The sequence below is a fragment of the Streptomyces sp. NPDC001515 genome (assembly GCF_053597115.1).
This window is the reverse complement of record NZ_JBSFHN010000008.1, coordinates 55,939-171,281: the sequence shown is the minus strand read 5'-3', so window position 1 is coordinate 171,281 and position 115,343 is coordinate 55,939. Positions and strand designations below refer to the sequence as shown.

Here is a 115,343-nt window from a genome sequence, read left to right as displayed (position 1 = left end):
AGCGGGCGGACGCCTACGCGGTGCGCTCGCAGGAGAAGGCCGCCAAGGCGTACGCCAACGGCACGATCCAGCAGGACCTGGTGCCGGTCTCCGTGCGCCGCACCAACGCGGAGGCCGGTGAGACGGGCTGGGGCCTGGTCACCGCCGACGAGCCGATGCGTCCGGGCACCACGATGGAGTCCCTGGCGAACCTGAAGACCCCCTTCCGCGCCCACGGCCGCGTTACGGCCGGCAACGCGGCGGGGCTCAACGACGGGGCCACCGCCTCCCTGCTCGCCGCCGAGGACGTCGCCCGCGAGCTGGGCCTCCCGGTCAAGATGCGCCTGGTCTCCTACGCCTTCGCCGGCGTGGAGCCGGAGGTCATGGGCTACGGCCCGATCCCGGCCACCGAGAAGGCCCTCGCCAAGGCCGGCCTGTCCATCTCGGACATCGGCCTCTTCGAGATCAACGAGGCCTTCGCCGTGCAGGTGCTGGCCTTCCTGGAGCACTACGGCATCGCCGACGACGACGCCCGTGTCAACCAGTACGGCGGCGCGATCGCCTACGGTCACCCGCTGGCCTCCTCCGGCGTCCGGCTGATGACCCAGCTGGCCCGCCAGTTCGAGGAGCAGCCGCAGGTCCGCTACGGCCTGACGACGATGTGCGTCGGCTTCGGCATGGGCGCCACCGTCATCTGGGAGAACCCGCACTTCGAGAACGCCGGAGGCGACAAGTGAGCACCACCGCCGAGCTGCTGAAGGGGGCGGCCGAGCTGTTCCCCGGCGAGGTCGTCACCCAGGCGCACGTACGCCACCTGGACCTCCCGGCCGGTGCGGGCCGCTTCGCCCTCATCACGCTGGACAACGGCCTGGACCACACCAAGCCGACCACCTTCGGACCGCAGTCGCTGGCGAATCTGAACGCCGCGATCGACCAGGTCGAGAAGGAGGCCGCCGAGGGCGCGATCACCGGCGTCGGCATCACCGGCAAGCCGTTCATCTTCGCGGTCGGCGCCGACCTCAAGGGCGTCGAGCTGCTGAAGGAGCACAAGGACGCGCTGGCCATCGGCAAGGGCGGCCACGACGTCTTCCGCCGGCTGTCCGGCCTGGCCGTGCCGACCTTCGCGTACTACAACGGCGCGGCCATGGGCGGCGGCGTCGAGGTCGGTCTGCACTGCTCGTACCGCACCGTCTCCAAGGCGCTGCCGGCGTTCTCGCTGCCCGAGGTCTTCCTCGGTCTGGTCCCCGGCTGGGGCGGCTGCGCCCTGCTGCCGAACCTGATCGGCGCCGACCGCGCGGTCTCGGTGATCATCGAGAACTCGCTGAACCAGAACCGCCAGCTCAAGGGCAAGCAGGTCTACGAGCTGGGCATCGCCGACGCCCTGTTCGAGGGCGCGGACTTCCTGGAGCGGTCCCTGGTCTGGACCGCCGACGTGCTCAACGGCACCGTCACGGTGGAGCGTCCCGAGGTCGACCGCGGGGATGCCTGGGACCAGGCCGTCGCCCGGGGCCGGGCCATCGCGGACGCCAAGGTGCACGGCGCCGCCCCGGCCGCGTACCGCGCGCTGGAGATCATCGCCGCGGCCAAGGACGGCGACCTGTCCGCCGGCTTCGACCGCGAGGACCAGGCCCTGGCGGACCTGATCATGGGCGGCGAGCTGCGCTCGGGGATCTACTCCTTCAACCTGGTCCAGAAGCGCGCCAAGCGCCCGGCCGGCGCCCCGGACAAGAACCTGGCGCGCCCGGTCACCAAGGTCGGCGTGGTGGGCGCGGGCCTGATGGCCAGCCAGCTCGCCCTGCTGTTCCTGCGCCGCCTGGAGGTGCCGGTCGTCCTGACCGACATCGACCAGGAGCGCGTCGACAAGGGCGTGGGCTACGTCCACGCCGAGATCGAGAAGCTGCTCGGCAAGGGCCGCATCAACCAGGACAAGGCCAACCGCCTGAAGGCCCTGGTCTCCGGTGTGCTGGACAAGGCGGAGGGCTTCTCCGACGCCGACTTCATCATCGAGGCCGTCTTCGAGGAGATCGGCGTCAAGCAGCAGGTGTTCGCCGAGGTCGAGGCCGTCGCCCCGGCGCACGCGATCCTCGCCACCAACACCTCCTCCCTCTCGGTCACCGAGATGGCGTCCAAGCTCCAGCACCCCGAGCGGGTCGTCGGCTTCCACTTCTTCAACCCCGTCGCGATCCTCCCCCTCCTGGAGATCGTCCGCGGCGAGCAGACCGACGACGCCTCGCTGGCCACCGCCTTCGGTGTCGCCCGCAAGCTCAAGAAGACCGCCGTCCTGGTCAAGGACGCCCCGGCGTTCGTCGTCAACCGCATCCTCACCCGCTTCATGGGCGAGATCCAGAACGTCATCGACGAGGGCACCCCCGTCGAGGTCGCCGAGAGGGCCATCGACCCCCTCGGCCTCCCGATGTCCCCCCTGATCCTCCTGGAGCTGGTCGGCCCGGCCATCGGCCTGCACGTCTCCGAGACCCTGCACCGGGCCTTCCCGGACCGCTTCACCGTCTCCGAGAACCTGGCCGCCGTCGTCAAGGCCGGCAAGCGCGGCTTCTACGTCTACGACTCCGGCAAGCCGGAGCTGGACCCCGAGGTCGCCGCCCTCCTCAAGCAGGGCGATTCCGTCCTCACCGAGGAGCAGGTCCGCGACCGGGTCCTGGACGCCGTCGCCCAGGAGATCGGCCTGATGCTCGACGAGGGCGTCGTCGCCGAGCCCCAGGACATCGACCTCTGCCTCATCACCGGCGCCGGCTGGCCCTTCCACCTGGGCGGCATCACGCCGTACCTGGACCGCGAGGGCGTCTCCGAGCGGGTGAACGGCAAGAAGTTCCTGGAGCGGGGCGTGGCGAGCGTTCCGGCGTAACGCCGCCTTTGGCACCACGACGAGGGCCGTACGGGATCTTCCCGTACGGCCCTCGTCGTGGTCGAGACAGGTCCTAGTGGACGGCGTCCTCCTGGACGAATTCCTTCAGCCAGGCGCGGAAGTCCGGGCCGAGGTCGTCCCGTTCGCAGGCGAGGCGGACGACGGCGCGGAGGTAGTCGCCGCGGTCGCCGGTGTCGTAGCGGCGGCCGTCGAAGACGACGGCGTGGACGGGGCCGCCGAGGGTCGGGTCGAGGGCGAGCCGGCGCAGGGCGTCGGTGAGCTGGATCTCGCCGCCGCGGCCGGGCGGGGTGTCGCGGAGGACGGCGAAGATCCGCGGGTCGAGGACGTAGCGGCCGATGACGGCGAAAGTGCTGGGCGCGGTGCCCGGTTCGGGCTTCTCGACGAGGTCGGTGACGGCCAGGACGTCGTCGTCCTCGCCGGCCGGCGGGGTCACGGCGGCGCAGCCGTACAGGTGGGTGCGGTCGTCGGGGACCTCCATGAGGGCGACGACGCTGCCGCCGTGCCGTTCCTGGATCTCCAGCATCCGGGCGAGCAGCGGGTCGCGCTCGTCGATGAGGTCGTCGCCGAGGAGCACGGCGAACGGGGCGTCGCCGACGTGCGGTTCGGCGCACAGGACGGCGTGGCCCAGACCGAGCGGGTCTCCCTGGCGTACGTAGTGGACGTCGGCCAGGTCGCTCGATTCGCGGACCTGGCCGAGCCGGCCGAGGTCGCCCTTCAGCTCCAGCAGGTGCTCCAGCTCGTAGGCGCGGTCGAAGTGGTCCTCCAGGGCCCGCTTGTTGCGTCCGGTGACCATGAGGACGTCGTCGAGTCCGCTGCGCACGGCCTCCGCGACCACGTACTCGATGGCGGGCCGGTCCACGACGGGGAGCATTTCCTTGGGCGTCGCCTTGGTCGCGGGGAGGAAGCGGGTGCCGAGGCCCGCGGCCGGGATGACGGCCTTGCGGGCGCGGCGGTGGTGCGTGGGCATGAACGCGTGTACTCCGGAGGCGTCGGGATCAGGACTTGTCGGGGCTGACGGTGAAGGAGAGTTCGTTGCCCGGGGTGTAGAAGGGCCGTCCGCGCGAGGGCCCCTGGGTCGGGTGGTGCCAGCGCTGGGTGGGGTAGACGTCGATCCGCTTGCGTTCCAGGAGGTCGTCGAAGAAGCGTGCCAGCCGGATGCGCGGCAGGCCCGGTTCGCGTTCCAGGCACAGGTCCCAGTCGTCGTGGCCGCCCGAGGAGGCGGCGACCACGCCGGCGAACGGCAGATGCGCCTCGAAGGAGCGCTCGTATCCCACGGAGACCTGGCCGGAGACGGTGCTCGCGGCGCTCCCCTTGCGCGGTACGGCCGTCAGCCGCAGCCCGTTCGTGTCGGCGCCGGGCGGCAGGATCAGGGTGCCGCGCACGAGCCAGCCGTCGGGTCCGACGACGACGGACCCCACTTCGGCGTGTTCGGCGCGGTGCCGGACGAAGACCGAGAGGTGGCCGTCGGCGGTGCGGTAGGGGAAGGGCCAGTACGCGGGGCCCTCCGGCGGGATGCGGCGGACCAGCAGGCCGCCGGTGTGGACGTTCTCCACCGCGAGCGGCCGGCGCCCGCCGTCCGGCAGCTCCAGATCGATGTCGTACCGGCCCTCGGCGAGGAACGCCGGTTCCGCCGGGACCGCGTACACCGCCCGCAGCGTCCCCGTCGTCTCGTCCACCTGCGTGCCGAGCGCCGTCAGCCGGGCCAGCGGGCTGTCGGCCTTGCGCGGGGTGACGCACAGCGCGGGGGTCTCGGTGCCGGGGTGCAGCACGGCGGCGACCTCGATGGCCCCGTCGCCGCGCACCAGCACCGTGGCCGGGATGCCGGAGGGGACGGCGGCCGGGGCGGTGGCGGTCCGCTCCTTCGGGACCGAGGCCGCGACGTCGCGCAGGAACGTGTCGTAGCGGAAGGCGATGCGCTCCGCGCTGAAGAGCGGGGCCGTCGCGTAGGCGCCCTGGGACAGCTTCTCCCGCTCGGCGGGCTGCTCGATGAGGTAGCGCATCGCCCGGGCCATGGCGTCCTCGTCGCCGAGGGGGACCAGGATGCCGTTGTGGCCGGGCACGACGATCTCCCCGGGCCCGAAGGGCGCGTCGGCCGCGAGCACCGGAAGCCCGTGGTGCATGGCCTCCACCAGCGTCAGGCCGAAGGACTCGCGCCGGGCGGCGCTCACGGCGAACGCGGCCTTGTCCCACTCGGCGGTGAGGTCGGGCAGCGCCCCCATCAGGCGGACGGCGTCGCTCAGTCCGTGCGCGTGCACGAGGTCCTGGAGGTTCGCCTGCTCGGGCCCCCGGCCGTAGATGCGCAGCCGCCACTGCGGGTGGTGGGGGGCGACCTGGGCGAAGGCGTTGATCAGGGTGTCGAAGCCCTTGAGCGGTACGAGCCGTCCGGCGGCAGCGATCAGGGGCAGGCCGCGCACGGGGGTGTGCCGGACCGGCGGCGGCACGATGTTCCCGATGGCGGCGAGCGGGGGCGCCTGTGCGCCCAGCTGTCGCTGGTAGTTGTTCATGTCGGCCTGGGTGAGGCAGACGACGCCGTCCATCTCGCGGTACAGCTCCAGCGTGCGCTCGCGCAGTTCCTGCGAGGGCACCATCGAGCTCTCGTGGTCGATGACCACGCGCCCGTAGCCGTGCCGCCCGTGGGCGAGGAAGTACGCGGCGAATCCCGGCCGGGCGGCGATGACCACATCGGCGCCGGTGGTGCCGAGGTGGCCGAGGATCAGATCGTCGACCTCCTGGGTGTACTGCTTGGCCCAGCCGTCCTCCTTCGGCATGATCCGGGACGGCCTGCCGCCCGTGTCCTTCGCCGCGCCCTCGCGCCGGTCGACCAGGTAGCGCAGCGCCACCGCGGCGGACGGCGCGAAGGAGGGCCGGTCCGCCGTGCGGAAGACCGAGACGATCTCGACCTCGTGGTGGACCGCGAGCGCGGAGGCCAGACTGCTGGTCGCCCGGGGTACCCCGCCGAAGTTGTCGATGCTGTGGAGCAGGAAGGAGATCCGCACAACTGTCCTCTGGGATGCTCGGGGTTCTGGGAACCGCTGTCAGTGATGCTCGGTCACCACGAGCGAGAGTTCGTTGTCCGCGGTGAAGTAGGGGCGCAGTCCGACGACGGCGCGGCCGACGTCGGGGCCGAACAGGTCGACGGGTTCCTCCCGCACGAGCTCCGGGAAGCGCTGCACGTCGCGCCGGACCACCTGGTCGTCCGCGATGCGCCCGACCCGGACGGGCGCCCCGCCGCTGCCGTCCGTGAGCAGGACGTCCCAGTTCTCGCGGAGCAGCAGCCGGGCCCGCATGGCCGCGTCCATGCGCAGCTCCGCGCCGAACCAGCCGCCGTCGAAGCGGACCCGTCCGGCGGCCAGCGTGCAGGCGGGCTCCTGGCGCCGGCGCAGGAGCAGCAGCGGTTCCTCGCCGATCCGCCACTGCCCCTGGAGCCAGCCGGTGAGCCACAGGCTCGTGTCGCCGTACTCGACGGTGACCAGTTCGGCGTGGCTCGGCCGGGACCAGACGCGCAGACGCAGATAGCCGCCCTCGGTCGCGTACGGCAGGACCCAGTGGAAGTGCTCCAGCTCGCCGAGGTGTCCGACGTCGCGGGCACCGCCGAGGGTGCACCGCCCGTAGCGCAGCCGGCGCTCCCGGCCCTTGCCGTCCACGGCGTAGATGTCGGCGCGGCCCTCACCGAGCCCGGCCAGCGCGCGGACGTCGAGGCGGGCCCGGGTGCCCCCGCCCTCGACCGGGACGTCGACGACCTCCTGGCGGCCCTTGCCCTGCTCCTTGACGCGGACGGTGCGCACCGAGGACACGCCGCGCAGGGTCAGCTCCCACAGTCCGTTCGGGAGGATCCGGCAGTCGGCGGTGGGGCGGGGGCGTTCCTCGGCGGGGGCTCCGCCGGCCGCCCGCCGGCGCTGGCCCCACCGGCCGCGCACCCCGGCCCTGACCGCAGTGAACAGATCGTCGTAGGCGTCCCCGACCTGCTCCGTGGAGGCGGAGCGGGCGAGGTGGAGGGCGTGTCCCCGGTGCACGGCGCGCAGCTGCTCGTCGGCCATGTAGCGCTCCAAGGCGCGGGTCGTGGCGTCGACGTCCCCGGCCGGGACGAGCAGGCCGCCGCCCTGGCCGTCCCCGAGGACCTCGACGGGGCCGTGGGGCACGTCCGTGGCGACGACGGGGGTGGCCTGGGCGAGTGCCTCCAGCGCGGGGCGCGCGCTGTCCTGGCGCTCGGCGGTCACCAGGGCGATGTCGGCGTCGTAGAAGTCCTCCTCGCCTGCCTCCCGGTCGAAGAGCAGGACCCGGTCGTGGAGTCCCAGCGCGGTGACCAGTTCCCGTGTCTCGCGGCGCAGCGGTCCGGTGCCGAAGACCCTCAGCTGCCAGCCGGGCTGGGTCTCGTGGGTGCGGGCGAAGGCGTGGAGCGCCAGGTCCACCCTGCGGTGCGAGACCAGCCGCCCCGCGCTGACGACCACGCCCGTCGTCGTCTTCTCGGGGCTCTCGGCGAGCAGGACGGGCTCGGGGATGTGGCGCACCTCGACGCCGGCCGCGGCGAGTTCCTTGTACGCGGGGGCCGCTGCGTCGCTCCGGGTGAGCGGGACGACCGCGTCCAGTTCGCGGTAGAGCTCGGTCCAGCGGTCGCGCACCGATTCCGGGAACCGTTCGACCGGGACGGGCTGGCGGGCGATGCGCCGGGCGTGCGGGGTGCGGCACTGGGCCAGGGCGGCGCCGAGCGCGGAGCTGAGCGCGATGACCACCTCGGCGCCGCTGTCCGCGAGGTGTTTGCGGATCCGGCCGTCGTCGGCCCGGTTGTAGCGCCGGAACTCGGGGTCGCCGGCGATGACCAGCTCGGAGGTGTCGTCGTCGTCCCGGTCGCCGGGCGCGACCCCGGGGGCGAGGGCGACGACGTCGATGTGCTCGGGGAGCCGGAGCGCCGGGTGGGCGGCCTGGGCACCGCGCACGGCGACGACGGTGACCCGGTGGCCGGTGGCGAGGGTCTGGGCGAGACGGGCGGCCGCCCGCGCGCCGGCGGAGTCGGTGGCCATGGTGTGGGCCAGGATCTCGATGTTCATGGGCTCAGGCCGCCGTCTTCTCGTACGGGCTCGGCACCGGGTAGAAGGCTTCCAGGAACCGGTGGAGCAGTTCGCTCTGGTGCTCGATCTCGGCGGGGTCGCTGGCCGAGTCGTTGAGGCAGAAGGTGTCCCGGTCCCGGCGCAGCAGCAGGAGTTCCAGCTTGTGCTCCAGCTCGGGGTCGTCCAGCGCGAAGTAGCCGTACCGCAGGTCGCCGGGGAGGCTGCAGCCCGAGTAGTAGCCGTAGTAGTGGTGCAGCGAGGAGGCGATGGACAGGTCGGTGATGCTGCGCACGGGGCTGGCGGAGGTGCCCCGGTGCTCCTCGGGGAAGTCGCGTTCGATCGCGGCGAGGACGTCCCGGTTGAGGGCGTACGGCACGTGCTTCATCTTCTGGACGAGGGTGCGGCCGAACCGCTGCTGGATGAGCCGGCGGTTGTTCTTGGCGGCGACCGAGGTGGGCACCTCGTCCGGCTCCGGCGGGCCGTAGGGGACCTGGGCCGGGGAGGGGAAGAACTTGGAGATGCCGTTCGGGTGGAAGAAGGCCGAGGGCGTGAGGGTGCGGCCGATGAACATGTCGTCGTTGAAGTAGACGAAGTGGCGGGAGAGTCCGGGGATGTGGTGGAGCCGGGACTCGATCGCGTGGCTGTTGAAGGTGGGCAGGTGGGAGGGGTCGTCGAAGATCTCCCGGTGGTCCACCACGCGGGCCCGGCCGTCGCCCGGGGCCCACCAGTGCGGGGTCTGCTGGTCGGTGACGATGTAGATGTTGCGCACCCACGGCATGAACATCCGCACCGAGCGCAGGCTGTACTTCAGCTCGTCCCGGGAGACGTAGCGGGCCAGGCTGGCCGCCTCCGCGTGGAAGACCTCGCCGCGGCTCTCGGCGCGGCGGCGCTGCCACTCCGGGTCGTCGCCGTCCACCCAGGTGTAGACGACGTCGATCGGGAAGGGGTGCTCGTCGGGGAAGAGGATGTCCAGTTCGGGCCGGGTGCGCGTGGGGCGCAGCCGGGGCGCCTCGGCGCCGTGGGCCCGGCCGACGAGCCGGGTCATCTGCTCCCCGGGGACGACGAGCTGCGGATGGTCCAGGGTGACGTACTCGCTGGCCCGGTTGCGGCGGGGCGCGACGAGGCGGTCGACCCCCTGGCCGGGGACGCTCTCGGCGGGCTCCCAGAACTCGACGTCGCAGCCGGTGTCGGCGCCGTGGGTCAGGTGGCCCTCCTGGGTGGTGCGGAACCAGAAGGCGCGTACGACGTTCAGGCCGCTCGCCCGCTCCCAGGTCTTCTCCGCGCCGCCCTCCCACGCCCCGTCCCCGGGGGCCATTCCGGCCTTGGGCCGGGCGAGGTAGCCCTTGCTGCCCGACAGCAGGGCGCGCAGTGCCGCCAGGGCCTGCGGGCGCAGCCGCGCGTCGACGCCGACGGCGGACGCGGTGTCGTCCATGCCCGGTACGGCGAACCAGTCGATCCGCGCGGCTTCGAGGGCGCGGCGGACCTCCAGGTTGTTCAGCTCGCGCGCGGACAGCGGGGTGAGCCGGTCGTGCACGAGCGCGACACGCTTGTGCATGTCCACGATGACCTGCCGCTCGGTGCGGCCCCTGCGCAGCTGTGCGGGCTCCGGGCGGGGGCCGGTGCCCGCGGGGGTCCCGCCGGCCGCTTCTCGACCGGAGATGTCAAACACGCGGTTCACTTTCGTTGCGAGGGATGGATGGCGCGAAAAGAGGAAACGTTTCCTCAGTGGCTGATGCCGGCCTGCGAGGAACGAATCGGCAGACTCGCGTTGCGGTACTCGTCCGAGTCCACGCGTTCGAAGCGGCTGGGCACCGGGAAGTACGCGTCGAGGAAGTCCCGGACCATGCGCTCCTGCGCCTCGGGGTCGGGGTGTTCGACGGTGTCGTTGAGACAGAAGGTGTCGAAGTTCCGGTGCGCGAGCAGGCTGTTCAGCCGGCGCCGGGCCTGGTCGGCGGCGAGGTCGATGTACTGGTAGCGCACATTGCCGGTGGTCGCGCGGCCGGTGTGGAAGCCGTAGTAGTGGTGCAGGGACGAGGCGATCGGCACGTCCTCGGGCGAGCGGAAGCGGGAGAACTGCGTACGGCGGTGCTCCTCGGCGTACACCAGTTCAATGTCGGCGAGCACGCTGCGCCGCAGCGCGTGCGGGGTGTGCTTCATCTTCTGCGCGATACGGGTGCCGAAGGACCGCTCGATCAGGGACCGGCTGTTCTTGCCCGCGGCGTTGACGGGCAGGTCGTCCGGGCCCGAGGGGCCGGTGGGCACCAGCGCCTTGGACTGGAAGAACTTGCTCAGCCCGTTGGCGTGGAAGAAGTGTCCCGGCGTGAGCGGACGACCGAAGAACACGTCGTCGTTCAGGTACAGGAACTGCTCGGACAGGCCGTCGATGTGGTGGAGCTGGCTCTCGATGGCATGCGAGTTGAACGTGGGGAGCGCCTCGGGGTCGGAGAAGATCTCCCGGTGGTCCACGACCCGGAGACCGGGAACGTCCGTGTCGAGCCAAGCGGGCTGCTGCCCGGCCGTGACCAGGTAGATGTTGCGCACCCAGGGCGCGTACTGGTGCAGGGAGCGCAGCGAGTAGCGCAGCTCGTCGCGGCTGGTGAAGCGGGCGTCGTTCGCCGCCTGGGCGTGGAGACCGGGGGCCGGCGATCCGGCCCGCCCGGAGCGGGCGGCGTCCCGCTCGGCGGCCCACGCCGGATCCTTGTCGTCGACCCAGGTGTAGACGACGTCCACGGGGAAGAGGTGGTCGTCCGGGAGCGGCTGGGTGAACTCCGGCAGGGTGTGCGTCACCCCCGTGGTGTAGGCGCCGGGGACCAGGGCGAACAGCGCCTGCGGCGCCACGGGCCGCGCCGTGCCGGCCGGGACCAGGTCCACCACCCGGTTGGGGCGGGGCGCCTCGTACTGCCCGTTCCGCTCCGTCCAGAACTCCAGGTCGCACCCCTGCTCGGCGCCGAAGACGAGGTGCTGGGTGGGGTCGGTGACGTACCAGGCGACGCGCAGCACGTCGTGCTTGCGCAGGGAGCGCCAGGAGCGGTCCTCCTCGCCGGGGCGCATGTCCGCCTCCGTGCCGGTGGCCGTGCCGACGTAGCCGGGGGTCTGGTCGAAGGCGATCCGGAGCATCTCGGTCGCCGCCTCGCGCAGCGCCACGGGGACGGCCACCGTCGGGACGTCCTTCGTACCGCCCCGGACGCAGAAGTACTCGACTCCCCCGGCCTCCAGCGCGGCGACGAGGATGTGCAGATTGCGGGCGCGGGCGGCCCAGGCGGTCGCGCCCTCCACCAGCAGCGCGCGCATGTGCCGGCCCTTGACCCGCACCACGCGGCGGGAGGCGGCGGCGCTGTGACGGGCGGCGTTGCGGCGCCCGCCCATCGCCCAGACGACCGTAGCGGACCGGATGGCGTCGACGGAGGTGAACGAGGACTTCACGGCGGAACGCAGCGGGGCCGGAACCTTGCGGACGATGCCCTTGCGCGCCCCGGCCGGCATCACGGCCCGATACGCCGAAACCAGCGATCCCGCCTCCGGATTACCGGAACCGACCACGAGGCATCCACCGTCCACGCCACTGCGGTCCAACGCCCGCCGACGGGCGGTGTCGCCCCCGTCTGACGGACGGTACGAGACCGAAACCTGTCATCCCCTTCAAACCGTCCCCCGGGACGGCCGCCCCCGCGCATCGGCGAGCGAGTCACAGAACCTTCACATAAAGAGCCGGTCAACGTCCAGTCAAAAAAGGGGACATAAGGGGCAAATGCTCGTGACGAATCCCACGATGCCTCTGTACAACCTTTTACAACTTCACCGGAGCATCACATGAACGCGTGGTGAACCGGTGCCGTCGGAACCCTCCGGCACCGCCCGCTCACAGCCGCTGCCAGTGCGGCGAGAGCGTGAGACCCGGTCCCGGTTCCTGACGGGCCACGGCGACCGAACCGTCGCGGCCGCATATCGCCACGACGACACGGCCCCGGCCGTCCAGGGCGAGCGCGGGGTCGCCCGCACACGGAGCGGCGGTGTCCGACCACCAGACGCCGTCCTGCTCGGCCTCGGTGCCGCAGACCCCGATCAGCAGGGTGCCGCCCGCGCCGCGCTGCGCCAGAACCGTGCAGTCGTAGCCGTCCAGCGGGGCCCGCAGCGCCACGACGGCGCCGTCCCCGGGCTGTCCGCCCACCGGCACGGGCCAGGTGCCCGGCCGGTAGCAGACGACCCCCGCCCGGTTCACATCGGTCCAGTAGTACGTGAGCCGCTCCGGCGCCGTCTCCAGCGCCGTCACCGAACCCTCCAGCGCGTGGAACTGCACGGGCGGGGCGATCACCGGCGGGCCCTCCGGCTCGTTCTGCCGCCACTGCTGCACCCCGCGCTCCCCGGGCGCGAAGACCTCGACCAGCCCGCCCGAGGTCGTCGAGGCCACGAGGTCGGCGGAGAGCCCGGCGCCCTTGAGGTCCGTCCAGCCCGACCATTTGCCGCCCTTGCCCTCGCGGCGCATCTGGAGGCCCCCGCCCGCGTTGCGCACGAAAACGAAGACCACGCCCTGCGGGGTGACGACACCCGCGGGCCGGCCCACGAGCCGGCCCTTGCGCCGGTCCGCGTAGACGTTGCCGAGGGAGCGCCACTCGGTGACGGGGCGGCCGGTCTGGTACTGGATGGCGTGCACGAAGTCGACGCCCGGACCGTCGTCGCCACCGCCGCGTTCGCGGCGGCCGAGGAAGTGGACATAGGTGTCGGCGCCCTGGACGACAGTCAGGTCGGTCAGGCCCGCGATCTCGACGACGTCCGGACCCTGCCACGCGTCGCCGCCCGGGGCCCGCTGCGTCCAGCGCAGCAGCCCGCCGTCGGTGAGGGCGTAGACGGTCAGCCTGCCGTCCTTGCCCAGCGTCATCCAGCGTCCGCGCGGCGTACCGCGCACCTCGTGGCGCCCGGTCACCCGGCCCGGCGCAGGGGCACTGCCCGCGGAGCCCGATCCTCTTCTCCGCATGGCCCGCAACGCCCTCTCCGCTTCCCCGGTTCTTCGGTCCGCCCTCACTCGGGCGACGACATCATATGCTCAGCGCCCACCCGCCCCAGCAGGCAGGAGGCCGTCCGCCGGGGCCCGCGGGCGATCCACGGCCGCCGGGCGGGCGGGGGCCCGGACGGAGCGGATCCGGGCGGTCCCGCGGGGCACCCCCCGGACCAAAACACCCATTCGAACGATTCTCTGTTCTATAGTGCACGCTCAGCCCTGCACATACGGACCGGCCCCACCCCCCACCCGAGTCCCACGCACTCCACAGCCCTCCGAGGCCAAGAGATTTGAGGACTCCACCACGATGAGTCACGACCCCACGCCCCAGGACACCCCCGAAGGCCGTCCGGCGTCTCATGGCGGCGGACGGAAGCGCAAGGACGGCCGCCGCAAGCGCCGCCGGGGACTGAAGATCACCCTCGGCGTGCTGCTCGTCCTCGTCATCGCCGCCGGCGGCACCGTCTACTGGCTCTACAGCCAGCTGGACGGGAACATCAAGGGCGTCGACATCGACAAGGCGCTCGGTGAGGACCGGCCCGAGAAGCTGCCGACCAGCGGGCAGAACCTGCTGGTGCTGGGGTCGGACTCGCGCGCGGGCGCCGAGAACAAGGAGCTGGGCGGGGGCGGGGGCGTGAGCGGCGCGCGGTCGGACACCGCGCTGGTCGTGCACATCCCCGAGGGGCGGAGCAGGGCCGTCGCCATCTCGATCCCGCGTGACACGCTGGTCACCCGGCCCGAGTGCACCAAGGCCGACGGGACGAAGGTGCCCTCGGCGGAGCGGCGGATGTTCAACTCGGTGTATTCGCAGGTCGGGCCGGCCTGTGTGGTGAAGACGGTCGAGAAGATGTCGGGTGTGCGCATCGACCACTACCTGGAGATCAACTTCGCCGGGTTCAAGGGGCTCGTCGACGCGATCGGCGGGGTCACCGTCGACGTCCCGCAGGACATCCACGACACCTCGACCGGGCTCGACGTGAAGGCCGGTCCCCAGAAGCTCGACGGCACGGACTCCCTCAAGTACGTCCGGACCCGGCACGGCATCGGTGACGGAAGCGACCTCGGCCGCATCACGCTCCAGCAGCAGTTCCTGTTCGCGCTGCTCAGCGAGGTGAAGAAGCAGGACCTGCTGGGCAGCCCGACCAGCGCCTACAAGATCGCCAACTCGGCGACCAAGTCGCTGACCACCGACGAGGGCCTGTCCTCGCTCACGTCGCTGACGCGGTTCGCGCGGTCCATGAACGGGGTCGACCCCGAGACCATGGAGACGATCATGCTGCCCGTCGCGTACGACACGATCGACCGGAACCGCGTGGTGGCCGCGCAGCCGCAGGCCGACACGCTCTGGAAGGCGATCCGCGAGGACAGCGCCATCCCCGAGTCCGCCAAGAAGTCCCCCGCCACGGGCGGCTGACGGGCCGGCACCCGCACGACGACGAGCGGCCCCGCCGGCCCACCCGGCCCGCGGGGCCGCTCGTGTCGTCAGCGGCCCCGGCGCGCCCGGCTGTGTCCGCGCCCGTAGGCGAAGTAGACGACCACGCCGATGACCATCCAGATGCCGAACCGCAGCCAGGTCTCCGCCGGCAGGTTGAGCATCAGCCAGACCGAGGCGGCCACCGACAGCAGCGGGAGCACCGGGACCCAGGGGGTGCGGAAGGCGCGGTGCAGGTCGGGGCGGGTGCGCCGCAGGACGATGACCCCGAGGGCGACCACGACGAAGGCGAAGAGGGTGCCGATGTTCACCAGCGTCGCCAGTTCGTCGATGCTGGTGAAACCGGCCACGATCGCGATCACCACGCCCAGCAGGATGGTCGGGCGGTACGGGGTGCGGAAGCGGGGGTGCGTCTTGGAGAAGAAGCGCGGGAGCAGCCCGTCGCGGCTCATCGCGAAGAACACCCGGGTCTGGCCCAGCAGCAGGATCATGCAGACCGTGGTGAGGCCGACGGCGGCGCCGAAGCTGATGACGCCCGCGTAGAAGGGGTGGCCGACGGCCTTGAAGGCGTCGGCGAGCGGGGCGCTCACGGACAGTTCGGTGTAGTGCTCCATTCCGGTGACCACGAGGGAGACGGCCACGTAGAGCGCGGTGCAGATGAAGAGCGAGGCCATGATCCCGCGCGGCATGTCGCGCTGCGGGAGCCGGGTCTCCTCGGCGGCCGTGGCGACCACGTCGAAGCCGATGAAGGCGAAGAAGACGATGGAGGCGGCCGTGAAGATGCCCATGACGCCGAAGTTCGTCGGCGCGTAGCCGAAGATCAGCTGGACGAGCGGGGCGGTCAGCCCCGATCCGGCGGACTGCGGCTCGGCCTCCGGGATGAACGGGGAGTAGTTGTCGGTGTCGATGAAGAAGGACCCGGCGATGATCACGATCAGGACCACCGCGACCTTGATCGCCACCACCACCGTCGTGACGCGGGCGGAGAGCTTCATCCCGAGGACCAGGACGACGGTGAGGACGAGGACCAGCGCGGTGGCGAGGATGTCGAAGCCGAAACCATTCGCCACATCGGTTCCGGAGAGCACGTCCGGCAGGTGCCAGCCCGCGTTGTCCAGCAGCGAGCGGACGTAGCCGGACCAGCCGACGGCCACCACCGCCGTGCCCAGCGCGAACTCCAGGACGAGGTCCCAGCCGATGATCCAGGCGACCAGTTCGCCGAGGGAGGCGTACGAGAAGGTGTACGCGGATCCCGCCACCGGGACCGTGGAGGCGAACTCCGCGTAGCAGAGGGCGGCCAGTCCGCAGGCGACGCCCGCGACGACGAAGGCGAGGGCGGTGGCGGGGCCCGCCGTCTCCTTGGCCACCTTGCCGGTGAGCACGAAGATGCCGGTGCCGATGATGACGCCGACCCCGAAGACCGTGAGGTCCAGCGCCGACAGGGACTTCCTGAGGGCGTGCTCCGGCTCCTCGGTGTCACGGATGGACTGCTCGACCGTCTTGGTCCGGAACAGGCCGTTTCCGCCCGGGGGCAGGTCCTGCTGGGTGCTCACCGGCGTACCTCCACGCACTCGTCGTGCACGCCATGATTCGGACCCGGGGGCCGCCCTCCGCCGGGCGACGCCGGAGGCGGCGGGATTTCACGCGAAGGGGCCGACCGCATCACCCGTGCGGGTGAGCGGCCGGCCCCAGGAGCCGTACGGACGTACGGCCGTACGGATCAGTCGCGGACCTGCTCCACGACGGAGCTCTCGGTCCGGCCCGCGCCGAAGCGGCCGTCGAGCTTGGCGACCAGACCCGTGACCTGACGGGCGATGTCCGGCGCGGTCAGTCCGATCTCGGCCATGACCTCCTTGCGGGAGGCGTGGTCGAGGAAGACCGGCGGAATGCCGAAGTCGCGCAGCGGTACGTCGACGTCGGCGTCGCGCAGCGCCTGGGCGACGGCGGAGCCGACACCGCCGGCTCTGCTGTTGTCCTCGACGGTGACGACGACGCGGTGCTTCGCGGCGAGCGGGGCCATGGCCGCGTCCACCGGCTTGACCCAGCGCGGGTCCACGACGGTGGTCGAGATGCCCTGGGCGTCGAGCAGACCGGCGATCTCCAGGCACATCGGGGCGAGCGCGCCGATGGAGACCAGCAGCACGTCCGGCCGCGCGGCGCCGGACTCGCGCAGCACGTCCATCCCTCCGACCGTGCCCACGGCCTTGACCGAGGGGCCGACCGCGCCCTTGGAGAAGCGGACGACCGTCGGGGCGTCGTCGACCGCGACGGCCTCGCGCAGCTGGGCGCGGACCTGGTCGGCGTCGCGCGGGGCGGCGATCCGCAGTCCGGGGACGACCTGGAGGATCGACATGTCCCACATGCCGTTGTGGGAGGCGCCGTCCGTCCCGGTGATCCCGGCCCGGTCCAGGACGAAGGTCACTCCGCACTTGTGCAGGGCGACGTCCATGAGGACCTGGTCGAAGGCGCGGTTGAGGAAGGTGGCGTACACCGCGAAGACCGGGTGCAGACCGCCGGTGGCGAGCCCGGCGGCGGAGACCGCGCCGTGCTGCTCGGCGATGCCGACGTCGTAGATCCGGTCCGGGAACGCCTTCTCGAACGCGGTCAGACCGACCGGCTGGAGCATGGCCGCGGTGATCGCGACGACGTCCTCGCGCTCGTGGCCGAGCCGGACCATCTCCTCGCCGAAGACGGAGGTCCAGTCGAGACCGGCGGTGGCGACGGGCAGACCGGTGTCGGGGTGGATCTTGCCGACGGCGTGGAAGCGGTCGGCCTCGTCCTGGAGGGCCGGGGTGTAACCGCGCCCCTTCTCCGTGAGGCAGTGCACGATGACCGGGCCGCCGAAGCGCTTGGCACGCTGGAGCGCGGACTCCAGGGCCTCCAGGTCGTGGCCGTCGATCGGGCCCACGTACTTGAGCCCCAGGTCCTCGAACATGCCCTGCGGGGCGATGAAGTCCTTGAGGCCCTTCTTCGCGCCGTGCAGCGTCTCGTAGAGCGGCCTGCCGACGACGGGGGTGCGCTCCAGGAGGTCCTTGCCGCGGGCCAGGAAGCGTTCGTAGCCGTCGGTGGTGCGCAGGGTGGCGAGGTGGTTGGCCAGGCCGCCGATGGTGGGGGCGTAGGAGCGCTCGTTGTCGTTGACGACGATGACGAGCGGGCGGTCCTTGGCGGCGGCGATGTTGTTCAGCGCCTCCCAGGCCATGCCTCCGGTGAGCGCCCCGTCACCGATGACCGCGACGACGTGGTCGTCCTTGCCCAGCACCTCGTTGGCCTTGGCCAGGCCGTCGGCCCAGCCGAGGACGGTCGAGGCGTGCGAGTTCTCGATGACGTCGTGCTCGGACTCGGCGCGGGAGGGGTAGCCGGAGAGGCCGCCCTTGCTCTTGAGCTTCGAGAAGTCCTGGCGGCCGGTGAGCAGCTTGTGCACATAGCTCTGGTGGCCGGTGTCGAAGAGGACCTTGTCCTTCGGCGAGTCGAAGACCCGGTGCAGGGCGATGGTCAGCTCGACCACGCCGAGGTTGGGTCCGAGGTGGCCGCCGGTCTTGGAGACGGCGTCGACGAGGAAGGTCCGGATCTCTTCGGCGAGCTGCTCCAGCTGCTCGGGGGTGAGCCGGTCCAGGTCACGCGGTCCGCCGATGCGGGTCAGCAGATCCCATCCGTCGCCCACCACCGCCCGTGCCTGACGCGCTTCGCGCGGCTGTGTCACCGTGCCTCCTTGCGATTGTGCTGGTCGAGCCTTGCCGATCCGATGAGTCTAATGTTCCGCCCGCCCCGGCGGGCAGCGGGCGGGGGTGTGCTGGCCCACCCGTGCCGGAACGCGACCGTGCCCGGCCCCCGCGGCGGGGGCCGGGCACGGTCCTGGGGCGCCGCGTCAGGCGCGGCCCGCGGTCTTCTGGGTCCGGCGCGAGACCGAGTCGATGATCACGGCGATGAGCAGCACCGCTCCGGTGATCATGTACTGGATCGCGTTGGACGACAGGTTCATCTGGTTGAGGCCCTGGACGATCGACTGGATGACCAGGATGCCCAGGAGCGCGGACCAGACCTTGCCGCGTCCGCCGAACAGCGACGTACCGCCGATGACGGCCGCGGCGATGCACATCATGAGCTGGTTGCCGCCACCGAGCGAACGGTCGGCGCCGCCGGTCGCGGAGGCCAGGAAGAGACCGCCGACCGCGCCGAGCGTGCCGGAGATCATGAACACCGAGATCCGGATCCAGGACACGTTGATACCGGCGCGGCGCGCCGCCTCGACGCCGCCGCCGACCGCGAAGACCTGGCGGCCGTACGTGGTGCGGCGCAGCACGAAGTCACCGATGACCAGGATCGCGAGGAAGATCACCAGGGAGAGCGGGAGTCCCTGCTCCTGGTTGAACGCGTACGCGGCGAGCAGCGCGAGCACGGCGAGCAGCGCGGTGCGCAGGATGATCTCGCTCTGCGGGCGGTGCGGCAGCTCCGCGGCCTTGCGGCGGCGCGCGTCGCGCAGCTGCGCGAGGTAGAAGGCGGCGATCACGACCACGGCGAGGCCGTAGGCGGCGGCGATGTCGCTGAAGTAGTAGCTGGTCAGGTCACGGACGAAACTGCCGAGCGGGGTGGTGATGGTGGACTTGTCGCCCATCACCCACGTCTGCATGCCGGCCCAGCCCAGGAAGCCCGCCAGGGTCACGACGAACGCGGGCACGCCGATCTTGGCGAAGACGATGCCGTGGAAGGCGCCGATGACCGTGCCGGACAGGATGCCCAGCAGGATGGCAAGGCCGTCGGGCATGTCCGTGCCGAGCACGGCCCACACCGCGCCGGCCAGACCCGCGACGGAACCGACCGCGAGGTCGATCTCGCCGAGCAGCAGGACGAAGACGATGCCCACGGCCATGATGCCGGGGCCCGCCGCGTACAGCGTGATCTGGTCGAGGTTGTACGAGGTGAGGAAGTTGCCGGTCTCGGCCTGGAAGACGATCCCGATGATGATCAGGCCCACCACGACGGGCAGCGAGCCGATCTCGCCCGAGCGCACCTTGCGCTTGAACTCGGTCCAGTAGCCCTTGAAGCCCTGCTCCCGGACGAGCAGACGGGGGTCGACGACGCGCACCGCGCCTTCCGCCGCCGCGGGGGCCTCGGTGGGCTCCGCCTGGGCCGGGACCGTGGCCGGCGTCTCGTTGGTGTTGCTCACTTGGATGCCTCCGCGCTGCGGGACTTGCGGCGGGTCACGGCGTTGTCGGTGGCGCCCGTGATCGCGGCGATGATGTCTTCGTGGGTGGTCGTCGCCACCGGGAACGTGCCGTTGTTGTGGCCGAGCCGCAGCACGGCGACCTTGTCGGCGACGGCCTTCACATCGGCCATGTTGTGGCTGATGAGGATGACGCCGAGGTTCTGCTCGCGCAGCCGCTCCACCAGGTCGAGGACCTGGGCGGTCTGCTCGACGCCGAGGGCCGCGGTGGGCTCGTCCAGGATCACGATCTTGGGGTTGCCGACCAGGGCGCGGGCGATGGCCACGACCTGGCGCTGACCGCCGGAGAGCGCGGCCACGGGGATGCGGACGCTGGGAATGCGGATGGAGAGCGTGGAGAGCAGGTCCTGAGCCCGCTTCTCCATGGCGACCTCGTCGAGGACGCCGCCCTTCTTGATCTCGCGACCGAGGAAGAGGTTGGCGACGACGTCGAGGTTGTCGCAGAGCGCGAGGTCCTGGTAGACGGTGGCGACGCCGAGGTTCTGGGCGTCGTGCGGACGGCTGATGTCCACCTTCTCGCCCTCCCACTCGATGACGCCCTCATCGATGGGGTGCACACCGGCGATCGTCTTGACCAGCGTGGACTTTCCTGCACCGTTGTCGCCGACGAGGGCGACCACTTCTCCGGCGTGGACTTCGAGATCGACACCGGAGAGGACCTGGACCGCTCCGAATCGCTTGAAGACCCCACGCAACGCCAGCACGGGCGTCTGTGACACGTGAACCATCTCCTTCGCCGCCTGACCGGCGGGGATGTGCCGCCTGACCGGCGGAGACGCCGCGCCGGGTGGGGCGGCGTCGACGTACGGGACGTACTGGGGGGGGGGGAGAGTGTCCGGCACCCGGCCGGCAGCGGGGTGTGAACCGGGCCGGGGCCGGACAGTCATGGGCGGGCGGTCTCCGCCGTACGGCGCGGATCCCGCCCGTGCGCGCCGGGGCCCGCCGGCCCCGGCGCGGGGAGGGCTACTTGATGCCCAGCGCGGTGCACTTGGCGGCGATGTCCTTCACGCAGACCGCGGAGGCCTGGTAGATGCCGTCCTTGATCACGGTGGACTGGATGTTGTCCTTGTTCACCACGGTCGGCTCGAGGAGCGTGGAGGGGACGCCGTCCGTCTCGCCCGCGGCGCCGATGTCCTTGCCCTGGAGCAGGTTGACGGCGAACTGGGCGGCCGTCGGGGCGAGCTGCTTCGGCGACTTGTAGATCGTGAAGGTCTGCGTGCCGGCGATGATCCGCTGGATGCCGGGGAGTTCGGCGTCCTGGCCGCCGACCGGGATGTCCTTGATACCGGCGTTGTCCAGGGACGTGATGATGCCGCCGGCCATGCCGTCGTTGGCGGAGTAGACGGCGTTGATCTTGCCCTTGCCGACCGAGGAGATCGCGGCGGTCATCTTCTCGCCGGCGATCTTCGGGTCCCACTCGCCGGACGCCTCGTAGGCGATCTTGACCTTGCCGTCGAGGGACGCGTGGGCGCCCTTCTTGAACAGACCGGCGTTCGGGTCCTTCTCGTCGCCGTTGATCATGACGACGTTGGCGGTGGCCGCCTTGGAGCCGAGGGCGTCGATGATGGCCTGGCCCTGGAGCTTGCCGATCTTCTCGTTGTCGTGGCTGACGTAGGCGTCGGCACCGGCGATGGCGCGGTCGTACGCGACGACCTTGACGCCCTTCTTGTGCGCGTCCGCGACCCACGCGGCCGACTTCTCGGCGTCGACCGAGGAGATCGCGATGACCTTGATGCCGTCGGCTATCTGCTGCTCGAACTGCTGCTTCTGCTGACCGACGTCACCGGCCGCGTTGTTGTAGACGACCTCGCAGTCCGCGCAGTCCTTCTTGACCGCTTCGATGAACAGCGGCTTGTCGAGCGTCTCGTAGCGGGCGGTCTTGTTCTCCGGGAGCAGCAGGCCGATCTTGGTCTTGCTGCCCGAGTCCGCCGAGTCCTTCTTGTCGTCGCCGGCCTTGCCGCAGGCGGCGAGGGAGAGGGCCATCGAGACGGCGGCCGTGCCGATGACGATGCGTCGCGTCGTTGCGTTCATTGGGGGTGTGCCTCCCTGACGAGGCCGCAGCGTTGCGGCCGAGGTGGCTTGGAGTCAACTCGGCCGCAGGGACGACGTCAAGGAGTAAATCCTTAACGAGATGACAACGGTGCCATCCGTTATCTAAGTGAAGGCAGGGGTCGCCGCCGGCAGGGTGCTCTCCAAAAGGGTCGAATCCCCCATCTCGCTCAGGACGAGGGCCAGCGCGCCCAGCACCTCCGCGCGGCCTCCCAGGGCCCCGGGAAGCACCGAGAGCTGGCGGGCGGCGCTGGGGATGGCGTAGCGCGACACGGAGTCGCGGATGGGGCCCAGGACCAGCTCCCCGGCCTCCGCGAGCGAGCCCCCGAGCACCACCCGGCTCGGGTTCAGCAGATTGCAGAGGTTGGCCACCCCGCTGCCGATGTGCCGCCCGACGTCCCCGATCACCCGCCGGCAGCCCGGATCGCCCTCGCGGGCCAGCTGGACCACCCGTTCCATGGTGAGATCGGGCCCGTGACTGGGCTGGAGCAGCGGCAGCACGTAGCGCGCGGCCGTGAAGGTCTCCAGGCAGCCGCGGTTGCCGCAGCGGCAGACGGGCCCCGATTCGTCGAGGGTGATGTGGCCGATCTCGCCGGCCGTGCCGCCGGGCCCCCGGTAGATGTGCCCGTCGATCACCAGACCGGCGCCCACCCCGCTGGCGACCTTGATGTAGGCGAGGTCCTTGACCCCGCGGCCGCTCCCCCAGACCAGCTCGCCAAGGGCGCCGAGGTTGGCGTCGTTGTCCACGTAGACCGGCACGCCGAGGCGTCCGGCCAGTTCCTCGCCGGGGTTGATGCCCGTCCAGCCCGGCAGGATCGACGTGGAGCCCAGCGTGCCGGACTCGACGTCGATCGGGCCGGGAACACCGAGCCCCACCCCGATGACCTTGCCGGGACTGATGCCCGTGGTCTCGATCAGCCGGTTGACCAGCTGTTCCGCGCGGCCGAAGCCCTCGGCGGACGAGGCGTCCACGTCCAGCGGCTCGGACTCCTCGGCGAGCACCTGGTGGGCCAGGTTGCCGACCGCCACGCGCAGGTGCGTATGGCCGAAGTCGACGCCGATGACGATGCCCGCGTCCCCGCTGAGCGAGACGCTGCGGGCCCGCCGGCCGCCGGCCGAGGTGGGCGTCACCTCGACGGTGCCGCCGTCCTTCAGTTCGCGAACGATATTGGAGACCGTGGCCGCGGAGAGGCCCGTGCTCCTGGCGATCTCCGCCTGGGTGAGTGACCCCGCCATCCGTACGGCGCGCACGACCCGCTCAAGGTTGGCGCGATGCAGAGACGTCTGCGACCCCGGAGTCTCCATCGACTCTCTCACTCCTGCCGTATTCTCCAACATGTGAACTCTAAGCTCAGCGTTTTGGGGTACTCCCCGTCAAGACCTTGAGCAGTCCGAGGCGCCGATGAGCGCCGGACCCTCGTGCGGGGCCCGGAGCGAACCCTCCCGTACGCAGACGAACCGCCCGCCGGCATGGCTGCCGGCGGGCGGTTCGGTGAAGCGGAGGTGCGGAGGGGACGGGTGCGGTGCCTACTACTTCACGGCACCGGCGGTCCGGCTACTTCACCGCCCCCGCGGTCAGGCCGGCCACGACCTGGCGCTGGAAGACGATGTACGCGGCGAGGACCGGGAGCATCGCCATCACGAGACCGGCGAAGAGTCCGGACCAGTCGCCCTTGTAGCCCTGGCTGTTGGCCAGTTCGACCAGGCCCTGGGAGAGCACCCGGTGGTCCGGGTCGCTGTTGAGGACCGTCGGCAGCATGTACTGGTTCCACTGCCCCAGGAAGTTGAAGATACCGACGCTGATCAGGCCCGGCTTCGCCATCGGCAGCATCACCTGGAAGAACGTCCGCGTGTGCGAGGCCCCGTCGAGCATCGCCGCCTCCGCCACGGAGCTGGGCAGCGTCCGGAAGAAGGAGGTGAGGAAGAAGACGGTGAACGGCAGCGAGTACGCGATGTAGACCAGGATCAGCCCGTGCGTCGTGTTCAACAGCCCCATGTTGTTCATCACGAAGAACAGCGGGACCAGCGCCAGGATGATCGGGAAGCTCATCCCGCCGATGAACAGGTAGTAGATGACGCGGTTGCCCGGGAAGTCGAAGCGGGCCAGAACGTAGGCCGCCATCGAGCCGAGCAGCAGGGTGCCGATGAGCGAACCGCCGACCACCACGAGGGTGTTGCCGAAGTACTCGCTCATGTGCGCCTGGCTCCAGGCGCGCGACCAGTTCTCGAAGTGGAGCTTGTCCGGCAGGGCCCAAGGGGTCGAGAGGATCGAGTCGTCCGTCTTGAACGAGGTCATGATCGCCCACAGGAGCGGCATGACCACGAGGATCGCCCAGATGATCAGCACGCCGTGGGAGAAGACGTTGAGGACCTTGCCCTCACCGCTCTTTTTCCGGCCGTCCTTTCCGGGGCCCCCGGACACCGGGCCCGGGGGCGTCACCTCGACCACGGCAGGGGTTTCGGTGGTCTTCACGCGTGGTCACCTCGTACGGTCGAACCGGCCCCCGGGACCGGGTGGTTGTGCCTGCTGGGGGTCCGGGAGGCGAGTCCCGGGGAGTTCGGCATCAGAACTCCAGCCGCTCGCGGCGGCCCAGACGCATCACGATGGCGGCGAACACCATGGTGACGACGAGCAGCCCCACACCGATCGTGGTCGCGTAGCCGGCCTGACCGTCGCGGAACGCCGTCTGGTAGACGTACAGCGGGAGCACCGAGGTGGCGTAGTCGGGGCCGCCGGGGCCCACGGTCATGACCTGGACCGCCGTGAACGCCTCGACGCCGAGCGCCAGGATGCCCATGTAGACCCAGCCCGACTGGATGGTGTCCCAGAGCAGCGGCACGGTGATCCGGAAGAACGTCGTGATGCGGCTGGCGCCGTCGAGCAGGGCCGCCTCGTAGAAGTCCTTCGGGATGGAGGCCATGCCGGCGGAGAAGAGGACGACGAAGAAGCCGACCGTCGACCAGACCAGGACGACCATCACGCAGATGAGCGCCAGGTCGGGGTCGCCCAGCCAGTCCGGCTGGACGGAGTCCAGTCCGACGCCCTTGAGCGCCGAGTTCAGCATGCCGCTGCGCGGGTTGTACGCGAACTGGAAGAGCAGGGCGACGATGACGATCGAGAGCACCTGCGGGAAGAAATAGGCGATCTTGTAGAAACCCGAACCCCGCACGCCGGCGACCGCGGCGTTCTTCCGCCGTCGGCCGCCGACATTGAGCATGAAGGCGAAGAAGAGCGCGAGGCCCAGCGTCACCAGCGGCAGCAGCAGCACGAGCAGCACACTGTGTTGCAGCGACTTCCAGAAAATGTCGTCCTTGAACATCCTCGTGTAGTTGTCGAGGCCGACCATCTTGAAGTCCGGGCTCAGGCCGGTCCAGTCCGTGAACGAATAGTAAATGGACTGAATGAACGGCCAGATGACGAAGACCGCGTACAACGCCAGTGGGACGATCAAGAATCCCACGATGAACCGGTACTTGCCGTGCTGCATCTTTTACCGACCCCGATCTTTCCGCGGGTGCCGCCGCTGGTGACGGTTGCTCACTGGTGCTTGTAGTGCTTGATGGACTGGTCCTTGGCGGCGGCGTCCGCGAAGCCCTGGATCTTCTTGATGGCCTCGGTGGGCGTGAGGCGCCCGGCCATCATCTCGCCGAGACCGGCGGTGCCGATCTGCTCCTTCTGGAGCTTGACGTACCAGTCCTGCATCCGCGGGTTCACCACGTTGTCGCCGGCCTTCTTCAGCGCGTCGACACCGGCCTGCAGGGCCGTGGACAGGGTCAGGCCGTCGGTGCCGCCGTTGAAGGCGCTCAGGGACTTGACCTGCTTGGTGAAGTTCTTCGAGGACTCCTCGGAGAGCATGATGCGCAGCTGCTCCATGCCGCCCTGCGGGTTCTTCGCCTTGGCCGGGACGACGAAGGGCTCGCCGCCGGACGCCCAGATGGTGCCGAAGGGCATCTTGTCGGACGCGTCGAGGCCGGAGGGGGCCGCGACCATCATCTTGAAGTCCTTGGGCGTGGTCGGCGCCGCCTCGTTCTCCACCCACGAACCGTTCGGGATGAAGAGCGCCTTGCCCTTCGTCCACTCGGTCTGCGACTGGATGTGCGTCAGGCCCGGGGTGCCCTTGAGGATGTACCCCTTCTTGTACAGCTCGTAGTACGCCTCGAACGCCGCCTTGACCGCGGGGTCCTTCCAGGCGTTCGGCTCCAGGTTGTCGATCTTGTCGAGAACCTCCCGGCCACCGATCTTGGCGATGAACGGGTAGAGGGAGAAGGGCAGGTAGTACGGGTACTTGCCCGGGTACGTCCAGCCCGCGATGCCCTGCTTCTTCGCCTTGGCGCAGAGGGCGAGCATGTCGTCCCAGGTCTCCGGGTACTCCGCGTCCAGCTTCTCCAGGTTGGTCTGCGAGTACCAGACGCCGTACACGGTGTAGGCGTAGTACATGATCCAGACCGGGGCGCCGTCGAACTGGCCCATCTCCAGGACGCCCGGGCGCAGGGTGTCGCGGACCTTCTTGCTCGGGTCGTCGAGGGACGGGGCGTCCATCAGCGGGGTCAGGTCGAGCAGCTGGTTCTTGCCGACGAGGACACCCATGTCCATCTGCTCGGCACCGGAGTTGTCGATGAGGTCCGGCGGGGTGCCACCGTTGAAGCGGGGCTGGAGCTGCGACTGGATCTTCTGCGTCGCGGTGTGCTTGACCTTGGCCTTCGGGTAGGCCGCGGTGTACTTCTTCTCCGCGTCGATCGCGTACTGCTGGCCGAAGCCGCCGTCGAAGATGACCACGTCGAGCGCGGCCGTCTCGTTGACGCCCAGCGGGTTCTTCGCGCTGGTCTTGCCCTTCTTGACCGTGTCGTCGCTGCCGCCGTCGCTGCTCGCACAGGCCGACAGGAAGCTCATCGTCGGAACGGTGATCAGACCGAGTGCGGCAGACCGCTTGATCACATCGCGACGGCCAAGGCCCTCATTCTTGTGGGCGGAGGTGGATCCCATGCTCAAGTCCTCGCCTTCTCCAGGACTCAGGCGGTGTGTACCGGTCGCCCCGTCGAAATTCGCCTCAGGCGAAGGGCCCCGCCACCGCGGTCAGTTGCGCTTGGGTGGTGCAGATTTTCAGGCTAGCCATTGCAGTGGGGGGGCCGGGAAGACGGAACAGCGGATGCCGCCATGGCGTCCCGCTATGTCCTGCCCCCGTGTCTCCCCCAGCCGCACGGATGGAAAGAATCTGTGCGGACGCCGACAGGTATAGTCCACTTGCCGCCAACTGAGCAAGATCGAATGCAGGTTTGGTCGGCAGTCTTTCCCGAGTTGAGACCTCGCGGACACCTGGGCCCCACGGGCCCACATCGGGATGTAACGATTTCCGCATTCCGGTCGATTCGCCTGGCGGAACCGGCCCAACACCCTTGACACCGGGAGCCACTTCACCCCCTTCCGGCACCCCCTTCGGAGCCATCACCGCAGGACAGGGCCGTCTCGCGCCCCCGGACGCCCGCCGGGCGGCCGGCCTTCATGATGGCCACCCCCGGCTCCGTACGCCCACACCCTCCTGCCCCTCGGCGCGGCGCCGCGCGCGGCCAGGCCGGGGGCTCCGCGCGCCCCACAATTGGTCTACACCAAATTTCTCCCAAGTCCGCTCGATCCCTTGACTCGATCTATTGGTCCAGTCCAATCTCACCAGGTACGACCACTTGGCATGAACACCTAAAAGGCATCCGATGTCCTGATATCGGCCGCCCGTCCCCCCGCGTCCCCACGGAGGAAGAACATGCCCGCACGCCCAGCCGGTCCACCGGCCGCGCCGGTCCGCGGCCCCGCCGCACGCGCACGGCGCCAGGCAGCCCTGGCGGTCGCCGCCGTCCTCGTCGCCTCGGGGGCCGCGCTCGCCGCCGTCCCCGGCCATGCCTCGGCCGCCGGCGCCGAACTGCTCACCAACGCCGGTTTCGAGACCGGCACCCTGGACGGATGGAGCTGCGCGAACGGCGGCTCGGTCACCTCCACCGCGCACAGCGGAACGCACGGACTGACCGGCAACGCCTCCGCCGCCGACACCGGCCAGTGCGGCCAGACCGTCGCCGTACTGCCCAACACCTCCTACACGCTGAGCGGTTGGGTGCAGGGCAGCTACGTCTACCTGGGCGCCAAGGGCACCGGGGTGGACGCCAGCGCCTGGGCCCCCTCCGCGTCCACCTGGCAGCAGCTCTCCACCACCTTCCGGACCGGCGCCACCACGACCTCGGTGACCGTCTACACCCACGGCTGGTACGGACAGGGCGCCTTCCACGCCGACGACCTCAGCCTGACCGGCCCCGGTGGCGGCGGCCCGACCGACCCGCCCACGGACCCGACCGACCCGCCCACCGATCCGACCGACCCGCCGACCGACCCCCCGGGCGACCCGAACGGGCCCGCCGGGGACGGCAAGGTCACCACCCCCACCGGGCTCACCGCGACCGAGGTCACCGGCAACGCGGCCGTCCTGAAGTGGAACGGCTCGACGACCTCCTCGCAGGACGGCAGCGTCGCCTCCTACAAGGTGTGGTCCGGGGGCCAGCTCGTGGCCACGTCCATGGGCACCACGGTCGCCGTCAGCTCACTGCTGCCGAACCACGCCTACACCTTCACGGTCCAGGGCTACCAGGGCTCCCACGCCTCCGCCCAGTCCACGGCGGTCAAGGTGACCACCGGAGCCGCGCCCGCCGCGAAGCCGTACACCTCCGCCTACTTCGACCAGTGGGGGATCTACGAGAACGCCTACTACCCGAAGCACATCGGCACCAGCGGCGCCGCGGCCGGACTCGACGTGGTCACCTACGCCTTCGAGAACATCCACCCCACGACGCTCAAGTGCTTCGAGACCATCAAGGCGTCCGACGCGGGCAACGAGGACAACCCCAACGCCGGTGACGGCGCCGGGGACGCCTACGCCGACTACCAGGCCGACGTCTCGGCGGCGGACAGCGTGGACGGCACCGCCGACGTCTACGAGCAGCCGCTGAAGGGCAACTTCAACCAGCTGCGCGCGCTGAAGGCGAAGTACCCCAACCTGCGGTTCACCGTCTCGCTGGGCGGCTGGACCTACTCCAAGTACTTCTCCGACGCCGCCGCCACCGACGCCTCCCGCAAGGCGTACGTCTCCTCCTGCATCGACATGTTCATGAAGGGCAACCTGCCGAAGAACATCCAGGGCGACCCGTCCGGCGGTCCCGCCTCGGCCGCCGGGATCTTCGACGGCATCGACATCGACTGGGAGTACCCGGGCTCGGCCGGCGGCCACACCGGCAACCACTACTCCGACGCCGACAAGGCCAACTTCACCTTGCTGCTCAAGGAGTTCCGCACCCAGCTCGACGCCTACGGCGCCGCGCAGGGCAAGCGGTTCCTGCTCACCGCGGCCCTGCCCAGCGGCCAGGACAAGATCGCCTACCTGGAGACCGACAGGATCGGCGCCTACCTGGACTACGCCGACGTCATGACGTACGACATGCACGGCGCCTGGGACGCCACCGGGCCCACCAACCACCAGGACCCGCTGCACGACAGCGCCGCCGACCCCACCACCCCGGTGGCGCCGGGCACCGCCAAGTACAACCTGGACACCGCCCTCACCGCGTACACCGACGGGCTGCCCCAGTACGGCATCAAGGGCGGCTTCCCCGCCTCCAAGCTGGTCCTGGGCGTCCCGTTCTACTGGCGCGGCTGGACCGGGGTGCCGGCCGGGGCGAACCACGGGCTCTACCAGAGCGCGACCGGCCCCACCCCCGCCAAGCCGCTGAGCCAGGAGTCCGGGCTCGCCGCCTGGAAGGAGCTGAACCCGGCAGCCGCCCAGACCTTCTGGGACCCGGTCACCGAGAGCTCCTGGATCTACGACGGGACCAACTTCTGGACCGGTGACACCCCGCGCGCCATCCAGGCACGGGCGGCCTACGCGAAGAGCAAGGGGCTGGCCGGGATGTTCGCCTTCTCTCTGGAGAACGACGACGCCTCGGGCACGCTGCTCACCACGATGACGAGTGCGCTGCGCTGAGCACACCCCCGCACCGCGGGCCGTCCGGTGATCCCGGGCGGTCCGCGGCCGTTCCGCCGTCGTGGACCGCGTCGGAGCCGGAGCGGACGGCCTCCCGGGGCGCGCTCAGACGCGTTCCGGCGTCTCCGGGGCGGCGGTGGGGAGCAGGCTTTCGGGCAGGGTGACGTTCCATGCGGTGATCACCGGCTGGCCGTGCTCCCTGCCGAGCCGGGACACGGCCCCGGTGGCGAGCTGGAAGAGGGTGCCCTCGGCCGGGGTCAGCCCGAGGTAGCGGGCGGTCAGGACGCGCAGGAAGTGCGAGTGGGCGACCAGGACGACGTCCTCGTCACCGGCGCGCCCGGCGGCCTCCCGCACCTGGGCGAGCACCCGGTCGGCGCGGGCCCCGACGGCGGCGGGCGTCTCGCCCGGGTGGGCGTCGGGGCCGGGGGTGACCCCGTCGGTCCACAGGTTCCAGTCGGGGCGGGTGCGGTGGATCTCCTCGGTGGTGACGCCCTCGTAGCCGCCGTAGTCCCATTCACGCAGTTCGGGGGTGATGCGGGGCGCGGCGAGGCCCGCCAGTTCGGCGGTGCGCCGGGCCCGGACGGAGGGGCTGACCAGGGTGAGCGCGATGGCACGGTCGGCGAGCAGCGGGGCCAGCGCGCGGGCCTGGCGTTCGCCGAAGGGGGTCAGGGGCAGGTCGGTGTGGCTCGTGTGCTGGCCGTTGCGGGACCACGCGGTCTCGCCGTGCCGGATCAGGATCAACTCGCCCATGGAGACCATCCGTTCTCGTGTGCCGTACCGCTCGGGTGCTGTCGCCGGTATGAACCCGCCGGCCCACCTTCGCATTCCGGCACGGCCCGGCGGGCGCGGGGCGCGCCCGCCGGGCGGGTGGTGCGGGCTCAGCCCGTGACGACCTCCAGCGGCTCGCCGACGACCACGACCCGGTAGGGCCGGTCGGTGTCGGCGGTGACGCGCAGCGTGCCGCCCTCGCGGACCACGTCGTAGGTGGCGGCCGGGGCGCCCGTGAGGTCCGGGACGGTCACGGTGCGGGTGAAGTCGCCCAGGCCCTCGGGGGCGTACACCCGCAGTTCGAGGTCCTGGGTCCAGTCGCCGTCCGGGCGGGAGGCGTCGGCGCCGAAGGGGAGGACGGCGCCGGGGCGGACCAGCAGCGGGAGGCTGTCGAAGCCGTGGGTCTCCCGGTGCCAGGCGGGGCCGGTGACGGTCTCGCCGGTCAGGAAGTGGGTCCAGGTGCCCTCGGGGACGTAGTACTCCACCTCGCCGTCCTCGCTGAAGACGGGGGCGACCAGCAGGTCCGGGCCGAGGAGGTACTGCCGGTCGGCGGTGCGGGCGGAGGGGTCGCCGGGGAACTCCAGCAGCATCGGGCGCATGGCGGGGACGCCGGTGCGGTGGGCCTCGACGGCGGCTCCGTACAGGTACGGCATCAGCCGGTGCTTGAGTTCGGTGAACGTCCGGGCGACCTCGACGGCCTCCTCGCCGAAGGCCCACGGCACGCGGTAGGAGGAGGAGCCGTGGAGGCGGCTGTGCGAGGAGAGCAGGCCGAAGGCCAGCCAGCGCTTGAAGACGGCGGGGTCGGGGGTGCCCTCGAAGCCGCCGATGTCATGGCTCCAGAAGCCGAAGCCGGAGAGCGAGAGGGAGAGCCCGCCGCGCAGTGATTCGGCCATGGCCTCGAAGGAGGACCAGCAGTCGCCGCCCCAGTGGACGGGGAACTGCTGGCCGCCGGCGGTGGCCGAGCGGGCGAAGAGGACGGCCTCGCCCCGGCCGCGCTCCTTCTCCAGGAGTTCGAAGACGGCCTTGTTGTACAGGTGCGTGTAGTAGTTGTGCATGCGCTCCGGGTCGGAGCCGTCGTGCCAGACGACCTCGGTGGGGATGCGCTCGCCGAAGTCCGTCTTGAATCCGTCGACGCCCTGGTCGAGGAGCGTCTTCAGCTTGCCCTGGAACCAGGCGGTGGCCTCGGGGTTGGTGAAGTCGACCAGGGCCATGCCGGCCTGCCACTTGTCCCACTGCCAGACGTCGCCGGCGGGGGTGAGGACGAAGTAGCCCTTCTCGGCGCCCTCCGCGTACAGGGCGCTCTTCTGCGCGATGTACGGGTTGATCCAGACGCAGATCTTCAGGCCCTTCTCCTTGAGCCGGGCGAGCATGCCCACCGGGTCCGGGAAGGTCTGCGGGTCCCACTCGAAGTCGCACCACTGGTACTCGCGCATCCAGAAGCAGTCGAAGTGGAAGACGGAGAGCGGGATGCCGCGCTCGGCCATGCCGTCCACGAAGGAGGTGACGGTCGCCTCGTCGTAGTCGGTGGTGAACGAGGTGGTGAGCCAGAGGCCGAAGGACCAGGCCGGGGGCAGGGCGGGGCGGCCGGTGAGGGCGGTGTAGCGGGTGAGGACGTCCTTGGGCGTGGGGCCCGCGACGACGTAGTACTCCAGGACCTGGCCCTCGACGCTGAACTGCACCTGGCCGACGGCCTCGGAGCCGACCTCGAAGGAGACCTTGCCGGGGTGGTTGACGAAGACGCCGTAGCCGCGCGAGGAGAGGTAGAACGGGACGTTCTTGTACGCCTGCTCGCTGCTGGTCCCGCCGTCGGCCTGCCACATGTCGACGACCTGGCCGTTCTTGACGTACGGGGTGAACCGCTCGCCGAGGCCGTAGACGTTCTCGCCGACGCCGAGGGCGAGCTGGGCGATCATGTGGTGGCCGCCGTCGGCGACCGTGGCGAAGGCGGTGCCCTTGCGTCCGGCGGTGGTCAGCGTCCGGCCGTCGGCGTCCAGGAACTCCATGCCGAAGTCACCCTCGGTGGGCAGCCGCAGGGTGAGCGGGCCGCTGGTGAGCCGGGCGGCCGGGCCGTCGTCGTGGGTGGCCGCCGCGCGGTCCCCGGTGGCGCCGGGCAGCTCGAAGTCGGGGCCGGGGTGGCGCCGGCCCGCGAGGTGGGTGACGCGGACGGCGATGACGCCCTCGGCCGGGGCGTGCGCCTCCACCGTGATCAGCGGCGCGTTCAGCGTGTCGCCGCGCCGGGTCACCCGCTTGACGGCGGCGTGCGCGGTGAGGCGGTCGGCGTCGAGGCGCAGATCGCGGATCTCGGTGGCGTACGAGGCGTGGACACCGTCTCGCATCTGCCAGAAGCCGTCGGTGAACTTCATGGGGGGTCTTCCTTAGCCGGTGGTACGGGGGTGTTCGGGGGAGGTCGTGGGGGCGGGCGCCGTCAGGGGCGCGCGGTCAGGAGCGCGGGCGCCGCCCGGTCGAGGACCGCGCTCACCCGGTCCCAGGTGGCGGTGTCGCGCGGGACGGCGGGCAGCTCGCGCCCCTCGCCGGTGCCCCACTCCACGGCGAGGGCCACCGGGTCGCGGCCGGTGGCGGCCCCCGCGGCGAGCGCCGCCGCGCCGAGCGCGACCAGTTCCCCGGCGGCCGGGAGCACCACCGCGCGGCCGGACAGCCGGCGCACGGTCTCCACCCACATCGTGCCGCGCGCGCCCCCGCCGATCAGGCGCAGCGGCGCGTCCGGCGCGTCGAGCGGGAGTTCCTCCAGGGCCCGGAGGAGGGCGACGACGGCGCCCTCGTAGGCGGCGCCGAGGATCTGCTGCCGGGTGGTGTCGTGGCGCAGTCCGTGCAGGAGGCCGGAGGCGTCGGGGAGGTCGGGGGTGCGTTCGCCGTCGAGGAAGGGCAGCAGCACGGTCTCGCCGCCGGGGGCGGCGTCCTCGCGGTCCAGGCCGAGCAGGGCGGCGACCTTGTCGACGGCGAGGGTGCAGTTCAGCGTGCAGCCCAGCGGGAGGCGGGTGCCGTCGGTGGCGGCGAATCCGGCGAGCAGCGGGGAGTGCGGGCGGTTGCGGGTGGCGGCGAAGACGGTGCCGGAGGTGCCGAGGCTGACGACGGGGTGGTCGAGGAGTCCTTCGGCGCCCAGGCCCAGTCCGACGGCGGCGGCCATGTTGTCGCCGGTGCCCGCGGCGACGGGGATGCCCGGGGGCAGGCCGAGGGCGCGGGCCGCTTCGGGGGTGAGCCGGCCGGCGGGGGCGGCTCCGGTGGGGGCGACCTCGGGGAGGAGCGCGGCGGGCATGCCGGTGAGGTCGAGCAGCACGGGGTCGTAGGCGCCGGCGGCCGGGTCGTACCAGCAGGTGCCGGAGGCGTCGCCGGGGTCGGTGACGGCGGTGCCGGTCAGCCGTTCGGTGAGGTAGTCGTGCGGGAGGCGGACGGCGGCGGTGGCGGCAACGGTCTCCGGTTCGTTCTCCCGCAGCCACATCCACTTGGCGGCGGTCATCGAGGCGACGGGCACCGATCCGGTGCGTGCCAGCCAGGCGTCGGCCCCGCCCAGCGCCCGGGTGAGGGCGGCGGCCTGGGGGGCGGAGCGGGTGTCGTTCCACAGGAGGGCGGGCCGCAGCGGGGTGCCGTCGGCGCCGAGGACGACCAGTCCGTGCTGCTGTCCGGCGACGGCGATGCCGGTGACGGCGGCCGGGTCCAGCTCCGCTTCCGCGAGGGCGGCGGCGACGGCGGCGCACAGGGCGTCCCACCACTGTCCGGGGTCGCTCTCGCGGGCGCCGGCACGGCCGGTCACGGTGTGCGGGGCGCGGCCCACGGCGAGCAGCCGGCCGGTCGCGGTGTCCACGACCGCGGCCTTGGTGGACTGGGTGGAGCTGTCCACTCCGATGACGGCCGAGACCGGCGCGGCGGCCGGGTCCTGGGCGGGTCGCGGCGGCATGTCGTACCTCGTTCCTGTGGGTCCCGGTTTTGATCGTACACAAAACAAATAAATCTTCGAAGCGCTTCACCTGGGAGTTCGAGCGGCCACGACCCGGCTCTTTCCGGGCCGAAACCCCGGCCCACACCACCCGTGTTGCCCCTATGTGACGGATGTGTCACCGGGATGGTCTAGAAACAAACAGCAAGATGCCGTATTAGTACTGCCAGCAAACAAATCGGTCGGGCGGCAGTGCAGCCGCCCCGGTCCATGTCGACAAGAGGCAGCAGAATGTCGAACCGCTTCACCCCCACCCCCGCCGACAGGTTCACCTTCGGGCTCTGGACCGTCGGCTGGCGAGGCAACGACCCCTTCGGTGACGCCACCCGCCCCGCCCTGGACCCGGTCGAGTCCGTCGAGCGCCTCGCCGAGCTCGGCGCGCACGGCGTGACCTTCCACGACGACGACCTGATCCCGTTCGGCTCCTCCGACGCCGAGCGCGCCGCGATCGTCGGCCGCTTCAAGGACGCCCTGGACCGCACCGGTCTCAAGGTCCCCATGGCCACCACCAACCTCTTCACCCACCCCGTCTTCAAGGACGGCGGCTTCACCTCCAACGACCGCGCCGTGCGCCGCTACGCGCTGCGCAAGGTCATCCGCAACATCGACCTCGCGGTCGAGCTGGGCGCGCAGACCTATGTCGCCTGGGGCGGACGCGAGGGCGCGGAGTCCGGCGGCGCCAAGGACGTGCGGGTCGCCCTGGACCGGATGAAGGAGGCCTTCGACCTGCTCGGCGAGTACGTCACCGAGCAGGGCTACGACCTGCGCTTCGCCATCGAGCCCAAGCCCAACGAGCCGCGCGGCGACATCCTGCTCCCCACGGTGGGTCACGCGCTGGCGTTCATCGAGCGGCTGGAGCGCCCGGAGCTGTACGGGGTGAACCCGGAGACCGGCCACGAGCAGATGGCCGGGCTGAACTTCCCGCACGGCATCGCGCAGGCGCTGTGGGCGGGCAAGCTGTACCACATCGACCTCAACGGCCAGTCCGGCATCAAGTACGACCAGGACTTCCGCTTCGGCGCCGGCGATCTGCGCCAGGCCTTCTGGCTCGTGGACCTGCTGGAGAGCTCTGACTACACGGGCCCGCTGCACTTCGACTTCAAGCCGGTGCGCACCGACGGCATCGACGGCGTCTGGGAGTCCGCGAAGAACTGCATGCGCAACTACCTGATCCTCAAGGAGCGCGCGCTGGCCTTCCGCGCCGACCCGGCCGTGCAGGAGGCGCTGCGCGCCTCGCGCCTGGACGAACTGGCGCAGCCCACCGCCGCCGACGGCGTCAAGGGCCTGCTCGCGGACCGCTCCGCGTTCGAGGACTTCGACGTGGACGCCGCCGCCGAGCGCTCGATGGCGTTCGAGGCGCTGGACCAGCTCGCCATGGAGCACCTGCTCGGCGTCCGCTGACGCCTCCGGGGTGCTCCGGCCGGAGCACCCCTTCTCCCCGGACGCGGGCCTGCCGGACCCGCGTCCGGGCGGACGGAACCACCTCGTCGGGACACAGTGGTCCCCCCGGGCCGGCACCCCTCTCACGCAAGGGCACCATCGTGACAGCACCTTCTCCGGACGGAACGCGCCAGCCGCGCCGCCGTCCCCACCGGCGGGTCGTCGTCCCGCTCACCGTCGTCTCCGCGCTGATCGGCGGCGTCGTCCTCTCCGGCTGCGGGCAGCAGCGGGACCCGGACGTGTACACCGTCCTGAACTCGTCGACCGACGAGTCCTACCACCGCTGGGACGCCCAGACGCTGGAACGGTGCAGCGAGCGGCTCGGGATCACCATCGAGCAGCAGAGCGTCCCGGCCTCGCAGGTGATGACGAAGGCCCTGCGGATGGCGTCCTCGAAGTCGCTGCCCGACGTGCTCCAGCTGGACGCCTCGGAGATGCCGACGTTCGCCGAGGCCGGCGGGCTGATCCCGCTGAAGGACCTGGGCCTGACCACGCAGGACATCCCCGAGGGGATCGTCGACTTCGGCTCGTACCAGGGGAAGTACTACGGCGCGGCCCGCACCGTGAACACCCTGGCGCTCTTCTACAACAAGGACACCCTCGCCAAGGCCGGGCTGAAGGTGCCCACCACCTGGGACGAGATGCGGGAGACCGCGAAGAAGCTCACCTCGGGCAAGAAGTACGGTCTGGCCCTGAGCGCGGGCGGCGCGGAGGACGGCGTCTTCCAGTTCACCCCGTTCATGTGGTCCAACGGCGGCGACGAGACCAAGCTGGACAGCCCCGAGGTCGCCGGGGCGCTGGACTACTGGAAGAGCCTCCTCAAGGACGGCTCGCTCTCCAAGTCCACGGTCAACTGGACCCAGGCCGACGTGAACGACCAGTTCATGGCCGGCAACGCCGCGATGATGATCAACGGCCCCTGGCAGGTGGAGACGCTCAACTCCAAGAAGGGGCTGAACTGGGGCATCGCCCAGATCCCGGTCCCGAAGGCCGGCGACGAGTCCGTCGGCCCGCTGGGCGGCGGTGTGCTGACCGTGCCCAACACCGGGGACAGCGAGCGGGAGAAGACCGCCGCGAAGATCATCGGCTGCATGTCGGGCGAGCAGGAGGAGATCACCTACGCCATCAACAGCTGGATGGTCCCCGCCAACGAGAAGGCCGCCGCCGTGTGGCGGACGAAGGCGCCGGAGCTGGCCGCCCTCGCCGACCAGGTCGCCACGGCCCGTTCGCGTACCGCCAAGCTCGGCGCGCGCTGGTCGTCCGTCTCCCTCGCGCTGCAGAGCGCGTTCCAGTCCGCCCTGACCGGCGAGTCGAGCGAGACCGCCCTCAAGCGCGCCCAGCAGCGTGCCACGAGCGGGAACTGAGGTACCTGACATGTCGACCACCACCGCCTCCGCGGCCACCGGCGCCGCCCGTCCGGCCGCCGCGGTCAAGAAGGCGCCGAACCCGGCCCGTGTCCGGCGCCGCAAGCGCCTGGCCCAGTGGGGCTTCATCGCCCCCGCCGTGATCTTCATGGCGCTGTTCTTCGGCTACCCGCTCGTCCGCAACATCGTGATGAGCTTCCAGGACTACTCGCCGTCCACGTTCTTCACGGGCAAGTCCCCGTTCAACGGCACGGACAACTGGAGCAACGTCTTCAACGACGAGCTCTTCGGCAAGGCCCTGTGGCACACGATCCTGTTCACCATCGGCTCACTGATCGGCCAGTTCTGCATCGGTCTGGGGCTCGCCGTCTTCTTCAGCCGGCGCTTCCCGCTGAACGGCCTGCTCCGCTCGCTGATCCTGCTGCCGTGGCTGGTCCCGATGGTCGTCTCGGGTGTCGTCTGGCGGCGCATCCTCGACCAGGACACCGGCGTCCTCAACTCGTTCCTGGGCACGATCGGCTTCGGCGGCGACACCCCGTGGCTGACCAGCACCAGCATGGCGCTGACCTCCGTGGTCCTGGTGAACATCTGGATCGGCATCCCGTTCAACATGGTGATCCTCTACGGCGGCCTCCAGGAGGTCCCCAAGGAGCTGTACGAGGCCGCCTCGCTCGACGGCGCCTCCGCCTGGCGGACCTTCCGCTCCATCACGCTGCCGATGCTCCGGCCGGTCATCACCGTGGTGCTGGTGCTGGGCTTCATGTCGACGGTGAAGATCCTCGACCTGATCCTCGCCCTCACCGACGGCGGCCCCGCCGACTCCACCCAGACCCTGGGCACGCTCACGTACCAGAACTCCTTCGTCCAGCTGGACTTCGGAGCCGGCGCCGTGGTCGGCAACATCCTGATCCTGATCTCCGCCGTCTTCGCGGTGTTCTACCTGCGGGCCAACCGCAACGAGGGGAAGTGACCGGCATGGCGAGCACTGTGCGTACCCCCGCCGCCCCCACGCCCACCACCCGCCGCACCAAGCGGCGCTGGGGCGCCACGGCCTTCGGGATCCTGGTGCTGTGCGTGATGCTGTTCCCGCTGTACTGGATGGTGAACACCGCCCTGCAGCCCGAGTCCGGGCTGCTGGAGGTCGACGCCTTCCCGCACAGCCTGGACCTGTCCGGCTTCCGCTCGGCCCTCAGCGACCAGGGCGGCAACCTGCTGACCTCGCTGGGCGTCGCGCTCGGCGCCGTGGCGATCTGCCTGGCGATCTCGGCGCCCGCCGCGTACGGCCTGGCCCAGTTCAAGCTGCGCGGCACCAAGACCATCGTCTTCGGCACCCTGATCACCCAGATGGTGCCCGGCATCGTCATCGCGAACGCCCTGTACAGCGCGTACGTGGACCTGGGCCTGGTCAACTCCTACGCCGGGCTGATGCTGGCCGACGCCTCGCTGGGCATCCCCTTCGCGATCGTCCTGATGCGCTCGTTCATGGTCGCCATCCCGCGCGAGGTCATCGAGGCCGCCGAGGTGGACGGCGCCGGCCGCTTCCGTACGTTCGTGCAGGTCGTGCTCCCGATGAGCCGCAACTCCCTGATCACCGCGGGGCTGTTCTCGTTCCTGTACGCGTGGAGCGACTTCATGTTCGCGCTGACCCTGAACACCACGGACGACGTCAAGCCCATCACGCTGGGCATCTACCAGTACATCGGGGCCCACGTCGGCGACTGGGGCTCCGTGATGGCCGCGTCCGTGCTGTCCGCGATCCCCGCGGCCGTCCTGCTCGTCCTCTCCCAGAAGTACATCGCCGCCGGGATCACCGGTGGCTCGGTCAAGTGAGGGTCGTTTCCCATGAGTGAGTTCCCCGTGTTCCCGCCCGGCTTCGTGTTCGGCGCGGCCACGGCCGCGTACCAGATCGAGGGCGCCGTGCGGGAGGACGGCCGCGGTCCGTCCATCTGGGACGTCTACAGCCACACGCCCGGGAAGACGGACGGCGGCGACACCGGTGACGTGGCCTGCGACCACTACCACCGCTACCCCGAGGACGTGGCGCTGCTGCGCCGGCTGGGCGTCGACTCCTACCGCTTCTCGATCGCCTGGTCCCGGGTCCTGCCGGAGGGCTCGGGCACGGTGAACACCAAGGGCCTGGACTTCTACTCCCGGCTCGTCGACGAACTCCTGGAGGCGGGCATCGAGCCGGCCGCCACCCTCTACCACTGGGACCTGCCCCAGGCCCTGGAGGACCGGGGCGGCTGGCGGGTCCGCGAGACCGCCGAGCGCTTCGGCGAGTACACCGCGCTCATGGCCGAGCACCTGGGCGACCGGGTGCCGCGCTGGATCACGCTCAACGAGCCGTGGTGCAGCGCCTTCCTCGGCTACTCCGTGGGCCGGCACGCGCCCGGCGCCCAGGAGGGGCGCGGGGCGCTGGCCGCCGCGCACCACCTGCTGGTCGGCCACGGCCTGGCCATGAAGCAGCTGCGGGCCGCCGGGGTCCGCGAGGCGGGCATCACCCTCAACCTGGACCGCAACGTCCCCGCCACCGAGTCGGACGCCGACCTCGCCGCCGTCGTCCGCGCGGACACCCAGCACAACCTGGTGTGGACCGAGCCGATCCTCGCGGGCCGCTACCCGGCCACCGAGGAGGAGACCTGGGGCGAGCTGATCACCGGGCAGGACTTCCGCCGCGACGGCGACCTGGAGCTGATCTCCCAGCCGCTGGACTTCCTGGGCATCAACTACTACCGCCCGATCGTGGTCGCCGCCGCCCCGCACCGCGAGGCCGACCCGGCCCTGCGGGTCGCCACCGACAACCGGTACAGCGAGGGCCAGTACCCGGACGTCCGCAGGACCGCGATGGGCTGGCCGGTCGTGCCGGAGACCTTCACCGATCTCCTCACCGCGCTCAAGCAGACCTACGGCGACGCGCTGCCGCCGGTGCACATCACCGAGAACGGCTCGGCGGAGTTCGACACCGTGGACGCGGACGGCGCGGTGCGCGACACCGACCGCGTCGAGTACCTCCGTACGCACCTGGCGGCGCTGCGCGCGGCGATGGACGCGGGCGTCGACGTCCGCGGCTACTACGTCTGGTCGCTGCTGGACAACTTCGAGTGGGCGCTCGGCTACGCGAAGCGGTTCGGGATCATCCGGGTCGACTACGACACCCAGGAGCGCACGCCGAAGGACAGCTACCGCTGGTACCAGCAGCTGATCGCGGCCCACCGCGGGACGAAGTAGCCCCTGCCCGCCCCGCGTACGCCGACCGCGCCCCCTCCGGCCCGATCCGGAGGGGGCGCGGTCGTGTCGGGGGCGCGGCGGCCCCTCGTCTCAGCGGCAGGCGTACGCCGCCGGGTCGGCGAGGACGCCGCGCACCACCCGGGCCGCCGCGCCCCGGGCCGCGTCGCCGGAGAGCGAGGAGGCGCGGAGTCCGCCGCCGTCACCGGCGCGCCAGCGGCCGGAGACGACCCGGGCGGCGAGCTGGGCGTCGGCGGCGGGGGCGAGCCAGGGCATCAGATCGCGGTAGATGCCGCCGAGCACGACCGCGTCGAGGTCGAAGAGGTTGACGGCCCCGGACAGGACGACGCCCATCCGGTCGCCGGCCGCCGCCAGCACGTCCAGCACGCCCCGGTCGCCGGCGTGCGCCCGCCGCTCCAGTTCGCCCAGTCCCCGGACCCCGGCCGCCGGGTCGATGCCGGCGGCGCGCAGCAGCGCGGCCTGCCCGGCGTACTGCTCCAGGCAGCCGCGCGCGCCGCAGCCGCAGGGCGGGCCCTCGGCGTCCACGACCACATGGCCGACCTCGCCCGCGAAACCGTGGGCGCCGCGCAGCAGTTCGCCCTGGAGGACGAGGGCTCCGCCGACGCCGATCTCCCCGGTGAGGTAGAGGAAGCCGCGTTCCGCGCCGCGTCCGCCGAACCACAGCTCGGCCAGGGCCGCGAGGTTGGCCTCGTTGTCGGAGCTGACCGCGAGGGCGCGGCCGGCCGGCCGCAGGGTGGAGAGCGCCTGCCCGAAGATGCCCTCGGCGGCGACGCGGTACCAGCCGAGGTTCGGGGCCTGGCGGACCATGCCGCCGGAGATCAGACCGGGCAGCGCCAGCTCGACGCCGACCGCGCGCAGCCCCTGCTCGCCGGTGGAGGTGATGACCCGGTGGGTGAGCCGGGCGGCGTGGGCCAGGACCTCGGCGGGCGGGGTGTGCCGGTTGTCGATGTGCTCGGTGACGCGGACCCGGTCGGTCCCGCCGAGCCCGACCGCGCAGACCGAGACGTAGTCGATGTTGATCTCGACGCCGAGCCCGGCCGGTCCGGTGTCGGAGGCGGTGAGCACGGTGCCGGGGCGTCCGGCGCTGCCGCTGAACGTCTTGCCGGACTCGGCGAGGAGGTCGAGCGCGAGCAGCTCCTCGACCAGCGAGGAGACGGCGGCCCGGGTCAGCCCGACACGGGAGGCGACCCGGGCCCGGGTCGCCTCGCCCTCCTCCAGGACGGCCCGCAGGACGAGTCCGAGGTTGTTGCGGCGCACGGACTCGGTGCCGGCCTTGGGCCCCGGCGAGGGGGGTGGATTCGTCGTGGTCATCAGACATCGAGCGTAGGGCCTCGGCGGGGGCCGGGATCGCACCCCGGCCGGGCACCACCGGTCGGGAACGCCGCTCCTCCCGCCCGAAGATCACTCCCCCGAAACACCACCGCAGCCGCCCCGCCACATCCCCCGCCTACGGTGGCCGTACGCGGCCGGCGTCGCCCGCTACCCCCGTTTCCGGACCCTGTGGCGGCCGGTGGGGACGGGGTCCTCGTCGGTTCGGTGTCAGGAGGTCCGCGGTGCGTGTCCCGGTACGTCGATGCGGTCGGGGCGGCGCGCGGAGGGCCGCTCCCGTGTGGCTCACCCATGTGCTGCGCTCGCGCAGTGGCCCCGTGCCCGGGGCCGCGATGGTGCGCGGGGCGCTGGGCGCGGGGCCGTTGCTGGCGGCCGGCATCGTGCTGGAGTGGCCGGGGTCGGGCGTGCCCGCCGCCCTCGGAGCCATGCTCGCCGGAGTGAACGACCGCCCCGGGACCCGGCGCGAGGGTCTCGTGCGCATGGGCCTTCCGGCCGTCGCGGGAGCACTCGGCCTGTACGCCGGCGCGCTCGTCGCCGGGACGGCCGGGCGGGGGGCGGCGGTACCCGTGCTCTTCGCGGTGGGCTGGCTCTCCGGGGTCCTGAGCGCACGCGGACCCGTCTGGTCCGCGGCCGCCCTTCAGGCGCTGGTCGCCACGACGATCGGGCTGGGCATGCCTCTGACCGGACCGGCCTGGGGCAACGCCCTGGGCTTCCTGGCCGGGGCGGGCTGGCTGGTGGTGCTGCGGCTGCTGCCCCGGATCTCGGCGGTGCGCCCGGGGCGGCGTCGTTCTCCGGGGGCGCGGGACGCGGCGGGCCCGTCGGCCCCGGCCCCCGCGAGCGAGGAACGCGAGGCCGTCGCGGCGGTGTTCGACGCGCTGGCGGAGGCGCTGGCCGCGCTCGGCGGTACGGGGGCGCCCGCCGCCCGCCGCCGACTGGTCGCCGCGCAGCAGCAGGCCGAGGAGGCCCTGCGCCTGATGCGGCTGCTGCCGGGCCCGGCGCAATCCGGGGACGCGGCCCGACGGGCCCTCGCCGCCCGCCTCGGCGCCGGGGTCGCGCTCTGCGAGGCGAGCATCGCGCTGCTGTGGGCGGGCCGTCCGGTGCCGGACGCGGTGGCGGAGGGGCCCCGGCGGCTGGCCGCGGCCGTCCGGTCCGGCGGACCGGCGGGGCCGCTGCCGGGCGCGGCGCCCGACACCGTGGAACGGCTCGCCCTCGACCGGGCGGTGCTGGAGGCCGCGGTGGTCTTCGACCGGACGACCCCGGGCCGCGCGCGGGGCGCCCACGACGACCGGGAGCGGGCCGGCGTCCACCGTGGGGAGCCGGCCCCCGCCGGCCCGCCCGCTCCGGGGATGCGGCACGCTCTCCTCACCTCCGCCGGGCGCGAGTACGGGCTGCGGGTGGCCCTGTGCGTGGCGGTCACGGCGGCCGTGGCGCTGTCGCTGCACGAGAGCCACTGGTACTGGCTGCCCGCGACCGCCGCGTTCCTCGTGAAGCCGGACATGGGCCCGCTGTTCTCCCGGGTGGTGAACCGGTTCGCCGGGACGGCGGCCGGGGTCCTGGTGTTCGTCGCGCTGTCGGGCGTCTTCGGCGGCTCCGGTCCGGGACCCGTCGTGGGGGCGGCGGTCGTGGCCGGGGCCCTGGTCCCGTTGTCGACCCGCCACTTCGCGTTCCAGACCGCGGTGATCACGGTGCTGGTGCTGGCGTTCGCGCACACGGCGGGTGATGCCGAGGCCGCCGGACCCCGTCTCCTGGAGACGTTCCTGGCCTGTGCGATCGTGCTGCTCGTCGGCCATCTGCCCGGGGTGGCCGACCCCCGGGTGCGCGTCGGCCACCGGTTCGCCGTCACGCTGCGGTGCACGGAACGGTATCTGCGGTACGTCCTGGACGCGCCGGAGGGAACGGGCGGGGCGCGGGACGCGCGCGGGCCGGGCGATGCCCACGGGCTGGCGCTGCGGGCCGCCGCGTACCGGGCGCTGGCCGAGGCGCGGGCCGCCGCGGAGACGGCGGCGGCCGAACTGCCGGGCCCCTTCGGGAGGCGGCGCGAGGACTGGTCGGCGGTGACGGTCGCGGCGGAGCGGGCCGTCGACGCGGCGACCGCGTGCGCGCTGCGGGTGGGGAACGGGGTGCCGAGGCCCGCCCCGGCCGAGGCGGCCCGTGTGACGTCGGCGCTGTCGGTGCTGGCGGACGCCCTGGAGGACGGGCACCGCACGGCGCGGCCGGCGCCCGGACCGGGGCCGCGGGACTGCCGCTCGCTGCGGGACGTGATGGCTCAGGCGCACGGCATCCACCGGCTCACTGCGGCGGGACGGGTGCGGCGCGGCGGCCCGGCCGTGGGGCAACACCCCGCCGCCCGGACGGAGATGCGCGCTTGACGCCTCCCGTCAAACCCTTGGTGCGGTGAGGGTCTCGTGAAAGGATCACATCAATTCCGTGGCGTGTCCCCGTATCCCGCGGCGCGTCACGCCTCGTCCCGTCATCCATGGAGAACACACGTGGCCAAGACATCTGGCCGGCTGCCCGCACGCGCAGCCTCGCGTCTCGCCGCCGCCGCGATAACCGTGGCGCTCGTCGGCACCGGCGCCACCGCCTTCGCGGCGAACCCCGCCGACGCGCCCATGTTCGGCGTGGTCGGCCTCGACGCGGCCGGCACCTCGTACTTCTACGCCCCGAACGGTGAGGGCGGTCTGACGTCCCGCACCCCGCTGGACTCCGGCTGGAAGGACGTCACGTTCGCCGGCCGCGTGGACAACGACGCGGACGGCGCGGTGGACGGCCGCTGGCAGACCAACGCGGCGGGAGTGCTCCAGTACGCCGCCAACGACGGCTCCGCCCCGGAGAAGGTCGGACACGGCTGGAACATCTACGACAAGCTCGTCGTCCCGGGCAACGTCGGCGGCGCCGAGGCCGGCGATCTGCTGGGCCGCGACAAGAGCGGCTATCTCTACCTGTACCTGGGCTACGGCGACGGAACCGTCACCAAGCGGTACAAGGTCGGCGGCGGCTGGAACGTCTACACGCAGATCGCCGGCAACGGCGACCTGACCGGCGACGGCAAGAACGACATCGTCGCCCGCGACACGTCCGGCGTGCTGTGGCTCTACAAGGGCACGGGCGACTACAAGGCCCCCTTCGCCGGCCGCACCCGGATCGGCGGCGGCTGGAACGCGTACAACGCCCTCTACGCGACCGGCGACATCGACATGGACGGCATCACGGACCTCCTCGCCCGTGACGCGGCCGGTGCGCTCTACCTGTACAAGGGCACCGGCAAGGCGGCGGCGCCGTACGCGAGCGCCGTGAAGATCGGGAACGGTGGCTGGAACACCTACCGTCTGGTCTTCTGATCAAAGGTGGAGGTTTTCCCCCCGAAGTCATGACACGATTCGCTTGAATCCCGTGGCCTGCTCACCCGGATCGGGTGGGCGGGCCACTTGTCATCCACACCCATGGAGTACTTCGTGGCCGAATTTTCTGGCCGTAAGCACAGACGCATAGCCGCCCGCGCGGCCGCCGTGGCGCTCACCGCCGCCCTGGTCGGCACGGGCACCACCGCCTTCGCCTCCGACTCCCCGAGCCCCGCGCTCGGTTCGTCGGACAAGGCGCCCGCCGCGGCCACCGCCGCCGCGGCCGCCGTCACCCCCAACTTCGCGCTGTACGGCGTCACCTCCGGTGGCTACGCGTACGCGTACCGGTCCAACGGCAAGGGCGGCCTCACCGCTCGCGAGGAAAAGGGCTCGGGCTGGGCGGGTGTCGCCAACCTGCTCCAGGTCGCCAACACCCAGAAGTCCAGCGGCGACAGCGACGGCATCTGGTTCCGCGAGACCAGCGGGTACCTCGGGTACCTGAAGTTCAACGCCACCTCAGCGACCCAGGTCGGCAAGGGCTGGGGCATCTACAACAAGCTGGTCTCCCCCGGCAACGTCGGCGGCGCCGCGGCCGGCGACCTGCTCGGCCGTGACAAGAGCGGCAACCTGTACCTGTACCTGAACAAGGGCAACGGTTCGCTGACCAGCCGCTACAAGGTCGGCGGCGGCTGGAACGCGTACACCGAGATCGCCGGCAACGGCGACCTCACCGGCGACGGCAAGAACGACATCGTCGCCCGCGACACGTCCGGCGTGCTGTGGCTCTACAAGGGCACGGGCAACTACAAGGCCCCCTTCGCCACCCGCACCAAGATCGGCGCCGGCTGGAACACGTACAACCAGCTCATCTCCACGGGCGACATCACCGAGGACGGCAAGACCGACCTCATCGCCCGTGACAAGACCGGTGTGCTGTACCTGTACAAGGGCACCGGCAAGGCCTCGGCGCCGTACAGCGGCCGCGTGAAGATCGGCACGGGCTGGAACACCTACCGCTTCCTGTTCTGATCCCCGCCGCACCCCCCACACACTGAGAGAGGGCCGCACCCCCGTCGCCGGGGGTGCGGCCCTCTCGCCGTGCCGGGCCCGGCCCCCTGCGGGGACCGGGCCGTGCGGCCTAGCTGCGGATCAGGCTGCGGAGCACGTACTGCAGGATGCCGCCGTTGCGGTAGTAGTCCGCCTCGCCGGGGGTGTCGATGCGGACGACGCCGTCGAACTCGACGCCGGTGTCGGTGGTGACCTTCACCGTGCGCGGGGTGGTGCCGTCGTTCAGCTCGGTCACGCCGGTGACGGAGAAGGTCTCCTCGCCGGTGAGGCCGAGGGTCTCGGCGGTCTGGCCCTCGGGGAACTGGAGCGGGAGGACGCCCATGCCGATGAGGTTCGAGCGGTGGATGCGCTCGTAGGACTCGGCGATGACGGCCTTGACGCCGAGGAGCGCGGTGCCCTTGGCGGCCCAGTCGCGGGAGGAGCCGGAGCCGTACTCCTTGCCGGCCAGGATGACCAGCGGGGTGCCGGCGGCCTGGTAGTTCTGCGAGGCGTCGTAGATGAACGACACCGGACCGCCGTCGCGGGTGAAGTCGCGGGTGTAGCCGCCCTCGGTGCCCGGCGCGATCTGGTTGCGCAGGCGGATGTTGGCGAACGTGCCGCGGATCATGACCTCGTGGTTGCCACGGCGCGAACCGTAGGAGTTGAAGTCACGGCGCTCGATGCCGTGCTCCGTGAGGTACTGACCGGCCGGGGTGTCGGCCTTGATCGCACCGGCCGGGGAGATGTGGTCGGTGGTGACCGAGTCGCCCAGCTTGGCCAGGACCCGGGCGCCGGTGATGTCCTCGACCGGCGAGGTCTCCATGGTCATGCCCTCGAAGTACGGGGGCTTGCGCACGTAGGTGGACTCGGCGTCCCACTCGAAGGTGTTGCCGGTCGGGATGGACAGCGCCTGCCACTGGGCGTCGCCCGCGAAGACGTCCTGGTAGGACTTGTTGAACATGTCCTCGCCGATGGCGTTCGCCACGACGTCGTTGACCTCGGCCTCGGAGGGCCAGATGTCCGCCAGGTGGACCGGCTTGCCGTCCTGGTCGACGCCGAGGGCGTCCTTGGTGATGTCGACCTTCATCGAACCGGCGATGGCGTACGCGACGACCAGCGGCGGGGACGCCAGGTAGTTCATCTTGACGTCCGGGTTGATCCGGCCCTCGAAGTTGCGGTTGCCGGAGAGCACCGAGGTCACGGCCAGGTCGTGCTCGTTGACCGCCCTGGAGACCTCCTCCGGCAGCGGGCCGGAGTTGCCGATGCAGGTGGTACAGCCGTAGCCGACGAGGTTGAAGCCGACCTTGTCGAGGTACGGGGTCAGGCCCGCCTTGTCGAAGTAGTCGGTGACGACCTTGGAGCCCGGGGCGAGGGTGGTCTTGACCCACGGCTTGCGGGTCAGGCCCTTCTCGACCGCCTTCTTCGCCACGAGCGCCGCGGCGACCATGACGTACGGGTTCGAGGTGTTGGTGCAGGAGGTGATCGCGGCGACGGTCACGGCGCCGTGGTCCAGCTCGTACGTGGTGCCGTCGGGGGCGGTGACGGTGACCGGGTTCGTCGGGCCCGCGGCGCCGATGGCCGGGGAGTCGGAGGCCGGGAAGGACTCCTTGCCCGCCTCGTCCACGCTGTCCACGTAGTTGCGGACGTCCTGGGCGAACTGGGCCTTGGCGTTGGCGAGGACGATGCGGTCCTGCGGGCGCTTCGGACCGGCGATCGACGGGACGACCGTGGAGAGGTCCAGCTCCAGCTTCTCGGAGAAGTCGGGCTCGGCGGCCGGGTCGAGCCAGAGGCCCTGCTCCTTGGCGTACGCCTCGACGAGCGCGACCTGCTGGGCGTCGCGGCCGGTCAGACGCAGGTAGTTCAGCGTCTCGTCGTCGATCGGGAAGATCGCGGCGGTGGAGCCGAACTCCGGCGACATGTTGCCGATGGTGGCGCGGTTCGCGAGCGAGGTGGCGGCGACGCCCTCACCGTAGAACTCCACGAACTTGCCGACGACACCGTGCTTGCGGAGCATCTCGGTGATGGTGAGCACGAGGTCGGTGGCGGTGGTGCCGGCCGGCAGCTCGCCGGTCAGCTTGAAGCCGACGACGCGCGGGATGAGCATGGAGACCGGCTGGCCCAGCATCGCGGCCTCGGCCTCGATGCCGCCGACGCCCCAGCCCAGCACGCCGAGGCCGTTGACCATGGTGGTGTGCGAGTCGGTGCCGACGAGGGTGTCGGGGTACGCCTGGCCGCCGCGGACCATGACGGTGCGGGCCAGGTGCTCGATGTTGACCTGGTGGACGATGCCGGTGCCCGGGGGGACGACCTTGAACTCGTCGAAGGCGGTCTGGCCCCAGCGCAGGAACTGGTAACGCTCCTTGTTGCGGCCGTACTCCAGCTCGACGTTCTGACCGAAGGCGTCCTTCGTACCGAACTTGTCGGCGATGACGGAGTGGTCGATGACCAGCTCGGCCGGCGCGAGCGGGTTGATCTTCGCCGGGTCGCCGCCCAGCTCCTTGACGGCCTCACGCATGGTCGCGAGGTCCACGACACACGGCACACCGGTGAAGTCCTGCATGATCACGCGGGCCGGCGTGAACTGGATCTCCTGGCTGGGCTGCGCCTGGGAGTCCCAGCCGCCGAGCGCCCGGATGTGGTCGGCGGTGATGTTCGCGCCGTCCTCCGTGCGGAGCAGGTTCTCCAGCAGCACCTTCAGGCTGTAGGGGAGGCGCGCGGAGCCCTCGACCTTGTCCAGCCTGAAGATCTCGTACGACTCGTCGCCCACGCGCAGCGTGCTGCGGGCGTCGAAGCTGTTCGCCGACACGACAGTCTCCTTCATCAATGTGCGCGTAACCCCGCGCCGCGCCTCGCTTCGGCGGGCGCCGCGTGGTGCCGCCTCGGCCCGCCGACCATCCGCTAGGGTATGGATTAGTTAGGTAACCCTTACCTGCGGCCGTCCGCTGTGCGCCTTCGGCATATATCTCGATGTCGAGATAACTCTAGTACATCGCCGTGGAAGGGTCATGTCCGGCCGCCCCCGACACCCGGCCGGCACCCCGACGCCACCCGATCGACATCCCTTCACCCGCCCGCCCGGAAGCCGGGCCGGGCCGGGGCTCCGTGTCCGCTTCGGATACCTCATGACCGAACGTGACCGGGCCGGAGCGTCTGCTCGCGGTTGAGTACGTATCTCTTTCATCGATGTACCCACCCCGCGCCCCGGTCTACGGCATAGGATCATGCCGCGTCACCCCAGCCCCATCCGCACCGTCCGCACCATCCGTCACAGCGCGGATGGTGTGCGCCGACGTGCCCATGCCCCCCACACCCGTTGACAGGTATCTGCGTGTTACCGATATTCAGGACCGGTTCCGGCGACGGAGCCGCGCAGTGAGAATCAATCGACGTCTCGTTCTGCTCGTCACCGCACCACTGACCGTGGCCGTCACCTTCTCGGTGCTGGCCCTGGCCCCCGCCACCGAGAAGGCACTCCAGGCCGACCGGCTGGCCTCGATGGTCGACGCCGCGGCCGGTGCGGGCGAGTTGGCCCATCAGTTACAGCGGGAGCGGGCGGCGGCCACCGCGCTGGTCTCCGGACAGGGAGACGCGGAGACCTTCCGCTTACGCTCCGACGCGACCGACAGGAGCGTCACCGGCTTCCGGAGCCGGATCGAGGACCTGTCCGGGGTGCCGGGCAGCACCCGGGCCGCCCTGGACCGCATCCGGCGCTTCATCGACGACATGCCCGCGCTGCGGGCGCAGGCCCGTTCCGGCAGCAGCACGGTCTCCGCGCTCGCCTTCGGCTACCGGATCGTCATCGCCGACCTCAACGCATACCGCGACGGCATCGCGCAGGCGGACGGGGTCGACGCCGGGATCGCGGACCGCATCCGCGCCGCCGCCGCCCTCTCCGAGGCGGCCGAACACACCGCCCAGCAGCAGGTCACCGTGGCGAAGGCCCAGGCCGCCGGCGGCTTCACCATCGCCTCGCAGCGCACCTTCGACGCCGGCCGGCTCGGCTACACCGAATCGATCGGTGTGCTCTTCGACCTCGGCCCCGGCGAGTGGCGGACCTGGCTGGAGCGCACCCTCTCCGGAGCGAAGGCCATGGAGGCCCGCCGGCTGGAGGACGAGATCGGCCGCACGGGCGCCGGCAGAAACATCGATGTCGCCCCCGAGCGCTGGCAGAAGGCGTTCAACGACCGCCAGACGCTGCTGCGTTCGGTGGAGAAGCGGGTCGACGCCTCCGTCCGCGACACGGTGGAGGACGCCCGCTCCACGCTCCTGTGGACGGCCGGGGCCGAGATCGCCCTGGTGGTGCTGCCCCTGGTCGGCGCGTTCGTCGTCGCCGTCCGCCTGGGCCGCGTGATGATCCGGCGGCTGCGCGAGCTGCGCAACGCCGCCCACGAGGTCGCCCACACCGGACTGCCCGCCGTGATGGCCGAACTGTCCCGGCCCGGCGCGCTCAGCGGCGCGACGCCCGAGGAAGTGGCGCGGCGGACCGGCGATCCGGTCGGGACCACCGGCGAGGACGAGATCGGCGAGGTCGGTGAGGCGTTCAACGCGGTCCACCACGAGGCCGTCCGTCTCGCCGCCCAACAGGCCCACGTGCACGAGCAGTTCGCCGAGACGCTGGTCGGGGTCGCCCGCCGGGGAGCCCAGTTGACGGCCGTCATGGTGTCCGAACTGGACACCGTCCAGCGCGACGAGGCCGACCCCCAGCGGATGAGGACCTTCTTCGCCCTCGACCACCTCGCGATCCGCATGGAGCGCAACACCAACAGCCTGCTGGTGCTGGGGGGTTACGGAAACGCCCGCGTCCGCACCGCCGATGCCGCGTGTTCCTCCGTGATCGTGGCCGCGGCCCAGCAGATCGAACGCTTCGACCGGGTCTCCCTCGGTGTCGTGGAATCGGGGATCGGCATCGCCGCCCGTGCCGTGCACGACGTGGCGCACATCCTGGCGGAACTCCTGGACAACGCGACCCGGTTCTCCGCCCCCGGCACGCAGGTCGGCGTCGCCGTGTGGCGGCTGTGGGACCGGGCCGTGGTGCAGATCGTGGACGAGGGCGTGGGCATCCCCGCAGAACGCCGCGCCCTCCTCAACTCCGCGCTGCGCCGGCCGCAGGCGGGCATCGGGGACGTGCGGTCCATGGGGCTGCACGTGGTGGCGAGGATCGCCGCGCGTCACGGCATCGTGGTCGAACTGCGCGGTTCGTCCGGCCCCGGCACCATCGCCGAGGTCACCCTGCCGGCGAAGGTGCTGGCCGCCGCCCCGGTGGAGGCGCCGGCGGCCGGTCCGGCCGCCGGCCGGGACGACGAGGTGCGCTACGAGGCGCCCCGGCCCGTCGCACCACCCGTCCGCAGACGGTCGGCCGCCCCGGCCGCGCGGCCCGGGGGCGGCGGCCTCCCGGCAGGGCCGCCGCCCGGTCCCGCCCCGCGCGACCACGGCACCGCGCCCGCGCCGCATCCCGTGCACGACGAGACGGCCCCGGCCGCCCCGGCGGTCAGTTCCTCGGGGCTGCCGCTGCGGCAGCGGGGCGCTCCCCAGCACCGGCCCGCACCGGGCCGGCGGGAGGACGCGGGACAACGGGACGGCGCCGGGGCCCCCAGGCCCTCGCCCCGCCGCCGGGACTCCCGGCAGGTCTCCGACGTCCTGGCCGCGTACGCCCAGGGCATCAGCCGGAGCACGAACAACCGCGGGCGCTCCCCCGCCGACGACGACACCGAACGGACCGAGACATGACCTCTCCCACCGACCTGAACTGGATCCTGAGCGGTTTCGCCGCGCGCATCCCGGAGGTCACCCAGGTGATCGCCGTCTCCGTGGACGGCCTCGCGCTGGCCTACGCCGGTGTGGAGCGCGACGACGCCGAGCGGCTGGCGGCCATCGCCTCCGGTGTCGTCAACCTGCTGTCGGCCGCTGCCCAGTTGACGCGCACCGACCCCGTCGAGCACAGCCTCACCGCGATGGAGGGCGGCTACATGTTCTCGATGGCCGTCTCCAGCGGCGCGTCCCTGCTGGTGACCACCACCAGGGACGCGGACATCGGCGAGGTCAGCTACATGATGTCCGAACTGATCAACCAGGTCGGCGACGCGCTGTCTCCCCAGGTCCGCGACGCGGGCCTGCCGCAGGCGCGCTGACCGCCACCCGGTGCGCGCCCTCCTCCCCGTCCCCCGTCCGTCCCCCTCCCGATGAGAGCCCTCATGTTCTTCGACATGTCCCGCACCCGCCGCAGACTGCGGCCGGCCGTCGCCACCGCCCTCGCCCTCGGCCTGGCCGCCGTCACCGGATGCAGCGGTGACAGCGGCGACGACGCCACGGTGAAGGTCGGCCTGGTGGCCTCCCTGTCCGGCACGTACGAACCGGTCGGCACCGAGCTGCGGGCCGGCTTCGAGCTGTATCTGAGCACCCACGACAACAAGCTCGGCGGCCGGAAGGTGAAGCTCGTCGTGGCGGACGAGGGCGACGGGCCGCCGACCGCCGTCCCGGCGGCGACCAAGCTGGTCAAGAAGGACAAGGTCGACGTGCTGACCGGCCTCGTCAGCGGCGGTTCGGTCAACGCGGTGCTGCCGCTGGTCACCCAGGCGAAGATCCCGTTCCTGGGCTCGAACGCCCGGCCGCCCGTCAAGGACATCGAGTACGTCTGGACGACGAGCTTCCTGTCCGACGAGCCGGGCAGGGCCATCGCCCCGTACGTGAAGAAGACGGTCGACGGACCGGTCTACGCGATCGGCCCGGACTACCAGGGCGGTTACGACGAACTGCGCGGTTTCACCGAGGAGTTCAAGCGGATCGGCGGGAAGCTCGCCAACCCCGGCGGGAAGACGACCTGGACGCCGTTCCCGAAGACGACCAACTTCATGCCGTACTTCGCCGAGATCGCGAAGACGGACGCCAAGGCGGTGTACTGCTTCTACGCCGGGAAGGCCGCGATCGACTTCGCCAAGCAGTACGCCCAGTCCGACATCGCCGATCTGCCGCTGTACACGGCCTTCGTGACCGAGGGCAGCGTCCTCCAGGCGCAGGGCGCCGCGGCGAAGGACATCTACTCGGTCCTGAACTACGCGGCCGACCTCGACAACGCCGCCAACCGGAAGTTCGCGGCCGACTGGACGGCCGAGCACGACACGCAGCCGACCACGTACGCGATGGCGTCGTACGACGCCGCGGCGGTGCTGGACAAGGCCGTCGCCAACGCGGCGAAGAAGGGCGAGGTGACGCCGAAGACGATCAACGAGGCGATCGCGGACCTGGGCCAGATCGACAGCCCGCGCGGGGCCTGGGAGTTCGGCGACAAGGCGCACTCGCCGGTGCAGACCTGGTATCTGCGCCAGGTGCGGCAGGACGGCGGCCAGCTGGCCAACGTCATGGTCCAGGACCTGGCGACGCTCGGCAGCTGACATGGGACTCCTGGACGCCCACCTCGTACCGGCGGTGGACGGCGTGGCCTACGGGCTGCTGCTGTTCGTGGTCGCCGCCGGTCTGAGCCTCGCCTTCGGCACCGCGGGCGTGCTGAACCTGTCGCACGGCACGCTGTACGCGATCGGCGCCTACACGGGCGCCGAGCTGAGCGACGGCACCTGGGGCGGGCTGGCCCTGGGGCTGGTCGCCGGGACGGCCGCGGCGTGCGCGGCCGGAGTGGGGCTGTCCGCCGCGACGGCCCCGCTCGCGCGGCGCGGCCATCTCGCCCAGGCCCTGCTGACGTTCGGACTCGCCCTGATCGGCGGCGATCTGCTGGTCCAGTTGTTCGGCGCGGACGAACTCCCGGTACGCGTCCCCGAGGCGCTCGACACCTCGGTGACGCTGCTGGGTCACCGGTATCCCGCGTACCGGCTCGGCTTCATCGTGATGGCCGTGCTGCTCGCGGCGCTCGGCACCTGGGTGCTGACCCGGACCCGGATGGGCACGGCGGTCCGGGCGTCCGCCGACGATCCGCAGATGCTGGCCGCCACCGGGCACAGCCCCCGGGCGGTGCACACCGGTGTGCTCGCGGCGGCGGGGGCGCTCGCCGGGGCGGCGGGGGTGCTCGGGGCACCGATCATCGGCCCCGGCCCCGGCACCTCCGAGAACGTGCTGATGCTGTCCCTGGTGGTCGTCGTCCTCGGCGGGCTGCGCTCGCTGTGGGCGACGTTCGCGGCGGCCGTCGCGGTGGGCGAGGTGCAGACGCTGGGCGTCTCGGTGGCACCGGACCTGGCACCGTATCTGCTCTTCGCGGCGATGGCGGCGGTGCTCGTCGTCCGCCCCCGCCTCGCGGAGCCGGAGGCCGCGCAGGGCCCGCAGGACTCCTCCCCCGATCCGCTCGAACGGCTCCGCCGCCGGATCGCGGGGCGGCTGCGCGGCCGGCTCCCCGACATGCGCCCGCTCCCCGGCATCGGCCGGCTCCCGGGCGGCCCCACGTGGCGTCGGGCCGTTCCTCCGCTCGTATTCCTCGCCGTGCTGATCGCCCTGCCGGGGATGCTCGACGCGTACAGCATCTCGCTGGCCGGGTCGGCCCTCGCGCTCGGACTGCTCGCGGTGAGCGTCACCGTCCTCACCGGCTACGCCGGTCTGCCCACCCTCGGCCAGACCGCGCCGTTCGCCGTCGGCGCGTACGCCACCGCCAATCTCGCGGACGCGGGGTGGACCGCCGGCCCCGTCCAGCTCGTCCTGTCGGCGCTCGCGGCGGCGGTCTTCGCCGCGGTGACGGGCCCCGCCGTGATCCGGGCGCGCGGGACCACGGTCCTGATGATCACCCTGGCCGTCGGCGAGCTGACCAGTGTGGTGATCAACCAGGTCAAGTCCCTCACCGGCGGCGCCGACGGACTCGTCGGCTTCCCCGCCACCCGGGCGCCGTGGAGCGGGGAGGGGATGACCGGGGAGAGCGAGCTCTACCGCTACGCGCTCGTCGTCACCGTCGTCGCCGTGGCCGCCACCCTCCTCGTGCTGCGCTCCCCGGCCGGGAAGCTGCTGACCGGCGTCCGGGGCGCCGAGGCGAGAATGCGCGCCTCCGGGCACCCGGTGGGGCGCTATCTGCTGGTCGCGTACATCGGTGCCGGTGCGCTCGCGGGCGTCGGCGGTTCGCTGATGGTCTCCGTGCAGCAGTACCTCTCCCCCGCCGACGTCGGCTTCGAGATCGCCGCGTTCGCGCTGCTGGCCGTCGTCATCGGCGGGACCACGTCCGTCGTCGGCGCGGTGCTGGGCGCCGGACTCATCGTCATGACCCGGGACTGGGTGGCCGGCTCCTGGCCGGGACACGGTCCGCTGCTGCTCGGCGCGCTGTTCGTCGCGGCGGTGTACGTGCTGCCGCGCGGCCTGGCCGGGCTGCTCGGCGGCGCGGCCGGGCGCGCCCCGGACGGTCCGCCGCCCGGGGAACCGCCCCCGTCCGCACCCGTATCGGCCCCGGCCGGGAAGGCCACCACGACCCCATGACACCCGCCCCGACACCCTCGGACCCCGTACCGCCGCTGCTGGAACTGAGCGGCCTCACCCGGAGGTACGGCAGCCTCACCGCCGTGGACGGCGTCAGCCTGCGGCTGCCCCCGGGCGCCCGGCACGCCGTCATCGGCCCCAACGGAGCGGGCAAGACGACCCTGCTCGACCTCATCGCGGGCACCGACCGGCCCGACCGGGGCAGGATCACCCTGAACGGCACCGATGTCACCCGTCGGAGCACGGCGCGGCGAAGCCGGCTCGGCATCGCGCGCAGCTTCCAACAGCCTTCGGTGATTGGCGAGTTGACGGTGCTGGACAATGTCGTGCTGGCCGGCCGGCCGCACCACCCGAAGCGCCGCGGCGCCTGGCGCCGCCCGTCCCTCCGCCGGTCGCACATCGAGTCCGCGCTCCGCCATCTCGACACGGTCGGCCTGGCCGGCCTAGCCCACCGGCCGGCCGCCACGCTCTCCCACGGCGGGCGCCGCATGCTGGACCTCGCCGCCGCTCTGGCCGGCGACCCGCGCCTCCTCCTCCTGGACGAGCCCGCGGCCGGGCTGACCGACCGCGACATCGGACGCCTGCTCGACCTGCTCGGCGCGCTGCCGGAGAGCGTCGCCGTCGTCCTGGTCGAGCACCACGTCGACGTCGTCGCCCACCTCGCGTCGACGGTGACCGTGCTGACGGCGGGACGCGTCCTGCTCACCGGTCCGACCCAGGAGGTGCTCACCCATCCGGAGGTACGCGCGGCGTACCACGGGGGCGGGGCACCGGCGGGAGGCGGCGGGGGCGCGTCCGGCTCGCGGACGGCGGACTCCGGGGCGAGCGGGTCCCGTACAGGGACGGCTGCGGACACCGACACGGGACTGCCCGGCACCCGGGCGGCCACGGACACGGACGCGGGCGAACCCCGTACCGGCACGGCAGCAGACCCCGAAGCGAGAGGATGACCGGCCCCGATGCTCGAACTGACCGGCCTCACGGCGGGCTACCACGGTGGCACCGTCCTGCACGGGCTCGACCTGTCGGTGCCCGCCGGCGCGGTGCACGCCGTCGTCGGCCACAACGGCGCCGGCAAGTCGACCCTCGTCCACACCGTCGCCGGGCTGATACGCCCCGGGGCCGGCACCGTCCGCCTCGACGGGCAGGATGTGACGGGGTGGCCGCCGCACCGGATCGCACGGGCCGGCATCGGGCTCGTGCCGCAGGGGCGCCGCGTCTTCGCCGGGCTCACGGTCGCCGAGCACCTGCGGCTGTCGTACCGCCCGCCCCGGCGCGGCGACACCACCCGCCCCAGCGTGTGGACACCGGCGCGGGTGCTGGAACTGCTGCCCCGGCTGGGCGAGCGCCGGAGCCACCGGGGTTCGGCGCTGTCGGGCGGTGAGCAGCAGATGCTGGCGCTGGCCAGGGCGCTGCTGGGTTCGCCGCGCGTGCTGCTGCTCGACGAGCCGACCGAGGGGCTGGCCCCGGCGCTCGTCCGGCAGGTGCACGACCTGATCGCCACACTGGCGGACGAGGGCATCGCCGTCCTCCTGGTGTCCCCCAGCCCGGTCCTGGCCGCCGCATGCGCCGGGACGCTGACGGTCCTCACCTCGGGGCGGACGACCCTGAGCCTGGACGGCGCACGGGTCCGGGCGGACCCCACCGAGCTGAACGCCGCGCTGGAACTCGCACCGGCCGCGGGGCCGCCGGGTGGGCCGGAGCGGTAGGGGCGGAGCGGTACGGGCCGCCGGGGATGCCTTGAGGCACGGCCCCGCACCCACCCCCGGCCCTCCCCTACCGGCCCACCCCCTCCCCCGGCCCCTCGCTCACCCGGCCTTGATGCTGTGCCCGCCGAATCCGCTGCGCCGGTCGGAGCCGTTGTTCTGGTCCTGCCACCACGCGTCGAACTCCGGCTGGCCCATGGCCGACCAGTCGGGGGTGTGCTCGACCTGCGCGGCGCCCATCCTGCGGGCCAGGGCGACCATGGCCGACCCGATCGCGCCCCGGCCGGCGTCGTAGGTGTCCAGGATCTCCTGCCAACCGCCCCCGGCCGTCCAGGCGTTCTCCAGGGCCAGGGCGTCCTGGAGGGCCTTGACGCTGCCGCCGCCGATGTGCGGCCGGGCGACGCTGGCGGCGTCACCGACGAGGACCGCACGGTCGGAGGCGTAGTGCGGGACCTCCAGGTCGTAGATGGGCTGGATGAAGGTGGTCTCGGCGGGGGTGCGGAGCACGCGGGCAGCCCAGTAGGGCGGGAAGTGGTCGGCGACGAGACCGCGCAGGTACTCGGTGAGCGCCGCGTTGAGCCGGCCCGGCGGCAGCGACGTCGGGGTCCGCAGGTCCGGGTGGAGCCCTTCGGTCTGCGGCGGGGTCGTGTAGAGGACCCAGTTGAGGCGGTGCCCTCCGGAACCGTCCGGAATGCGGTAGATCATGCAGTGACCGCCGGGGAAGACGATGTTGTGCGCGTCGCGGCCGTCCGAGGGAAGGCCGGCGACGTCCGACGACGTACCGCGCCAGCCGATGTACCCGGCGTACGCGGCGTCCGCGCCGGGGAACATGGCCTCGCGGACGACGGAGCGGTAGCCGTCCGCACCGATCACGAGGTCGAAGCGCTCGCGCTCGCCGCCGTCGAGGCGCAGCGTGACGCCGTCGGCGTCCGGTTCGACACCGGTGACGACCGCGCCGGACCGGTAGGAGACACCCTGCGGCACGCGTCGGCGCAGTTCGCTCCACAGGGAGCCCCAGCTGTAGGCGCGGAAGGGGAACGGCTGCTCCCCGATGACGCGTCCGTGCTCCGCGCCGCCGTCACGCGCGCTCCACACCCGCCGGGTCAGCGGGGCCCAGGGCATCTCCGGGGCCACGTAGCCGGCGTCCCTCAGCTCCTCGAACCGGTCGCTGTGGAGGGCGATGCCCACGCCCCGGTCCCGGAGCCGGTCGTCGGCGCGTTCCAGGACGGTGATCCGCTCGGCCCCGCCGCGCGACGCGGCCAAGGCCGCGGCACATCCCGCGATGCTGCCGCCGACCACGGCGACGCTGCCTCCACGCATGACTGGCGCTCCTCTCCTCCGCTGTCCGGCCGCCGCCCCAGCCGTAACTCCGCCTGTACGCACGCCCGTTGATCACACAGAACCCTATCGGGAGCGCGAGCCCGACGATCACCTCCCACGACGAGGCGGACCACCCCGCACGCCGGGCACCGCCCGGACGGCCGCCCCCGGCGTGCCGGACCCGCGCACCGGGGGGACCATGACGACGGAAACGTCTGAGCGCCTCCCGTACCACCCCCGCCCCCGGTGGGCTCGTTCACCCACCCGTCACCCGAACACCACACCCCGACACAGGGTTCATCTCATATGTGAGATAGCCTTCCGGCATGTCAGACGACTACCTCGTACGTATCGGCAAGCTCATCCGTGACGCCCGTCAGCACCGGGGCTGGACACAGAGCCAGCTGGCCGAGGCGCTGGGCACCAGCCAGAGCGCCGTGAACCGCATCGAGCGCGGCAATCAGAACATCAGCCTTGAGATGATCGCGCGCATCGGTGAAGCACTCGACAGTGAGATCGTGTCACTCGGCTACGCGGGCCCGATGCACCTGAGGGTGGTCGGCGGCCGCCGGCTCTCCGGGGCCATCGACGTGAAGACGAGCAAGAACGCCTGTGTCGCCCTGCTCTGCGCGTCGCTGCTCAACAAGGGCCGTACGGTGCTGCGCCGGGTGGCGCGCATCGAGGAGGTCTACCGGCTCCTCGAAGTCCTCAACTCCATCGGTGTGCGCACCCGTTGGATCAACGACGGCACGGATCTGGAGATCGTCCCGCCGGCCCGCCTGGACATGGACGCGATCGACGCGGACGCCGCGCGCCGGACCCGGTCGATCATCATGTTCCTCGGCCCGCTGCTGCACCGCATGGACCGCTTCAAGCTGCCGTACGCCGGCGGCTGCGACCTCGGTACGCGGACGATCGAGCCGCACATGATCGCGCTGCGCCGCTTCGGCCTGGACATCGCCGCGACGGAGGGCATCTACCACGCGCAGGTCGACCGTTCCGTCACCCCCGGCCGCCCCATCGTCCTGACCGAGCGCGGCGACACCGTGACCGAGAACGCCCTGCTGGCGGCCGCCCGCCACGACGGCACCACGGTCATCCGCAACGCCTCCTCCAACTACATGGTCCAGGACCTCTGCTTCTTCCTGGAGGCGCTGGGCGTACGGGTGGACGGCGTCGGCACCACGACCCTCACCGTGCACGGCGTCCCGACGATCGACGTGGACGTCGACTACTCCCCGTCCGAGGACCCGGTCGAGGCGATGAGCCTGCTGGCCGCCGCCGTGGTCACCGAGTCGGAACTGACGATCCGCCGGGTCCCGATCGAGTTCCTGGAGATCGAGCTGGCCGTCCTGGAGGAGATGGGCGTCGACTGCGACCGCTCCGCGGAGTACGCGGCGGACAACGGCCGCACCCGCCTGGTCGACCTGACGGTCCGCCCCTCCAAACTGGAGGCGCCGATCGACAAGATCCACCCGATGCCGTTCCCCGGCCTCAACATCGACAACGTCCCCTTCTTCGCGGCCATCGCCGCCTCCGCCCACGGCCAGACCCTCATCCACGACTGGGTCTACGACAACCGCGCCATCTACCTCACCGACCTCAACCGCCTCGGCGGCCGCCTCCAACTCCTCGACCCCCACCGCGTCCTGGTCGAAGGCCCCACCCGCTGGCGCGCCGCCGAAATGATGTGCCCCCCGGCCCTCCGCCCGGCCGTCGTCGTCCTCCTCGCCATGATGGCGGCCGAGGGCACCTCGGTCCTGCGCAACGTCTACGTCATCAACCGCGGCTACGAGGAGCTGGCGGAGCGGTTGAACTCGGTGGGGGCGCAGATCGAGATCTTCCGGGACATCTGACGGGCAGGGTGTCGTGCCCCTTGGAGACAAGGGGCACGACACCGCGACATGGTGCCTGACCTGCGAATACTTGCCTTCACAACCTTTCGCTGATCTCTGCTGCCTTTCAGCACCTTGTGCAACGCGTGCGCAAGATGATCTTGATGGGTCGACGACGCGTCAGGTGAACCCGAGCGGTCTCCAGGCGATCAGCCGCGAGGTGAACGACCTCTGCCGCAAGGTCCGGCGCATCGCCGTCGACCTGGTCGACGCCTGGGGCATTCCGCCCGAGATGCCGCGCGCGCCGGACCTGGCGGGCCGAGCCGAAGCGGGCAGCGGCCCGTCGGCCGTTCACCAGCGCGGGGTGCGCACCGCCGAAGGGCCGTCGTCGCCGCGCAGCGGGCGCGGGGGCTGATTGAGGATGTCGCGGGCCGTACTGCCGTCGCCGCCCGGCGGGGGCCGCCAGCGACGGGCCCGGCCGCCGAGAAGGAGGGCCACGCGGCCCAGGAGCAGGGCGAGTGTCCCTTTGGTCCGTTTCACGGTGTTTCCCTCCAGGGGGTCTGGGAATATCCACCGCGCATCTGAACAATAGACATCTGTACGGGCCGGGCGGAGCCATCGGAAGCTGACGAGGGGGTCGGGTGGGCGGCATCGGTGAGGGCGACGGCCGGTCGACGGGCCCGGGCGAGCAGACGGCGGGGACGGCGCCGGAGGCACAGCTGTCCGAGGACGCCGTCCGGGTGTTCCGCTGGGTGAGCGACCAGGGCTCGTGCGACGTTCGCACCGTGGGCGCGATGCTGGGCCTGCCGGAGAACTGCGCGGCATCGGCGGTGCGGACCCTGACCGACCTCCTGCTGCTGAGGCATGTGCCCGAGGACCCCGACCGGCTGGTGCCGGTGTCCCCGGACGCGGCCATCGCCGCGCTCATCGCACCGAAGGAGGCGGGGCTGCGCCGGCAGCTCGCCGAGATCGACCAGCTCCGCGGCGAGCTGGCGCTCCTGACCCCGCTCTACACGGAGGGCCGGCGAAGATGGCAGGGGCGGCCGGCGCTGACGGAGGTCACGGACCTGAAGACCGTCGTCGGTATGATCACCGAGGCCACCATGCGATGTCGGCGCGAAGTGCGCACCTGCCACCCCGGCGGGGGCCGCTCCCCGGCTCTCCTGGAGCAGGCCTTCGTCCGGGACCGGGACATGCTGCGCAGAGGAGTGCGGATGCGCACGCTGTACCAGCACACGGCCCGCTACCACCTGCCCACCCAGGAGTACGCGCGGCGGATGACCGCCGAGGGGGCCGAGATCCGGACGCTGAGCGAACTGTTCGGCAGGATGGTCGCCTTCGACGGGGAGACGGTGTTCATCCCGCACCAGGACGACCTGGACGCGGCCATCGTCATCCACGACCCGTCCACGGTGGCGTACCTGTGCACGACCTTCGACCACGCCTGGTCGCTCGCGGAGCCCTACCAGCCGGCGTGGACGGAGAGTTCGGCGCGCGACGAGGTGAAGCAGGCCATCGTGCGCCTGCTGGCCGAGGGCATGAAGGACGAGATGGTGGCCCGGCGGCTGGGGATGTCGCTGCGCACCTGCCGCAAGCACATAGCCGAGATCATGGAGCAACTGGGCGCGGCCAGCCGCTTCCAGGCCGGATATCTCGCCCGCGTGCAGTCCTCCGGCCCGGCCGCCACGGCCCCGGGAACCGCCTGAGCGCCCCGGCGGCGCCCCCGGCGCCGCGCCGGAGGGGTCCCGCCCCTGGATCTTCCGGACACGGCCCAGGGCCTGTCCCGCGAAGATCCGCCGGACAGGCCCTAGCACCGCGTGTCCCTCGCGCTCGCCTGCTCCCGGGCGAACAGCAGGGTCAGCCAGGGGAGTTCGTACCGCACGCACTCCTCGGCCGCCTCGGTGTGCGCGGTCACCTCGGGGCAGAGCGGCGGGGGCAGGACGCCGACATCGATCAGGTTCTCCAGGGCCCGTTGCGCGGCCCGGCCCTCCACGCCCAGGGCGCGGGCCGCGGTGGGGAGGGAGAAGGCGGGGCCCGGCAGCGCCGCCAGGGCGTCGAGGGTGTCGCGGGCGGGCAGGGGCAGCCGGGCCCAGGTGCCCGCGAGCCTGGTGCGGACCCCGACACCGCCGGACGCCAGCTCGTCCAGGGCCTCCGCCGGGTGCTCCAGCCGGTCCGCGTACTGGCCGAGCGGCATGTGGCGCAGCACGCAGAGGCGGTTGCCGGCCGCGCGCAGGGCGAACGGAAGCAGCCCGGTGGCGGCGACGATACGCGCGGCGGCGGCCGGTTCGGCGGCCGCCCGGGTCCGGCCGATGATCCCGCCGAGCAGGCCCAGGGCCTCGTCGGGGGTGAGCGGCGGGAGTTCGGTCCGGTGCGCGGCCTCCAGGCCGGGCAGCCGGCTCCGGGAGGTGACCAGCGCGGCGGTGGTACCCGAGGGCGGCAGCAGCGGGCCGAGGGCGGCAGCGTCCGGAGCGTCGTCCAGGACCAGCAGGATCCGCCGCCCGGACAGCCAGGACCGCCAGGCGGTCGCGGCCTCCTCCCGGCCGGCCGGCAGGCGTTCCGTACAGCCCAGGGCGCGGGCCAGCTCCGCCAGCACCGAGGCCCACGGGCGTATGGAACCGTCCTCGGCGCAGAGCCGGGTGGCGACCACGCCGTCCGGGTAGTGGGCGGCCAGGCGGTGCGCCACGTGCACCGCCAGAGCCGTCTTGCCGACACCGGCCGGTCCGGTGAGCAGTACCGGCGGACCGCCCTCGCCGCCCAGCCGCGCGGCGACCGCCTCCGCCTCACGCGCCCGCCCGGTGAAGTCGGCGAGGCCGGGCGGCAGCAGCCGGGGCCCGGTGGCAGCGCCGCTCGGCCGGGGCGGGGCGGCGTCCGCGAGCACGGCGCGGTAGGCGCCCCGCACCGCCGTGCCGGGCTCCAGCCCCAGCTCGCGGGAGAGCTGCTGCCGGCAGTCGTCGTACGCGGCCAGCGCCTCCGTGCGGCGGCCGACCCGGTGCAGCGCGGTGATCTGGGCGGCGCGCAGCCGCTCCCGCAGCGGGTGGCGGGCGACCATCTCGTCCACGGTGTCGGCGACCGCGGCCGCGTCACCCGTCTCCAACTGCGCCTCCGCCCACGCCTCGTACACCGCGAGCCGGCGCACATGGCGGCGTGCGACGGCGGCGCGCAGCACATCGGCGCGGCCCGCGAGATCGCTGAAGGGCTCATGCCGCCACAGGTCGAGTGCCTGGCGGTAGAACCGGGCGGCGCGGCTCGGGGCGCCCGCACGCACCTCGGCGTCACCGCGGCGGGCCAGTTCCTCGAAGCGCAGGCTGTCGCACTCGTCGGCGCCCAGATGCAGGACATACCCGCCGGGACCGTGGTGCAGCCGGCCCAGATCGCCGGGGTCCAGGACCCGCCGCAGCGTCGACACGTACACCTGGAGGTTCTTGCGGGCCGTGCGCGGCGGGTCGTCCGGCCAGACGGCGTCGGTCAGTTCCTCCAGGGAGACCGGCGCGTTCGGCCGGGTCAGCAGGACCGCCAGGACCAGACGCTGCTTCAGCGGGCCGAGCGGCAGCACAAGCCCGTCTCGGGTGGCGCGCAGCGGGCCGAGCAGGTCGATCCGCAGACGCGCGCCGGCGCGTTCTCCCGCCGCCCCGGACTCCGCCTCCCCGGGGCGGGTTTCCGCAAAGGTATCCGTCATATTTCCCTCAACCCCTTCCCCAGCCGGTGTCGTCGGAGTTCGGGGAGCAGAGAACAATGGCGTGCACGAAAGCCTCCGGGGAGCGGTCGGGGGGGTGAGCGAATCCGCGAGGAGCCGTGAATTCGGCGGGAATACGAGGGAATTCCCGCCGTTCTTCACAGCATGGTCACAAGCCGGGGGCGCGGCCATGGGCTTGAGGATGGCTCAAGGTGCATGCAGCAACAGACCCGCCGGGACGAAGGGTGGACAAGCCTCATAGCGGGGTGAAACGGCCGACCGGCCGCGCGGGCGGACGGCCCCGCTCCCGTACCGGCTCCGAACCGGACCCCAACCACTGCCGAACCGGCGCCGCGCACGCTGGCGCCGCATGCCCAGGTGACCGAGGAGGTGACGCGATGCGACTGGCGGAGATCATCGAACTGCGTCCGGTGCCCGCCGCCGGGCTGCTCGCCACCCTCACCAGACGCTGCCCGCTGAGCTGCGCCCACTGCTCCACCTCGTCCGGCCTCCGGGGCGAGGACACCCCCGCCGACGCGCTGCGCCGGTTCGTCGGCGGCTTCACCCCCGGCGACCGCCCGCAGGTCCTCATGCTCACGGGCGGTGAACCCCTGCTGCGGCCCCGGCTCGTGGACGGCCTCGCCGGACTCGCCGCGCGGGCCGGGACCCGGACGGCCGTCCTGAGCGGCATGTTCTTCGCGGCCGACGGACGGATACCGGCCCGCATCATGCGCGCGCTGCGCCACATCGACCATTTCTCCGCCAGCATCGACGTATTCCACGAACGCGAGGTGCCGCGCGCGGCGGTATTCCGCGCGGTGCACCACATCATGGAAAAAGGAATCGACGCGAGTTTCCATGTCGTGGGCCTTTCACCCGACGACCCCTATCTCGCGGACGTCACCGCCGCCATCCGGACCGAGTTCCGGGACCGCGCGGCCGTCCTCGTCAACCACGTACGCCCGGCCGGACGCGCCGCGCACTGGGCGGCCGCGCGCCCGCTGGGCGGAGCCGGGCAGCGCCCCGCCCCGTGCGCCATGGCGGCCTGGCCGACCGTGGCCTTCGACGGGACCGTCACCGCCTGCTGCAACCAGCGCGTGGTGGACGCCCGCCCCGCGCCGCCGCACCTGCGGCTCGGCCACATCGCCGTCGACGACTGGACGGACATACGGCGCCGCTGCCAGGAGTCGCCCGTGCTGCGCACCCTGCGGACCGCCGGCGCCGGCTCCTGCGCGGACTGCCGGACCCTGGCGCGGCGCCCCGGGGCGCTGGGGGCGGCGCGGGCAGCCGGGTCCAGCCCCGCCGCCGGCGCGATGGACGTGCTCGGCGCCCGGCTCCAGCGCGACGCGGGGGCCGAGACGCTGCTGCGCCGGTACGGCACCGGTCGGTACGCGCCGCTCGTGCTGCTCGGCGGCCGGGACGGCGAGGAGGCACCCGCGTGAGAAGCACCGGCGCCACCTCGCCGGCCGCCGCGCTGCTGCGGCTGGAACTCTCCCTCGTCCAGCCGGTGTTGCGGTCGGCCGCCGCCCGCATGTGGCGCTCCGGCCCCGGGCTCCCCGCCCGCTACCGCCACTACCTGCACACCATGCACCAGGTGATCCGCGCCTCCGTCCCCCTCATGGAACGGGCCGCCGGGCACTGCGAGGCGCTGCCGCACGACCCGGTGGCACTGCCGCTCGCCCGGTACCTGCGGGCGCACGCCGAAGAGGAACGCGGCCACGACGACTGGCTGCTCACGGACGCAGCCGTCTGCGGGGCGCCGCCCGGCGAGCTGACCGCCGCCGTCCCGCCCGCCCGGGTCGCCTCCCTCGTCGGGGCCCAGTACTACTGGATCGAGCACAGCCATCCGGTGGCCCTGCTCGGCTACATCGCCGTGCTGGAGGGCAACGCACCGGCCCCCGGCCTGGCCGCCAGGCTCGCGAGGGAGACCGGGCTGTCGCCCGCCGCCTTCGAGACCGTACGCCTGCACGCCGACCTCGACGACGGGCACAGCGCGGACCTGGACCGGCTCATCGGCCGGCTGCCGCTGAGCCCGCAACAGCGCTCCCTGATCGCCGTCAGCGCGCTGCACACCGTCACCGCACTCGCCGAGCTGTTCGACCGCATCGCCACGGGACCACACACATCGGGGAGCACCCATGACTGACCCTGCGGACGACCGCGACCGCCTGCGCGCACTGGAGGACGCCGGGTTCCCGCTGCACAGCCTCTCGCCCGAGCAGCGGGACGTACTCCGGGACCTCAGCGCGGAGGAACTGACCCTGCTGCTGGGCCTCAAGGAGCGGCTGGACGCGGCCGAGCCAGAGGTACAGGCGCACAGCGAGATCGCCGGCGGAGCGCTGTTCTGATGACCACCGCCACACGGACGAAGTGCCCCGACTGCCCCGAACCGCCACCGGACGGCGCGGCCTTCTGCCCCCGGTGCGGGACCGCCTGCGTCCCGGCGGCAGGTTCCGGCGCGGCCGAGGAACGCCGGGTGGTCACCGTCGTCTTCTGCGACCTCGTCGGCTCCACGGCCCTGTCCGGACGGCTCGACCCGGAGACGCTGCGCACGGTGACCCTGCGGTACTTCGCGCTGATGCGGACCCGTATCGAGGAACACGGTGGCACGGTGGAGAAGTTCATCGGCGACGCCGTGATGGCGGTCTTCGGCGTCCCCGCCCGCCACGAGGACGACGCCCACCGGGCCCTGGCCGCCGCCCGCTCCATGGTCACCGGCCTCGACGGCCTCAACGCCGACCTGGACCGCAGGCACGGAGTACGGCTCGCCGTCCGCATCGGCGTGAACACCGGCGAGGTCGTGGTGAACGCCGACCCGACGGCCCGGCAGGCCCTGGTCTCCGGCGAAGTCGTCAACATCGCCGCCCGCCTCGAACAGCACGCCGGCACGGGCGAGATCCTCATCGGCCCCGCCACCCTCCGCGCCGCCGGACCCTCGGCGGTCACCGAACCGGCCGGGGCGCTCGCCCTCAAGGGCGTCGTGGCCCCCGTACCCGCCCACCGCCTGGTCGCACTCCACGAGGACGACCCGGAACGGGTCCGGCGATTCGACACCCCCTTCATCGGCCGCGAACAGGAACTCGCCGAACTCCGGCTGCTGCTCCGCAAACTGGCCACCGACCCCCGCTCGCACCTGGTCACCGTCTACGGCGAGGCGGGCCTCGGCAAGACCCGGCTGCTGCGCGAATGGCTGCGGGACTGCCCGGCGTACGGGGAAGGCAGATGCCGCCCGTACGGCGAGACCGGGACCCTCGCACCGCTCGCCGAAGCGGTGCGCCAAGTGCTCCTGGCCGTCGGGGAGGACGCCGGGCTCGCCCGGCTGCCGGCCCCGGAGCGGACCGAGGCGGACCATGCGCTGCGCCTCCTGCGCGGCGGACTGCTCGCGGACGGCACCCCCAGCCCCTCCACCGACGACACGCTCATGGCCCTGGCCTGCCTGCTGGACGCCCTCTCGCGGGAACGGCCCGTGGTGCTCGTCCTGGACGACTGCCACTGGGCGTCCGCGCCGCTGCTCGACCTCGCGGACCGGCTGCTGGACGAACTCGACCGCTCCGCCGTCGCCCTGGTGTGCGCCGCACGCCCCGAACTCCTGGAGACCCACCCGGGGTGGGGCAGCGGCCGGATGCGCTCCGCCTCCCTCATGCTCACCCCGCTCACGCGCCAGGAGGCCGCGGCCCTGGCCGGCGAACTCGTCGAGGTCGCCGCCCACCGCCAGGGCGTGCTGGAGAGCGCGCTCGACCGCGCCGAGGGCAACCCGCTCTACCTGGAACACCTGACGGCCGTGGCCGCCGAGTGCGACGACCTGCCGCTCACCGTGCACGCCCTGCTCGGCGCCCGCATCGACGCGCTGCCGCCCGAGGAGCGGACCCTGCTGCAACTCGCCGCCGTCCTGGGCCGCGAGTTTCGCCGCGCCGACCTGACCGGGCTGGCCGCCGCCGAGGAAGCGCGAACCGCCGACTCCGCCACCGGCCTGCTGCGCGGACTGCTGCGGCGGCGGCTCATCGAGACCGGCGACCGCAGCCGGGCCGCGAGCGCCGTGCTCCGGTTCGGCAGCGCCCTCGTCCAGGAGACCGCGTACCGGGGGATGGCCAAGAAGGTGCGCGCCCGGCGGCACGAGCACGCCGCCCGGGTCCTGACCGGGCGGGAGGCGGGAGACGCCGCCGCCGGCACCCACCTGGCGCGCGCCCACCGGCTCCTGACCGAACTCGGCGCGCACGACGAGGACACCGACGTACTGCGGGCCCGCGCCGCGGGACTGCTCACCCGGGCCGGCGCGGCCGCCCTGGCCCGCTCCGACCTGGCCTGGGCCGACGACCTCCTGACCCAGGCCCTCGACCTGGCCGCCCCCGGCGAGCCCGTCGCCGCCGAGGCCGCCCGCCGCCTCGGCGAGACGAAGGCGGCCCGCGGCGACGCGGTGCGCGGCCGGGAACTCCTCGCCGAGGCGCTCGGCACCGCCGAGCAGGCCGGTGACGCGCTGGGCGCCGCCCACGCCCGGCTCGCGCTGACCGCGCTCGACCCCCGGCACGGCTCGGCCGCCGACGTCGCCGAGGCCGCGCTCGGCCCGTTCACGGCGGCCGGCGACGACCAGGGCATCGCCCGCGCCTGCGTGCGCATGGCCCAGGACCGCCAGCGGCGCGGCCGGCACGCCCAGGCCGAGGCGCTGCTCAGCCGCGCACTCGACCACGCGGACCGCGCCGACGCCGAACCCGAACGGGCCCTCGCACTCGGCGCGTTCGGGATCTCCCTGTGGCGTGGCCCGACCCCGGTCGCCCGCGCCGTCGAGCGCTGCGAACAGCTCCTCGCCGCCCATGGCGCCGGGCGGCCGACGGTGCGCGCCACCCTGGCCTGCCCGCTGGCCGTGCTCCTGGCCCTCCACGGCCGCCCCGGCCAGGCCCGGGCCTTGCTGGCCGAGGCGGCGGGGCTCGCCCACGGCCTCGGCTACGCGGAGAGCGCGTTGTTCGTCCCGCTGTTCGCCGCCGAGGTCGAGGCGCTGACGGGCACCCCCGAGCGCAGACTCGCCCTGCTCGACGAGGCGGCCCGCGCCGGACGGGAACTCGGCGCCACGGGTGCGCTGCCCGGCATCGCCCGCGAACGGGCCCGCCTGCTGCTGGAGCGCGGCGAGCCGGCCCAGGCACTGGCCCTGCCCGACCCGCTGGAGGCCGGGCTGCCCCCGGCGGAGTCCGCCGACGCCTTCGGGCTGCGGGCCCGCGCCCTCGCACTCGCCGGGGAACCGGCCGCCGCCCGCACCTGCGCGCTGCGGGCGACCGCCGCCGCGGGTGACACCGACTCACCGGTCGTGCGCGGCACGGCCGCCCTCGACCTCGCGCACACCCTGCGCACCCTGGCGCTGCCCGGCGAGGCGGCCCGGGAGGCGCGTACGGCGCTGCGGCACTTCGCCGCCAAGGGACACCGGCTCGGCGCGGACCGCGCGGCCGCGTTCGCCGACGACAGCGCGGCCGCGGCCCGGGACACCGACCCGGCCGGGCGGGAAGGCAGGACCCTATGACCACCAAGACGGCGGAAGGGCTCACCTGGAGCCTGCGCGACCGCACGCCCGACGACCTCGCGATGCTCGCCGACACGGTGCCGGCCCTCTCGGCCGACCCCTCGCAGTGGTCGGACGGGGCAGGCGTTCGCGTCTGCGTCGTCGACACCGGGGTGGAGTGCGGGCACCCCGGGGTCGGCCCGGTCGACGGCTCGTACGAGGTGAGCGCCGGCGCGGACGGGACCCCGCGGGTCATCGACAGCGGCCCGCTGCCCGACGGAGCCGGCGACGGATGCGGGCACGGCACGGCGTGCGCCGGGATCGTGCGGCGGGTGGCCCCGGAATGCTCCCTGTACAGCGTGCGCGTGCTCGGCCAGGGCTTCACCGGCACCGGCGACGCCCTGCTCACTGGGTTGCGCTGGGCCGTCGACCAGGGCTTCGACGTGGTCAACCTGAGCCTGTCCACGACCCGCCCGCAGTTCCTGGAGACCCTGCGCTCCCTGGCCGACCAGGCGTTCTTCACCGGCACCACGCTGGTGGCATCGGCCCACAACACGCCCGTGGAGAGCTTCCCCTGGCGGTTCTCCTCGGTGATCTCGGTCGGCACGCACCGCGAGGACGACCCCGGGCTCTTCCTCTACAACCCCGCACCGCCCGTCGAGTTCTTCGCGCCCGGCCAGAACGTGCAGGTGGCCTGGACGGGCGGCAAGACCATCCGCACCACGGGCAACAGCTTCGCCACCCCGTTCATCAGCGGGCTGTGCGCGCGGCTGCTCGGCAGCCGCCCCAAGCTGACCCCGTTCCAGATCAAGCACGCGCTGTACCTCTCCGCCGCGAACGTACGCATCGGCGATCCAGGAACCCGAGGTGAATCATGAGCCAGTCCCACGGCCTCGTCCCCGCCACCGGCGCGGGCCCCGCGACACGGGCGGGCAGCGCCGAACGCGATCTGCTGCAGTCCGTCGTCGAGACCGCGCGCGCCATCTTCGGCGCCGCGGCCAGCTCCGTCCTGCTGCACGACCGGGACGCCGACGAACTGGTCTTCCAGGCGGTGGCCGGGGAGGGCGAGGAGGCCCTCGTGGGCTCCCGGTTCCCGGCCGGCCGGGGGCTCGCGGGCTGGGTGCTCGTCTCCGGCGAGCCGATGGTCGCGGACGACCTGAAGCGGCAGGGCATGTTCGCCCGCGATGTCGCCCGGTCGACCGGCTACGTCCCGGACGCGCTGATGGCCGCGCCGCTCGCCCACCACGACCGGGTGCTCGGCGTGCTCGAAGTCCTCGATCCGGTCGAGCAGTCCCGCTCCAGCCTCACCGAACTCGACCTGCTCGCCCTCTTCGCCCGACAGGCGGCAGCGGCCCTCGCCGTCGTCACCGAGCGGCGCGCGGAGGAGACACCCACGGCGGTCCGGACGCGGAGCCTGGAACTGGTGACCGCCCTGCGCGACGTCCTGCTCGACGGCCTTCCGCCGCAGGCCCCGCACGGGGGCTGAGCCGGGGGCGTCAGCGTGCCGCCGACTCCACGGCGTCGGCGGCACGCGCCTCGCTCTTGCCGTCGGCCAGCAGACCGCCGACCTCCCGCACCCGCGCGCACAGCCCCGGATCGCGGCCCGTGTCCTCGACGGCGCCGCGCAGTGCGGCCGCGTCCGCCCCGGCCTCCGGCAGCCTGCGGGCGACCCCGGCGCGCAGACAGGCGGCGGCGAGGACCTGCTGCTCCGACCCGTTGGGGGCGACGAGCAGCGGCTTGCCGTACAGGAGCGCCGCGAGCACGGGGGCGGACGTGGCATTGGTCAGGACGAGGTCCGCCCGCTCCACGAGCGGCCCCATCCACGCCCGGCGCCCGATGGCCAGCCGGGCGTCCGGGGCGGCCTCGGGGGCACCGGACCGGCCCAGCTCGACGACGGCCCGGTACGTTCCGGAGGCGAACGCGGCGTTCAGACGCGGCCAGAGACTGCTGCCGCCGAAGGTGCGGCCCAGATGCACGTACGCGACAGGCCCGGCGGCCGGCAACGGCTCCGGCACCGGGGGCGCCGGCTCCCACCAGCAGGGGCCGACATGGCGTACGGCCGGGGGCAGTTCGGCGCCGGGGACCTCCATGACGGGGTGGCCGCGCAGCAGGAAGGCGGTGCCCAGGAGCGGGGTGTCCGGGAAGCGGTCGCGGCGCGGGGCGAGCCCGGCGCCCTCCCGGAGCGCCGTGTAGTGCTCCAGCGTCCGGGCCAGCCGCCAGGCGCGGCCGCAGCCGTCGTCCGGGCCGGTGCGGTAGGGCCACAGGTGCGCCGCGAGCCCCAGGACCACCACCGGCAGTCCGGCCGCCTCGGCGGCCACCAGCGCGCCGTGGTTGAGCACCGAGGTGACCAGCACATCGGGGCGCAGCGCGCGGACCGCCCCGGCCACGACGGCGTACTGCTCGGGGCCCCGGCCCATCCAGTGGGTCACCGACAGCGCGGCGCGTCCGACGACGGCCGCAGGCCCGAGTCCCGCGGCGGTGACGGCGGGCGCGGCGTCCGGTCCGCCGAGGACCTGGACGGTGTGGCCGCGGCGGCTCAGCTCGCGGCCGGCCGCGAGGACCGGGTAGAGGTAGCCGGGATCGCTCAGCGGGCACAGCAGTACGTTCATCCGGAGGCGTCCTTCGTCAGGTCGAGGCCAAGATGGTGGGCGAGGAAGGCCATGACGTCCGCGTACAGGCCGGCGCTGCGCGAGACGCCGCGCGTGCCGTGCCCCACACCGCGCTCGGTGCGCAGCACCACCGGCCCGTCCCCCGAACCGGCCCACTGGAGCGCGGCGCACATCTTCCGCGCGTGCGCCGGGTCGACGCGGCTGTCGCCGTCGAACACGGCCAGCAGCACGGCCGGGTAGCGCACGCCCTCGCGCACCCGGTGGTACGGGGAGTACGCCAGCAACCGCGCGAAGTCGGCGGGGTCCTGGGCGCTCCCGTACTCCTCGCGCCAGCTCGCCCCCATCCCCGACAGCTCGTAGCGCACCATGTCCAGCAGCGGCGCCGCGCACACCACCGCCCCGTACAGCTCCGGCCTGCGCGTCAGTGCGGCGCCCGCCAGCAGGCCGCCGTTGGAGCTGCCGAGCACCCCGAGCCGGCCCGGCGCGGCCCAGCCCCCGGCGAGCAGGTGGCCGGCGGCGGCGTCGAAGTCCTCGAAGGTGCGGTGCTTGTGCTCGCGGCGCCCGGCCCGGTGCCACTCCTCGCCCTCCTCGCCGCCCCCGCGCACACAGGCCACCGCGTACACCCCGCCCGCCCGCACCCAGGGCACCGCCTGCGGGGTGAAGCCGGGCGTCATCGAGGCGCCGAAACCGCCGTATCCGGTGAGGACGGCGGGGCGGGGGCGATCGGGAAAGCCGGCGGGGGACATCACGAACATGCGCACCTCGGTGCCGTCACCGGAACGGACGACCTCCTGGCTGACCCGCACCCCCTCGGCCGGCGGCGCGGCAGGCGGACCGCCCGCCCACGGACCGAGTCGGCCGGTCACCGCGTCGTAGTGCAGGACGGAGGCGGGGGTGATGTGGTCGGTGTACGCGAACCACACCTCGTGGCCCCCGTCCTGACGTGCCGTCAGGCGGGTGACCGTGCCCTGCCCCGGCAGCGGAACGGACCCCGTCCGTGCGCCGGTTCGGGCATCGTGCAGGGTCATCTCACCGACCGCGTGCCGGGTCCGTACGACCACCAGCAGCGGCCGCTCAAGCGCCGGCCCGTCCAGGACCGCGACGTCCCCGAGCACCGTGCCCGGTTCCTCGCCGACCAGGGTGCGCCACCGGCCGGGTCCCGTGGCATCGGGGCGGGCCTCGGCGATCCTGCCGCGCGGCGCGTCCGCCGTCGTCCTGAGCAGCAGCGGCCCGCCGCCGGAACGGACGCGGACCGAGGTGCGGGCGTCGGTCCCCTGCTGGAAGGGGCGCAGGACCGGCCGGTCCGGGCCGGCCGCGCTCAGGTCGGCCGTCCACAGATCGGTGCGGGGCGCGGTGCCCTCGCTGGCCCCGACGACCAGGAGCAGGCCGTCGGGCGAGGTGGCCACGGTGTAGTACTGGGTCTCGGACCGCCCGGCGCCGAAGATCTCGGTATCCAGGTCCGCCGGGGTTCCGACCCGGTGCAGATACACCCGGCGGTGACGTCCCCCCGTCCGCCCCGGCGGCAGCCTGCGTACGTAGTAGAAGGCCCGGCCGCCCGGCAGCCAGGCCACAGGGGAGCGGCGGACCCGGTCCACGGGCCCGTCCAGCACCGCCCCGGTCACCGCGTCGAGCACCCGCAGCACCGACTGCTCCGTACCGCCCGACGACAGCTGCACGGCCACCGAACCGCCCTCCCACGACGGCTCCCAGGCGTCCAGCACCGTCGAACCGGACGGGTCGGCGTCCAGCGGGTCGAGCAGCACCCTGGTCCGGCCGCCCTCGCGGACGGCGAGCACCGCGAACTCGCGCCCGGGGTCCCTGCGCAGATGGAACTCCCGCCCGCCACGCACCACCGGGGGCGAGGCGCCGCCCCCGGAGAGCAGCGCCGCCATCCGGCCGCGCAACGCCTCCCGGCCGGGCCAGCGGGCCCGCTCCCCGGCGTAGAGCCGGTCCTGTGCGGCGCTCCAGACCGCGGTGGCGGGGTCGTCCGTGTCCTCCAGCCACCGGTACGGATCGGCCACCGGCCGGCCGTGGAGGACCTCGACCGGACCGGTGCGGGGAGCGGCCGGGTAGACCGGTCCGGCGTCGCGGGGCGGTGACACGGTCATCGCGGCCCTCCAGGGAGAACGGTCGCATCGGACACGGCGGGAGGCGGGCGCGGTCAGGAGCCGCCGCTGCCGGGACGCGACCCGGGAGGCGCCGGGACCAGTCCGGCGGCCCCGGCGTCGTCCTCACCGGCCGGCGCGGGCAGCGGCCCGTCCGCGTCCTTCGGCGCACCGCCGCGGTCGTCCTCGGTGGCGTCCAGACTGGTCTCGCGCAGCAGCGGCACCGAGGAGAGCAGGGTGACCACCGCCGCGGTGCCCGCCAGCACCAGCCAGGTGCGGCTCGCCCCGACGGAGTCCACGAACGAGCCCGCCACGATCGGCCCGGCGGAGGCCAGCCCGGCCATCATCAGGCCGGTCGCGGTGCTGACCCGGCCCAGCAGATCGCGGGGCGCGAGCACCAGCACCGCGCGGCCCACCACGATGCCCGCGGGCGGGCTGAAGAAGACGACCACGATCAGGACCGGGCCGATCGCCCAGGGAAGTGTCGTCCGGGAGAAGATGGCCAGGCCCAGCGCCCAGACCATGCCGATGAGCAGGAAGAGCCGCCCCGCCGGGTTCCGCTTGATCAGCCAGGGCGCGGCAGCCGCGCCCAGCAGCCCCCCGATGCCGGCACAGGCCATCACCGCGCCGATCGCCGTCCCGCCCGCGCCGCTCTGGCGCAGCGAGACGACCATCGTCACCTGCGCCGCCGCCGAGACGATGTTGATGCCCGCGGCGAAGATCAGGGCGGCCAGCAGCGCCCGCTGGTGCGTCAGCCAGCGCAGCCCGGCCGTCAGCCGGTTGTCGCGCTCGCTGTCCGCGACCCGTTCGGTCGGCCTGATCCCGATCCGCAGCAGCAGCACGGCCGACACCCCGTAGGAGGCGGCATCGACGGCGAACGGCAGGATCGGGTCCAGGGTGAACAGCCAGCCGCCCAGGAACGGGCCGATCAGCGAACTCGACGCCATCGCCGTCTGGCTGCGGCTCAGCGCGTCGGTGAGATCCTTCTCCGGCACCACGTCGCGCACCGCGATCGTGGCCGCGGGCGAGAACATCGCGGTGGCCGCCCCCTCCACCACGGCCACGCCGAGCAGCTGCGCCTGCCCGAGCCCTCCCAGCCCCGACGCCAGCGGGATGCTGGCCAGCGCCACCAGACGCACCACGTCGGTGCCCACCATGATCATCCGCCGGTCGAGCCGGTCGGCGAGATGGCCCGCGGGCAGCCTCAGCAGCGTCCGCGTCACCATCGAGCAGGTCGCGACCGTCCCCGCCTGGGCCGCGCTGCCGCCGATGGACAGCACGAGCAGCGGGAAGGCCAGCAGCGACAGCTGGGAGCCGAGGGTGGAGAGCGTCGAACTGAGCCAGTAGCGGCGGAAGTCGGCATTGGTGCGCAGAATGCCCGCGCTCTTCATACCGGCATTCACCCCAGCCGTCCGGCACCGTGCAGGCAGTCCAGCACCCCTGCGTCCACCCGGTCCTGGAAGACGGCGCGGACCGCCGCCTCCTCGTCGTAGCGGTAGTGGTCGTGACAGCTGACCCAGCGGCCCTTCGTCTGCTCCGCGCTCAGATAGCCGTCGGAGACGGTGCCGACCTCCATGCCGGGCTTCCCCGCGGTCTCCCAGCAACTGGCCAGCACACCATCGGCGTTGATGACCGCCCCGTACCGTCCGTCGGCGAAGGAGCAGGCCTGGCAGGGGACATGGGCGCGCGGCCGGGACACCGTGAAGCCGAGCTCCAGCGCGCGGGCGTGCCAGCGGACGAAGTCCTCGACCAGGCCGTCCTCGTGGAGCAGGTTGTTGGCGTAGCCGACGCCGACGTCGCCGACACGGGCGAAGTGGATGCCGCAACGGGCCGGGTCGAGGCGTGAACCGAGGCGTTCGACCAGCTCGTCGACGCCGTGCCGGTTCAGGTGCGAGACGTTGACCCGCAGCATCCAGCGCAGGGAGGTGCGCTCGATGGCGCGCGCGATGTTGGAGACGATGACGTCGAAGGTGCCGCCCCCGGAGCGCTTGACCCGGATCGAGTCGTGGTCGGCGCGGTCGCCGTCGAAGGTCACCTGGACGGAGCCGAGTCCCGCCGCGTTCAGCTCCTTCGCGATCAGCGGGGTGAGCAGCGTGCCGTTGGACGTCATCGACGCGGTGAGCGGGCCCAGTTCACCTGCCCGGGTGAGCAGGTCGCGGCAGCCGCGCGGGTTGAGCAGCGGCTCCCCGCCGAACAGCAGCAGCGACAGCCGGTCGAGCCCCGCCGCCTCCATGCGCGTCCGGGTGAAGTCCAGGACCTGCCCGACGGCCTCGGGCGTCAGACGGGCGTGGCGGATGCGCGGCGGCCTGCTGCCCCCCTTGGGGTCCTGCGAGGTGTTCTGGAAGCAGTAGCCGCAGCCGAGGTTGCAGTCGGTGCTGGTCAGCACGGTCAGGGAATACGAGCTGTAGGGCTTCAGGTCGTACAGACCGGCGTCGCGCAGATAGCGTTCGGCCGAGGGCCGCAGGGTGCCGTCGGGCTCCACCTGCGCGGGGCGCATCAGCGCGTACCCGCCGGCGCCGAGGAACCACCACCCCCTGTCGGCGCGGATCAGACGGGCCCCGGCGGAGGGGACGGCGAGGGACTGCGTACCGGACACGGCGACCTCCGGGTCGGGGCGGGGGCGGGAGCGGGGTGGCCGGGACGGGCCCCCGGCCGCGGCGACGAGGCCGCCGCGGCCGAGGAGGACCGGCCTGAGGACCGGATCAGAGGTTCTGCTCCTGGTGGACGCCGCACCACGGGGTGTCCTCGCCCTCCTCGGAGTGGGCGATCACCTCGGGCTCCTCGGCCACCTCCTGGTGCACACCGCACCAGCCGATGGGCGACTCGACGTGGGCTACGACCTCGGGCTCCTCGGCCACCTCCTGGTGCACACCGCACCAGCCGATGATGGCGTCGGAGTGGGCCTCCACCTCGGGGGTGTCCTGCTCGGGGGTCTCGTTGGGCTCGACGTTCTCGGCCATGATGGTCCTCCATACGACGGGCGATCGGGACGACGGACGGCGGCACTGCGCCGACGGCCAGGAAGCTAGGAGCACGGGGTTCGGCACCGGTTCGTCCCCGGTTGTGCGGCGGTGAATCCTCCTGGTGGGCGCCCCGGCGCCGCCGGCGGGACGGGGAGCGGGCATACCGGAACCGCACCGGGGCCGAACCGGCGGGCAACCCGCCGTTCCTACGGTGTGCGCCACACACTCCGCGACGTGAGAGGACGGCTCCGTATGGAAACCGAACCCGCTGTCACGGCCGGCGCGCCCGTGCCGGCAGGGCGGCCGCGACTTCCGGAGCCGCTCGGGGCCGGGTTCGTGAACCGGCCGGCCGAGGTGCTGGCCGAGATCCGGGAGACCTGCCCGGTGATCCGGGTCAGGACACCGGCCGGGCGCCCGGCGTGGCTGGTGACCCGGGCCGAGGACGTGCGGGCCGGCTTCATGGACCCGCGCCTCTCCCTGAGCGGCGGCCGTACACCCGACCCCGCGGTGCGCCGCCGCGCACTCGACCTGACCCTCGTCAACTACGACCCGCCGGACCACACCCGCATCCGCCGCCTGGCGACGCCCGCCCTGACCCCGGCGCGCATGGCCGCCCACCGCGAGCGGATCGAGCGGACCGCCGCCGAACTCCTCGACGCGGCGGACGCGGCGCGCGGTCGGGGCCCGGTCGAGCTGATGGACGCCTTCGCCCGCCCCTTCGCCTTCCACTCGCTGTGCGAGGTCTTCGACGTCCCCGAGGCGGAGCGGGCCGCCCTGTACGAGCCGGTGGCGCTCCTCGCGGACAAGACCGGCCGCACCGCCGCCGAGGTGGACGCGAGCGTCACCCGGATCGACGCCTTCGTACGCGGTGAGATGGCCCGCAGGTCCGCCGCCCCGGGGGACGACCTGATCTCCCGCGTCCTGGCCGCCTGGCGGGAACAGGGCGGCGCGAGCGAGGACGAAGTGGCGTCCCTGCTGGCGATGCTGCTGCTCGCCGGGTTCGACAGCACGGTGCAGGCGATGGGCATGAGCGTGGTGGCGCTGCTGGCCCACCCGGAGGTGTGGCAGCGCCTGAGCGAGGAGCCGGGACGCATCCCGCGCGCCGTGGACGAGCTGCTGCGCTGGGACACCCCGGGCTCCTTCGGCACCAAGCGGGTGGCGCTGGAGGACATCCGGTTCGGCGACACCGTCATCCCGGCGGGCAGCGGTGTCCTGCTGTCCGTGGCGGCGGCCAACCACGACCCCCGCTGCCACGCCGACCCCGGCACGCTGGACCCCGGCCGCTCCACCGCGAGCCGCCACCTGAGCTTCGGCCTGGGACCGCACTACTGCCCCGGGTCAGGGCTCGCCCGGCTGGAGCTGACGGTGGCCCTGACCCAGCTGCTCGGCCGCTGGCGCCGGCCGGCCCCGGCGGTTCCGCTGTCCGAGCTGGCCTGGGGCGGCGGCTACCTGCACCGCCGCCTGACCGCGCTGCCCGTCCTGCCGGACGGGCCCGTGGGACGCCCACTCCCGGTCAGCTGCCCCAGCGCAGGGCCACCGTGTCGCACGCGTTGATCACCGCGCCCCGGGCCGCCCCGGCGAACGCCGATCCGTCGACGCCGGCCTTCCACGTGCCGGAGCCCACGAGCGAGCCCTGGTCATCGCGGCCGGGGAGACTGCCGCTCTTGCCGGGTGGGTCGCCTGGGACCTCGGCGAGCAGGGCAAGGCCACTTCCTCTTACGGAGTGACCTCGGAGTGCGCGAAAAGGGCTGGACCCCCTCCGCTGCGCGCTCTCGCTCTGGGCTACGCGAGCTATGGTGACCCCGGCCCGGCGAAGGCGCTGGAGATGCTCTCGCGGGCAGCTCAGGACGTACGCGGACGTGGCAACGCAACCGCAGAGGGGATGCCCTTCGGTGCCCGCGGTCGTGGACGGGCAAGTTGCCGGCCAGTCGCTGGAGCCGTGCCGTCAGGGGCTGAGGGCCAGTCCCGCCGCCGCCAGGGCGCCGACCACGGTGGACAGGAGCGCCATCCGCTGGGCGTTGCGGACGTAGCCCCGACGGCGCCGGCGCTCCCTGCCGACCGCAACCGTCGTCCCCAGGTGCACCCGTCTGATGTTCCGCGGGTCGAAGACGAGCGGGTACCGCTGACCGACCACGTGGGCGGGGCCCACACTCGCACCCTTACTGAACCGGCCCGACCCCTGTGGGGACTGCCACGCGTAGACGGCGCTCGCGTAGCCCCTGGTGCCGAATGGCACCAGGCTGACCAGCTCCGCCCGCACCTCGACGCCGGACTCGTACAGCTCCGTCATCTTCTTCAGCTCCGATCCTTCGCCCTTCATCAGCGCCAGGCCGAGGAGCAGAACGGCCGCAGCTGCAAGGAGGGCCAGGAGGAGCACTGTCGTCACCAGGTTCACAGACGGACGGTACGGCACCACAGGTCTCTCCCGAAACCCCCGCATCCTCTTCACCAGGGGGCCTTCGCGTCTTACGATCACGCGCATGTCGACCTCTTCGCCCGTCCCCGTCCTCCGGGGCGACCAAGGCACCGAACTCCGCTCCGCCGGTGAGGAATTGGTGCTTCGGCGGCCGGACTCCGAACTGCGCATCCCGTTCGCCGCGATCGCCCGGGTCCACGCCGAACGGCGCAGCCTCGCAGTGGAGCTGACTGCCCCGGCGGAGATCGAGCCGACGGTGTACCGCGTCACCGACGTCAGCGCGGCCGCCGCCGGCGTCTTCGCCGACGCGGTGAACGCCGCCCTGCCCGAGCGCGCCGCGCAGGGGGCGACGGCCGACGGCGCGACGCTCGTCGCGCACCGGAGCCTGGTCGTCGTTGACGACGAAGAGGACACGGACGACAGCGAAGTCCTGGGTGGGCTGCCGTCCCACGGGAAGCAGGTGATGTACGCCGGCTGCGCCGCCGCCGCGGTCCTCGCCGTCGTCGCGGGGGTGCTCGGCGGGGACTGGAGCCGGGCCATCGCGGCACTGCTGCTCGGGGCGGCGGGCGTGTCGCTCACCTGGTGCGCCGCGATGATGTGCGCGATGGTCTGGCGGGAATGGTACCTGCCCCGCTACGGCATCACCGTGGACGGACTGCAGGTCTTCAGGGAGGACCACGGCGACACCGTCCAGACGTTCACCGCCACCGACGGCGTGCCCCGCCACATCCACGGCCACAACAAGGGGAACACTGTCCGGATCGCCTACCACCCGCGCAACCCCGCCTTCGCCGTCACCTGTTCCTCCACGGGCGACAGAGTGCTCACAGTCGTGATGTCGCTGGTCGTCGCCGCCCTCGCGGGATTCATGGACTACGGGACATACGCACTCGTACTCCCGGCCTTCACGGACTGACTCCCGGCCGACGCCTGTCGCCGCTCCCTGGCCGCGCAGACTTCCGGCCCCGCACACGAGGAACTGGACCGGGACGAGATCGCACGTCAGGGCAAGGGGCACGACACCACCCGGACGCCCATGCGCCGAGGCAGTGGCCCATCCTGTGGACTGACCCGACAGCCCCATGCCGGTCGACCAGGCAGGCGGCTTCCGGTGTCGGGCGTACTCGTTCCGCCGCTGGAACCCCACACTCTCGTAGAGGTCGTAGGACCGGTGGGGGTTTGCCATGCCCGTGAACAGCCGAGCGGTCGTCGCACCCTGCTCGCGAATTCTCCGCAGTACTACCGAATGGGCATCGACCCGGTCCCGTTCCACACACCCCAGCCGCTTCGCGGCCGTGCCGCCGTGGTCCTCGTCGCCGCGATACGGCCGGAACCCGAAGCCGACCGGAAGGTCCTGTACTGCCGCACCATCCAACGTGACCGGATGGTCACGGGCGTCTACGTCGAGGGCATGCCGCTGATGATCCGGGAGCGGCCGCGCAATCTCCTTCTGCTGGCCGGCCTGTTCGGCTGTGTCGCGCCGGGGCTCGCGGCGCTGGGCGCGCTCAACGGCGCGGAGGTGTCCTCCTGCTGGTGGCGGCGGCGGCAGCGTTCGGCTGCGCGGTTGCCGGGGCCTTCGCCGTGCGGGGGATACGCCGCGCACGGAGGGATGTCGTGCGCATCCTCCGCCTGCGGGCCTCGGGAACGGCATACGCGGGGACGATCACGGCGCTTCCGGATCCGAGGACGTGGAATCACGGCGGGGACGTGCCCGTCCGCTATCGGGACGGCGGCGACGGAGCCGAGCACACCGTCACCGTGCGCGTGAACACCTGGGCGCACGAGATCCCTGTTCCCGGGACGCGCGTGATCGTGCGCCGCGACGAAGGCGGTGATCTCCTCGTCGAGTTGGCCCCGGCGCAGGGCGGTCGGGGCCGCCCCGCACCCCATCCCCCGTGATCGAGCGGCGCTCCTTTCCGGCCGCCCCGGTCAGCCGCCCGCACGGTCGTACGCCTCCCGTGAGGCCGCCACGGCGGGCTCGTGCCGCTCGGCCCACGCGGTGAGCCCCTCCAGGTACTCGTACAGCTCTCGCGCCATTCCCGTCGCCTCGTACTCCACCTTCGGCGGCACCGTCGGGTACACCGTGCGCGTCAGCAGGCCGTCGCGCTCCAGGTTGCGCAACGTCAGGGTGAGCATCCGACGGCTGATGCCGTGGATGGCCCGCTCCAACTCGGTGAAGCGCACCGGTCCGTGATGGGCCTCCATGAGAACGCTGATGCTCCATTTCCCGCTGACCCGATTGAGTACGTCGAGCACCCTGCACGCCTGGGTGACCTCGGCCGACTCGGTTACACAGATGTTCCGCTGTGACATGAAAGTGCCTTCTTCCGTTGGATTCCACAGTCACAGAACATGGGCCCCGTAACAAGAAGTGCCCCGAGGGGCGCATGAGTTGGACGAATGGAACCAGGAGGACCCCATGTCCGCGACGCTCGACGACGCGACACGCACGCTGCTCGACGGGAAGAACTTCGCCACGGTGTCGACGCTCAACGCCGACGGTGGGCCCCAGGCCTCGGTGGTGTGGTACCGGCGCGACGGCGACACCGTGGTGTTCTCCGCGACCGAAGGGCGGGCGAAGGTGCGCAACCTCCGTCGCGACCCCCGGGTGAGCATCACCGTCTTCGACCTGGCCAACCCCTACCACTCCGTCGAACTCCGGGGCACCGCCGTGATCGTCCCGGACCCGTCGAAGGAGCTTCCGCTCTCGCTCTCGCTCAGATATCTCGGCGAGGCCCCGCCGCCGGAGCCCGACGAGATCGCCCGGGTGATCGTCCGCGTGACGCCGACCAGGGTGAACAGCTTCTCGGTCTAGGGTCCGCGCCCGGTTGTGATCGGCGGGGTGGGTGGTCGGGGGGCGGCGCTCCGGGGTTGTCACGGTGGGGAGGTGCGCTCCGGCGGGATGGCTTTGGGGGGGCTGCCGCAGCGCGTGACACTGCCCCGCCCCGTTCCTTCAGCTTGTCGATGGGCCCCGGATCGGTCGTCGCGGGCTCGGCAGGGGGCTGTGGGGGCACACTCGGCCCTATGTCCGAAGAGCTGCCCGGCGTGACGCCCACCGGAGTCGACCGTCCGTCCGATGAGTACGCGCCGCGTCCGGATGCGGCTTCTACGGATGCGGCTTCGACGGATGCCTGCCATCCCCTTCACGCGTACGCCGCGTTCTATCCCGAGGTGGCGGAGGCGGGCTCGCTGCGGAGCGCGCTCCAGGCGGTGGTCGATCGCGAGGAGCCCGCCCTTGTGGTCGAGTTGACGTCCTCGCCGGGCTGGCGCTACGTCGCCGCGGAGGTGAGAGCGGACGACCTGTCGGCGGGTGTCCTGATGGCCGACGGTGAACGCTGCTTCCTGGTCGACTGCTGGGCTCGCGATGTCCACATGGCCTCGGGAAGCACACAGGACCTGGCCGAGGCGGCCGGTGCGCTGCGCACCTGGGTTCAGGGGGCCGGGGTGCGGGGGCTCGTGGCGCGGTGGGGCTTCCTGAGGACGTGGGAGCCGGCCGAAGCGCATGAACGAGGTGAGGCCGTGCCGGCTCGGTGGCGGATGATGCGCCGGTCCGCCGCGCGCGGACAGGACGCCGACTGGCGGGAACTCGTCGAAGCCGCCTTCGCACAGCCACGGTTGAGGGCCCTGTCACCCGGACGGTCCCTGTTCTGGCTGACCCTCAGCCGCCGGGCCGAGCCGCCCGCCTGCCATGACCTCCCACGGGCCAGACCGCTCGGCCAGCGCCGGTTCGAGGTGAGATCCGCCGACGGCCGGGTTCAGGAGGCGGACGGGGCGGCGGCCGCGGTCGCGGTGATCCTGCGCGGTCTGCCCGACGATGCCGTTCCCCCGCACCACCTCTGACGGGACGTGCGAGCCGGCGGCGGACCACCGGATCCCGTGATGAACGGATAAATCGACGAGCTGCCGATTTCCCGATCAAGAAACGTCGGGATTCAACTGTTGAAAAGGATTCGCAAAAGACTTTCACGTCAAGGTCAAAAGTCTCCCTTGCGCGCAAACGGACAGCAAAGCTATGGTTTTCCATGTGGCCGGAGATTCGCTCTGCAATCACTTTTCCTGATCGCACGGAAAAGTCATCACACCTCCGGTCTCTCATCCAACTATCTGTCCTCTACGCCTTCCATGAGGCGCGCCTTCACGCTGGGCGCCGCCTCGGCGCCTGGGCGCCGCCTCGGCGCCCTGGTCGGGAAGCCCCCCCACACACACGGAGAACAGTCATGACGTACGGAAGTGTCCTGCGGCAGGAGATCAACGCGTCCGGAACGACACCCCTCATCGGAATCTTCGATATGTATTCCGCATCGGTCGCCGCCCAGCATTACAACGGATTCTTTGTTTCCGGGTTCGGATTCGCGGCGTCCCACTACGGCCTGCCGGACATCGGTTTCATCGCGTGGCCGGACATGGTGGCATTCGTCGAGCGGCTGCGCGGGGCTTTCCCGCGGCAGCATCTGCTCGTGGACATCGATGACGGGTACGTCGACCCCGAGGTGGCCTGCCACGTGGTGCAGCGGCTGGAGCGGACCGGGGCCTCCGGGGTGATCCTGGAGGACCAGAAGCGCCCGCGCAGGTGCGGGCACGCGGACGGGAAGCAGGTGCTGCCGCTGGAGGAGTATCTGGAGAAGCTGGAGCTGGTCCTGGCGTCCCGTACGGACCTGGTCGTGGTCGCGCGTACGGACGCGACGGAGGAGGCCGACATCCTGCGCCGGGCGGAGGCGCTGGCCGAGACCGAGACGGACGTGGTCCTGGTGGACGGCGTCCGAAGCGTGGACTGGATCAAGCGCATCCGCCGGGTGGTCGGTGACAAACCGCTGCTGTTCAACCAGATCGCGGGCGGTAAGTCGCCGCGTCTGTCGCTCACGGAACTCACGGAACTCGGGGTCGACGTGGCGATCTACAGCACGCCCTGCCTGTTCGCCGCGCACCGGGCGATGGACACGGCGCTGGCGGAGCTGCAGTTCGCGGACGGCCGGCTGCCCGAGGCCGGCGACACCGGCGAGGTCGGGGTGCGCGAGTCGACCGAGCTGCTGGAGCTGAACATCAGCCGGCACCACGACGCGCGAGAGGCGCTCTCCGCGTGACCCTGCGCATCCTCACGGCCGCCACCGCGGCCCTGGCGGCGGCCCTCGTGGCCGCCGCCGGTTCCCCGGCCGCCGCCGGGGACCTGAAGCTGACGGTCATCGACAACTCCGAGGCCGACTCCTGGCTGGAGATCGACCGTACGGCCAACACCAATCACGGCAGCGGTACTTCGGGCAGTGACCACGACGGCAGTGCCGTGGACCTCATGGACACGCTGATCAACCCCGACCGCACCGACGACGACGGGGAGGACTGAGGGTGACCGACCACCGGATGCGGGACACCCCCGGCGCCCCCGCCCCGCCCGCACCGCCCAACCCGTCCCGCGCGGCACCGCCGAAGGCCCTCCGGGCCCTGCGCCCGCGATGGCCCCGGTTCGTCGATCCGTACGTGGCGGCGCTCGCCGCGACCGTGGCGCTGGCCGCACTGCTGCCGGCCACGGGCCCGGCCGAGACGGCCGCCCGCACCGCCTCGCAGGCGGCGATCGTCCTCCTCTTCCTCCTCTACGGGGTGCGGCTCTCCACGAAGGAGACCCTCGCGGGGATGCGCCGCGTCCGCCTCCACACGCTGATCCTGCTCTCCACCTTCGTCCTGTTCCCGCTCCTGGGACTGGCCGTGCTCCGACTGGCGCCCGATGCGCTGACCGCCCAACTCGGCGCGGGCATCCTCTTCCTGTGCATCGTCCCCTCCACCGTCCAGTCGTCGGTGGCGCTGACCTCCACCGCCCGGGGCGATGTCGCCGCCGCCATCTGCGCCGGCACGTACTCCAGCGTGATCGGGCTCGCGGTCACCCCGCTGCTCGCCGCCTGGCTGATCGGCTCACAGGCCAGTCTCTCCGCGGACGGGGCACTGCGCATCGCCACGCAATTGCTCGCCCCGTTCCTCGCCGGGCAGGTGCTGCGTCCTCGGCTGGAGGGCTTCGTCCGGCGCAACAAACGGTTCCTCGGGCCGGTGGACCGGGTGTCGATCCTGCTGGTCGTCTACGTGGCGTTCAGCGCGGGGATGAACCAGGGCGTCTGGGACAGCGTCACTCCGGGCCGGCTGCTGGGTCTGGTCGCCGTCCTCGCGCTGCTGCTCGTGGTGGCACTGGTCGGTACGCAGACCGCGGCCCGCTGCGCGGGGCTGGACCGTCCCTCGCGTATCGCGGTCGTGCTGTGCGGTTCCCAGAAGAGCCTGGCCAACGGACTGCCCATGGCCTCCGTGCTGTTCGGGGCGCAGGCCGCGCTGGCCGTTCTTCCGCTGATGCTGTACCACCAGATGCAGCTGACGGTCTGTGCGATGCTGGCCGCCCGCTGGTCGGGCTCGGCACCGAAGGACGAGCCCGTGGAGACAGCGGGGACGGCGGACACGACGGTGTCCCCGTCGTCGTCCGTGGTCGGCGGGGGCTGACCGGCGGGGGAAGCGCGGCCCCGGGGCACTGACCGTTCCGCCGGGACTGCGCGGTCGTACGTCCCCTGCCGCACGTCGTAGCCCTTCAGGCCCGGCCCACCCCCGACCAGCCACCGACCTCGCACTGCCCGTCGGCGTTGTTTCCCGCGCTCAGGACCGTGCCGTCGGCGCGCAGGGCGAGGGTGTGGGCCGAGCCGGCGGCCACGGCGGTGATGCCGTGCCAGGCATCGACGTCGCACTGGCCGTGGCTGTTGTCTCCCGTGGCGAGGACGTGACCGGAGACCGTGAGTGCGACCGTGTGGTGGCTGCCGGCGTCGAGGGCGACCAACTCGTCCCAGGTCTCGATCGCGCATGCCCCGCTCGCGCGTTCGCCGGTGGCCATGGCGCGGCCGTCAGCACGGAGGCCGACCGTGTGGAGGTACCCGGCCGAGACGGCGACCAGGCCCCGCCATGACTCGACGGCGCACTGGCCGCGCCTGTTGTTCCCGGTGGCCTGTGCCGTGCCGTCGTACCGGAGGCCGACCGAGTGCCAGTCGCCGCAGGCGAGTGCGGTGATCTCGCGCCAGGGCAGGACGTCGCACTGCCCTTCCGCTCCCCTGCCCGCTGCCAGGACGCGGCCGTTCGAGAGGAGGCCGAGGGTGCGGCGCCAGCCGGCGGCGACGGCGGTGATGCCCCGCCACTCGGCGGTGTCGCACTGTCCGTCGCCGTTCCATCCGGTGGAGAGGACCGTGCCGTCCGACCGGAGTCCGACGGTGTGGGACCGGCCGGTGTTCCTGGCGGTGTGAACGTTGCCGGCGGCCACCGCGACGACGTCCCGCCAGCGCGCGACGCGGCACTCGTCGGCTGCGGGACGGTCTGTGGAGCGGCCTGTGGAGCCGCCTGCCGCGAGGACCGTTCCGTCCGTACGCAGGGCGACGGAGTGGCGCCGTCCGGCGGCCAGTACGGGCGGGTTGACGGGCAACGGGCCTCCTCGGCGGCGGACGCCGTACGCGGCGCCCTCGTCGGCCCGCCGAAGGACCGCAGCGTTGCGGTCGGGCGTTCGGGACGCGTCGGCGGGGATCCCGGAATCGTAGTCGGCTCGCCTCGACGGGGCGCCGACTCGGACCGAGGCCGTCGGCACCGTGGTCGTCGGCCCTCGTCACGCGCCCTGGCGCCCCCGTGGAGCGGCCGTCGAGACCGCGTCCCCCTCGAAACCGGGCCCCCGCCGGGGCGTCCCGCGCCTCAGGCCAGCCGATCGGCGGTGTACGCCTCGATGGCGTCGCGCTGGAACGCGGCGAGACCCGGGGCGATCGCCTCGTACGCAGCGCACCAGGCGGGGTTGTCGACGACCGAGCGGCCCATGGCCAGGTGTTCGTCGGCGGTGACGGGGCGGAGAGCGGAGAGCAGGCGGTAGTGGGCGTCGACCTCGGCCTGGACGGGCGCGGAGTCGGGGGCGTGGCCGGCGGCGCGCAGTTCGGCGAGGCGGATCATGCGGGCGGTGCGTTCGCGCTGGCCGGCCTCGATGTCCTCGGGGCTGAGGCCTTCGACGTGATGGGCGACGCGTTCGGCGTGGGCGGGGAAGTCGCGCAGGGTCTCCTGGTACTGGGCGGGCTGTACGCCGTCGAAGAGGTTCTCGGGCCGGTTGATGGTCATGGGGGCGTCGTCCTTCCTGGACCGTTCCAGTGCGGCGATGGTGCGGGAGACGGTGGCGGCCAGGGTGTCGAGCCGGTCCCGTTCGGCGAGCAGGCGCCGGTGGTGGCCGCGCAGGGCCTCCACCTCGTCGATCTGCTCGGCCAGCACCCGGCCGATCTCCTCCAGCCCCAGGCCCAGCTCGCGCAGGACCAGGATCTGCTGGAGCCGCAGGAGCTGGCTCTCGCCGTAGTAGCGGTGACCGTTGCTCCCGGTCCCGGCGGGCGGCAGGAGGCCGGTCTCGTCGTAGTGCCGCAGGGTCCGTGCGGTCACCCCGGACATCCTGGCCACCACCGCGATGGGCCACGTGCGCGCGCTCGGCCGGTCCACCATCGTCTCCCCTCGCTCCCGCCTCACGGGGCCGGCTCTTCCGGCCCCGGTCACGACCGTAGAAGCTGCCGTTGCGGCAACCGCAAGTCGCCACGGAGCGACTGGGGTGGTGGCGGGGGGCGGCCGGTGGTCGGGGCCGGCGTTCCCGTACGAGTACGCCGCCGATCACTGATCACCAAACGCCTGCTGGTCACACCCGCACCACTGACCACGGCCGTTGCACGGCACGGGCGAGTCCTCCACACTCGTGTCGGAGAACGTCCGTGGGGAGGGGGAGGCGTGGAGAGAGGAAACGCCGACGTACCGGAGCGCCTTCGGGCGGATCACGGGCCGGGCGCGGCCGTATGAGTACGGGGCTGGACACCGCGTACATACCGCCGCAGGACCGCGAGGAGGTGATCCGGCACGCGGTGTGGGACTCCATCGTGGTCGTCGACATCGACCACCGGCCGCCCGGCAACGAGATCCGGGCCCGGATGGAGGTCGGCACCGTCGGCCCGCTCCGGGTGTGCACGGCGCGCTCGACGGCGGTCACGCTGCGGCGTACGGAACGGCTGGTCCGCAAGGACGAGGAACCGTCGCTCTTCCTCAGCCTCCAGGTGCGGGGCACCAGCATGGGAGCGCAGTACGGACGCGAATGCGTCGTGCGGCCCGGCGAGTTCGCGGTCTTCCAGTCGAACGCCCCGTACACCCTGCTCTTCGACGAGGGGGTCGACCACCACTTCCTGCGCCTGCCGCTCACGGCGCTGGCGCTCCCCGACCGGCTGCTCCGGGACACCACCACGGTGACGCTGGGGGCCGGCAATCCGCTCGCCCGCCTGGCGTACACCTACTTCTCCCAGCTCGCCGACAGTGACGAACTGCGCGGCTCCGGCCCGGCGTCGGCCGTCGTCGCCCCCAGCATCGAACTGCTGAGAGCCGTCCTGATCACCCAGCACGGCGACGCCGGCCTGGCGAAGGAGCCCCTCGAAGCCACGCTCTCCCTGCGGATCACCCAGTACATCCGCGAGCATCTGGCAGACCCCGATCTGTCGGCCGCCCGCATCGCCGCCGCGCACGGCATCTCCGTACGCCACCTCTACGTCGTCCTCTCGCGCGCCGGCATCAGCCTCGGCGACTGGATCCGGGCCCGCCGGCTGGAGGCCTGTACCCGCGAACTGGCCGGTCCCGCAGGGCGGTTGCGCACCATCGCGGCCATCGCCCGGAGCTGGGGATTCGTGAACGCCGCGCACTTCAGCAAGGTCTTCAAGCAGGCGTACGGCATGTCGCCCCGCGCCTATCGCGAGGAGCACCACCGCCGGGAGCCGCACGGCTGAGGCCGCCGCAGCCGTGACGGTCGTGGACCTGTCGCCTCCGTCATCACCGCCCGAACCGTGACGGCCCTGGCCGTGTCCCCGCCGGAACCACTGAAAGCCGAGAGATGCCGGTGCCCTCCGTGCCCGACGACGTACCCCCGCCCGTCCACCTCGACCCGGTCCTGGACGGGCTCGCGAAGAACCCCGCGCTGCCGGCCGAGCTCGTCCGCCGGTTCCTCGGCCGCCGCAAGGGCCTCGGCCAGGTGGCCGAGCGGCCGGACCTGAGCGAGGAGATGATCGCCGAGATCATCGCCGTGGACGATCACTGGCTCACCCACTCGCTCGCCCTGAACCGCCGTCTCCCACCGGCCTTCCGGATGATCCTCGCGGGCCATGCGGACCCCTCGATCCGCAGGGCCGTGGCCGTGGCGGCGGAGGGCTCCCCACGCGCACTGTTCGAGCGGCTGCTCGACGACGGCGACCAGCAGGTCCGCCAGTACCTGGCCGAGAACGATCACACGCCGGACGACCTGCGGGCCCGGCTTGCGGCGGACCCGAGCCCGGAGGTCCGGGCGGCGGTGGCCCAATGGTGGACGGCGGCCCCGGAACCTGTACGCCGCCGACTGCTGACCGACCCCGAAGACTCCGTACGGGCGGCGGCCTGCGCCACCTACTTCCGCCGGCTCCCCCATCCCGTTCCGCCTCGCGACCTCGTCCCGCGCCTGCTGGCCGACCCGGTCACCCGCGCCGGTGCCGTGCGCCACTGCACGCTGGACACCGCCACCGCGCGCCGGCTGGCCGAAGACCCCGACGACGAGGTGCGCATCGCACTCGCGGCACACCCCGATCTGCCCTCCGCGCTGCGCGACGCACTCGCCCAGGACCCCGATCCGCGCGTCGCCGTCCGTGTCTTCGCCCGAGAGGACACCCCGGAGCCGGTCCGGGCGAGGATCCACGACCGGATCCACTCCCCCTCCACACCCCCGGGTGACTGGCTCACGCACGCCGAGTCCCTGGACGATGTCGCGTTCGAGCGCGAGGTCATCGGCCAGGTGGCCCGCGCGGAACTGCGGGCCCTTCGGCCGGCCTGGGTGACGGCCGATCCCGTGCCGTACGCGGACTCGCCCTATGTCTGCTTCCGCGCCTCGGCGGCGATGTCCGACCGCCTTCCGCCGCCGCTCGTGGCCCGGTTGCTCGACGACGAGGAGAGCAGCGTCCGCACGACCATGGCCCTCCATGCCCGTGACCGGATCGACCCCGCCACCGCCGAGCGGCTCGATCGCACCCACCGGCCGGACAAGCGGGTCCTGTGGCGACCGGCCGACGACTTCCCCCTCCCGCCGGAAGCACTCCGCCGCCTGGCCACGGACCCCGATCCCCGGATGCGACAACTCGCCCCTCGCGACCCCGACCTGCCCCTCCCCGTCATCCGCCGGCTGGCCACCGACCCGGACGACGTGGTCCGCCGCACCGTCGCCGCCCATCCCCGGCTGCCGCCCGACGACCTGACACGGCTCCTGGCCGACCCGTCGGAACACGTCGCGGCCACGGCGGCGGCGAACCCGGCCCTGCCCCTCGCGTTCATGCGTCGGCTGCTCGCCCTGGCCGGGCTGTGAGGGTCAGTGGCGCATTCTCACGGTGTGACACAGGCGAGGGCGGCCAGTGCGTCGAAGTCGCCGCCACCCCCGGAACCATGCACGTCCGCGACTCCAAACTCACCGCCGGGCCCATCCTCCGCGTATCCCCGCGCGCCTGGGCCGGGTTCGTCGGGCTCGCCGCCACCGAGTGGGGCCCGCCGGACAGTCCAGACGGCGGGCCCCACACAGGTGTTACGCCCCCGCGCCCACCCCCCACGTGTACACCGGGTCCGAAGCGTCACGGTGTGACGCGACCCAGGTCGGGTCCAGGGCGTCCGTGACGCGGACGGTGCGGGACTCGTCGAAGACGACGACCCGGTCGGCGATGCCCCAGGCGCCGGCACGGCGTTCGAAGCGGTCGACGTAGCGGCAGCGGATGATCGCGAGGTCCTGGGGGGCGCCGGGTTCGGCGGGGGCCTGGCGGAGGTAGCAGAGGCAGTAGGACTCGACGTGGGCGGAGTCGTCGCCGGTGAAGTCGACGAGCACGTTGGTGATGAAGTGCTGGGAGGAGTCGATGGTGCGGTGGCGGGTGCGGATGTCCTCGACGAGGCCGGCGGCGTCGCCGGTGTAGGCGCCGTGGACGTCGACGGCGTCGTCGAAGTAGCAGGCGGCGATGGCGTCGTGATCGAGGCGGTCCACGGCCCGCGCGTAGCGGAAGAGGACGTCCTGGATCGCGAAGCGGTCGTCGGCGCGGCTCATGCTGTGGCCTCCTGGGGGCGCGGAGAGAGGGTGGCGGCGCGGGCGGCGGCCTCGCGGCCGGCGACGCGGCCGAGGACGAGGGCGTGGGCGACGGAGTTGCCGCCGCCGACGTAGCGCTCGCCGAGGATGCCGCCGGCGGCCTCGCCCGCCGCGTACAGACCGGGGACGGGGCGGCCGTCCGTGGCGAGGACGCGCGTGGAGGCGTCGATCTCCAGGCCGGTGTGCGTGCACACCAGCTCGGCGGGGAGCATCCGCACGGCGTGGAAGGGGCCGGTGGCGACCGGGGCGAGGTGGGCGTCGGCGCCCTTGGCGGCCAGGGACTCGTGGCGGAGGAAGTCCTCGTCGTGGCCCTCGGCGAAGAGGGTGTTGAAGCGGTCCACGGCCGCCTCCAGGTTCCGCGCGGGGACGTCCATCATTTCGGCGAGGCCGGCCAGGGTGTCCGCGCGCAGGACGACGCCCTTGTCGGCCTCCTCCAGGATCCGGGCGGGGGTCCAGTCGGCGTAGCCCTCCGGCAGGGCGGCGCGGGCGGTGTCGTCGAAGACCGACCAGACCCAGCCTCCGTGGTCCTTCAGGATGCCGGGGCTGACCGCGTACGGCGCGTCCTCGTCCATGCAGCGCCGCCCGTCCAAGCCGACGTGGATCCGCGAGGGCGGCGGGAATCCGCTCTGCCAGTGGTGGTACCGCTGGAACTCGGCGGTGACCAGGAGCAGTCCCCAGCCCTGGCCGAAGAGGCCCAGGCCGTGGCGTTCGGCCAGGCCGATATGGTCGCCGCGGGCCCCGGGCGCCGCGACGACGAACAGCGCGTCGCCCGCGATCTCCGCGTCCGGCAGGAAGCGGCGCACCAGGTCCGGATCGGCGGCCAGGCCGCCGCTGGCGACGACGACGGCGGGGGCGGTGGCCTCCTCGCCGCCGATGACGACGCCCCGGACCTCGCCGTCGCGGATCACCAGGTCCTCGACGCGGCTGCCGAGCGCGAGGTCCACGTCGAGGCGGGCGCGGGCCTTGTCGAGGACCTGGACCAGTCCGTAGCCCTGGTCCCTGGGGACGTGGCCGCGCCAGACGTCCTCGACGCCGGCCCGGGTGAGGCCGGGTTCGTGGGCGCTGCGGGAAACCTGCGCGGGGATCTCCACGCCGAGGTCGAGCAGCCAGTCGACGATCGCGCCGGACTCCTCGCAGAACATCCGGACCGGGCCGGGGCGCAGCCGCCAGCCGTTGAGGTCCATGTAGTGCTGGAACATCCGCAGCGGCGAGTCCTCGATGCCGAGGCCGCGCTGCACGCTGGTGGCGGAGGCGGTGAGCAGTCCGGCGGAGAGCTGGGTGGAGCCGCCGATCTCGTCCTCGGACTCCAGGAGCAGGACCCGGGCGCCGGCCTGCGCGGCCGAGACGGAGGCCGCGAGGCCCGCGCCGCCCGCCCCGATCACGATGACGTCGTAGTCGTAGTCGGGCTCAGACATGCTGGGAACCGCCGTCCACGGGGATGTTGGCGCCGGTGATGTAGCGGGCGCTGTCCGAGAGCAGGAAGTACAGCGCGCCGAAGACCTCCATCGGGGCGCCGATGCGGCGCAGCGGGACGGTGCTCAGGGCGCGGTTCATGGCGGCCTGGTCGTCGCGGACCCAGCGGGTCATCTCGGTGTCGATGTAGCCGGGCGCGATGGAGTTGACGCGGATGTTGTCGGGGCCCAGCTCGACGGCCATACAGGTGGTGAGGTGCTTCACCGCGGCCTTCGAGGAGTTGTACGAGGCGCGGGTCGGCCGGGCGCGGACGGCGGCGACCGAGGCCATGTTGACGATGGCGCCGCCGTCGACGGTGCGGAAGTGGCGGGCGGCGGCCTGGCCGCCGTACACGACGCCGTTGACGTTGACGCCGTAGGTGAGCGCGAGCTGTTCGGGGCTGATGTCGGTGAACTCGGCCTGCGGGAAGACGCCCGCGTTGTTGACCCAGAGGTCGAGGCGGCCGAACTCGCGCAGGGCGGTGGCGACCAGGGCCTCGGAGGCGGCCGGGTCGGTGACGTCGGCGCCGACGCCGACGACGCGGCCCGCGCCCTCGACGCCCGACAGCCGGGTGTTGATCTCGTCGGCGGTGGCGGCCATGGCCGCGGCGTCCAGGTCGCCGCCGACGCCGTTGACGCCGCGGCGGGCCAGTTCCTCCAGGAAGAGGGCGCCCATGCCGCGTCCGGCGCCGGTGATGACGACGGTGCGTCCGACCAGTTCGGGGTTGATCGCGGGCAGGGGGGCGTAGTCGACGCGACCCGGGTTGTCCTCGGTGGGGGTGGTCTGCTGGGTCACGGGTGGTGCTCCTTCTGCTGTGGTGCGGTGGTGTCGGGCGCGTCGCCGTCGCGTGTGACGTGGCGGCTGACGAGCCTCAGTTCTTCGGGGTGGCCGGGGGTGCGGCGCAACCGGTCGTCGATCGTGGTGATCCGGTCGATGCGGGCCGCTCCGCCGGCGAGGTCGTGGGTGGTGACGATGAGGAGGTTCGCGCGGACGCGGTACTCCCCCGGGGCGTCCGCGGGGCGGACGGCCACGTTGGTGATCAGGTGGTGGAGGTGGGGCGCGGCGGTGTGCAGGTCGCGGGCGAAGGCGGTGAGGGCGTCGCGGCCCCGGACGGGGGCGTCGTAGGTCGGGGAGACGAACGCCCCGTCGGGGACGAAGGTGTCGGCCCAGCCCTCGGCGTCGCCGCCGTCGATCGCGTGGGACTGGACGGCGTAGAGGTGCTGGACCTCCAGGAGCGTCGCGAGGAGCGGGTTCACCGGCCGGCCGCCAGTCCGGACAGGATGCGGTGGTAGAGGCCTCCGGAGGTGAGTCCGCCGTCGACGACCAGTTCCTCGCCGGTGATGTACGCGGCGTCGTCGGAGAGGAGGAAGGCGACGATCCCGGCCATCTCCTGTGGGCTGGCGAGGCGGCCCGCGGGGACGGATTTCGCGCTCTCGTCGACGAAGCTCGTGTCGGGGGCCTGGTGGAGCAGCGGGGTGTCGGTGAGGCCGGGGTGGAGGGAGTTGACGCGGATGCCGTGGGCGGCGAGTTCGAGCGCGCCGACCTTCGAGAGTCCGCGTACGCCCCATTTGCTGGTGCCGTACGTGGCGGAGAAGTAGCCGACCATTCCGGCGATGGAGGAGATGTTGACGACGGCGGCGCCGCCGTTCCGGGCGCCTTCGGTCAGGGCGGGGGTGAGGGTCTTGAGCCCGTAGAAGACGCTGGAGAGGTTGATGTCCATGATCCGTCGCCACTGTTCGACGGTGGTACCGGCGATGCCCGCGCGGAGGCTGACGCCCGCGTTGTTGACCAGGCCGTGCAGCGGTCCGGCCGACTCGATCTCGGCCGCCAGCCCGGTCCACGCGTCGGGGTCGGCGACGTCGAGGTGGACGGCCCGCCCCGATCCGCCGGCCGCTTCCAGCTCCGGCAGCAGGGCCGTCGCGGCCTCCAGGTCCAGATCGGCGGCCCAGACGTGGGCGCCCTCGGCCGCCAGGGCCAGGCAGTCGGCCCGGCCGAGGCCGCCGGCGGCGCCGGTGACCACGACGGAGCGGCCTTCGAACCGGTGACGGGCGGCGGAAGCACCCGGGGAGGCAGGGGCGGGGGTGCCGGCGGAAGCGGCAAGAGGTCCGGCGGAAGCGGCGGGGGTCCCGGGGTGTGCGGTGCTCACAGCTCCAGCTCCGTTCCGCGCGTCTCCTTGAGGAAGAACGTGGCGACGAAGGTCATGACGGCGGTGGCGATGAGATAGCCGGCCGGGGCCAGGTTGTTGCCGGTCATGTTGATGAGCAGCGTGGCGATGAAGGGGGCGGTGCCGCCGAGCGCCATGTTGGTGACGTTGTTGCTCATCGCGATGCCCGTGTAGCGGTAGCGGGCCCGGAAGATCTCGGCGTACGTCGCGAAGGAGACGCCGTTGACGAGTCCGATGAAGAAGGTCAGCGAGGAGTGGGCGAGGATCGCCGCCAGCGGGGCGCCGTCGCGCATCAGCATGAAGGCGGGCAGGCCGATGACGGCGGTGACGCCGCTGCCGACGAAGAACACCGGGCGGCGGCCGTAGCGGTCACCGATGCGTCCGGCGATCGGGAGGCTGATCACGGCGGAGACCATGGCGATGCAGGTGGAGGTGAACGCGAAGTCGGCGGAGTGGCCGCCCTCCGTCTGGAGGTAGCTGGCGGCGTAGACACCGGCCACGTAGTAGCCGCCGACGATCAGCGCGCCGAGGAAGATGACGAGCACGATCTGCCGCCAGGCGTGGGCGAACACGTCGGCGATCGGGTACTTGGCGACCTCGACGGTGTCGCTGTCCTTCACGGCCTCGAACTGCTCGGTCTCGGGCAGCTGGCTGCGGATGTAGAGGCCGATCACGCCGATGACGACGCTGAGCAGGAAGGGGATGCGCCAGGCCCAGTCGCGGACGGTGTCCTCGCTGAGGGTCGAGGTCAGCAGCAGCGCGACGAGCGAGGCGAACAGCGAGCCGAGGTAGGTGCCGGTGTTCACGAACGAGGTGTGGAAGGCCCGCCGGTCCGCCGGGGCGTGCTCGGAGACGAAGGCGTTGGCGCCGCCGAGTTCACCGCCGGCGGCGAAGCCCTGGAGGCAGCGGCAGAGCACCAGCAGGACGGTGGCCCACAGACCGAGCGTGGCGTACGAGGGGATCAGGCCGATCGCCGTGGTGGCGACGGCCATGAGCAGGATGGTCCAGGTGAGGGCCTTCTTGCGGCCGTACTTGTCGCCGATGTGGCCGAAGACGATGCCGCCGGGGGCGCGGAGGAAGAAGGCCACCGCGAAGGCGGCGAAGGTGGAGAGCAGGGCCGTGTTCGGATCGCTGTCGACGAAGAAGTGCGAGGCGATCAGGGTGGCCATGTAGCCGTAGATGCCGAAGTCGTAGTACTCGACGACGGTGCCGAGGATCGCCGCCCTGATCACTTTCAGTGTCGATTGGGCGGACGGGGCGGGGGATTCCGCCGGCGAGGTCGCCGGGGCAGCCGTCTCGGTGGCCAGATTGTCCATGGAAGGGTCCTTCGGGAAGCTCTTCACGGGGGTGCGGGGCGGGGAGGGGGTGCGGTGGAGCGGGGGGGTCAGGCCTGCCGGCCGGCCCAGACCCAGGCGTAGGTCCCGTCGTCGGTCCGCCGGCCGCCTTCTCCCAGTTCGAGGGGGCGGAAGGTGTCGACCATGACGGCGGTCTCGTCGAAGTACTCGGCGCCGAGCGACGCCTCCAGCGCGGCCGGCTGCGGGCCATGGGCGTGGCCGCCGGGGTGCAGGGTGAGCGAGCCGACGCCGATGCCGGAGCCCTTGCGGGCCTCGTAGTCGCCTCCGGCGTAGAACATGACCTCGTCGCTGTCGACGTTGGAGTGGTAGTACGGCACCGGCACGGCGAGCGGGTGGTAGTCCACCTTGCGGGGCACGAAGTTGCAGATGACGAAGTTGTCGCCCTCGAAGACCTGGTGCACCGGCGGGGGCTGGTGGATCTTGCCGGTGAGCGGCATGTAGTCCTCGATGTTGAACGTGTACGGGTACAGGCAGCCGTCCCAGCCCACGACGTCGAAGGGGTGGGTGTCGTAGCGGAACCGGGTGCCGAGGACGCCGTGGGGGCCGCCCCGGTGCTTGACCAGCACCTCCGTGTCGCGCCCCTCGGCGAGGTGGACGGCTTCGGGGCCGTGCAGGTCCCGTTCGCAGTAGGGGGCGTGCTCCAGGAGCTGGCCGTACTTCGAGAGGTAGCGCCGGGGCGGTGCGATGTGGCTGTTGGCCTCGATCGCGTACAGCCGGCTGGGTCCGTCGGTGGTGTCGGGGAGCCAGCGGTGGGTGGTGGCGCGCGGCAGGAGGACGTAGTCGCCGGTGCGGTACGGGAGCACGCCGAAGACGGTCTCCACGGTCCCGGTGCCGGACTCCACGTAGACGCACTCGTCGCCGAGGGCGTTGCGGTAGAGCGGTGAGGGCGCCCCGGCCACGACGTAGGAGAGGCGCACGTCGCCGTTGCCGAGCAGGAGCCGCCGGCCGGTCACCGCGTCCGTGCCGGACGCGGAGTCCGCGTCGAACAGGGCGTGCGGGGTGAGGTGGCGGGGCTTGAGCGGGTGGTTGGCCGCCGTGGCCTGGTCGGGGAGGTCCCAGACCTCGGCGGCGACGATCGCGGAGGGCACGCCCCGGTGGTAGAGGAGCGAGGAGTCGGAGGAGAAGCCCTCCTCCCCCATCAGCTCCTCGTAGGAGAGCGTGCCCGCGTCGTCGCGGAACTGCGTGTGCCGCTTCGGCGGCACGATGCCGACTCGACGGTAGTACGCCATGACTCCTCCGGCGTGTAGACCCAGGACGGGCTGGGGGGCGAGGGTGAGCGAACGGCCCTGTGGCGCCCGGCGCCGCTACGGACGGCGCTGCGGCGACGGCCGGCGGCGAACCAACGTCGCGGTGGCGACCGGGGGTTGGCGACCGGAGAAGGTGACCGATTAAAGAACGCCACCTGTTCGCATTTCGATGATCCTCGGCTAGGGTGTGACGCGTGTCAATACCTCTCGCCTTCCGACATCTCGTGGACGACGCGGCGGTCTTCCCGCCCGGCCTGGCACCGCTGCCCCGTGCCGTGGCCGAGCACGCCGCCCATCTGGCGTCCGGCCACGCCGGGTTGATCGGCCCCTTCGTCGTCGCCTCCACGGCCCTGGAGGAGCTGGCCGCGCTCGCGGAGCCGGCCCTGTTCCCGGACGGGCTGCGGGTGAGCGTCGTGGCCGGGGCCGCGGCCGTGCCCGCCGCCCTGGGCGCCGTGGCCGCGACCGGCCGGCTGGTCCTCGCCGCGCTGGAGGTCGGGCCCGGTCCGGACCGGCCCGTCGCCGGGCAGATCGACGCGCTGGCGGCCCTGGACCCGCCCGGGACCGTGTACGTCGAGGTGCCCCGCCCCGGCGATCCGGAGTGGGGCACGACGCTCGCCGCGGTCGCCCGGCACGGCTTCCGGCTGAAGTTCCGCACCGGGGGCACCGAGCCCGCCGCCTTCCCCACCGAGGACGAGCTGGCCGCCTGGATCCACGCGGCCGTGGCCGCCGGCACCCCGTTCAAGTGCACCGCCGGGCTGCACCACGCCGTCCGCCACACCGCCCCCGCCACCGGCTTCGAGCACCACGGCTACCTCAACGTGCTGCTCGCCACCGCGCGGGCCCGCGCCGGGCAGGGGCTGCCCGCCGTCCGGTCCGCCCTCACCGCACGCGACCCGGACGCGCTCGCCGCGGCCGTCACCGCGCTCCCCGCCGAGGAGGCCGCCGCCGCCCGCACCGCCTTCACCTCGTACGGCTCGTGCAGCGTCCTCGAACCGCTCCAGGACCTGGGCGCGCTGGGCCTGCTCGGCGCCTGACCCCGCCCGTCCGCCCCGCGGCGGGCCGCACACGCCCCGCCACCGCCCGCACCACGCCATCCGGACCACCGACACCGAAGGGCCCCACCATGAGCACCCACCCCGTCACCTGGGCCGATGCCGCCGACGGCAGCCCGTACGACGTCGACAACCTGCCGTACGCCGTCTTCTCGACCGGGGACGCCGGGCCGCGTCTCGGCGTCCGCATCGGGGACCAGGTCCTGGACCTCGGCCAGGCCGCCGCCGCGCTGCGCCCCGAGTGGACGGAGCTGCTCGACGCCCCCGCGCTCAACCCGCTGATGGCCGCCGGACCCGCCACCTGGGCCGCCGTCCGCGCCTGGGCCGTGGAGCTGCTCACCGACACCGCCCACCGGGACCGCGTCCGGCTCGTCCCGCTGGAAGCCGTCACCCTGCACCTGCCGTTCCAGGTCGCGGACTACGTGGACTACTACGCCTCCCTCGACCACGCCGGGAACGTCGGCCGGATCTTCCGCCCCGACGGCGACGCCCTGATGCCGAACTGGCGCCATCTGCCCGTCGCGTACCACGGCCGCGCGGGCTCGATCGTCGTCTCCGGCACCCCGGTGCGCCGACCCTCCGGGCAGCGCAAGGCCCCCGCCGACCCGGCGCCCACGTACGGCCCCTCGCTGCGTCTGGACATCGAGGCCGAGCTGGGCTTCGTCGTGGGGCGCACGCTCCCGCTCGGCGAGCGCGTGCCGACCTCGGAGTTCACCGAGACGGTCTTCGGGGTCACGGGCGTCAACGACTGGTCCTCCCGGGACATCCAGGCATGGGAGTACGTGCCGCTGGGCCCCAACCTCGGCAAGTCCTTCGCCACCAGCATCAGCGCCTGGGTCACCCCGCTCGCCGCCCTGGAGCACGCCCGCGTCGAACTGCCCGGCCAGAACCCCGAGGTGCTGCCCTACCTCCGCGAGGAGGGCCCCTCGGGCTACGACATCGACGTGGAGGTCGAGGTCAACGGCACGGTCGTGGCCCGCCCGCCGTACCGGACGATGTACTGGTCGCCCGCGCAGATGCTCGCCCACCTCACGGTCAACGGGGCCTCGCTGCGCGTCGGCGACTTCTACGCCTCCGGTACGATCTCCGGCCCGGAGAAGGATCAGCGCGGCTCCTTCCTCGAACTGTCCTGGGGCGGCACCGAGCCCTGGACCGCCGGGGGCGAGAAGCGCACCTTCCTGGAGGACGGCGACGAGGTGGTGCTGCGCTACTCGGCGCCGGGCGCCCGGGGCCGCATCGGCCTCGGCGAGGTCCGCGGCACGATCCTCCCCACCGCCTAGCCGGACCCCACGACCTTCAGAGAGGTGTCATGACACCCCCGAACGACACCGAGAGCGGCGGCTCGCAGACCCTGGAGCGCGGACTCGCGATCCTGGTCGAACTGAGCCGCCACCCCGAGGGTCTGAACACCAGTCAGGTCGCCGCCGCGACGGGCCTCCACCGGTCCATCGCGCACCGGCTGCTGGTCTCGCTGCACCGCACGGGCTTCGCCTCGCGCGACGACGAGGGCCGCTACGCGGTGGGCCCGGCCGTGTCCGGGATACTCGGCGAGTCCGGTCCCAGTCTGCGCGTCGTCGCGGAGCCCGTGCTCCAGCGCCTGGCCCGCCAGGTCGACGCGACGGCGAGCCTGGTCGAGATCATCGGGACGGCGGCCGTCACCACGGTGGTGGCCGAACCGCCCACCGACGGACCGCTGTTCTGGTACCGCAAGGGCAGCCGCGACCCCATCGACAGCGGCTCCGGAGGGCTGGCGTGCCTGGCCTCCGGCCCGCCGCGCGCGGGCGAGCCGGAGCGGGTCCAGTCGATCCGCGAGGCCGGCTACATCTCCACGCACGGCGAGGTGAACGTCGGGGCGTACGGCATCGCCGCACCGCTCCCGGGCTGGCCGGTGCGCGCCGCGCTCAACGTCGTCACCGCGGACCCGGCCATCGCCGAACTGGCCGTGGCCCACGTCATGGAGGCGGTCGCCTTCCTCGGCACCCCGCGCGACCACCGCTGATCCCGGCTCCGCACGACGGCCGGCCCCCGCGCGTCCCGTGCGCGGGGGCCGGCCGTCGTGGCGTACTCACGGTCCCTGGATCCTGTCGCCCTCCGGGAGGCGGACGGTGAACGGGGCGCCGGTGCGCCCGCGCAGCTCCTCCGGATCGGCGCCGGGGGCGAGGCGGACGAGTTCCAGTCCGCGCGGGGTGACGTCGAAGACCGCGAGGTCGGTGATGATGCGCTGGACGACGCCGACGCCGGTCAGCGGCAGGGTGCACCGCTCGACGATCTTGGGGCTGCCGTCCTTGGCGTTGTGCTCGGTCAGCACGATCACCCGGGGCGTGCCCGCGACCAGGTCCATCGCGCCGCCCATGCCCTTGACGAGCTTGCCGGGGATGGTCCAGTTGGCCAGGTCCCCGTTGGCGGCGACCTGGAGCGCGCCGAGGACGGCGGTCTGCACCTTGCCCGCCCGGATCATCGCGAAGGAGGTGGCCGAGTCGAAGACGCTCGCCCCGGGCAGCAGCGTCACGGTCTGCTTGCCGGCGTTGATGAGGTCGGCGTCCTCGTCCCCCTCGTACGGGAACGGGCCCATGCCCAGAATGCCGTTCTCGCTCTGGAGGGTGACCCGCACCCCGGGCGGGAGGTGGTTGGCGACCAGCGTCGGAATCCCGATGCCGAGGTTGACGTACTGGCCGTCCCGCAGCTCCTCGGCGGCCGTCGCCGCCATCTGCTCACGTGTCCACGCCATCTCAGGTCTCCCGGGTCCGTACGGTCAGTTGCTCGATCTCCTTGGCCCGGGGCCGCGAGGCCACCACCCGGTGCACGAAGACGCCGGGCGTGGTGACCGTGTCCGGGTCCAGGAAGCCGTCCCCCAGCACCTCTTCGGCGTCGACGACGGTGACGGTCCCGGCGGTGGCGACCAGCGGATTGAAGTTGCGGGCCGTGAGGCGGTAGGTGAGATTGCCCTCGCGGTCGGCGCGGTGCGCGTGGACGAGCGCGAGATCGGGGACGATGGCCCGCTCCAGCAGATGGGTGCGGCCGTCGAACTCGGCGGTGGGCTTGCCCTCCGCGACCGGGGTGCCGACGCCCGTGGGGGTGTAGAAGGCCGGAATGCCCGCCCCGCCCGCCCGCAGCCGCTCGGCGAGCGTGCCCTGCGGCACGAACTCGACGTCGAGCGTGCCGTCCAGGTACTGCGAGGCGAACAGCTTGTTCTCCCCCACGTAGCTGCCCAGCACCTTGCGGACCTGACGCTTCTCCAGCAGCAGCCCGAGGCCCTTGCCGTCGACGCCCATGTTGTTGGAGACGATCGTCAGCCCCTGCACACCGGAGTCGCGGACCGCCTCGATCAGGTCCAGCGGATTGCCGCTCAGTCCGAAGCCTCCGACCGCGATGGTCAGATCGTCGCGGAGCAGCCCCTCCAGCGCCGCGGACGCGCTGGTGAACACCTTCGACATGTCCACTCCTTGTTTCCCGTCCATAACGTGGACGCTCTCCCACACCGTAGAGAGGCCCACGATTCCCCGGCAACAGCCTGGTGGGGTTTACTGTTCCGGACGGGGAAACCGCTCTGATCGTGAGCGCGTGACGCAGGACCGTCCACGATGTGGAGGATTCGATGGAGGGTGCCCAGGCCATCAGCAGGGCGGCGGCGCTGCTGCGGATCGTCAGCGCGGCGGCCGACGGGGTGACCACCGCGCAGGCCGCCCAGCAAGCGGGGGTCGCCCGGACGACGGTGCACCGGATCCTGTCCTCGCTCCAGGACTCCGGTCTTCTGGACCGGGACAACGGCACCGGCCGCTGGCACCTGGGCCCGGAGGTCTTCCTCATGGGGGCGCTGGCCGCGCGGCGCTACGACTTCGTGGAGACGGCGCGGCCCGCCGTGCGGGAGCTGGCCGACGAGACCGGCGAGAGCGCGTTCCTGTCGCTGCGTCGGGGCGACGAGAACGTGTGCGTGCTCCGGGAGGAGGGCAGCTTCCCGCTCCGCTCCTTCGTGCTCCAGGAGGGCACGCGCTTCCCGCTGGGCGTGGCCTCGGGCGGTCTGGCGATCCTGTCGTTCCTGAGCGACCAGGAGATCGACGCCTATCTCGGCCGCGCCGAGCTGACCGGGGACTGGGGCGAGGCGCACAGCGCGGACGCGATCCGCGAACGGGTGCGGCTGACGCGCACCGCCGGGTACGCGACCAATCCGGCGCTCGTCCTGGAGGGCAGCTGGGGCATGGGCGCCGCCGTCTTCGACCAGCACGGGCGCCCCGCCTGGGCGGTCAGCATCACCGGGGTCGAATCGCGGTTCCGCGACGCCCGGCGCCCGGAGCTGGGCCGGCTGCTGCTGAGGACGGCGCACCGGCTCAGCACGCGGGCGGGGCACGGCCGCACCCCGGCGGGCCGCTGAACCGGAGCCGTAGGGCTCAGTCCTCGCCCTCCAGCTCCCCCTCGGTCTCCAGGAACGCCTGCCGCAGCGCGGCCAGCACCTCGGGGTCGGGCTCGGCCCACATGCCCCGGGACTCCGCCTCCAGCAGGCGTTCCGCGATGCCGTGCAGGGCCCAGGGGTTGGCCTCCTGGAAGAAGGCGCGGTTGACCGGGTCGAGGACGTAGGTCTCGGTGAGCCTGTCGTACATCCAGTCCGCGACCACGCCGGTCGTGGCGTCGTAGCCGAAGAGGTAGTCGACGGTCGCGGCGAGTTCGAAGGCGCCCTTGTAGCCGTGGCGGCGCATCGCCTCAATCCACTTGGGGTTGACGACCCGGGCGCGGAAGACCCGGGAGGTCTCCTCGGTCAGGGTGCGGGTGCGGACGGTCTCGGGGCGGGTGGAGTCCCCGATGTACGCCTCGGGGGCCCGGCCCCGCAGCGCGCGGACGGCGGCGACCATGCCCCCGTGGTACTGGAAGTAGTCGTCGGAGTCCGCGATGTCGTGCTCGCGGGTGTCGGTGTTCTTGGCGGCGACGGCGATGCGCCGGTACGCGGTCTCCATCTCCTCGCGGGCCGGGCGGCCGTCCAGGTCGCGGCCGTAGGCGTAGCCGCCCCAGGTCGTGTAGACCTCGGCGAGGTCGGCGTCGGTGCGCCAGTCGCGGGAGTCGATGAGCTGGAGGAGTCCGGCGCCGTAGGTGCCGGGGCGGGAGCCGAAGATCCGGGTGGTGGCGCGGCGTTCGTCGCCGTGCGCGGCCAGGTCGGCCTGGGTGTGGGCGCGTACGTGGTTGAGGGCGGCGGGTTCGTCCAGGGAGGCGGCGAGGCGGACCGCGTCGTCGAGGAGGCCGACGGTGTGCGGGAAGGCGTCGCGGAAGAAGCCGCTGATGCGCAGGGTGACGTCGATGCGGGGGCGGCCCAGTTCCTCGGCGGGGACGGGCTCCAGGCCGGTGACGCGGCGGGAGGCGTCGTCCCAGACGGGGCGGATGCCGAGCAGCGCGAAGGCTTCGGCGACGTCGTCGCCGGCGGTGCGCATGGCGCTCGTTCCCCACAGGGAGAGTCCGACGGATTCGGGCCAGTCGCCGTTGTCGGCGCGGTAGCGCTCCAGGAGCGAGTCGGCCAGGGCCTGTCCGGTCTCCCAGGCGAGCCGGGAGGGGACCGCCTTGGGGTCGACGGAGTAGAAGTTGCGGCCGGTGGGCAGCACGTTGACCAGTCCGCGCAGCGGGGAGCCGGAGGGCCCTGCGGGGACGAAGCCGCCGTTCAGCGCGTGGACGCAGTGGTCGAGTTCGGCGGTGGTGCCGGCCAGGCGCGGGACGACCTCGGAGGCGGCGAAGGAGAGGATGTCGGCGACGGCCTGCGGGTGTCCTGCGGCCACGGTCGCGACGGCGGACCCGTCCCAGTCCGCGTCCTCCATCGCCTGGACCAGGGCGCGGGCCCGTTCCTCGACGGCGTCGGCGTCGGCGCGGACGGCGGCGGACTCGTCCAGGCCGAGGGCCTCGCGCAGTCCGGGCAGGGAGGCGGTGCCGCCCCAGATCTGGCGGGCGCGCAGGATCGCGAGGACGAGGTTGACGCGGGCCGGGCCGGTGGGGGCGCCGCCCAGGACGTGCAGGCCGTCGCGGATCTGCACGTCCTTGATCTCGCAGAGCCAGCCGTCGAGATGCATGATGAAGTCGTCGAAGCCCTCGTCCTCCGGGCGGTCCTCCAGGCCCAGGTCGTGGTCGAGCTTCGCGGCCTGGATGAGGGTCCAGATCCGGGCGCGGATCGCCGGGAGTTTCGCCGGGTCCATGGCGGCGATCTGGGCGTGCTCGTCCAGGAGTTGTTCGAGGCGGGCGATGTCGCCGTAGCTGTCGGCGCGGGCCATCGGCGGCACGAGGTGGTCCACGAGCGTGGCGTGCGCCCGGCGCTTGGCCTGGGTGCCCTCGCCGGGGTCGTTGACGAGGAACGGGTAGACGAGCGGCAGGTCCCCGAGCGCGGCGTCGGGGCCGCAGGCGGCGGAGAGTCCGGCGTTCTTGCCGGGCAGCCACTCCAGGTTGCCGTGCTTGCCGAGGTGGATCATGGCGTCGGCGCCGAAACCGCCGTCGTCGGCGCGGGCGGCGATCCAGCGGTAGGCGGCCAGATAGTGGTGCGAGGGCGGCAGGTCGGGGTCGTGGTAGATCGCGATCGGGTTCTCGCCGAAGCCGCGCGGCGGCTGGATGAGGATCAGCAGATTGCCCCGGCGCAGGGCGGCGAGGACGATGTCGCCCTCGGGGTCGCGCGAGCGGTCGACGAACATCTCGCCGGGCGGCGGGCCCCAGTGGCGTTCGACCGCCTCGCGGAGTGCGGCCGGGAGCGTGGCGTACCAGCGGCGGTAGTCGGCGGCCGGGATGCGGACCGGGTTGCGGGCCAGTTGTTCGTCGGTGAGCCATTCCCGGTCGTGGCCGCCTGCCTCGATGAGGGCGCGGATCAGCTCGTCGCCGTCGCCGGAGGCGAGCCCGGGGACCTCCTCGTCCCCGAAGTCGTAGCCCTCGGCGGCCAGGCGGCGCAGCAGGGCGACCGCGCTGGCGGGGGTGTCGAGTCCGACGGCGTTGCCGATCCGGGAGTGCTTGGTGGGGTAGGCGGAGAGGACCAGCGCGAGGCGCTTGCCGGGGTTGGGGATGCGGCGCAGGGTCGCGTGGCGGACGGCGATCCCGGCGACGCGGGCGGCCCGTTCGGGGTCGGGGACGTAGGCGGGGAGGCCGTCCTCGTCGATCTCCTTGAAGGAGAACGGGACGGTGATGAGGCGGCCGTCGAATTCGGGTACGGCGATCTGGCTCGCGGCGTCGAGCGGGGAGACGCCCTCGTCGTTGGCCTCCCAGTCGGTGCGGGAGCCGGTGAGGCAGAGCGCTTGGAGGATCGGCACGTCGAGTGCGGTGAGCGCGCCGGCGTCCCAGGACTCGTCGTCGCCGCCGGCGGAGGCGTCGGCGGGCCGGGTGCCGCCCGCCGCGAGGACCGTGGTCACGATCGCGTCGGCGGCGCGCAGGGCGTCGAGCAGTTCGGGTTCGGGGGCGCGCAGCGAGGCGACGTACAGCGGCAGGGCGCGGGCCCCGGCGTCCTCGACGGCCCGGCACAGGGCTTCCACGAAGGCGGTGTTGCCGCTCATGTGGTGGGCCCGGTAGTAGAGCACCGCGACGGTGGGGACGTCCGGGGCGGTGGCGCGGGGGGTGCGGTCCAGCGGGCCCCAGGAGGGTGCGGGGGCGGGGGGTTCGAAGCCGTGGCCGGTGAGCAGGACCGTGTCGGACAGGAAGCGGGCGAGCTGTTCCAGATTGGCCGGGCCGCCGTGGGCGAGGTAGGCGTGGGCCTCGGCGGCGATGCCGACCGGCACGGTGGAGGCGGCCATCAGCTGGGCGTCGGGGGCCTGTTCACCGGTGAGGACGACGACGGGGAGGCCGGTGGCGCGCACCTGGTCGAGCCCGTCCTGCCAGGCGCGGACGCCGCCCAGGAGCCGTACGACGACGAGATCGGCGCCGTCGAGGAGGCCGGGCAGGTCCGGGAGCGGGAGCCGGGAGGGGTTGGCGTGGCGGTAGGCGACCGGCCCCTCGGACGCGCGGGCGCTGAGCAGGTCGGTGTCGGACGTCGACAGGAGCAGGATCATGCGGCGTCGGGCCTTCCTCGGGGTGTCCACGCCCCGGGCGGTGTCGAGTTCTCCCCTGGCCCGGCCGGAGCCGGGTGCGGGAAAAGGGAGTTCCTGACTCACCCGGTCCGGGGACCGGGCTCACAGTGGCGGGACCGCGCCGGATTCGCACCGGGCTTCCTCCCCTGTCGCCGTCTGTGGCGACGACGGACCGGTGGGTCCGTCAGGGGGCATAGTAGCGACTGCGGGCGGGGCCGGGTCTGATGAGATGGTCGGTATGCTCGCCGCCATGCCCCCCTCACCCACCTTTTCCGCGCTGCCCGGCGATGCCTCCGGCGAGCCCGGCGGCGAGCGCCCCGGACCGCCTGCCGCTGCGCGTTCACGCAGGTCAGAGGCTGGTGACCGGTGTCCGGGCGCACTGCGACTGCACCGGGCGGACGATGGTGCGCTGGCCCGGATCCGGGTCCCGGGCGGGGTCCTGGATGCGGCCCGCGCGCGGGTGGTGGCGGAGGCGGCGGAGCGGCTCGGCGACGGTGACGTGCATCTCACTTCGCGGGGCAATGCGCAGCTTCGGGGGCTCGGCGAGGAGTGCGGCGGTGAACTCGCCTCCCTGCTGAGCGCGTCGGGTCTGCTGCCCTCGGAACGCCATGAGCGGGTCCGCAACGTGGTGGCCTCGCCGCTGTCCGGGCTGGACGGTCGCGGCGTCCGGGACGTCCGGCCGTGGCTGGACGCGCTGGACGCGCTGGTGTGCGCGAGCGAGGCGGCGGCCGGGCTCTCCGGGCGGTTCCTGTTCGCGCTCGACGACGGCCGGGGCGACATGGACGCGCTCGGCGCGGATGTGGCGCTGCGTGCGCTGGAGGACGGGGACGCGGCCCTGCGGGTCGGGCCCGGCCCGTCCGCGCTGCGGGTCCCGGACGCCGGGGCGCCCCGGGCCGCGCTGACCGCCGCCGAGGCGTTCGGAGACCTGGCACGCCCCAGTGGCGCCTGGCGGGTGGCGGACCTGGCGGACGGGGCGCGGACGGTGCTCGACGAGGTGGCGCGGCGGCTCCGGGCGGACGGCGTCCCGTTCACCCCGATCACCCTGCCCACAAACGAACGTGATGAGGTGTCAGGTTCGCCCGCGCCGGGCCTCGTGCCCGGTCCGGACGGGACGGTCGCGCTGTCCGTCGGGGTGCCGCTCGGGCGGCTCCGGGGCGCGCAGTGGCTGCTGCTCGCGGACCTCGCCGAGGAGCACGGTTCCGGCGAACTGCGGCTCACCCCGTGGCGCGGGGTGATCGTGCCCGGGGTCGCGGCCGGGCGGGCGGACGCGGCACTGGAGGCCCTGGCGGCGGCCGGTCTGGTGACCGCGCCCGGCTCGCCGTGGACGGGGGTCGGGGCGTGCGTGGGGCGGCCGGGCTGCGCCGCGTCCCGTGCGGACGTCCGGGCCGAGGCCGCCGCCGCGCTGGGGGCGGTGGGGCCGCTGCCGGTGTACTGGTCGGGGTGCGAGCGCCGGTGCGGCCACCCGCGCGGCACCTGGGTCGACGTCCTCGCCACGGGCGACGGCCACCGCGTCACCCGGGTCCGCGACGGCGTGCCGGACGCCCCCGTCGACGTACCCGCCGACCCGTCGGCCCTCGCGGCGGCGGTCGCGGCGGCCCGCGCCGACCGGAGCTGACCCCTCCCTCGCCCCGTGAACTTCCCCACCCCTTCCCTGCCCGATGAAGAGAGCGACACCACTGTGCACCAGTACGAGAAGGACGGACCGGCCATCTATCGCCAGTCCTTCGCCACCATCCGGGCGGAGGCCGACCTCACGGGCCTGTCACCGGAGGTGAGCCAGGTCGCGGTCCGGATGATCCACGCCTGCGGCATGGTCGACCTGGTCCGCGATCTGGCGTTCAGCCCGGACGTCGTGGTCCGGGCGCGGGCGGCGCTGCGCGCCGGGGCGCCGATCCTGTGCGACGTGGCCATGGTCGCCAGCGGGGTCACCCGCAAGCGGCTGCCCGCGGACAACGAGGTCGTCTGCACCCTGTCCGACCCGGCCGTGCCCGGACTCGCGGCCGACCTCGGCACCACGCGCAGCGCGGCCGCCCTGGAGCTGTGGCGGGACCGCCTGGACGGCGCGGTCGTCGCCGTCGGCAACGCGCCCACCGCCCTGTTCCGGCTCCTCGAAATGATCGAGGCGGGTGCACCGCGCCCGGCCGCCGTCATCGGGGTACCGGTCGGCTTCGTCGGCGCGGCCGAGTCCAAGGACGCCCTGGCCGCGCACCCGTCCGGCCTCGACCATCTGATCGTGCGCGGCCGGCGCGGCGGCAGCGCCATCGCCGCCGCCGCACTCAACGCGATCGCCAGCGAGGAAGAGTGAACGTGAGCGAGCGGAAGACCGGCCGGCTGTACGGAGTCGGGCTGGGGCCGGGCGATCCGGCCCTGATGACGCTGCGCGCGGTGGAGGCCATCGCCGGGGCCGATGTGGTGGCGTACCACAGCGCCCGGCACGGCCGCTCCATCGCCCGGTCCATCGCGGCGGCGCACCTGCGGGCCGACCACATCGAGGAGGCGCTGGTCTACCCGGTCACCACGGAGACCACCGACCACCCGGGCGGCTACCGGGGTGCGCTGGAGGACTTCTACACCGAGGCGGCGGCGCGGCTGGCGGCCCATCTCGACGCGGGGCGGACCGTGGCCGTGCTGGCCGAGGGCGACCCGATGTTCTACGGCTCGTACATGCACATGCACAAGCGGCTGGCCGACCGGTATCCGACCGAGGTGATCCCCGGGGTGACCTCGGTCAGCGCGGCGGCGGCCCGGCTCGGGACGCCGCTCGCGGAGGGCGAGGAGGTGCTGACGATCCTGCCCGGCACCCTGCCCGAGGAGGAGCTGACGGCGCGTCTGGCCGGGACCGACGCGGCCGTGGTGATGAAGCTCGGCCGCACCTTCCCCACCGTGCGGCGGGCGTTCGAGGCGTCCGGCCGGCTGCCCGAGGCCCGTTACGTCGAGCGGGCCACGATGGCCGGGGAGCGGCTGGGCGAACTGGCGGACACCGACGCCGCGTCCGTGCCGTACTTCGCGGTCGCGGTCCTGCCCAGCCGGGTCGGCGCGCCGCGTCCGGAGCGCGCCCCCGGCGGCGGCGAGGTCGTCGTCGTCGGGACCGGCCCGGCGGGGCCGCTGTGGCTCACGCCGGAGACCCGGGGGGCGCTGGCCGCCGCCGACGACGTGATCGGCTACACCACCTATCTGGACCGGGTGCCGGTGCGTCCGGGGCAGGCACGGCACGGCTCGGACAACAAGGTCGAGTCGGAGCGGGCGGAGTTCGCGCTCGATCTGGCGCGGCGCGGTCGGCGGGTGGCCGTGGTGTCGGGCGGTGACCCGGGGGTCTTCGCCATGGCGACCGCCGTCCTGGAGGTGGCCGCGCGCCAGGAGTACGCGGCGGTGCCGGTGCGGGTGCTTCCCGGGGTGACGGCCGCCAACGCGGCGGCGGCGCGGGCGGGGGCGCCGCTGGGCCACGACTACGCCGTGCTGTCCCTGTCGGACCGGCTCAAGCCGTGGGAGGTGATCGCGGAGCGGCTGCGGGCGGCGGCCTCGGCGGATCTGGTGCTGGCCCTGTACAACCCCGGCTCCCGCAGCCGGACCTGGCAGGTCGGCAAGGCGCGTGATCTGCTGCTGGAGCACCGCTCCCCCGACACGCCGGTGGTCGTCGCCCGGGACGTGGGCGGCCCGGCCGAGTCCGTTCGTACGGTGCGGCTGGCCGCGCTCGACCCGGCCGAGGTCGACATGCGCACCCTGTTGATCGTGGGGTCCTCGCAGACCCGCTGGGAACAGGGGCCCGGCGGCCGGCAGATCGTGTGGACGCCGCGCCGCTATCCGGAGACCTGACCGCCGAGCCCGTGCCCGCGCAGCCAGGCGAGGGCCCCTTCGGGGGTGCCGGTCGTCTCGACCCCCTCGGGGGCCGGCGGCCGGCGCACCACGACGACCGGGATCCCGGCCTCGCGGGCGGCCTCCAGCTTGGGCGCGGTGGCGGCGCCGCCGCTGTCCTTGGTGACGAGGACGTCGACGCGGTGGCGGCGGATCAGCTCGCGCTCCCCGTCCAGAGTGAACGGGCCCCGGTCCAGCAGGGTCTGCGTCCGGGCGGGGTACGGGGGTTCCGGGGCGTCGACCGACCGGACGAGGAACCACAGGGCGTCCAGCCCGGCGAAGGCGGCCAGCCCCGTCCGGCCGGTGGTCAGGAAGACCCGGCGGCCGAGCGCGGGCAGCGCCGCGGCGGCCTCGGCGAGGGAGCCGACCGGGTGCCAGTCGTCGCCGGCCACGGGCACCCAGCCGGGCCTGCGCAGCATCAGCAGGGGAACATGGGCGGCGGTGGCGGCGAGCGCCGCGTTCCGGCTGATCGTCCCGGCGAAGGGGTGGGTGGCGTCGATGAGCAGATCCACCCGGTGGTCGCGCAGCCAGGCCGCGAGGCCGTCGGCACCGCCGAAGCCGCCGATACGGACCTCGCCCGGCGGGAGCCGGGGCCCGGCGACGCGTCCGGCGAGCGAGCTGGTCACGGTGGTCGCGGCCGGGCGTGCGGCGGCCAGCAGTTCGGCGAGCCGGCGGGCCTCCGTCGTACCGCCGAGGATCAGAACGTGCATCGATTCCCTCCGGGAGCGGCCCCAGCGGTACCGGTCTCCCCAGTGACACGAGTGGTGTGAGTGATATGAGCGAGGCGAAGGGCGGGCGGGGTGCCCAGCTCGCGCACACCGGACTGCGGCCCGGCTGGACGACGGGTGCCTGTGCGACGGCGGCGGCGACGGCCGCGTACACGGCGCTGCTGAGCGGCGAGTTCCCCGATCCGGTGACGATCACGCTGCCCCGGGGGCAGACCCCGGCGTTCGCGCTGGCCGTCGAGGAGCTGGCCGGGGACCGGGCGACGGCGGGGGTGGTGAAGGACGCGGGCGACGATCCGGACGTCACGCACGGCGCGCTGGTCCGGGTCACCGTGCGGGCGCTGCCGGCCGGTGCGGGCGTGGTGTTCCGGGCGGGGCCGGGGGTGGGCACGGTGACCCTGCCCGGACTCCCGCTGGACGTGGGGGAACCGGCCGTCAACCCGGTGCCCCGGCAGATGATCCGCGACCACGTCGCCCGGGTCGCGGCCGCGCACGGCGGCTCCGGCGACGTGGAGGTGACCGTCTCCGTGGACCACGGCGAGGAGATCGCCCGCTCCACCTGGAACCCCCGGCTGGGCATTCTGGGCGGGCTGTCGATCCTCGGCACGACCGGCGTCGTGGTGCCCTACTCCTGCTCGGCGTGGATCGACTCGATCCGGCGCGGGGTGGACGTGGCGCGGGCGGCCGGTCTGCGGCATGTGGCGGGCTGCACCGGCTCCACCTCGGAGCGGACCGCCGTCGCGGAGTACGGGCTGCCGGAGCTGGCCCTGCTGGACATGGGGGACTTCGCGGGCGCCGTGCTCAAGTACGTACGCCGCCACCCGGTCGAACGGCTCACGATCTGCGGCGGGTTCGCCAAGCTCTCCAAGCTCGCCGCCGGTCATCTCGACCTCCACTCGGGCCGCTCCCAGGTCGACAAGGACTTCCTCGCCCGGCTGGCCAGGCGGGGCGGGGCGGACGACGCACTGGCCACCGAGGTGGCCTCCGCCAACACCGGTCTCGCGGCGCTGCGGGCGTGCCAGGCGCGCGGGGTGCCGCTGGGCGATCTGGTGGCGGTCGAGGCGCGCGAACAGGCGCTGTCGGTGCTGCGCGGCGCGCCGGTCACCGTGGACGTCGTCTGCATCGACCGGGCGGGCGCGGTCGTGGGGCGCAGCGGGGTGCGCTGACCGGTCCGGGGCGGCCGTGGGCTCAGCAGGTGTGCCGCTCACGGGCGGGCGAGTAGAGGTGGCTGTCGTGGAACTGCTCGGCGCCCAGGGTGCGCCCGACCATGATGACGGCGGTACGGACGACTCCGGCGGCCTTCACCTGGGCGGCGATGGAGTCCAGGGTGCCGCGCAGGACGATCTCGTCGGGGCGGGAGGCCAGGGCGACGACGGCGGCCGGGCAGTCGGCGCCGTAGTGCGGCAGCAGTTCCTCCACGACGCTGTCGATGTGTCCGGCGGCCAGGTGCAGCACGATCAGGGCGCGGCTGCGGCCGAGGGTCGCCAGGTCCTCGCCCTCGGGCATGGCGGTGGCGCGCCTGGCGATCCGGGTGAGGATGACGGTCTGGCCGACGGTGGGGACGGTCAGTTCGCGCTTGAGGGCGGCAGCGGCGGCGGCGAAGGCCGGCACGCCGGGGACGATCTCGTACGGGATGCCCGCCTCGTCCAGGCGGCGCATCTGCTCGTTGACCGCGCTGAAGACGGAGGGGTCCCCGGAGTGCAGCCGGGCCACGTCGTGGCCGGCCCGGTGTGCGGCGGTCAGTTCGGCGGTGATCTGCTCGATGTCGAGTCCGGCGGTGTCCACCAGCCGTGCGCCGTCGGGGCATTCGGCGAGGAGTTCGCGGGGCACCAGGCTGCCCGCGTACAGGCAGACCCGGCAGGAGGCGAGGACGCGGGCGCCGCGCACGGTGATGAGGTCGGCGGCGCCGGGGCCCGCGCCGATGAAGTACACGGTCATCTGTCGTCTCCTGGGGCGGGATCGGCGGCGGAGGGGGTGCGTACGGACCACTGGGTGACGGGCATCGCCTGGCGCCAGCCGGTGAAGCCGCCGACGGGGACGGCGTGGGCGACGGCGAGGCGGACGAGTTCGCCGCCGTGGAGGCGGTGGCGTGCGGCGAGGACCGCCTCGGACTCCAGCGTGACGGTGTTGGCGACGAGCCGGCCGCCGGGTGGCAGCGCCTCCCAGCAGGCGTCCAGGAGTCCGGGCGCGGTGAGCCCGCCGCCGATGAACACGGCGTCGGGGGCGGGCAGTCCGGCCAGCGCGAAGGGCGCCGGGCCGGTGACGACGCGCAGCGCGGGGACGCCGAGGCGTTCGGCGTTCTCCGTGATGCGGCGGGCCCGCTCGGGGTCGCGTTCGACGGTGATCGCCCGGCAGGAGGGGTGGGTGCGCATCCACTCGATGGCGATGGAGCCGGAGCCGCCGCCGATGTCCCAGAGGAGTTCGCCGGGGGCGGGCGCGAGCACGCCGAGGGTGGCGGCCCGGACATGGCGCTTGGTCAGCTGGCCGTCGTGCGCGTAGGCCTCGTCGGGCAGGCCGGGAACGGCGCCGAGGCGCGGGGTGCCGGGGGCGCGGCGGCAGTCGACGGCGACGATGTTGAGCGGGTCGCCCGGCGGGTGCGCCCAGCTCTCGGCGGTGCCCTCGGTGCGGGACTCGTCCTCGCCGCCGAGCTGTTCCAGGACCCGGATGCGGCTCGGCCCGAAGCCCCGGTCGCGCAGCAGGGCGGCGACGGTGGCGGGGGTGGTGGCGTCGGCGCTCAGGACGAGGACGCGGCGGCCGTCGTGCAGGGCGGCGGCGAGCCGGGCCGGGGGGCGGCCGACCAGGGTGACGGTCTCGGTGTCCTCCACCGGCCAGCCGAGGCGGGCGCAGGCGTAGGAGACGGACGAGGGGTGCGGCAGGACGCGCGGCACCCCGGCGCCCAGGACCTCGGTGAGGGCGCGGCCGATGCCGTAGAACATGGGGTCGCCGCTGGCGAGGACGGCGACGCGCCGGCCGGCGTGGGCGGCGAGCAGTCCGGGCAGGGCGGGGCGCAGCGGCGAGGGCCAGGGCACCCGGCGTCCCGCGCAGGCGTCCGGCAGGAGGCCCAACTGGCGTGCGCCGCCCATCAGTACCTCCGCGTCCGTCAGTTCCGCGCGGGCCGTCCCGGCCAGTCCGGCCCAGCCGTCGGCCCCGATGCCGACCACGCTCACGGTGTGCGGGGCGGGCGCGGCGGGGCGGGGGGTCACGGACGGTACCTCGGTTCTCGGGGGGGCTGGCGCATCCCGAACTCTACTGTCCCGGGCGATCGCGACGGCCGGGAGGTGACCTTCGCCTCATGCTCCCGTACGGGCCGCGACCTGCGGCCTTGCGTCCGGCGCGGGGTCTCCCCGAGGGGGCCGCCGCGCCGGACGGCGCCGTACCGGGCTACGCCAGGGCGCCGCGCTCCGCGAGGAGTGCGGTGACCCGGTCGACCGGGAGGGCCGGGACGTGGTGGCCGGCCCGGCCGGTCATCGAGCGGGCGCCGGTCAGCACGTTGAGGACGGCTTCCTCCACGGACTCGACGACCGCCGTGTAGAAGGGGTCCATCCGGCCCCAGGGCACGAAGCGCATCGACTCGTAGGGGGCGCTGCCGTCGTCCTCGGGGAACGTGCTGGTGAGGACGCCCGCGTTGGCGGTGGAGAAGGCCAGGAAGATATCGCCGGAGAAGTGGCTTCCGGTGGTGCCGGTGCGGGCGAGGCCGAGGGTGGCGCGGCGGGCGAGGGCCTTGCACTGGCCGGG

The 115,343-nt window shown here is 72.8% G+C and carries 91 protein-coding genes, 1 pseudogene and 1 riboswitch (2 of these 93 only partly in view); of the genes and pseudogenes, 46 read left to right on the top strand and 46 right to left on the bottom strand.

What is annotated here, in order from left to right:
- Both ACWCXC_RS11775 and ACWCXC_RS11770 read left to right on the top strand, forming a co-directional pair.
- Nucleotides 1-716 carry the 3' portion of a thiolase family protein gene (locus ACWCXC_RS11775; RefSeq protein ID WP_385108348.1) on the top strand. The gene continues 511 nt to the left of window position 1, outside the view, so only the last 716 of its 1,227 coding nucleotides appear in the window; the start codon falls outside the window, past its left edge; its stop codon occupies nt 714-716.
- Nucleotides 713-2,842, top strand: a complete 2,130-nt coding sequence (locus tag ACWCXC_RS11770; protein ID WP_450683709.1) for a 3-hydroxyacyl-CoA dehydrogenase NAD-binding domain-containing protein — start codon at nt 713-715, stop codon at nt 2,840-2,842. The genes ACWCXC_RS11775 and ACWCXC_RS11770 overlap by 4 nt, the downstream gene beginning before the upstream one ends.
- Nucleotides 2,843-2,915: 73 nt before the next feature.
- Here the strand turns inward: ACWCXC_RS11770 and ACWCXC_RS11765 are convergent, their stop codons facing one another.
- The 6 genes from ACWCXC_RS11765 to ACWCXC_RS11740 form a co-directional block, all read right to left on the bottom strand.
- A complete protein-coding gene (locus ACWCXC_RS11765; protein WP_450888336.1) occupies nt 2,916-3,830 on the bottom strand; it encodes a UTP--glucose-1-phosphate uridylyltransferase in 915 nt (304 codons plus the stop codon).
- 28 nt (nt 3,831-3,858) lie between these two features.
- Nucleotides 3,859-5,859, bottom strand: a complete 2,001-nt coding sequence (locus ACWCXC_RS11760; RefSeq protein WP_450888334.1) for a glycosyltransferase — start codon at nt 5,857-5,859, stop codon at nt 3,859-3,861.
- Nucleotides 5,860-5,898: 39 nt separating this feature from the next.
- Nucleotides 5,899-7,908: a glycosyltransferase gene (locus ACWCXC_RS11755; protein WP_450683712.1), complete on the bottom strand. Its 2,010-nt coding sequence runs from the start codon at nt 7,906-7,908 to the stop codon at nt 5,899-5,901.
- A 4-nt stretch (nt 7,909-7,912) separates the two neighbouring features.
- The gene (locus ACWCXC_RS11750; protein ID WP_450683713.1) at nt 7,913-9,577 is read right to left on the bottom strand and encodes a stealth family protein; all 1,665 of its coding nucleotides are present in this window, start codon (nt 9,575-9,577) and stop codon (nt 7,913-7,915) included.
- 53 nt (nt 9,578-9,630) lie between these two features.
- On the bottom strand, nt 9,631-11,391 hold the full coding sequence (locus ACWCXC_RS11745) for a stealth family protein (protein WP_450888332.1): 1,761 nt from the start codon (nt 11,389-11,391) through the stop codon (nt 9,631-9,633).
- 376 nt (nt 11,392-11,767) lie between these two features.
- A complete protein-coding gene (locus ACWCXC_RS11740) occupies nt 11,768-12,880 on the bottom strand; it encodes a hypothetical protein (protein ID WP_450888330.1) in 1,113 nt (370 codons plus the stop codon).
- A gap of 331 nt (nt 12,881-13,211) precedes the next feature.
- On the opposite strand from ACWCXC_RS11740, the gene ACWCXC_RS11735 reads away from it, so the two are divergent.
- Nucleotides 13,212-14,318: an LCP family protein gene (locus ACWCXC_RS11735; protein WP_450683716.1), complete on the top strand. Its 1,107-nt coding sequence runs from the start codon at nt 13,212-13,214 to the stop codon at nt 14,316-14,318.
- A gap of 68 nt (nt 14,319-14,386) precedes the next feature.
- Here the strand turns inward: ACWCXC_RS11735 and ACWCXC_RS11730 are convergent, their stop codons facing one another.
- The 9 genes from ACWCXC_RS11730 to ngcE all read right to left on the bottom strand — a co-directional run bounded on the left by ACWCXC_RS11730 (nt 14,387) and on the right by ngcE (nt 26,590).
- Nucleotides 14,387-15,889, bottom strand: a complete 1,503-nt coding sequence (locus tag ACWCXC_RS11730) for an amino acid permease (RefSeq protein ID WP_450888327.1) — start codon at nt 15,887-15,889, stop codon at nt 14,387-14,389.
- 167 nt (nt 15,890-16,056) lie between these two features.
- Complete coding sequence (dxs, locus tag ACWCXC_RS11725) at nt 16,057-17,979, bottom strand: 1-deoxy-D-xylulose-5-phosphate synthase (protein ID WP_450683738.1); 1,923 nt, start codon at nt 17,977-17,979, stop codon at nt 16,057-16,059.
- A gap of 222 nt (nt 17,980-18,201) precedes the next feature.
- Entirely contained in the window at nt 18,202-19,500 is a 1,299-nt protein-coding gene (locus ACWCXC_RS11720) for a sugar ABC transporter permease (protein WP_450888325.1), read from the bottom strand.
- Nucleotides 19,497-20,285 carry an ATP-binding cassette domain-containing protein gene (locus ACWCXC_RS11715; protein WP_450683719.1) on the bottom strand — a complete coding sequence of 263 codons (789 nt, stop codon included), beginning with the start codon at nt 20,283-20,285 and terminating at the stop codon, nt 19,497-19,499. Before ACWCXC_RS11715 ends, ACWCXC_RS11720 begins: the two co-directional genes overlap by 4 nt.
- A gap of 235 nt (nt 20,286-20,520) precedes the next feature.
- Nucleotides 20,521-21,588: a sugar ABC transporter substrate-binding protein gene (locus tag ACWCXC_RS11710; protein ID WP_450683720.1), complete on the bottom strand. Its 1,068-nt coding sequence runs from the start codon at nt 21,586-21,588 to the stop codon at nt 20,521-20,523.
- 123 nt (nt 21,589-21,711) lie between these two features.
- The gene (locus tag ACWCXC_RS11705) at nt 21,712-22,911 is read right to left on the bottom strand and encodes an ROK family transcriptional regulator (RefSeq protein WP_450683721.1); all 1,200 of its coding nucleotides are present in this window, start codon (nt 22,909-22,911) and stop codon (nt 21,712-21,714) included.
- 250 nt (nt 22,912-23,161) lie between these two features.
- Complete coding sequence (locus tag ACWCXC_RS11700; protein ID WP_450888322.1) at nt 23,162-24,079, bottom strand: carbohydrate ABC transporter permease; 918 nt, start codon at nt 24,077-24,079, stop codon at nt 23,162-23,164.
- A gap of 91 nt (nt 24,080-24,170) precedes the next feature.
- Nucleotides 24,171-25,094 (bottom strand): carbohydrate ABC transporter permease, encoded by a 924-nt coding sequence (locus ACWCXC_RS11695; protein WP_450683723.1) that lies wholly within the window; start codon nt 25,092-25,094, stop codon nt 24,171-24,173.
- 50 nt (nt 25,095-25,144) lie between these two features.
- On the bottom strand, nt 25,145-26,590 hold the full coding sequence (ngcE, locus tag ACWCXC_RS11690) for an N-acetylglucosamine/diacetylchitobiose ABC transporter substrate-binding protein (protein ID WP_450683724.1): 1,446 nt from the start codon (nt 26,588-26,590) through the stop codon (nt 25,145-25,147).
- A 772-nt stretch (nt 26,591-27,362) separates the two neighbouring features.
- On the opposite strand from ngcE, the gene ACWCXC_RS11685 reads away from it, so the two are divergent.
- Entirely contained in the window at nt 27,363-29,621 is a 2,259-nt protein-coding gene (locus ACWCXC_RS11685; RefSeq protein ID WP_450888319.1) for a glycosyl hydrolase family 18 protein, read from the top strand.
- A 105-nt stretch (nt 29,622-29,726) separates the two neighbouring features.
- Here the strand turns inward: ACWCXC_RS11685 and ACWCXC_RS11680 are convergent, their stop codons facing one another.
- From ACWCXC_RS11680 to xylB, 3 genes are all read right to left on the bottom strand, one after another.
- Nucleotides 29,727-30,371 (bottom strand): histidine phosphatase family protein, encoded by a 645-nt coding sequence (locus ACWCXC_RS11680; protein ID WP_450683726.1) that lies wholly within the window; start codon nt 30,369-30,371, stop codon nt 29,727-29,729.
- A gap of 128 nt (nt 30,372-30,499) precedes the next feature.
- On the bottom strand, nt 30,500-32,752 hold the full coding sequence (gene yicI, locus ACWCXC_RS11675) for an alpha-xylosidase (protein WP_450888317.1): 2,253 nt from the start codon (nt 32,750-32,752) through the stop codon (nt 30,500-30,502).
- Nucleotides 32,753-32,814: 62 nt separating this feature from the next.
- The gene (xylB, locus tag ACWCXC_RS11670; RefSeq protein ID WP_450888315.1) at nt 32,815-34,302 is read right to left on the bottom strand and encodes a xylulokinase; all 1,488 of its coding nucleotides are present in this window, start codon (nt 34,300-34,302) and stop codon (nt 32,815-32,817) included.
- A 270-nt stretch (nt 34,303-34,572) separates the two neighbouring features.
- Here xylB and xylA point away from each other — a divergent pair, with 270 nt between their 5' ends.
- The 5 genes from xylA to ACWCXC_RS11645 all read left to right on the top strand — a co-directional run bounded on the left by xylA (nt 34,573) and on the right by ACWCXC_RS11645 (nt 40,373).
- A complete protein-coding gene (gene xylA / locus ACWCXC_RS11665) occupies nt 34,573-35,742 on the top strand; it encodes a xylose isomerase (RefSeq protein ID WP_383642077.1) in 1,170 nt (389 codons plus the stop codon).
- Nucleotides 35,743-35,882: 140 nt separating this feature from the next.
- Complete coding sequence (locus tag ACWCXC_RS11660; protein WP_450888313.1) at nt 35,883-37,145, top strand: ABC transporter substrate-binding protein; 1,263 nt, start codon at nt 35,883-35,885, stop codon at nt 37,143-37,145.
- Nucleotides 37,146-37,155: 10 nt separating this feature from the next.
- Nucleotides 37,156-38,115 (top strand): carbohydrate ABC transporter permease, encoded by a 960-nt coding sequence (locus ACWCXC_RS11655; protein ID WP_450683730.1) that lies wholly within the window; start codon nt 37,156-37,158, stop codon nt 38,113-38,115.
- A gap of 5 nt (nt 38,116-38,120) precedes the next feature.
- Nucleotides 38,121-38,975, top strand: a complete 855-nt coding sequence (locus tag ACWCXC_RS11650; protein ID WP_450683731.1) for a carbohydrate ABC transporter permease — start codon at nt 38,121-38,123, stop codon at nt 38,973-38,975.
- Nucleotides 38,976-38,987: 12 nt separating this feature from the next.
- On the top strand, nt 38,988-40,373 hold the full coding sequence (locus tag ACWCXC_RS11645) for a GH1 family beta-glucosidase (protein ID WP_450888310.1): 1,386 nt from the start codon (nt 38,988-38,990) through the stop codon (nt 40,371-40,373).
- A 90-nt stretch (nt 40,374-40,463) separates the two neighbouring features.
- Here the strand turns inward: ACWCXC_RS11645 and ACWCXC_RS11640 are convergent, their stop codons facing one another.
- A complete protein-coding gene (locus ACWCXC_RS11640) occupies nt 40,464-41,702 on the bottom strand; it encodes an ROK family protein (protein WP_450888308.1) in 1,239 nt (412 codons plus the stop codon).
- A gap of 296 nt (nt 41,703-41,998) precedes the next feature.
- Between ACWCXC_RS11640 and ACWCXC_RS11635 the strand changes: the two genes are divergently transcribed.
- The 3 genes from ACWCXC_RS11635 to ACWCXC_RS11625 all read left to right on the top strand — a co-directional run bounded on the left by ACWCXC_RS11635 (nt 41,999) and on the right by ACWCXC_RS11625 (nt 46,090).
- Entirely contained in the window at nt 41,999-44,089 is a 2,091-nt protein-coding gene (locus ACWCXC_RS11635) for an FUSC family protein (RefSeq protein WP_450888306.1), read from the top strand.
- Between the two features lie 120 nt (nt 44,090-44,209).
- Nucleotides 44,210-45,061, top strand: a complete 852-nt coding sequence (locus ACWCXC_RS11630; RefSeq protein ID WP_450888304.1) for an FG-GAP repeat domain-containing protein — start codon at nt 44,210-44,212, stop codon at nt 45,059-45,061.
- Nucleotides 45,062-45,175: 114 nt separating this feature from the next.
- On the top strand, nt 45,176-46,090 hold the full coding sequence (locus ACWCXC_RS11625) for an FG-GAP repeat domain-containing protein (protein WP_450683736.1): 915 nt from the start codon (nt 45,176-45,178) through the stop codon (nt 46,088-46,090).
- A gap of 109 nt (nt 46,091-46,199) precedes the next feature.
- Here ACWCXC_RS11625 and acnA read toward each other — a convergent pair whose 3' ends face one another.
- Nucleotides 46,200-48,914: an aconitate hydratase AcnA gene (acnA, locus tag ACWCXC_RS11620; RefSeq protein ID WP_450681081.1), complete on the bottom strand. Its 2,715-nt coding sequence runs from the start codon at nt 48,912-48,914 to the stop codon at nt 46,200-46,202.
- 566 nt (nt 48,915-49,480) lie between these two features.
- Here acnA and ACWCXC_RS11615 point away from each other — a divergent pair.
- From ACWCXC_RS11615 to ACWCXC_RS11590, 6 genes are all read left to right on the top strand, one after another.
- Entirely contained in the window at nt 49,481-51,835 is a 2,355-nt protein-coding gene (locus ACWCXC_RS11615; RefSeq protein ID WP_450888302.1) for a nitrate- and nitrite sensing domain-containing protein, read from the top strand.
- Complete coding sequence (locus ACWCXC_RS11610; RefSeq protein WP_450888300.1) at nt 51,832-52,236, top strand: roadblock/LC7 domain-containing protein; 405 nt, start codon at nt 51,832-51,834, stop codon at nt 52,234-52,236. The genes ACWCXC_RS11615 and ACWCXC_RS11610 overlap by 4 nt, the downstream gene beginning before the upstream one ends.
- A gap of 63 nt (nt 52,237-52,299) precedes the next feature.
- The gene (locus tag ACWCXC_RS11605) at nt 52,300-53,496 is read left to right on the top strand and encodes an ABC transporter substrate-binding protein (RefSeq protein ID WP_450888298.1); all 1,197 of its coding nucleotides are present in this window, start codon (nt 52,300-52,302) and stop codon (nt 53,494-53,496) included.
- A 1-nt stretch (nt 53,497) separates the two neighbouring features.
- Nucleotides 53,498-55,504 (top strand): branched-chain amino acid ABC transporter permease, encoded by a 2,007-nt coding sequence (locus ACWCXC_RS11600; protein WP_450888296.1) that lies wholly within the window; start codon nt 53,498-53,500, stop codon nt 55,502-55,504.
- Nucleotides 55,501-56,454 carry an ABC transporter ATP-binding protein gene (locus tag ACWCXC_RS11595; RefSeq protein ID WP_450888294.1) on the top strand — a complete coding sequence of 318 codons (954 nt, stop codon included), beginning with the start codon at nt 55,501-55,503 and terminating at the stop codon, nt 56,452-56,454. The genes ACWCXC_RS11600 and ACWCXC_RS11595 overlap by 4 nt, the downstream gene beginning before the upstream one ends.
- A gap of 9 nt (nt 56,455-56,463) precedes the next feature.
- On the top strand, nt 56,464-57,213 hold the full coding sequence (locus ACWCXC_RS11590; protein ID WP_450888292.1) for an ABC transporter ATP-binding protein: 750 nt from the start codon (nt 56,464-56,466) through the stop codon (nt 57,211-57,213).
- Nucleotides 57,214-57,312: 99 nt separating this feature from the next.
- Here the strand turns inward: ACWCXC_RS11590 and ACWCXC_RS11585 are convergent, their stop codons facing one another.
- The gene (locus ACWCXC_RS11585) at nt 57,313-58,530 is read right to left on the bottom strand and encodes an FAD-dependent monooxygenase (protein ID WP_450888290.1); all 1,218 of its coding nucleotides are present in this window, start codon (nt 58,528-58,530) and stop codon (nt 57,313-57,315) included.
- Nucleotides 58,531-58,856: 326 nt separating this feature from the next.
- On the opposite strand from ACWCXC_RS11585, the gene ACWCXC_RS11580 reads away from it, so the two are divergent.
- The 3 genes from ACWCXC_RS11580 (at nt 58,857) to ACWCXC_RS11570 (ending at nt 62,071) form a co-directional block, all read left to right on the top strand.
- Entirely contained in the window at nt 58,857-60,386 is a 1,530-nt protein-coding gene (locus ACWCXC_RS11580; protein WP_450681089.1) for a helix-turn-helix domain-containing protein, read from the top strand.
- Between the two features lie 163 nt (nt 60,387-60,549).
- Nucleotides 60,550-60,780 carry a hypothetical protein gene (locus ACWCXC_RS11575; RefSeq protein WP_450888287.1) on the top strand — a complete coding sequence of 77 codons (231 nt, stop codon included), beginning with the start codon at nt 60,550-60,552 and terminating at the stop codon, nt 60,778-60,780.
- Nucleotides 60,781-61,006: 226 nt separating this feature from the next.
- Nucleotides 61,007-62,071 carry a LuxR C-terminal-related transcriptional regulator gene (locus tag ACWCXC_RS11570; protein WP_450681105.1) on the top strand — a complete coding sequence of 355 codons (1,065 nt, stop codon included), beginning with the start codon at nt 61,007-61,009 and terminating at the stop codon, nt 62,069-62,071.
- A 101-nt stretch (nt 62,072-62,172) separates the two neighbouring features.
- Here the strand turns inward: ACWCXC_RS11570 and ACWCXC_RS11565 are convergent, their stop codons facing one another.
- The gene (locus ACWCXC_RS11565; RefSeq protein WP_450888285.1) at nt 62,173-64,041 is read right to left on the bottom strand and encodes a BTAD domain-containing putative transcriptional regulator; all 1,869 of its coding nucleotides are present in this window, start codon (nt 64,039-64,041) and stop codon (nt 62,173-62,175) included.
- A 395-nt stretch (nt 64,042-64,436) separates the two neighbouring features.
- On the opposite strand from ACWCXC_RS11565, the gene ACWCXC_RS11560 reads away from it, so the two are divergent.
- The 6 genes from ACWCXC_RS11560 to ACWCXC_RS11535 are packed head-to-tail and all read left to right on the top strand — an operon-like array spanning nt 64,437 to nt 71,009.
- Nucleotides 64,437-65,480 carry a radical SAM/SPASM domain-containing protein gene (locus ACWCXC_RS11560; protein ID WP_450888283.1) on the top strand — a complete coding sequence of 348 codons (1,044 nt, stop codon included), beginning with the start codon at nt 64,437-64,439 and terminating at the stop codon, nt 65,478-65,480.
- Nucleotides 65,477-66,184: an iron-containing redox enzyme family protein gene (locus ACWCXC_RS11555; RefSeq protein WP_450681108.1), complete on the top strand. Its 708-nt coding sequence runs from the start codon at nt 65,477-65,479 to the stop codon at nt 66,182-66,184. Before ACWCXC_RS11560 ends, ACWCXC_RS11555 begins: the two co-directional genes overlap by 4 nt.
- Entirely contained in the window at nt 66,177-66,386 is a 210-nt protein-coding gene (locus ACWCXC_RS11550; protein ID WP_018550946.1) for an aroma-sacti cluster domain-containing protein, read from the top strand. Before ACWCXC_RS11555 ends, ACWCXC_RS11550 begins: the two co-directional genes overlap by 8 nt.
- Nucleotides 66,386-69,544 (top strand): AAA family ATPase, encoded by a 3,159-nt coding sequence (locus ACWCXC_RS11545; protein WP_450888280.1) that lies wholly within the window; start codon nt 66,386-66,388, stop codon nt 69,542-69,544. The genes ACWCXC_RS11550 and ACWCXC_RS11545 overlap by 1 nt, the downstream gene beginning before the upstream one ends.
- Nucleotides 69,541-70,401 carry a S8 family peptidase gene (locus ACWCXC_RS11540; protein ID WP_450681110.1) on the top strand — a complete coding sequence of 287 codons (861 nt, stop codon included), beginning with the start codon at nt 69,541-69,543 and terminating at the stop codon, nt 70,399-70,401. Before ACWCXC_RS11545 ends, ACWCXC_RS11540 begins: the two co-directional genes overlap by 4 nt.
- Complete coding sequence (locus ACWCXC_RS11535) at nt 70,398-71,009, top strand: GAF domain-containing protein (RefSeq protein WP_450681111.1); 612 nt, start codon at nt 70,398-70,400, stop codon at nt 71,007-71,009. The genes ACWCXC_RS11540 and ACWCXC_RS11535 overlap by 4 nt, the downstream gene beginning before the upstream one ends.
- Before the next feature lie 10 nt (nt 71,010-71,019).
- On the opposite strand, the gene ACWCXC_RS11530 is transcribed toward ACWCXC_RS11535, so the two are convergent.
- The 5 genes from ACWCXC_RS11530 to ACWCXC_RS11510 all read right to left on the bottom strand — a co-directional run bounded on the left by ACWCXC_RS11530 (nt 71,020) and on the right by ACWCXC_RS11510 (nt 77,197).
- Complete coding sequence (locus ACWCXC_RS11530; RefSeq protein ID WP_450888278.1) at nt 71,020-72,132, bottom strand: glycosyltransferase; 1,113 nt, start codon at nt 72,130-72,132, stop codon at nt 71,020-71,022.
- Nucleotides 72,129-74,240 carry a prolyl oligopeptidase family serine peptidase gene (locus tag ACWCXC_RS11525; RefSeq protein ID WP_450888276.1) on the bottom strand — a complete coding sequence of 704 codons (2,112 nt, stop codon included), beginning with the start codon at nt 74,238-74,240 and terminating at the stop codon, nt 72,129-72,131. Before ACWCXC_RS11525 ends, ACWCXC_RS11530 begins: the two co-directional genes overlap by 4 nt.
- Nucleotides 74,241-74,293: 53 nt before the next feature.
- Nucleotides 74,294-75,628, bottom strand: coding sequence for an MFS transporter (locus ACWCXC_RS11520; RefSeq protein WP_450681114.1), 1,335 nt, complete (start codon nt 75,626-75,628; stop codon nt 74,294-74,296).
- 8 nt (nt 75,629-75,636) lie between these two features.
- Entirely contained in the window at nt 75,637-76,833 is a 1,197-nt protein-coding gene (locus tag ACWCXC_RS11515) for a radical SAM protein (protein WP_383642168.1), read from the bottom strand.
- A gap of 106 nt (nt 76,834-76,939) precedes the next feature.
- The gene (locus ACWCXC_RS11510; protein ID WP_450681115.1) at nt 76,940-77,197 is read right to left on the bottom strand and encodes a hypothetical protein; all 258 of its coding nucleotides are present in this window, start codon (nt 77,195-77,197) and stop codon (nt 76,940-76,942) included.
- 255 nt (nt 77,198-77,452) lie between these two features.
- Here ACWCXC_RS11510 and ACWCXC_RS11505 point away from each other — a divergent pair, with 255 nt between their 5' ends.
- Nucleotides 77,453-78,754, top strand: coding sequence for a cytochrome P450 (locus ACWCXC_RS11505; RefSeq protein ID WP_450888273.1), 1,302 nt, complete (start codon nt 77,453-77,455; stop codon nt 78,752-78,754).
- Nucleotides 78,755-79,145: 391 nt separating this feature from the next.
- Here the strand turns inward: ACWCXC_RS11505 and ACWCXC_RS11500 are convergent, their stop codons facing one another.
- A complete protein-coding gene (locus ACWCXC_RS11500; protein ID WP_450888271.1) occupies nt 79,146-79,595 on the bottom strand; it encodes a hypothetical protein in 450 nt (149 codons plus the stop codon).
- 85 nt (nt 79,596-79,680) lie between these two features.
- Between ACWCXC_RS11500 and ACWCXC_RS11495 the strand changes: the two genes are divergently transcribed.
- Nucleotides 79,681-80,532, top strand: coding sequence for a hypothetical protein (locus ACWCXC_RS11495; RefSeq protein WP_450888269.1), 852 nt, complete (start codon nt 79,681-79,683; stop codon nt 80,530-80,532).
- A 186-nt stretch (nt 80,533-80,718) separates the two neighbouring features.
- Here ACWCXC_RS11495 and ACWCXC_RS11490 read toward each other — a convergent pair.
- Nucleotides 80,719-80,853, bottom strand: a pseudogene (locus ACWCXC_RS11490) (GNAT family N-acetyltransferase); the annotation flags it as partial.
- A 377-nt stretch (nt 80,854-81,230) separates the two neighbouring features.
- On the opposite strand from ACWCXC_RS11490, the gene ACWCXC_RS11485 reads away from it, so the two are divergent.
- On the top strand, nt 81,231-81,515 hold the full coding sequence (locus ACWCXC_RS11485) for a hypothetical protein (RefSeq protein ID WP_450888267.1): 285 nt from the start codon (nt 81,231-81,233) through the stop codon (nt 81,513-81,515).
- A gap of 30 nt (nt 81,516-81,545) precedes the next feature.
- Here the strand turns inward: ACWCXC_RS11485 and ACWCXC_RS11480 are convergent, their stop codons facing one another.
- The gene (locus tag ACWCXC_RS11480; RefSeq protein WP_385115088.1) at nt 81,546-81,929 is read right to left on the bottom strand and encodes a winged helix-turn-helix transcriptional regulator; all 384 of its coding nucleotides are present in this window, start codon (nt 81,927-81,929) and stop codon (nt 81,546-81,548) included.
- A 106-nt stretch (nt 81,930-82,035) separates the two neighbouring features.
- On the opposite strand from ACWCXC_RS11480, the gene ACWCXC_RS11475 reads away from it, so the two are divergent.
- From ACWCXC_RS11475 to ACWCXC_RS11455, 5 genes are all read left to right on the top strand, one after another.
- Complete coding sequence (locus tag ACWCXC_RS11475; protein WP_450681120.1) at nt 82,036-82,431, top strand: PPOX class F420-dependent oxidoreductase; 396 nt, start codon at nt 82,036-82,038, stop codon at nt 82,429-82,431.
- A gap of 209 nt (nt 82,432-82,640) precedes the next feature.
- A complete protein-coding gene (locus ACWCXC_RS11470; RefSeq protein ID WP_450888264.1) occupies nt 82,641-83,456 on the top strand; it encodes a DUF6193 family natural product biosynthesis protein in 816 nt (271 codons plus the stop codon).
- A gap of 377 nt (nt 83,457-83,833) precedes the next feature.
- Complete coding sequence (locus ACWCXC_RS11465; protein WP_450888262.1) at nt 83,834-84,697, top strand: isocitrate lyase/PEP mutase family protein; 864 nt, start codon at nt 83,834-83,836, stop codon at nt 84,695-84,697.
- The gene (locus tag ACWCXC_RS11460) at nt 84,694-84,954 is read left to right on the top strand and encodes a hypothetical protein (RefSeq protein WP_450681122.1); all 261 of its coding nucleotides are present in this window, start codon (nt 84,694-84,696) and stop codon (nt 84,952-84,954) included. The genes ACWCXC_RS11465 and ACWCXC_RS11460 overlap by 4 nt, the downstream gene beginning before the upstream one ends.
- Before the next feature lie 2 nt (nt 84,955-84,956).
- On the top strand, nt 84,957-86,087 hold the full coding sequence (locus ACWCXC_RS11455; RefSeq protein WP_450888260.1) for a bile acid:sodium symporter family protein: 1,131 nt from the start codon (nt 84,957-84,959) through the stop codon (nt 86,085-86,087).
- 85 nt (nt 86,088-86,172) lie between these two features.
- Here the strand turns inward: ACWCXC_RS11455 and ACWCXC_RS11450 are convergent, their stop codons facing one another.
- On the bottom strand, nt 86,173-87,048 hold the full coding sequence (locus ACWCXC_RS11450; protein ID WP_450888258.1) for an RCC1 domain-containing protein: 876 nt from the start codon (nt 87,046-87,048) through the stop codon (nt 86,173-86,175).
- A gap of 260 nt (nt 87,049-87,308) precedes the next feature.
- Nucleotides 87,309-88,088, bottom strand: a complete 780-nt coding sequence (locus ACWCXC_RS11445; RefSeq protein ID WP_450888404.1) for a MerR family transcriptional regulator — start codon at nt 88,086-88,088, stop codon at nt 87,309-87,311.
- 341 nt (nt 88,089-88,429) lie between these two features.
- Between ACWCXC_RS11445 and ACWCXC_RS11440 the strand changes: the two genes are divergently transcribed.
- From ACWCXC_RS11440 to ACWCXC_RS11430, 3 genes are all read left to right on the top strand, one after another.
- Entirely contained in the window at nt 88,430-89,401 is a 972-nt protein-coding gene (locus ACWCXC_RS11440; RefSeq protein WP_450681126.1) for an AraC-like ligand-binding domain-containing protein, read from the top strand.
- Between the two features lie 119 nt (nt 89,402-89,520).
- Nucleotides 89,521-90,996 carry a hypothetical protein gene (locus ACWCXC_RS11435; protein WP_450888256.1) on the top strand — a complete coding sequence of 492 codons (1,476 nt, stop codon included), beginning with the start codon at nt 89,521-89,523 and terminating at the stop codon, nt 90,994-90,996.
- The gene (locus tag ACWCXC_RS11430) at nt 90,993-91,298 is read left to right on the top strand and encodes a DUF397 domain-containing protein (RefSeq protein WP_450888254.1); all 306 of its coding nucleotides are present in this window, start codon (nt 90,993-90,995) and stop codon (nt 91,296-91,298) included. The genes ACWCXC_RS11435 and ACWCXC_RS11430 overlap by 4 nt, the downstream gene beginning before the upstream one ends.
- Here ACWCXC_RS11430 and ACWCXC_RS11425 read toward each other — a convergent pair.
- The 7 genes from ACWCXC_RS11425 to ACWCXC_RS11395 form a co-directional block, all read right to left on the bottom strand.
- Nucleotides 91,210-91,716: a nuclear transport factor 2 family protein gene (locus ACWCXC_RS11425; RefSeq protein WP_450681128.1), complete on the bottom strand. Its 507-nt coding sequence runs from the start codon at nt 91,714-91,716 to the stop codon at nt 91,210-91,212. The genes ACWCXC_RS11430 and ACWCXC_RS11425 overlap by 89 nt on opposite strands.
- Entirely contained in the window at nt 91,713-93,170 is a 1,458-nt protein-coding gene (locus tag ACWCXC_RS11420) for an FAD-dependent oxidoreductase (protein ID WP_450681129.1), read from the bottom strand. The genes ACWCXC_RS11425 and ACWCXC_RS11420 overlap by 4 nt, the downstream gene beginning before the upstream one ends.
- Nucleotides 93,163-94,002, bottom strand: coding sequence for an SDR family NAD(P)-dependent oxidoreductase (locus ACWCXC_RS11415; RefSeq protein ID WP_383642223.1), 840 nt, complete (start codon nt 94,000-94,002; stop codon nt 93,163-93,165). The genes ACWCXC_RS11420 and ACWCXC_RS11415 overlap by 8 nt, the downstream gene beginning before the upstream one ends.
- Entirely contained in the window at nt 93,999-94,463 is a 465-nt protein-coding gene (locus tag ACWCXC_RS11410; RefSeq protein ID WP_383642226.1) for a nuclear transport factor 2 family protein, read from the bottom strand. Before ACWCXC_RS11410 ends, ACWCXC_RS11415 begins: the two co-directional genes overlap by 4 nt.
- Nucleotides 94,460-95,227, bottom strand: a complete 768-nt coding sequence (locus tag ACWCXC_RS11405; RefSeq protein WP_450888402.1) for an SDR family NAD(P)-dependent oxidoreductase — start codon at nt 95,225-95,227, stop codon at nt 94,460-94,462. The genes ACWCXC_RS11410 and ACWCXC_RS11405 overlap by 4 nt, the downstream gene beginning before the upstream one ends.
- Before the next feature lie 122 nt (nt 95,228-95,349).
- Nucleotides 95,350-96,687, bottom strand: a complete 1,338-nt coding sequence (locus ACWCXC_RS11400; RefSeq protein WP_450888251.1) for an MFS transporter — start codon at nt 96,685-96,687, stop codon at nt 95,350-95,352.
- Between the two features lie 68 nt (nt 96,688-96,755).
- Nucleotides 96,756-97,955, bottom strand: a complete 1,200-nt coding sequence (locus ACWCXC_RS11395) for a homogentisate 1,2-dioxygenase domain-containing protein (protein ID WP_450681132.1) — start codon at nt 97,953-97,955, stop codon at nt 96,756-96,758.
- Between the two features lie 212 nt (nt 97,956-98,167).
- On the opposite strand from ACWCXC_RS11395, the gene ACWCXC_RS11390 reads away from it, so the two are divergent.
- From ACWCXC_RS11390 to ACWCXC_RS11380, 3 genes are all read left to right on the top strand, one after another.
- Nucleotides 98,168-99,007 (top strand): hypothetical protein, encoded by an 840-nt coding sequence (locus ACWCXC_RS11390; RefSeq protein WP_450888249.1) that lies wholly within the window; start codon nt 98,168-98,170, stop codon nt 99,005-99,007.
- Nucleotides 99,008-99,096: 89 nt separating this feature from the next.
- The gene (fahA, locus tag ACWCXC_RS11385) at nt 99,097-100,305 is read left to right on the top strand and encodes a fumarylacetoacetase (RefSeq protein WP_450888247.1); all 1,209 of its coding nucleotides are present in this window, start codon (nt 99,097-99,099) and stop codon (nt 100,303-100,305) included.
- Between the two features lie 29 nt (nt 100,306-100,334).
- On the top strand, nt 100,335-101,024 hold the full coding sequence (locus ACWCXC_RS11380; protein ID WP_450681135.1) for an IclR family transcriptional regulator: 690 nt from the start codon (nt 100,335-100,337) through the stop codon (nt 101,022-101,024).
- Nucleotides 101,025-101,090: 66 nt separating this feature from the next.
- Here the strand turns inward: ACWCXC_RS11380 and ACWCXC_RS11375 are convergent, their stop codons facing one another.
- Entirely contained in the window at nt 101,091-101,753 is a 663-nt protein-coding gene (locus ACWCXC_RS11375; RefSeq protein ID WP_450888245.1) for a CoA transferase subunit B, read from the bottom strand.
- Nucleotide 101,754: 1 nt separating this feature from the next.
- Nucleotides 101,755-102,459: a CoA transferase subunit A gene (locus tag ACWCXC_RS11370; protein WP_450681137.1), complete on the bottom strand. Its 705-nt coding sequence runs from the start codon at nt 102,457-102,459 to the stop codon at nt 101,755-101,757.
- Nucleotides 102,460-102,620: 161 nt separating this feature from the next.
- Here ACWCXC_RS11370 and ACWCXC_RS11365 point away from each other — a divergent pair, with 161 nt between their 5' ends.
- Nucleotides 102,621-103,394, top strand: a complete 774-nt coding sequence (locus ACWCXC_RS11365) for an IclR family transcriptional regulator (protein WP_450888243.1) — start codon at nt 102,621-102,623, stop codon at nt 103,392-103,394.
- Nucleotides 103,395-103,410: 16 nt separating this feature from the next.
- Here the strand turns inward: ACWCXC_RS11365 and cobN are convergent, their stop codons facing one another.
- Complete coding sequence (gene cobN, locus ACWCXC_RS11360) at nt 103,411-107,013, bottom strand: cobaltochelatase subunit CobN (RefSeq protein WP_450888241.1); 3,603 nt, start codon at nt 107,011-107,013, stop codon at nt 103,411-103,413.
- An 87-nt stretch (nt 107,014-107,100) separates the two neighbouring features.
- Nucleotides 107,101-107,199, bottom strand: a riboswitch (cobalamin riboswitch).
- Nucleotides 107,200-107,269: 70 nt separating this feature from the next.
- On the opposite strand from cobN, the gene cobG reads away from it, so the two are divergent.
- From cobG to ACWCXC_RS11345, 3 genes are all read left to right on the top strand, one after another.
- Nucleotides 107,270-108,646: a precorrin-3B synthase gene (gene cobG / locus ACWCXC_RS11355; protein WP_450888239.1), complete on the top strand. Its 1,377-nt coding sequence runs from the start codon at nt 107,270-107,272 to the stop codon at nt 108,644-108,646.
- 63 nt (nt 108,647-108,709) lie between these two features.
- Nucleotides 108,710-109,336, top strand: a complete 627-nt coding sequence (locus ACWCXC_RS11350; RefSeq protein WP_450681200.1) for a precorrin-8X methylmutase — start codon at nt 108,710-108,712, stop codon at nt 109,334-109,336.
- Nucleotides 109,333-110,844 (top strand): precorrin-2 C(20)-methyltransferase, encoded by a 1,512-nt coding sequence (locus ACWCXC_RS11345; protein WP_450888237.1) that lies wholly within the window; start codon nt 109,333-109,335, stop codon nt 110,842-110,844. The genes ACWCXC_RS11350 and ACWCXC_RS11345 overlap by 4 nt, the downstream gene beginning before the upstream one ends.
- On the opposite strand, the gene ACWCXC_RS11340 is transcribed toward ACWCXC_RS11345, so the two are convergent.
- Complete coding sequence (locus ACWCXC_RS11340; protein ID WP_450888235.1) at nt 110,829-111,593, bottom strand: cobalt-precorrin-6A reductase; 765 nt, start codon at nt 111,591-111,593, stop codon at nt 110,829-110,831. The genes ACWCXC_RS11345 and ACWCXC_RS11340 overlap by 16 nt on opposite strands.
- 65 nt (nt 111,594-111,658) lie before the next feature.
- Between ACWCXC_RS11340 and ACWCXC_RS11335 the strand changes: the two genes are divergently transcribed.
- On the top strand, nt 111,659-112,774 hold the full coding sequence (locus ACWCXC_RS11335; protein ID WP_450681143.1) for a cobalt-precorrin-5B (C(1))-methyltransferase: 1,116 nt from the start codon (nt 111,659-111,661) through the stop codon (nt 112,772-112,774).
- Nucleotides 112,775-112,796: 22 nt separating this feature from the next.
- On the opposite strand, the gene cobM is transcribed toward ACWCXC_RS11335, so the two are convergent.
- From cobM to ACWCXC_RS11320, 3 genes are all read right to left on the bottom strand, one after another.
- A complete protein-coding gene (cobM, locus tag ACWCXC_RS11330) occupies nt 112,797-113,546 on the bottom strand; it encodes a precorrin-4 C(11)-methyltransferase (RefSeq protein ID WP_450888233.1) in 750 nt (249 codons plus the stop codon).
- Entirely contained in the window at nt 113,543-114,811 is a 1,269-nt protein-coding gene (gene cbiE, locus ACWCXC_RS11325) for a precorrin-6y C5,15-methyltransferase (decarboxylating) subunit CbiE (RefSeq protein ID WP_450888231.1), read from the bottom strand. Before cbiE ends, cobM begins: the two co-directional genes overlap by 4 nt.
- Nucleotides 114,812-114,989: 178 nt before the next feature.
- Nucleotides 114,990-115,343 carry the 3' end of a DmpA family aminopeptidase gene (locus ACWCXC_RS11320; protein WP_450888229.1) on the bottom strand. Its footprint extends 759 nt past the window's final position, so only the last 354 of its 1,113 coding nucleotides appear in the window; its start codon lies beyond the right edge, outside the window; the stop codon is at nt 114,990-114,992.

Bases quoted from the DNA above. Each gene is read 5' to 3' on its own strand.
- ACWCXC_RS11550 (WP_018550946.1), top strand. From the start codon at position 66,177: ATGACTGACCCTGCGGACGACCGCGACCGCCTGCGCGCACTGGAGGAC.
- ACWCXC_RS11340 (WP_450888235.1), bottom strand. From the start codon at position 111,593: ATGCACGTTCTGATCCTCGGCGGTACGACGGAGGCCCGCCGGCTCGCC.
- ACWCXC_RS11590 (WP_450888292.1), top strand. From the start codon at position 56,464: ATGCTCGAACTGACCGGCCTCACGGCGGGCTACCACGGTGGCACCGTC.
- ACWCXC_RS11495 (WP_450888269.1), top strand. From the start codon at position 79,681: ATGTCGACCTCTTCGCCCGTCCCCGTCCTCCGGGGCGACCAAGGCACC.
- ACWCXC_RS11650 (WP_450683731.1), top strand. From the start codon at position 38,121: ATGGCGAGCACTGTGCGTACCCCCGCCGCCCCCACGCCCACCACCCGC.
- ACWCXC_RS11655 (WP_450683730.1), top strand. From the start codon at position 37,156: ATGTCGACCACCACCGCCTCCGCGGCCACCGGCGCCGCCCGTCCGGCC.
- ACWCXC_RS11510 (WP_450681115.1), bottom strand. From the start codon at position 77,197: ATGGCCGAGAACGTCGAGCCCAACGAGACCCCCGAGCAGGACACCCCC.
- ACWCXC_RS11640 (WP_450888308.1), bottom strand. From the start codon at position 41,702: ATGACCACGACGAATCCACCCCCCTCGCCGGGGCCCAAGGCCGGCACC.
- ACWCXC_RS11740 (WP_450888330.1), bottom strand. From the start codon at position 12,880: ATGCGGAGAAGAGGATCGGGCTCCGCGGGCAGTGCCCCTGCGCCGGGC.
- cobM (WP_450888233.1), bottom strand. From the start codon at position 113,546: ATGACCGTGTACTTCATCGGCGCGGGCCCCGGCGCCGCCGACCTCATC.
- ACWCXC_RS11380 (WP_450681135.1), top strand. From the start codon at position 100,335: ATGACACCCCCGAACGACACCGAGAGCGGCGGCTCGCAGACCCTGGAG.
- ACWCXC_RS11475 (WP_450681120.1), top strand. From the start codon at position 82,036: ATGTCCGCGACGCTCGACGACGCGACACGCACGCTGCTCGACGGGAAG.
- ngcE (WP_450683724.1), bottom strand. From the start codon at position 26,590: ATGGGATCCACCTCCGCCCACAAGAATGAGGGCCTTGGCCGTCGCGAT.
- ACWCXC_RS11560 (WP_450888283.1), top strand. From the start codon at position 64,437: ATGCGACTGGCGGAGATCATCGAACTGCGTCCGGTGCCCGCCGCCGGG.
- ACWCXC_RS11370 (WP_450681137.1), bottom strand. From the start codon at position 102,459: ATGTCGAAGGTGTTCACCAGCGCGTCCGCGGCGCTGGAGGGGCTGCTC.
- ACWCXC_RS11595 (WP_450888294.1), top strand. From the start codon at position 55,501: ATGACACCCGCCCCGACACCCTCGGACCCCGTACCGCCGCTGCTGGAA.
- cobN (WP_450888241.1), bottom strand. From the start codon at position 107,013: ATGATCCTGCTCCTGTCGACGTCCGACACCGACCTGCTCAGCGCCCGC.
- ACWCXC_RS11365 (WP_450888243.1), top strand. From the start codon at position 102,621: ATGGAGGGTGCCCAGGCCATCAGCAGGGCGGCGGCGCTGCTGCGGATC.
- ACWCXC_RS11395 (WP_450681132.1), bottom strand. From the start codon at position 97,955: ATGGCGTACTACCGTCGAGTCGGCATCGTGCCGCCGAAGCGGCACACG.
- fahA (WP_450888247.1), top strand. From the start codon at position 99,097: ATGAGCACCCACCCCGTCACCTGGGCCGATGCCGCCGACGGCAGCCCG.
- ACWCXC_RS11335 (WP_450681143.1), top strand. From the start codon at position 111,659: ATGAGCGAGGCGAAGGGCGGGCGGGGTGCCCAGCTCGCGCACACCGGA.
- ACWCXC_RS11680 (WP_450683726.1), bottom strand. From the start codon at position 30,371: ATGGGCGAGTTGATCCTGATCCGGCACGGCGAGACCGCGTGGTCCCGC.
- ACWCXC_RS11765 (WP_450888336.1), bottom strand. From the start codon at position 3,830: ATGCCCACGCACCACCGCCGCGCCCGCAAGGCCGTCATCCCGGCCGCG.
- ACWCXC_RS11565 (WP_450888285.1), bottom strand. From the start codon at position 64,041: ATGACGGATACCTTTGCGGAAACCCGCCCCGGGGAGGCGGAGTCCGGG.
- ACWCXC_RS11580 (WP_450681089.1), top strand. From the start codon at position 58,857: ATGTCAGACGACTACCTCGTACGTATCGGCAAGCTCATCCGTGACGCC.
- ACWCXC_RS11710 (WP_450683720.1), bottom strand. From the start codon at position 21,588: ATGAACGCAACGACGCGACGCATCGTCATCGGCACGGCCGCCGTCTCG.
- yicI (WP_450888317.1), bottom strand. From the start codon at position 32,752: ATGAAGTTCACCGACGGCTTCTGGCAGATGCGAGACGGTGTCCACGCC.
- ACWCXC_RS11420 (WP_450681129.1), bottom strand. From the start codon at position 93,170: ATGTCTGAGCCCGACTACGACTACGACGTCATCGTGATCGGGGCGGGC.
- ACWCXC_RS11645 (WP_450888310.1), top strand. From the start codon at position 38,988: ATGAGTGAGTTCCCCGTGTTCCCGCCCGGCTTCGTGTTCGGCGCGGCC.
- ACWCXC_RS11610 (WP_450888300.1), top strand. From the start codon at position 51,832: ATGACCTCTCCCACCGACCTGAACTGGATCCTGAGCGGTTTCGCCGCG.
- ACWCXC_RS11745 (WP_450888332.1), bottom strand. From the start codon at position 11,391: ATGCCGGCCGGGGCGCGCAAGGGCATCGTCCGCAAGGTTCCGGCCCCG.
- ACWCXC_RS11480 (WP_385115088.1), bottom strand. From the start codon at position 81,929: ATGTCACAGCGGAACATCTGTGTAACCGAGTCGGCCGAGGTCACCCAG.
- ACWCXC_RS11525 (WP_450888276.1), bottom strand. From the start codon at position 74,240: ATGACCGTGTCACCGCCCCGCGACGCCGGACCGGTCTACCCGGCCGCT.
- ACWCXC_RS11585 (WP_450888290.1), bottom strand. From the start codon at position 58,530: ATGCGTGGAGGCAGCGTCGCCGTGGTCGGCGGCAGCATCGCGGGATGT.
- ACWCXC_RS11545 (WP_450888280.1), top strand. From the start codon at position 66,386: ATGACCACCGCCACACGGACGAAGTGCCCCGACTGCCCCGAACCGCCA.
- ACWCXC_RS11425 (WP_450681128.1), bottom strand. From the start codon at position 91,716: ATGAGCCGCGCCGACGACCGCTTCGCGATCCAGGACGTCCTCTTCCGC.
- ACWCXC_RS11440 (WP_450681126.1), top strand. From the start codon at position 88,430: ATGAGTACGGGGCTGGACACCGCGTACATACCGCCGCAGGACCGCGAG.
- xylB (WP_450888315.1), bottom strand. From the start codon at position 34,302: ATGCCGCCGCGACCCGCCCAGGACCCGGCCGCCGCGCCGGTCTCGGCC.
- ACWCXC_RS11735 (WP_450683716.1), top strand. From the start codon at position 13,212: ATGAGTCACGACCCCACGCCCCAGGACACCCCCGAAGGCCGTCCGGCG.
- ACWCXC_RS11520 (WP_450681114.1), bottom strand. From the start codon at position 75,628: ATGAAGAGCGCGGGCATTCTGCGCACCAATGCCGACTTCCGCCGCTAC.
- ACWCXC_RS11695 (WP_450683723.1), bottom strand. From the start codon at position 25,094: ATGCAGCACGGCAAGTACCGGTTCATCGTGGGATTCTTGATCGTCCCA.
- ACWCXC_RS11535 (WP_450681111.1), top strand. From the start codon at position 70,398: ATGAGCCAGTCCCACGGCCTCGTCCCCGCCACCGGCGCGGGCCCCGCG.
- ACWCXC_RS11715 (WP_450683719.1), bottom strand. From the start codon at position 20,285: ATGGTTCACGTGTCACAGACGCCCGTGCTGGCGTTGCGTGGGGTCTTC.
- cobG (WP_450888239.1), top strand. From the start codon at position 107,270: ATGCTCGCCGCCATGCCCCCCTCACCCACCTTTTCCGCGCTGCCCGGC.
- ACWCXC_RS11445 (WP_450888404.1), bottom strand. From the start codon at position 88,088: ATGGTGGACCGGCCGAGCGCGCGCACGTGGCCCATCGCGGTGGTGGCC.
- ACWCXC_RS11400 (WP_450888251.1), bottom strand. From the start codon at position 96,687: ATGGACAATCTGGCCACCGAGACGGCTGCCCCGGCGACCTCGCCGGCG.
- xylA (WP_383642077.1), top strand. From the start codon at position 34,573: ATGTCGAACCGCTTCACCCCCACCCCCGCCGACAGGTTCACCTTCGGG.
- ACWCXC_RS11505 (WP_450888273.1), top strand. From the start codon at position 77,453: ATGGAAACCGAACCCGCTGTCACGGCCGGCGCGCCCGTGCCGGCAGGG.
- ACWCXC_RS11530 (WP_450888278.1), bottom strand. From the start codon at position 72,132: ATGAACGTACTGCTGTGCCCGCTGAGCGATCCCGGCTACCTCTACCCG.
- ACWCXC_RS11375 (WP_450888245.1), bottom strand. From the start codon at position 101,753: ATGGCGTGGACACGTGAGCAGATGGCGGCGACGGCCGCCGAGGAGCTG.
- ACWCXC_RS11605 (WP_450888298.1), top strand. From the start codon at position 52,300: ATGTTCTTCGACATGTCCCGCACCCGCCGCAGACTGCGGCCGGCCGTC.
- ACWCXC_RS11705 (WP_450683721.1), bottom strand. From the start codon at position 22,911: ATGGAGACTCCGGGGTCGCAGACGTCTCTGCATCGCGCCAACCTTGAG.
- ACWCXC_RS11685 (WP_450888319.1), top strand. From the start codon at position 27,363: ATGCCCGCACGCCCAGCCGGTCCACCGGCCGCGCCGGTCCGCGGCCCC.
- ACWCXC_RS11755 (WP_450683712.1), bottom strand. From the start codon at position 7,908: ATGAACATCGAGATCCTGGCCCACACCATGGCCACCGACTCCGCCGGC.
- ACWCXC_RS11540 (WP_450681110.1), top strand. From the start codon at position 69,541: ATGACCACCAAGACGGCGGAAGGGCTCACCTGGAGCCTGCGCGACCGC.
- ACWCXC_RS11470 (WP_450888264.1), top strand. From the start codon at position 82,641: ATGTCCGAAGAGCTGCCCGGCGTGACGCCCACCGGAGTCGACCGTCCG.
- ACWCXC_RS11600 (WP_450888296.1), top strand. From the start codon at position 53,498: ATGGGACTCCTGGACGCCCACCTCGTACCGGCGGTGGACGGCGTGGCC.
- ACWCXC_RS11465 (WP_450888262.1), top strand. From the start codon at position 83,834: ATGACGTACGGAAGTGTCCTGCGGCAGGAGATCAACGCGTCCGGAACG.